We start from the raw sequence: 112,804 nt of genomic DNA on the forward strand, positions 1-112,804 counted from the left end.
GGCGGGAGTTGTTGGAAGAGTCACCCATCCAGTTTAGTGCGAACCCAACACCATCCAGCGATCGGTCCGCGCCCGCAATCCCAACGTCACTCCACGGGCCAGCATGTAGCCCAGCGCAAAGGCGGCCCACAGCCACAGCAGCCCCGCCTCGCCGTCGGGCCTTACTTGGTGGATGACGTACAGGAGCGGCAAGTAGACGGCCAGGTTTACGACGCCGGCAATCGCCAGATAGCGCGCGTCACCGGCACCGATAAGGACCCCGTCGAGAACGAACACATATCCGGCCAACGGCTGCCCGAGCGCCAGTACCCAGAGCGCAACAGTCAAAGCGGAGCGCACCCCGGCATCGGAGGTGAAAAGATAACCCGCCCAAGGGGCCGCCACAGCGAGCAAGACCCCCGTGATCACGCCGAATCCGAGCCCCCAGCGGACCATGGTGCGCGTCAACTCCCGGACCCGGCCAGCGTTCCCGGCGCCGAGTTCCTTGCCAATCAGGGCCTGCGCGGCAATTGCCAGGGCATCGAGGGCAAAAGCAAGGAAGGAAAAGATCGTCATGGCCAACTGGTGCGCGGCCAGGTTGACAGCCCCTTGGGCGGTGACGACAAGAACTGTCGCGAGGATGGCGAGCCGCAAGCTGAGCGTTCGCAACATGAGCCAGGAGCCGACCCTGGTCATGGCCCTGATTCCGTGCCAGTCGGGTCGCAGGGAAACGCCGTGTCGCCGCGCGTTCCGGCCGACCATCACCAGATAGACGGCGGCCATGGCCCACTGGGCGATGCTGGTGCCGATCGCCGAGCCCGCAACGGACAGGTTCAACCCATAGACCAGGAACCAGTTGAGGGCGATGTTCAGCGCAAACCCCGCCGTTGCTACCAGCAAAGGCGTGCGGGTGTCCTGGAGTCCGCGGAGAACGCCTGTCCCGGCAAAGATCAGGAGCATGGCGGCCAAGCCGGGCATGGACCACCGCAGGTAATCTACGGCGAATACGCGCACATCCCCGGTGGCACCCATGAAACCCACCAGGGGCTCGGCGGCAACAAAGCCGACCACCGCGAGCGCCAAACCGAGCAGCAGCGCCAGCCAGACTCCGTCGCGCCCTGCTGCCAAAGCCTTTCCCAGCTTGCCGTCGCCGATCGCCCGGGCGACTGCCGGCGTCGTCGAGTAGGCCAGGAAGACCATGAGACCCACTGCAGTGTGCAAAACAGTGGACGCGAGCCCGACGCCAGCCAGCTGGTCGACCCCCAAATGTCCCACGATCGCGGAGTCGGCCAGGAGGAACAGGGGCTCGGCGATCAGTGCGCCAAAGGCGGGAACAGCCAGGCGCAGGATCTCGCGGGCGTTGGAGCGAGGTGTGGTGGTTGTGGTCTCAGGCACTAAACCAGCCTAGTGGGCCGTGTGGCGGGTACATTTGAGGCCGTGTCCAACGAGCATCCCGTCACAGTTTCCGTGGCCCGCACTATCCTTCCCGGCTATACCCGACAGGCGAATGCGTGGGCGCACGCCGGCCAGGAATTGGCACGCGAATGGCCGGGCTACCTCGGATCCGGGTGGGTGCGGAACGGCGAGGACTCGAATGAGTGGCACATGCTGTACCGCTTCGCGGATGCCGGCGCGCTGCAGGCTTGGGAGGATTCCGAGGAGCGTCGCTGGTGGATAGACAGCGCCAGGGACATGATGGAGACAACCCGGGTGGAACGGCACACGGGAATCGAGGGCTGGTTTTCCCGGCCGGGCGATGTTTCGGTGGTGATCCCCGAGACCGTTGCGCCACCCCGCTGGAAGCAGGCCATCAGCATCTTCCTGCCGTTCTTTCCGCTCAGCCTGCTGGCGAATTTCCTGCTCCACCCGGTCACCCAACATTGGCCGTTGGTGCTCGCGGTACTGCTCAACATCGTCATCCTGACCCCGCTGATGACGTATATTTTCCTGCCAATAACTACTCGTTTGCTTCAACCGTGGCTTCAGAAGCCGCCACGGAAGCGCCGGGCACGGCTGAATTCCTAGTTCGCGGCGTTAGTCACAATCGGCCACGATTAGTTGACACTTCAACTTATCTTCGGAAGTGTTGAAGATATGAACAAGTCCAGCTTGACCACCACAGCCCTGACCATCCTGCGCGTTATTGCAGGATTCCTCTTCGCCGCGCACGGTTGGCAGAAGTTCAACGAATTCACCATCGCCGGCACCCAGGCATCCTTCGCCCAAATGGGCGTTCCGGGTGCTTCCGCAGTCGCCCCAATCGTCGCGACCCTCGAGCTCGTAGGCGGCATCGCGCTGCTCATCGGCTTCCTGACACGCGTCTTCGCCGCCCTCCTGGCCGTCGACATGCTCGGCGCACTGTTCCTGGTACACGCCCCGGCCGGCATCTTTGTCGGCAACGGTGGGTACGAGCTGGTGCTGCTCTTCGCGGGCGCCGCCTTGGCACTGGCACTGGCAGGCGCGGGCCGGATCTCAGCCGACGCCGCACTCTTCGGCCGAAAGGGATCGAAGCTCCGCGTCCTCGCGTAAGCCCCCCGACGCTCTCTCACGAAACACCCCATTCCCCCAGACGCTCTCTCACGAAACACCCCATTCCCCCAGACGCTCTCTCACGAAACAACCCCTTCCCCCGGACGCTCTCTCACTCCCGGGCGGGACGTGAGGGAGCGTCGGCGGTTAACGGGCGGGACGTGAGGGAGCGTCGGCGGTTAACGGGCGGGACGTGAGGGAGCGTCCTAGCCCGTGACCCCCGTGAGCTCGTTGGGGACGTGGTCGAGTTTCACGGACCTGGTCACCTTGCCGGCGTTCAGGTCCACGGCATGAACTGACTGCGAGGCAGGTTCGGTGACGAACGCCGTCGAGCCTTGAACGAAGAGCGTGGGTCGCGGGTCCTGCCACGTTGCCGACTCTTCCCACGCGGCCACGACCGGGATGTTGGCGGTGACGGCGCCGGAGAGCGGGTCGATGACCCGCAGCCCACCATCAGTGCCGAGCACCAGCGCCTCGCCTGCAGGACCGCGACCCAAGGAGCGGAACGAGTAGCTGGTGCCGATGTCCACGAGCTGCATGGTGGCAGTTTCGGTGTTGACCAGCGAGATCCGGGTGGGTCGTTCGGGCTTTGCGGCCTTGTCCACCTTGTAGTCGCCCAGGATCACCGGGGATTTTTCCGACCCGGCTTGGTTCCCCAACCTCCCGTAGGCATCAGGACTGGGCACCTTGGTGATGGCGCCGTCTTTGTAGATCAGCATGCCGTTTTCGCACCCCACCACAACTGCTTCACCTGCGGCGACGGCCTCGCCATGAACACCAGGGCAGTCCTCGTTACGCACGATTTCCTGCCGCTCCTGCCCGGCGCCGGCGGAGAGCACGGCGATTCCGGAGCGGCTTTCCTCGTTGCCAAGGGTCACCAGCAGCTTGCCGCCCTCCAGTTCGACCGCCACGCCGTGGTGCGGCTCCGGCGTGACGTAGCTATCCGTGGCGGGCAATTTTCCGCCTTCCGCCGCAGCGCCCAGCGCGGATGTCGTGAAGCTTTCCACCTTGCCCGAGCCGTCATTGAATAACACGGTCCTGTTCGCATGCACCACCACATGTCCCGCCTTGTCTGCGGCGAAGGCCAAGTCCGTCAGCTTGGGATCCGCCACGTAATGATGGCTGTGGTCGCCATGGCGTTCGGTCCAGGCGCCGGCGTCGAACAGGCGGAAGGAATCACCGGTAGAGACGAACACGTGCCTGCCGTCGCCGGCCGGGTTGAGGCGGTTGAAGCCTGTCATTTCCGCACTTCCCACCCGCTCAAGGGAGGCGGCATCGAGAACCTCAATGCCGGCGTCGTGGGTATAGACGAGACGCGGCGTCGGCGCGCCGGCCTCTTTCGGGGCGGCATCCGAAGCGGCTGAAGGGGATGCCTCGCCTGCACTGCCGCCGGGGGCGGCGCAAGCGGTGAGCAAAAGAGCGGAAAGTCCGACGGCGGCTAATGGCCGCACGTGCGTACGGCGCCGTCGGGAGGTGAGGACAGGGGTCATGAGGGTTGCGTGATGAGACATGGCTTAAATGATATTGATTCTCATTTAGACCGCAACTTGTGGGGTTGTATTCGTGCTGCCAGTGCCATCCAGCGCGGGCAATGACGCGTCTGCTGGCGGAGACACCAGGCGCCGACTTAGTCACGTAACAGAAACCTGCCGACAGTAAACTTCGGAACATGAGCGATGATGCCGCCAATTCAGTGACCCTCCGCTTCCTCGCGGCCCCCATGGACATCGGACACAGCGGGTCTGTCGACGCCGGAACGGTCCTCGAGTGGGTGGATAAGGCTGCCTATGCGGCCGCGGTGGGCTGGGCCAAGTCCTATTGCGTCACGGCCTACGTGGGCAACATCCATTTCACCGATCCCGTGAACAGCGGAGACATGGCGGAAGTAACCTCCACGATTGTTTACACCGGCCGGTCCTCCATGCACATCCACACTGTGGTCAGCTCCCGGGATCCCAAAGGCGGGCCCGAGACGATGCACAGCCAGTGCATGGTGATCTTCGTGGCTGTTGGTCCTGACGGCAAGCCGATCCCGGTCCCGCAGTTTGAGCCGTCCACGCCTGCGGAAATTGAGCAGCGCGATCACGCGCTGGCGCGCATCGAGGTCCGTGAGCAGATCGTTAACGCGATGAACGCGCAGGAATATACCGATGCCGGGACAGCCGAGCGCGTCGTGTTGCGGTTCATGGCATCCCCCACGGATGTGAACTGGGGCGGCAAGGTCCACGGCGGCATCGTGATGAAGTGGATTGACGAGGCAGCGTACGTTTGCGCCTCACGCTACTGCGGCAAGGATACTGTGGCAGTTTTCTCCGGCGGTGTGCGCTTTTACCGCCCACTGTTGATCGGCCACGTCGTCGAAGTCGAAGCACGCTTGGTCTACACGGGCGCAAAGGGAATGCACATCGCGGTGCACGTCCGGTCCGGTGATCCAAAGACCCGCGAGATGAACCTGACCACGTACTGCCTCACCGTGATGGTGGCACGCGATGAAACCGGGACGGCCGTGCCCATCCCCGCTTGGGAACCGGTGACGGAAGAGGACAAGAAGTTGCATGCGCATGCCCGGGAACTGCTGGAAATCCGTGGCCGCGCACCGGGAAACCGTCTGCCGGATCACCTGCTGAAGGCCGCCGGCGCCTAAGCCCGTCGCTCCCCCGCTCCTACGTCGTTGCCCAACAACGGCAAAGCGGGTTAGGAACGCGCTAGAGCTCAGCCGACCAAATTCTCCGCGGCACCATCCATGTGCGCGATGATCGTCTCGCGTGCTTTGGCCGCATTCCCGGTCTCAATGGCCGCAACAATGTCGTGATGCCGCCCGACACTCATGTTCCGGGTTGCGCGTTCCAGGCCGGCGAACATGATGGACATCCGGATGGAGCCTTCCAAGGATTCCCACGAGTGCAGCAGGGTTTCGTTTCCGGACAAGCGGCAGAGGGTGCGGTGGAATTCGAGGTCGGATTCGATCCGCTCCTCCAAGGACGATTTGGCGGCCTTTTCCATACTGTCGACGGCGGCACGCAACTCTGCCAGCGCGGCTTCCTTGTCGGGCATATCGCTCAAGGTCCGGGCAGCGAGGGATTCCAGGACGCCACGAACAGCGAAGATGTCCCGGATTTCCTTGACGTCCAGGTGCCGGACGGACATCCGGCCGCGCGCCCCGGCCGAAATCAGGCCTTCCTGCTCCAGTTGACGCAGGGCTTCGCGCAGGGTGCCGCGGCTGATCTGGAGCATCTCGGACAGTTCGGTTTCGACGAGGTGCCGCCCCGGTTCAAGTTCCCCGCTGGTGATCGCGGTCCGCAACGCAGCGAGTGCTTGCTCGCGCAGGCTCTTCTTCTCGAGTCCCAGCAGGGATGCGGTGGCCATGGTGTGTCCTCGGTTCTATGGGCGACTGCTGACAGTCCGGTGTTAACTGTTGATACTACGGGCAGCAGGGCGGGACCGGCATCACAAACCAGCCCCGCCACTTCACGAAAGTCAGCCGAGTTCCGCCAGCACCTTGGCCACAATCCGGTCCACGGACAGGCCGTACCGTTCGTGCAGCGTAGGCAGCGCGCCGGCGTCGAGGAACTGGTCCGGAAGGCCGATGGGCACCACACGCTTCCCGAGACCGGCGGTGACGACGGCGGATGCAACGGTTTCGAACAGACCGCCAACAACCGTGTGGTTCTCCAGCGTGACGGCAAGACGGTCCGTGTTCAGTTCTGCAAGCACGGTGGCGGCGTCGAAGGGTTTGATGGTGGGAGTGTGCACCACGGCCACATCCACGTTGTGCTTCGCCAACGCATCCGCCGCCTGCAAGGCACGCATGGTCATCAGGCCGGACGATACGAAGACGACGTCGTTGCCGCCGCGCAGGACCTTGGCTTTGCCGAGCTCGAACGTGTAGTCGTACTCGTCCAGCACTGTGGGCACGTTCCCTCGGAGCAGGCGCAGGTACGTCGGCCCTTCAGATGCAGCGAGTTGGGGAACTGCCTGCTCGATGTCCACGGAATCGCAGGGGTCCACGATGGTCAGGTTGGGCATGCCGCGGAAGATCGCCATGTCTTCCGTGGCCTGGTGGCTTGGACCGTAGCCCGTGGTGAGGCCAGGCAGTCCGCCTATGATGTTGACGTTCAGGTTCGGTTCGGCGATGTCCAGGCACAGGAAATCGTAGGCACGTCGGGCGGCGAACACAGAGTAGGTGGATGCGAACGGAATGAGGCCGGTTTCTGCCATGCCGGCTGCTGCTCCGAAGAGCAGTTGTTCGGCCATGCCCATTTGGAAGAACCTCTCCGGGAAGGCCTTCGCGAAGATGTGCATGTCGGTGTATTTGCCCAGGTCTGCGGTCAACCCGACTATCGCAGGGTTGGCCTCGGCCGCTGCAACCAGTGCGTGGCCGAACGGAGCGGACGTGGTCTTCTGCCCCGGGTCGGCAAAGGACGCGATCATGGCCGAGGTCTTGAGCTTCGGCTTCCCCACTGAAACCGCGCCCGCCGCCGTCGTAACTGTGCTCATGCTGAAGCCGTCCCTTCGTATCCTGCGGTCAACTGGTCGCGGCAGATCTGCCATTCGTTTTCTTCGATGCGCATGAAATGCGCCTTTTCGCGGGTTTCCAGGAGCGGGACGCCCCGCCCCACCTTGGTGTCGCAGAGGATCACGGAAGGTCGCCCGACCGCACCGGAAACCGAGGCGATGTTGTCGAACGCCGCCAGCAACGCCCCGACGTCGTTCCCGTCCACGCGCTGGGTGTACCAGCCGAACGATTCCCATTTCTCGGTGACCGGTTCGGTGCGCAGCACCGTGTTGGTTGCACCATCGGCCTGCAGGGCGTTGATGTCCACCATGGCGGTCAGGTTTCCAAGCTGGTGGTGGTGCGCCCCCATAGCGGCTTCCCACGTGGAGCCCTCGTCAAGTTCACCATCGGAAAGGAAGTTGATGACACGGGATGCGGACCCCTGAAGACGCAGCCCCAACGCCATGCCGACAGCGATTGTGAGGCCGTGTCCCAGCGAACCGCCGGAGATTTCCATGCCGGGCGTGTAGGTGGACATGCCGGACATGGGCAGGCGGGAATCGTCGGAACCGTACGTTTCGAGTTCGGCCACCGGAACGATACCGGCTTCGGCCAGCGCCGCGTAATGCCCGATCGCGTAGTGCCCGGTGGAGAGCAGGAACCGGTCGCGGTCAGCCCAATGCGGGTCCTCGGCGCGGTAGTTGAGCTGGTCGGCGTAGACGGCGGCGAGCATGTCTGCCGCTCCGAGCGCCTGGCCAACGTACCCCTGACCTTGGACCTCGCCCATGTTCAGGGCGTGGTGCCGGATTCGGTAGGCGGCGGCACGGAGGCGGTCAACGCGTTCGCGGGTGGGAGCGGACGCGGTGGCCGCTTCGACTGATGAGAGTGTCACGTGGAATTCCTTTCGGAGCCGGGCGTGTACCGCTGGGGTGACGCCCGACGTCGAGGGCTGCTTTAGGCGTTTATGGTCTGGGGAGTTTTGCTGGCGGCTTCTTCGGCGAGCTTCCGCTCACGCTTGCCCCAGGTTTCCCTCGTGGAAAGCGCTGCCCACAGGCCGATGGCTGCGTAGGCGCTGAAGAGCAAGGCCGGCCCCATCCACCCCATGCTGACGAAGAGCAAGGTGGTGATGAACGGGGTGAAGCCGGACACCATGGCGGAGATCTGGTAGGCCAGTGAAGCACCGGAGGACCGGGTCTTGGCCTGGAAGAGTTCCGGGAACCATGCGCCCTGTGCGCCGGCCAGGGAGTTCTGGCACACGGCGTAGGCCACCACGATGGTGGCGATGATCAGGAGGAACAATCCGGTGTTCACCAGCATGAACATGGGGATGCCAAAGACAACCGCGAACGCTGTGGACCAGATGTAGACGGGTCGGCGGCCTACTTTGTCGGTGAGCTTGCCCCAGTAGTAGGTTGCGAAGATGCCTATGCCTGCCGCGATGCAGAGGGCCACCAGCGTTTCGGTCTTGTCTGCCAGCTTGTTGGTGTGGAGATAGGAGATCATGTATGTCACAGACACTGCGTATCCGGCGGTTTCTGCGATGCGCAGGCCGATGCCCCGGACGATGTTGCGCCAATCGGTCCTGATGACCTCGATAATGGGGGACTTCACGATGTCACCCTTGGACTTGACGTCCTCGAACACCGGGGACTCCGGAACCTTGGAACGGATGATCAGGCCGACTGCCACCAGGACGATGCTGGCAAGGAACGGAACACGCCAGGCCCACTCGGAGCCGAGGCCCACACTGCTCAGGAACACCAGGTTGGCGAGCAGGAGGCCAACGGGGAAGCCGGCCTGCACGATGCCCGTGAACTGGCCCTTCTTGCGCCACGGTGCGTGCTCGTAGCTCATCAGGATGGCTCCACCCCACTCAGCGCCGAAAGCCAGACCTTGGATCACACGGACCAGTACCAACAGCGCTGGCGCCAACAGGCCCACCTGCTGGTAGGTGGGCAGCAGGCCGATGGCAAAGGTAGCCAGGCCCATGAGGACCAGGGACGCCACCAGCACAGGTTTGCGGCCCAGCTTGTCGCCGAGATGGCCACCGATAATACCGCCCAGGGGACGGGCAGCGAAGCCGACGCCGAGGGTCGCGAAGGAGGCCAGGGTGCCGGTCACCGGGTCGGCGCCCGGGAAGAATGCCGTACCGAAATACAGTGCAGCCGCGGTGCCGAAACCGATGAAGTCATAGGTTTCGATGACTGCGCCAACGCCGGATCCGACGGCGACGCGCTTTGCTTCCTTGGTTCCATGAACCGGACCACGCATGGTCAGAGCTTCGTTGCTCATAGTGTCTTTCCCTTTCAAGAGTGCGGCGCTTCTTCGGCTACCCCACTGTCGACAGTCAACATAATACGTCAACTGTGACCCACGACACCAGCAATGTCAACAGTCGACTCTAAAGGTTGACTGTTGACAGTCAACGGCCTTAACGTGGTTTACATCACTAAGGCGTCTCACCGATGAGGCCCCGACTTAGAGGATCAACGACGATGTTTCATCAACGACTGGGCTGTTCGTCCATCAGCTTCCGCCACCAGGAGCTGGCCACCGCCCTGCAAACCATGCGCAACGCAGGCTTCGAGGAGATCGACCTCGGCGCCCTCCCTGGCGTGTGCGACCATGTGTCCTACGTGCTGGACTCCGGGGCAGTCGAGGCAGTTACCGCCGTCGTTTTTCAATCAGGCATGAGCGTCCGTTCGGTGAACGGCGATGTCGGGGACCTGAACGCAACGCTCGACGCCGGGGCCCGGGAAGGCCGGGAACGTCACCTCGAGATGTTGCTGGCTTTGGCCTCGAAGACCGGGGCGAAGGCACTGGTCCTCCCTTGTGGGGCAATAGACCACGAGCCCAAGCGCGGCCTGAGTGAAGATATCGAGCTCGTAGCCGCCGAACTGATCCACGCCTCGCAGCGTGCGGCGGAGTTCGGCGTCGAACTCTGGACGGAGTCCCTCCACTACTTCCGGCTCTGCTGGAACACCGAACGCGCGCAACTGCTCGCGGACCGGTTGGCCGGTTCCGACGTCGGAATCGTCATGGACTTCAGCCACATCGTCGCCTCAGGCGGGGACCCTGTAGATTTTGTGTCCCGCTTCGGCGAGCGCATCAAACACGTCCACCTCCGTGACGCCGTGCCGGCAACAGACACCGAGCCCGGCAACATCCACCTCAGCATCGGCAACGGCAACGCCGACTTCGCCGCGGGGCTTTCCGCGCTTCGGGACATCGGCTACACCGGCCATTTCTCGCTGGAACTCGAAACCCGCGACGTCACCCACGACGAGCGGCCGGCTGCCGCAGCAAAAGCCGCCAGCTACATCACAGACCTCATCTAAACCCTTCTCATTCCATCCAAGGAGCACCATGACCACCATCCAGCGCACCGCCGTCCTCACCGGAGCCACCTCCGATCGCGGTATCGGCCTGACCACCGCCCGCCGCTACGCCACCCAGGGCTGGGGCGTAGTCATCCTGGACCTCGACGGCGAGAAGTCCGCCAAGGTTGCCGCCGAGATCGCCAACGAATTCAACGTTCCGGCGTTCGGCTACGAAATCGACGTCGCCAACGAGGCATCCGTCACCGCAGCCCAGGCGGCCGTCGCCGCAGAGGTTGCCGCCGGAAACCTCCCTCCCGTCGGGGCCCTGGCCAACATCGCAGGCATCACCTCACCGGTTCCCTTCCTGGAAACCACGCTTGAGCTGTGGCACAAGGTCATGGACGTCAACGCCACAGGCACCTACCTGGTCACCAAGGCCTTCCTGCCGGACATGATCGCCAACGGCTGGGGCCGCATCGTCAACATGTCCTCGGTCTCAGCGCAGCGTGGCGGGGGCGTGTTCGGCAAGGTTCCCTACTCTGCAGCAAAGGCCGCCATCCTCGGCTTCACCAAGGCACTCGCCCGCGAAATCGGTGAGACCGGCGTGACCGTCAACGCCATCACCCCCGGCGCCGTGGACACCAACATCCGGGTTGGCAGCACTGAAGAGCAGGAAGCCGCCATCAATGCAGGCATCCCCCTGGGACGGAATGCCACCACCGAGGAAGTCGCCGCGGTCATCACTTTCCTGTCCTCCGAGGACTCTGCGTACCTCACCGGCACCACCATCGACATCAACGGCGGCAGCCACATCCACTAAATCCCCGGCCGCCGGAAACCAGAACCAGGACCCACCATGACCAGAATCTTCAACGATCCCGCCGACTTCGCTGACGAAGCCCTCGCCGGTTTCTGTGACGCCCACTCGGACCTCGTCCGCCAGGTGGAGGGTGGCGCAGTCCGCCGCGGCCGCCCTTCCACGCCCAAAGTGGCTGTCGTCACCGGCGGCGGCTCAGGACACTACCCGGCATTCGCAGGCATCATCGGGCCGGGATTCGCTGACGGTGCCGTGGTGGGCAACATCTTCACCTCACCCTCCACCCAGCAGGCCTACTCCGTGGCCAAGGCGGCAAACTCCGGCGCCGGCTTGGTGTTCACCTACGGCAACTACGCCGGGGACGTCATGAACTTCGGCATGGCCAGCGAACGGCTCAACGCCGAGGGCATAGCGACGGAAAACGTGCTGGTCACCGACGATATTGCCAGCGCTTCCCCCGCCGAGGTCGAAAAACGACGCGGTATCGCCGGTGACTTCGTGGTCTTCAAAGTCATGGGCGCCGCTGCCGAAGCCGGCTTGGACCTTGCTTCCGTTGTCCAGGTGGGACGGAAGGCCAACGATGCCACGCGGACCATCGGCACGGCATTCAGCGGTTGCACCTTCCCGGGGTCCGAGCAGCCGTTGTTCCGCCTTCCCAAGGGGAAGATGGGCCTGGGCCTTGGGATCCACGGCGAGCCGGGACTGTTCGATACCGAGCTGCCGTCCGCCGTCGAACTTGGCCGGGAACTGGTGCGTCGTGTGCTGGCGGAGACTCCGGCATCCGGTTCGACGCGACTGGCCGTGATCCTCAACGGCCTTGGCTCCACCAAACACGAAGAACTCTTCGTCCTGTGGCGGACCGTTGCTCCCCTGCTGCGCGAGGCCGGTTACACCCTGGTAATGCCGGAGGTAGGCGAGTTGGTGACGTCCCTGGACATGGCCGGTGCCTCGCTGACGCTCACCTGGTTGGATGACGAGCTCGAGCGGTACTGGACGGCTCCGGCACTGACGCCGGCCTACCGCCGCGGTGCGGTTGGTTTCGAGGCCTCTTCCGCTGTATACACCGAAGCCGATCCCGACCACGTCGCGGAGGCTGACTACTCCTCCACGGCCGAATCCCGCGCCTACGCCGCCCAGTGCCTCCAGGCCCTGGACACGGCGGCGGCACTGCTTCGCGATTCGGAATCGATGCTAGGTGACATGGATGCGATTGCCGGCGACGGCGACCATGGTCGCGGCATGGTGCGCGGGTCGGCTGCAGCGTTGGACGCTGCACGCGGGGCCTTCGAACTCGGCGCCGGAGCCGGATCACTGCTCGCTGCCGCCGGCGACGCGTGGGCCGATAAGGCAGGCGGCACGTCAGGCGTCCTGTGGGGTGCCGGATTGCGGGCCTTGGGCCAGCGGCTCGGAGACGCAGAAACCCCGACGCCGGCGGCCCTCGCCGAATCTGTCCGCGCCTTTGCCGAGCGGCTCTCCAGCCTGGGCAAGGCTGAAATCGGCGACAAGACCATGATGGACGCCCTGCTGCCCTTCGCTGCCTCGCTTGAGGACCGCGTTGGATCAGGCACCGCAGTGGAAGAGGCCTGGTCCGCTGCTGCCGCCGATGCCACCGCAGCAGCCGAGGCAACCGCCGAACTGCGTCCTTTGAAGGGGCGCGCCCGGCCGCTTGCCGAGAAGAGCATCGGCACACCCGACCCCGGGGCGACCTCGCTCGCCATGGTGTTTGCCGCCGTCGGGCCCCATTTCACCGCAGTTCCCGTACCCGCTGCAGCAAATAACTAGGAGAATTCCATGCGCATCATTGTGGGCGCCGACGAAGCCGGCGTTGACTACAAAGACCGAATCCTGGCCGACCTCCAGACCGACTCCCGGATCACCGAAGTGATCGATATCGGTGTCAACAGGGCAGACGAGGACTTCACCAGGCCCTACCCGTATGTGGGCATTGCGGCAGGCGAGATGATCCGCGATGGCAAAGCAGAGCGGGCCATCCTCTTCTGCGGGACGGGTATCGGCGTGGCCATTGCCGCCAACAAGGTTCCTGGGATCCGCGCCACGGCGGCCCACGATTCGTTCTCGGTGGAACGCTCCATCCTCTCCAACGACTGCCAGGTGCTCACCATGGGCCAGCGAGTGGTGGGCGTGGAGCTGGCACGACGCTTGGCCAAGGAGTGGATCGGCTACGCATTCGATCCGTCATCCGGGTCTGCCGCCAAAGTGAAGGTCTTGAGCGACTTCGAAGGCTGCTAGGCACCCGATTCGAAGGCCAGGGCCCTGCGCTAAGCGTGAGGCCCTGGCCTTTGGCGGACTCCAGCCCAGGCAGTTGCCGGTCCTCGATTGAAGTACAACCGTCCTAGAACCCGCCGCCACCACCGGCGTCGCCCGCCATGTTGGCAAAGCGCGAGTAGTGGCCCTGGAATGCGACAACGATGTCCTTGGTAGGACCGTTACGGTGCTTGGCGATGAGGATGTCCGCTTCACCGGCCCTGGGTGATTCTTTGTCGTAGACGTCTTCACGGTGCAACAGGATGACCATGTCGGCGTCCTGCTCGATGGAGCCCGATTCACGGAGGTCGGACACCATGGGGCGCTTGTCCTGACGCTGCTCCGAACCACGGTTCAGCTGCGAGAGCGCAATAACGGGAACCTGCAGCTCCTTGGCCAGCAGCTTGAGCGCACGCGAGAACTCGGAGACTTCCTGCTGGCGGGACTCCACCTTCTTACCCGAGCTCATGAGCTGAAGGTAGTCAAGGATCACGAGCTTGAGGTCGTGCTGCTGCTTGAGGCGGCGGCATTTGGCCCGGATCTCCATGAGCGACATGTTGGGGCTGTCATCAATGAACAGCGGAGCATCGTTCATGCGGCCCATGGTGGTGGCGATCTTGGACCACTGCTCGTCCTTGATGGTTCCCTTGCGGAGATCCTGCAGGCCGATGGTGGCTTCTGCCGACAGCAGGCGCATGGCGATTTCGTTCCGGCCCATTTCGAGCGAGAACATTACTGTGGCCAGGTTGTTCTTGATGGCGGCCGAGCGGGCAAAGTCAAGGGCGAAGGTGGATTTACCAACGGCAGGGCGTGCCGCGATAACGATCATCTGGCCCGGGTGCAGGCCGTGGGTCAGTTCGTCCAGTTCGTAGAATCCCGTAGGAACACCGGTCATGCCTTCGCCGCGATGGCCGGAGGCCTCGATCTCGTCGACGGTGGACTCCATGACGTCCTTCAACGCCACGTAGTCCTCAGCGGTGCGCTTTTCGGCAACCGCGTAGACCTCGGCCTGGGCCTGGTTGACGAGGTCCTCCACTTCGCCGTCCTGGCCATAGCCCATCTGGACGATCTTGGTGCCGGCGTTGACCAAGCGGCGGAGCACTGCGCGTTCTGCCACGATCTCGGCGTAGTAGCCGGCATTGGCAGCCGTGGGGACTGTCTGGATGAGCTCGTGAAGGTAAGCGGGACCGCCGATCCTGTTGATCTCACCGCGCTTGGTCAGCTCATCGGAGACCGTGACGGCATCGGCAGGTTCGCCACGCCCGTAGAGGTCGATGATGGATTCGTAAATGGTCTCGTGCGCCGGACGGTAGAAGTCGTGCCCGCGGACGATTTCGACGACGTCGGCGATCGCGTCCTTGGACAGCATCATGCCGCCCAGCACGGACTGTTCAGCCGGGATGTCCTGCGGGGGTTTCCGGCTCGAGTCTGAAGCGCGTGTGCCCTCGATTGAGTCCAAGTGCGTAACTGACAAGGCCGTCCTCCATTTGTGTACCGCTGCAGGTGTGCAATCCCGGCGGTCCGTAAAGCGCTGTATGCGGGTAGGGATCCCGCCGGTTGCTCCTGACCCTGTCAGGCACGTCCGACAAAATAGCGTTCCGTATCCACAAGTTATCCACAGCTAGCTCCGCAGAGGCGCTTCAATCGTTCATGATTTCGGGGCCCGGGGATCCCGGCAGTGAATAACGTGCCCAAAATGGACACTTCAGACACGTTACAGCAGGTGCCGGAACACCCCTGTGGATAACCTGTGGAATAGCGCCGCCACGTTGTGCACAGACTGTGGGTTACTCTGTGGATAGAGAAATTCTTTCTGCGGAAACCAGCCTCTGACCTGCGGAAACATCGGAATCCGGCTGTGGACTAAAGAAAGATTTGGCACAAAATCATCCACAGCCAATCGGCCGCTTCGAGCCCATCAAGCACCAATGCGTCGCTAAACATGCCGAAAATGTGATGCATCTTACAGTCGCGCATCGAATTTGACAGAGCTCTCTCGGAAGCCTATGCCCGAAACGGAATGTGCTGTGGATAACCAACTTCTGGCATAAGCTCTAGGCATGGGGATGAACTTTGGTGACGTGCTGACGATTGTCCTTCCACTCCTGATCCTGGTGGGCCTGCTCTGGGCCTTGACTGCGGCCTTCAAACCCCGCGATACCGGGCTCTCGGACGCTGAGAGGTATCAGCGCGAACTGGCCGCCCGCTCGGCTGCGCACCAAGCTTCCCAGGTGCAGGCTGCACTGGCTCTGCGGGCCCGCATCGAGGCGACAACAAAGCCGAGTCAGAACGAGGCCCAGCAGAGCCAGCAAACGGAACAGAACCGGTCAGCTCTCCAGGCCCAAGCTGCCCGATCCCACGCGGCCGGCCAGACGGGACACCAGCCCGCGGTACTTCCCAATGGACAACTGAACCCGCAGCTTGCTTTCGAGCTGCAGAATTTGGTCCGCAGCGGGAAGAAGATCGAGGCCATCAAAGTCTTGCGCCAAGCTACCCACTCAGACCTGCTCACCGCCAAGAACTACGTAGATCGGCTCTGACAACGCCATGGATTCCATCCTCATCCCGCTTCTGATCCTCATAGCGGTCATTGCGGGCGTACTCCTGCTTATTCGCTCGTTCACCAAGCGCTCCGCCGAGTCCAGGGCGGACGCAGCAACGTCGAAGCCGCCCAGGGACCCGGTGGAATTGGCGAGGGAATCCGCCGCCAAGCTCAACCAGGAGCAGCACCGGCAGCTCTACTCGCTCATCGCGCGGGGACAAGGCATGGCAGCCATCAAGCTCTACCTCCAGGCGACCGGCGAGGGCCTGCGCGCGTCGCGTGACGCGGTGGGCGCCCTGGCCGCGCACCCCCAGCCGTTCACGCCGGAGGCTCCCGCCAAGGACCTGCTGGCGGACGACGATGACGAGCCGGAGCGTTTCCCCTACCGGTACCGCGCCATCGTCAGCAAAGGCGAGGTGACCCGGGAAGTGAGCAGCAACATGCTCAACGACGAGATTTACGGACGGATCCGGACGCTCGCAAAAAGCGGTGATGTTGAGGGCGCTGCCGTCGCTTTGACGCGCCACTCAGACATCACCATCAAACAGGCCCGCGAGTTCATCGAACTGTTGGACGACTAGCAAACCCTAGAAGTCGAACAGGTCCCCCAGGAAACCTTCTTTTTTCTTGCGCTTGCGCCCATAGCCATCGCGATCGTAGCCATCACGCCGGTTTCCATCACGGCGGTCATAGTCTCCACGGCCGTCACGCCTGTCCCGGTCGTCGTACCGTGGCTGCTGCGGACGGGACTCGAAAGGGTTGTAGAGGGGCGGCGGGGCAATCGGAGGTTGGGACGGAGCAGCTGCCGGTCGCGTGGCGGGTCCGGAGTCGGCCGCCACGCGATCGATGATCTTGTCCAGTTCCCCGCGGTCCAGCCACACTCCCCTGCATTGGGGGCAGTAGTCGATCTCGACGCCGCTTCGTTCGCTCATCACCAGGTCAATGGAATCCACAGGACATTTCATGTTTGCCCCAACGTTCGGCGGAACGGAATAGTTCGGATCCACCAAGGCCAGGTCGGCCCGCTTGTTCGGGTTACCTGCCCGCTGAGATCCCGGCCAGGAGCTGTTCAAAAGGCAGCGACTCCAAAACCGGAGCCTTACGCCCGGGCTGTGGACCGCTGAGCAACTGCACCAGCTCGCCCGCTGCCCTGTCCACCCGCGCCGAGAGGGGCGAGCCGCCGTCGTCGGTGTTTCCCCAGTCCTGCGGCCCCGCGAAGACGCCGGTGGCCGCAATCCTGGTACGCAGGTAGCTGAACAAGGGGCGCATGGCGTAATCGAGGACCATCTGGTGGCGGTCAGTGCCGCCGGTGGCGCCGAGCAGCACGGCCTTGCCGTCCAAGGACTTGGGGTCAAGAACGTCGATGAACGACTTGAACAGTCCGCTGTAGGAGGCGCTGAAGACGGGGGTGACGGCAATGATGGCGTCGGAATTCTCGACGCCGGCAATCACCTCAGCGAGGCGTGGCGCAGCATAGCCGGTGACAAAGTTATTGGCGATGTCCACGGCGAGGTCGCGCAGTTCAACCACGTCGATCTTCGCGTCGTACCCTGCCGCCCGCAGCTGACGCTCGGCGGAGGCGGCCAGTTGATCGGCCAGCAGACGGCTCGACGACGGGACACCGAGTCCGGCGGAAAGGACGGTGATGCGGCGGGTTTCCATGGCATTCTCCTGTTGCTTGTTCATCCAGTTTACATGCGTTTGCATCTACATCAATGAACGGGGGCACGTCCGGAAGTATTCCCGGGAAGCCTCAGCGCCCCTCACGTTGGGTCAAAAATGCCACCGTGGCCTGGGAAATCTGCTGCTGGGCAACATCGCGACCCATAGAAGGTTCGCCGTCACCAGGTTGGGGTCCGTAGTTCCCGAAGAACGCATGGTTACCGCCCTGGACCTCCACGAACGTGGCATCCACGGGCAACAGCTCCCGGGAAGCATCGATCTTTTCCGGCGTACTGAGGCCGTCTTCCGATCCGGAGACGGACAGGACCTCCAGTCCTACCCGGTCACGCATGGAATCCAGCGGGTAGGAGGCGTACAACAGCAGGCCGTTAACATCCTGGTTCGCCAACGCGAAAGAGCTCGCACTGACTCCTCCCAGCGAATGACCCCCTACCGTCCATGTGGAGATTTCCGGATGGTCCGACATGGCGCCCCTGGCCTGGTTGCCGTCAAGCAGGCTGAGATTCAGGGGCGTCTTCAGGATGACCACCAGGAATCCGGCATCCACTGCAGGCTTGAGGATATCCGCATAGGCCCGGGCCTCCACCTTCGCGCCCGGATAGAAGACCAGGCCCTCCGTAGCTTGCTCTCCGTCCGGCAACATGGTGATCGCCGTCGGGGAGTCAACCACGGAAATTTCCGCTGTGGGACCCGCGTTGGCCGCGCCCGCCTGATAGGCGAAGGGATTGAGCCAGGCCAGGATTGCCACCAGCACCAGGATGGCGGCCCTCCCCAACCATGCCCCGACAGCACGAAGAGTGGAGCGGCGCAGGCGCACATTGCGCCCTCGCCAGAGCAGGGCGGCCCAAAGAAGTCCGACGACGGCAGCAGTCACCAATACCGCTGGCAGCAGCGGGTGGCCACGCAGGACAGCCGGGTTCCCGATCAGCATTACTGCGGGCACCAATATCAGGGCTGCCGCGCAAAGCCAGGAGGCCCAGAAGAGGGCCGTGCGGCGAGTGGTGACTTCTGACTGAGCCGAACGTAGAACCATACCTCAAGGATAGTTCCATGATGGAGATAATTTTGAACATGGCGGCCAGCCGCCGAACCTACTGCTTCCTGGCGGCGTTCGTGGACAGGAAATCGAGCAGCTTGTCGCGGGCCTCCCGGGCCTCGGCAAAGTTCAGATGGAACTGGTACTCATGGGGAAGTTCTGGCTGATGGTCAGCAGGCCAGAACAGCTCCGTCACCGGAACGCCGGCATCTTTCAAACGATTGCTGTACGGAACCGACTGAAGCCACGTCAGGCCGTCTCCGTTTCCGCCACTGATGAACGTCGGTGGAAAGTCGCTCTGGACAAAGTCGATTGTGGACATGGTGGCACCTGCATAGGTTGCGGACCAGTCCTTGGTGCCGGTGTAGGCCCAGAGGGAGGTCTTGAAGCCCCAGGCAACAATGCCGTTCAAATCTGCCATCGCCCGGAGATCGTAGACACCACAGTGCAGGATGGTGGCAGCCAGGTCCGACTTCTGCAGGGCCGGCTCAATTCCCAAGAGGTTCGCGTACTCGGGATTCACAGTGAGCGTTGTCAGTTGGCTGGCCAACTGTGCGCCGGCAGAGTCCCCCGCCAGAACGATGCGAACCGGGTCCACGTTCAGCTCCGCTGCGTGCGCCTTGATGTAGGCGAGCGCATCGTTGATGTCACGAACGGCTGTGGGATACGTCGCCTCAGGCGCGATCGGGTAACTCAAGCCGATGGTGGTGTAGCCCTCTGCTGCCAGAATCCGAAGATAGGGCTCAACGTCCCTCTGCGCGCCGGAGATCCAGGCACCTCCGTGGATCCACACGATGGTCGGAAGCGCTGCGGCAGTCCCGGCAGGACTAAAGGCATCAAAGGTGGATCCGGGTTTGTAGGCGATACCTGTTTGGGCCTGCAGCGGAGTATCGGGAACGTACGGGGTCATCTCGTCGATGGTGGACTGCGCACCGCGTTCAAAGACGCTTCGAATCAACATCGCCGACGGCCAGGGCGTTGCCGATAGCACCAAAAGCACAACCAGCAGCACGAGGATCGCCAGGTCCAGTTTCCTCAGGCGCAACGAGCGCTTTCGGGGTGCGCGCGGACCGGCACCCGTTCCTGTTGCTACACGCTCCCCCGCGCTGGCCTGGATCGATTCCAACGGTCCCATCACACACTCCCCCGGTCGGTGCACCTGTGGACCATGCTAAGGGCAAAGACTGCCCCTCAGGGGACACCCGCCGCAGTCATGTTTCCGGTCTGGCCGGGATGAAACCTTGCGGTACGGGCCCAAGATCATAGTCTGGGAGGCATGACACAGGAAGCAATCGCCCCGCTGGACGGCGTCCGGGTCCTTGAGCTCGGAAATTACATAGCCGCCCCCACCGCCGGCAGGCTGCTGGCCGATTTCGGCGCGGAAGTCATCAAGGTGGAGCGCCCGGGGACCGGCGATGAGCTCCGCAACTGGCGCCTCCACAAGGGCACCACGTCCATGCTGTACCGCACGTTGAACCGCAACAAGAAGTCCGTGGTCCTGGACCTGCGCACTGAGGCGGGAAAGCGAGCCGTGCTGGAGCTCGTTGCCCACTCCGACATACTGCTGGAAAACTTTCGGCCCGGCACCTTGGAAAGGTGGGGTCTGGGGCCTGAGGTCCTCAACGAGGCCAACCCGGACCTCATCGTCACCCGCATCTCTGCCTTCGGACAGACGGGGCCACTGTCAGGACGGCCCGGTTTTGCCGCCGTCGCCGAAGCATACGGCGGGTTCCGCAACCTGGTGGGCGACCCGGACCGGGCACCAGTTAGGGTGGGCGTCTCCATTGGCGACTCGATCGCCGGCCTCTATGCCGCCTTCGGCTCCGTGATGAGCCTGTACCAGCGTGAAGCACGACGCCGGGACGCGGCTGGTGCGGTTCCGCTCGCCGAACGCATCATCGACGTCGCGCTCAATGAGGCAATGTTCTCCATGATGGAGTCACTGATCCCGGACTACCAGGCCTACGGCGTGGACCGGCAACGCGTCGGTGGCCGCATGGAAGGTATTGCCCCCTCGAATGCCTACGTGTGCGGGGACGGGGCGAGCATCGTGGTGGCGGGAAATGGCGACTCGATTTTCCAGCGGTACATGCACACCATCGGGCGGCCCGACCTTGCCGAGGATCCCGGGCTGCAGTCCAATGCCGGGCGCTGGGCCAAGCGTGAAGAGCTGGACCAGGCGATCGGCGAGTGGGCCTCCACTCTGGACGCTCCGGATGCCCTTGCCGCCCTTGAAGCGGCCGGGGTCCCTGCCGGACCAATTTATACAGCGGCCGATATCAGTGCGGACGGCCAGTACGCAGCACGCAACATGATCCAGAAATTCGACGTCTCCACAGGCGAGGAAATCCTCCCCGATGTAGGTTTTCCCGGCATTGTTCCCGTGATTGGTGAGCAGTCCTTGCCCATCCGGAACCTGGGCCCGGACCTCGGCGAGCATACCCAGGAGGTACTGGGTGGCCTCCTGAACATGGACGCGGCCCAGATCAAAGCGGCTTCAGGAAGCGACGAGGTAATGCAGCCATGAACTCCCTCTCCAGCCCGTTCGGCAACGCGATCCTGCGGGATGTGACGCTGCGCGACGGACTCCAACTCACCGGTAAAATCCTGCCGACGGAACGGAAGATCGAGACGGTCCGGGAGCTCCTGCGCCTGGGCGTACCAGCGATCGAGCTGGGTTCAATGGCGCGGGCCGACCTGGTGCCCACCATGGCCAACACCCTTGAAGTTGTCCAAGCACTGACCACTGACGAACTGGAAAAGTGCTGGATCTGGGTGGCGACGCCTGGCCATGTAGCAAAGGCATCGGCTGCGGGAGCACGCAATTTCCAGTACTGCCTGTCGGCCTCGGATTCCCACAACAAGGCAAACATTGGCCGGACCACCGACCAGAGCCTGGCTGCCTTGCCGGAAGCCGTCGACATCGCCACATCGGTCGGCGGAGCGATTCAACTGTGCATCGCAACGTCTTTCACGTGCCCGTTCGAAGGATATGTTCCGGAAGAGCGCGTCCTGTCGATCGCCAACGACCCCCGGGCGGCGGGCACCACGGACATCGTCATTTGCGACACCCTGGGCCAAGCAGTTCCGGCCCAGGTGGCCCAACTGGTCGCCCGGGTCCGGGACCAATCCCCTGCCCGCCGGATCGTCTACCACGGCCACGACACCTGGGGGCTGGGCGTGGCCAACACGCTCGCAGCGATCCAAGCCGGTGCCGCGATGGTGGACGGCGCACTCGGCGGTTTGGGAGGCTGCCCGTTTGCACCAGGCGCCAGCGGCAACACCTCCAGCGAGGACATCCTGTTTGCCACCCGGCCCGGCTGGTTGAACCCGGAGGTCTTCGGCGAACTGGTGCTCCTGTCCGGTAAGTTGCTGGAGGAGCTGGGAGAACCCAACCGCTCCAAGGCAGCACAAGGTGCCCGATCCAAAGCCGCAGCGTTCGAATGGGTAATGCCCGGACTTTAGCCTTTGCGTCCAGCTCCGCCCACGGCCATCAATCCCAGGCGCTTGAGTGTTTCACGGTTCCGAACGCCGATCACGGGATCCCGTAACGCCTTGGGCATGAACTTTCCGGGGCCACGGACGGCGTCTTCGGAGATGGAGACCCTGCATTGGCCGCTTCCGATGGGCTCCAAAGTAATGAGCACCTCCGCCTCGCCCATGGGCCACCCCCTTGCCAGGAGCTTGAGTTCTTTGGCGGGCTCCATGGCGGTGACGCTGGTGTTGTCGTCGATGAGGAACGGCCAGGAGCCGACCGAGTGGTGGAGCCGGGCACCTACCTGCGGCCATTGATCGTCCACGGCGCGGATCCGCGATGCGCCTACCACCCAGCCGGAGTAGAGCCACCCGTCGGCCATCACATCCCAAATGCGGTCAGCCGATGAGTCAAGTACTTCGGTCACTGTTGACATCTGTAGCCCCTCCACGCATTGCCCCGCATCATCGGTACGACAAGCTAAGCATGCTTAGTGTTCGCCTGCCAGCGATTGCCCATTTACGGTGAGGGCTTGCTGGCCTTTCCATCGAGCCAGAGCAGGTCCGAGTCGTCACGGTGCGGGCCATCCGAGCCCACGTGCTTGCTGTCGATTTTCGGGCCGTTCTTGATGACATGAACTATCGCCATCCCGTGTCCACGCCCCAGACCATAATCAGCCTTCAACCATTCAAGGATGGTTCCCGCCTTAACGGACGGGTCGTTGAAGCCCTTGCTTTCCGCGATCTCCACCAATTGCCTCGGCGTCAGCCCTGTCTTGTCCTCGACGGCGTCGAGGTATGCCTGGAAGGACATGAATAGTGCCTTTCGTCAGTCGCGGCTGCCCTCGTGGCGAGGTCCGCGGGGAAGAAAATTCCAAGTACGCGCGACTCTACTGGATGCCGCCGACAACGAGACAGAAGAGGGTGTCCGCGAGCATGCAACCGCCTACACTGGCAGCATGCGCGGAGAGCTGACCATGCGGGCTTCGGCTTTAGTCATGGTCTTCTTCAGCACCGTGGCCCTCCTGGCCGGATGCACCGGACCTGGCACCGGCGCACCTGCCGTTGAAACACCCTCCGCCACCCCGCAGAAAGCCATCACTGTTGAGGTCAACCAGTCCCGGGACCAGTACGGCAAACAGGCGATCCAAATCCAGCTGACCAACACCACGGATGCGTCGCTCACCGTGAGCAGCGCCCGGCTGAAATCACCCCTGTTCGAGCAGGATATCGTGTGGAGGCCGTCGGAGGGCGGACTGGTCCTGCCGCCCAAGCAACCCAAGAGTGTTCCCACGGCCCTGCCCGCGCCGGCCTGCGACACACCAAAAGACACCAGCACGGATCTCACCGCGAAAATCGACTATGCCGAAGCAGGCAAGGACCCCGTTCCGCAAACCTCCGACGCATCCGACCCCTTCGGCGTCCTCCCCCGGAACGCAGGCGAGCTGTGCCTCGCAGCCCAAGCAGCCGACGTCGCCAGCATGGTCCTGGACCCGGAACTGGAGGTTGCAGCTGACGGCGGCACCGCCGTCGTACGCCTTCTGATAACGCCAGCAGCCGACGGCGGCTCCCATCGGACGCTGACCATCCAGGGCATCGACGGCACACCCCTGCTGGCCGAAGCCGACAACCAGCCGTGGCCGCGGGACGTCAAAATCAGGCAAGGCACTGCGCTCATGGAACTCGCATTGGGAATCCGTCCGGCACGCTGCGATCCACACGCCGTGGCGGAGGACAAAGTAGGGACATTGCTGCCACTCAGGGTCAAAGTGGGTGACCGCGAAGGCCTGCTGAAAATCGCGGCGTCAGTTGACCTGCGGGGCCGCATCTACGACTTCGTTACTGCTGCGTGCGGTGACGGATAACGCGGATTCAGTCGTCGAAGTGGGCCACGACATCCGGCTGCCCGGAAATACGGTCCACCATCGACTGCGCAACGGAATGGAGTTTTTGGTTGCGATCGCTCGAAGCCCGCCGCAGTACCTCGAATGCCTCACCCTGGGTGCATCGGTTTTGGGCCATGATCATTCCGCAGGCGAGATCTATGACTGTCCTGGTGTCCATGGCGGCTTTTAGATCGTCCCCGCGCTGATCAGCGGCCGCAATCCTGATGGCCAGCCGCATTGCTTTACTCGACATCTCCACGAAAAGCACAGCATCGGCAATTCTCTCCTCCGTGAAGACCCCCGGGGTAGGAGAGAAGAAATTCAACACCGCGGCCGAATCCGGGCCCAAGGTCATGGGGACGCCCAGAGCACTTTTGATCCCTGCCGCGTCCAGCGCGCTCCGATACTCCGGCCAGCGCGGATCGGAATCAACATCTCCGAGAAGGACCGGCACACCACTGTCCAGGGCGTCGACGCACGGCCCCGAACCCAAGGACTGTTCAATCCGGTCCAACATCAGGGCACGTTCGCTGCTGCCTCCAATCGTGGCAGTCCGTTTACGGCGCCTCAGTGTCACCGCACACTCAATGTGCGTGGCGCACACCCTGGTCATCATGCCTGCGGCGAAGCCGGTCAGTCCGTCCAGGAACGCCTTGACGTCCTCGGTCCCGGCAATGAGGTCGACCAACCGCTCGAATTCTCCCGCCCAGTCTCCTTCACCCATGACCTCAATCTAGAGAACCCCGCCGCTTGCCACAACAGTCCGGCAGGAATGCTTGGCTAGCCGATGATCGGGAGCGCTAATGGCGCGCTTTCCACCCTGACAGTAACGTTCGCTTCCACCCTCTTGACTTCACCGTCCATTTGGTACGGCAACGGCTTGAGGGTGGTGAACTCGTAGCTGCTGACGCTCGGTTGATCCCCCAAACCCTGGGTGGTGGCACGCAGCGCTGTCAGCAGGACGCGCCACTTGGGCATGTGCGGAAAAACGATGACCTCGAATTTACCGTCCTTGGGCAGGTTGTCCGCTTCGCTCAGCGTGGCGTACTTGGCCATCTCCGGAATGTTGGCGAAAACCAGGCTATCGAATTTATGCCGCTTACCATCCTCCAGGCGGATGGCGAAAGGCTCGAATTTGGAGAAAGTCTGTATTACCGTGACCATTTCCTTGAGCGCGCCCTTGCTGCCTTTTTCCAGTTCGGTGGCCACAACCGGGGTCAGGCCAAATCCGATATAGGAGTGCGCATATTCCAGGGGTTCATGGTCTTTTTGGCCCGTGTGGATCCGGAGAAGGTCGATCGAGTGGACCCGACCCTCGGCAATGGCCTCTTCCAAGGGTTTTGAGGCGGTAATCCGGCTATGGTCGTTGGCATTGCCTGCAGCCCTCACGGCACAAACGGCCCGCGGGTTGCCGGCCTGCATGACACCGTTCACCACCTCGTTGTATCCGCCGTCCCCACTGACGGAAACCACAAGGACGTCCCCTCCCTTCGCCGCTGCTTCGCGCGCCAAATCAACTGCGTGGCCTGCATGCTCCGTGGGCTGGAGGATGATCTCGGGCTGGTATGTGAGGAGACTCTTTAACTTGTCGTGCAGCTGCTGCGCCAACTCAGGCGCGTCCCCCGTGCTGTTGGGATTGAAAATAATGACGATCGACTCAAAGGTCCGGGCAGAATCCACGATGTGCTCCTGATTCATTGCGAGGGCCTTACTGGCGGCTGTTTTCCTCGAAGCTCCCATAGTATTCGCAAACATGATGGGGTTCCGGATGGAGCGTGAACGTGAAAGCATGAAACGTGCCGTAGAAGCCGGGGTACACGACAATCAGCCTGACGCAGTCCGGTGCTGTGTCAGCGGTGGGGGGCTCGAATGCAAGACTCACGGGAAACAGCGAGATCGCTTGTCCTGGATCATGAAATCGCCCTTGAGGATTTATGGGCCTGGTACTGGGCCAATGGTGGAAATGCCAAACAGTGGGACTTTGACGCCTACCTGTTCGGAATCGAAGAGCGCGATCCGTTCGACTTGAAGATTCTTGCCTGGGCCATGGAAGACCTCGAGGCCCGACCAGTGCTGTGACCTGGCAACCGGGACCAAACACCCCCGGTAGGGTTACACCATGGGGACGGTTCTTGAGGTTGAAAGCCTGAGTGTGGGCTATGCCGGCGATCCTGTATGTGGCGAGGTATCGGCCTCTGTGGCGGCCGGAGAAGTACTGGGAATCGTAGGCGTCAACGGCGCAGGGAAGTCGACCGTGGCACGGACCATCGCCGGCCGGCAGTCTCCGCTTGCAGGGGACGTCAAGGTCAATGGCCTCCTGATTGATCCGGACGCCGTTCCGTTCCGCCGCCAGGTCGCGGCCGTCTTCGATGACGACCTCTTCTTTCCCTCCCTCACAGTCCGGGAGCACCTGCTCCTGATCGCCCGCGGGCATTCGCTGGAGAACCCCGAGACCAGGGTTGCCGAGGAATTGGAGTTCTTCGGCCTCCTGGGAAGGGCCCACGCGATACCCGACGCCTTGTCATCGGGCCAGCGACGGCGACTGCTCCTGGCTGCCGGTTTGATCCGCCCGTCGTCCCTCCTGATCCTGGACGAGCCCGAACAGCGGCTCGATCCCCAGATGCGCGTCGCCGTGGGTGCGCGCATCGCGGAACACGCCGATCAGGGTGGAGCTGTGGTCCTTGTCACCCATGATCCGCAACTGCTGCTCGCCATTGCTTCCACCTGCCTGGTTATTGGTGATGAGGTCCGGGAACTCGATCCTGAGCACGGCGCTTCGGTCATTTCCGGATCCTGACGCGATGAGTACTGACGTCTCCCGGCAGGGCCGAATACTCTCGGCCGAGATCGTGCGGTTCACCCGCCGGTCCGCCCGACGCTACCGGCGCAGTCGATCCTCGTGGGGTGACCGCTTCGTTGACGCCTACAGCTGGGGCCTGGGCATAGGTGTTTCCCTGACTATTGCGGCCTCCTTTGTCCTGGCGCTGCGCAACGAAATTGCCGGCAGGGCCTCGACCTCGGGCAGCATCGTCCGAGAACATTGGCTCATCCTGCCGGAACCAGTCCTGTGGACATGCCTGACCTTCGTTGTCCTCCTCGCTGTGGGCAACCTCGCCGGGAAGCTTGGCCCATTGGCAGTCAACGGACCAGAGAGCTCCTGGTGGCTACCCCTCCCCCTGGACCGCCGCCCCATGGTCCTGCCTCCATTCCTCCGCAAGACTGCCCTTGCCGCCGCCGGTTCCGTGATCGCCTACGTACCCTTCAGCATGGTGACAGCCGCGGACCGGAACCCCCTGGAGCACCTTTGCTCTGCGCTGACTTTCGGAGCAGCAGCCGTTATCGCCGTGGTCATGGCCGCCGTTAAGCAGCTCGGTTTGCTGGGTCGCTGGACCGGCTGGATAGTGGCAGCGGTGCTACTTGCGGCCTGCTCGGCCGCCACGTTGATATCGGCCTCACCATGGCCGGCAGCGTTAGCCGCCGTCGTCGCCGTCGGACTCGTCGTCGTGGTGGGGCCGCGCGCCGGCAGGGTGCCCGGTGAGGAGCTGGTGCGGGGCGGTGCCGTCGCCGGCCACGCCGGCGCATCGTTGTTCATGATGGATTCCAATGAGGTACTCCGTGCCCTCGGCGCCGGGCGGAAGAAGGTCGACGGCGGCCGTGCGGCCAGGTTCTATACCCGCCCGCCGCGTGGCCCGCTCGGGGCATTGATCCGAGCCGATGTTGTCGCCTTCCTCAGGCTGAACCCGCCACTGGTCCCGCCGGTCATGTGGTTTGCAGGCAGCGTTGCGTTGCTCCTGGCGGAAGGCGGGCTGCCCGGGTTCGTTCAACTGGCAGTGCTGGTCATCGCCGGCTGCGCCACGGCTTCGGGCATGGGGACGGTGGCGCGCAAGACGGCCATGCTTCCCGAAATCGACGCGCTGTTGCCTCTCCACCCGGCGCTGGTACGAATCAGTCGGATGCTCATGCCGTGCTTGGCCATGGCCGCCTGGATGGGCCTCCTGAGCGTCGTCCTGGTCTTCCTGGGCGCCTCCACTCCAGCATTGATTGCAGTGGGTGCCATGGCAGGAATCGGCATGGGCGCCGGCAGTATCCGGGCGGCGATCCGCACACAGCCGGACTGGTCCGCACCACCGGTGGAGACCCCCTTTGGTCCCGTCCCCCGCGCCCAGCTGGGATCCCTGCTCCGGGGACTGGACGTGACCATCCTGGCCATGATTCCGCTTATGGTGGCTTTGTACCTTGGATACGTACCGTCACTCGTGGCTGGTGCGCAGCTGGTGTTCAGTGCGGGCATAGTCCTGGTGGTTGCGCTATCCCGCCCTAAGCACTCGTAAACGACGCATTACAAGAGCACGGTCCCTTGGATGCAAGTAGCTGAGGCCCCGCCAACCCAAATTTCGCCGTCTTCAGCCTTGACGTGGACGCGTCCAGCGCGGCCCAACGCCGTGCCCTGAGCCGCTGTGTACTCGTCCGGTGCGCGCCCGCTGCCTATCAACCATTGGGCTGCGCCCGCATTAAAACTGCCCGTCACCGGGTCTTCGGTCATCGCGTCGTGGGCAATGAAAGTCCGGACTTCAAAATCGACGTCGGAACCCGCCTCGTGCGGGCCGATCACGCCCACCTTCAAATCACCCATTGCTGCGAGGTCGGGCTCGATGCCCAACACCTGCCCGGCCGATTCCAGGAGCACGCCGATCCACGCCGGACCGTTGACCAGCCACGACGTATCCAGCAGCGCTTCCTCAGGAAGCCGCAAACCGGCTGCGAGCTGCGCGCGTACCTCGTCCGAAACCGGCCCGGAGCGCGTCAGCGGCGGCGCAGCAAAAGCCAACCGTCCGGCGTCGTGCTTCACCCGGACCAACCCTGCCCCGCACTCCTGCACCACCACGCCATCCGTCTTGGGCACTCCCCCGGCTTGGAGCCATGTATGCGCGGATCCCAGGGTGGGGTGCCCGGCAAAGGGGAACTCCTCGCTGGCTGTGAAGATCCGAACCTTGTAGTCGGCAGCGGGGTCGCTGGGCGGCAGGAGGAACGTGGTCTCGGAAAGGTTGGTCCAGTTGGCGAAGTGCTGCATGGTCTCGCCGCTGAGCCCTTCCGCATCCACGACGACGGCGAGGGGGTTGCCGAGGTAAGGACGGTCGGAGAAAACATCTACCTGGTGGAATGGTCTGTTACGGGGGGCGCCGGAAGTCACTGATGCAGGCTACCACCGGGTGGTGGCCGGTCCACGCATGGTCTGGGAGACTACGGGCATGGCAGAGAACAAGACACAGCCCACGGACGTCTCCGTGGAAAACTTCCTGGCAGCGGTGGAACATCCCCAACGGCGGAAAGACGGCTTGGAATTGCTGGACATGATGCGCCAGGCCACCGGCCAGGAAGCGATGATGTGGGGGCCAACGATCGTAGGATTTGGCAGCTACCACTACAGATACAGCAGTGGCCGCGAGGGCGACGCCGCCGCCGTCGGCTTTTCTCCCCGCAAGGCGAACCTGGTGGTGTACGGACTCACCGGCAGCCCCGAGGCGGAGGATCTGTTGCCGAAACTTGGGAAATACAAAACAAGCACTGCCTGTGTCTACATCAACAAGCTGGACGACGTGGACCGGAGCGTCTTGTCAGAACTGGTCCACGCCGGCTACCAGCACGTCATGACCGAACTGCACGCCCCCTGACATCCCGCGCCCCTGCCCCGCCACCCCCGCCGAGATATAGGGGCACAGAAAAGCCCCCACCACCGGAAACCGGAAGTGGGGGCCTTCTTTGTAGTCAGGGACTACTTGCTGGCTACGACCTCGAGGTCGATGACAGCGGAAACGTCCTCGTGCAGGCGAACGTTGGCCTGGTACGAACCGACAGACTTGATGTGGTTCGGCAGTTCAACGTTGCGCTTGTCGATGGAGCCGAGGCCAGCGGCCTCAACAGCAGCAGCGACATCAGCAGGCTTGACGGTGCCGAAGAGACGACCGGACTCGCCGGCCTTCACCTCGAGCTTGACCTTCTTGGAGGACAGTGCCTGAGCCTGGGCCTGTGCAGCTTCAACGGAAGCGTGCGCACGAGCAGCGCGTGCAGCCTTGATGGACTCAACCTGCTTCTCGCCACCCTTGGACCAGGTCAGAGCGAAGCCGCGGGGCAGCAGGAAGTTACGTGCGTAACCGTCCTTGACCTCGACAACGTCGCCAGCAGCACCGAGACCGGTTACTTCGTGGGTCAGAATGAGCTTTGCCATGTTAGTTAATCCCTTCCCTTAGCCGCGGCCAGCGCCGGAGTAAGGCAGCAGAGCAACTTCGCGGGCGTTCTTGATTGCCTGGGCGATCTTGCGCTGTTCCTGAACGGTAACGCCAGTGACGCGACGAGCGCGGATCTTTCCGCGGTCGGAGATGAACTTGCGCAGCAGTGCTACGTCCTTGTAGTCGATGACAGTGATGTCAGCGGCCTTCAAGGGGTTGGACTTTGGTTTGGGCTTACGGAGTTCAGCCTTAGCCATCGTGGAGCTCCTTTTCTATGGAGCCCGTGGATATTGATCCACGGGATGGTGGTGTTCGACGGCGGTGATCGCCAAGGTGCCTTTCGGCAGTCCCGGTGAGCGACCGGCGTCGGACGTTTATGTGTTGTTTAGAAGGGAGGTTCGGAATCCGGGCCGTTGCCCCAACCGCCGCCTGCATTGCTGACCCCGGGCGTGGCCCAAGGATCATCCTGCTGTGCGGGCTGGTTGTTGCCGCCCCAGTTTCCACCGGAGTTGCCGCCGCCCTGGTTTCCACCAGGAGCGCCACCTCCAAAGCCACCGGAATTACCGGCGTTACCGCCACCGAAGCCGCCCTGGCCACCGCCGGAGCGCTGGGTACGGTTGACTTTGGCGTTGGCGTAACGCAGGCTGGGGCCGATTTCGTCGACCTCAAGCTCGATAACGGTGCGCTTCTCGCCTTCTTTGGTTTCGTAGGAACGGCTCTTCAAACGGCCGGAAACGATGACGCGCATACCCTTTGTCAGGGATTCGGCCACGTTCTCGGCTGCTTCGCGCCATACCGATGCTCGGAGGAACAGGGTTTCCCCGTCCTTCCATTCATTGGACTGGCGGTCAAAGGTCCGGGGAGTAGAAGCGATGGTGAAGTTCGCTACTGCTGAGCCAGACGGGGTGAACCGCAGCTCGGGGTCATTGGTGAGATTACCGATGACCGTAATAGTGGTTTCGCCTGCCATCTACTGCCTCCTTGTTCGTTCCTGCGGGGTAAAGATCTGAAAGGGGCTGATTACTCAGCAACAACCTTCTGGTCTTCAGGGCGGATGATCTTGGTGCGCATGATCGTCTCGTTGAGAGACAGCTGGCGATCAAGTTCCTTGGCGGTAGCCGGAGCAGCGGTGAAGTTCACCACGGCGTAGATACCTTCGGACTTCTTCTTGATGTCGTACGCCAGACGGCGACGGCCCCAGATGTCTACCTTTTCGATGGTTCCACCATCGGTGGTGATGACATTGAGGAACTTCTGAAGCGACGACTCTACGGTACGTTCTTCGACCTCGGGGTCGATGATTACCATCAATTCGTAAGGACGCATATGTGAACCCACCTCCTTTGGGCTAAGCGGTTACGGTATTTCCGTAACAGGAGGTTCATTTGCGATGCCGTGCCAGCTTCCCACCGAAAATTCCGCGGGAGGGCGTAACACAGACTTCAATATCTTAGTGCATCTCCTGCACTCAAAGCTATTCGGCCGGATCCTCGGCGGAAACCGGGAAGCTGTCCTATGTGGATAACACCGGTGGCCATGCAGTGAATACTGGATCCATGACCGTCCTGAAGCCGATTGTTCTGTTCGTTTTGGCCGCTGTCGCAGAGATCGGCGGAGCCTGGCTGATCTGGCAGGCCGTTCGTGAAGGACGCGCGTGGTGGTGGGCCGGGCTGGGGATCATCGCGCTGGGAATCTACGGATTCTTCGCAGCCTTCCAGCCGGACGCCCACTTCGGTCGGGTCCTTGCCGCGTACGGCGGCGTCTTCATCATCGGCTCGTTGGCATGGGGCATGCTGGTTGACGGCTTCCGCCCCGACCGCTGGGACGTCATCGGAGCCGCAGTCTGCCTTGTGGGGGTGGGCGTGATCATGTTCGCACCCCGCTCCGGCGCCTAGGCGCATCGAGGCGCGCGGCGCATAGAGGCGCGCGCCCACGCGCATGCCGCGGCATGGAACGACAAAACCCCCGGTCCGAAGACCGGGGGTTCATTGTGCGCGGAGGGGGACTTGAACCCCCACCCCCTTTCGAGGACTAGCACCTCAAGCTAGCGCGTCTGCCATTCCGCCACCCGCGCAAGGTGATCAGGAGGAAAACAGTGTTTCGTTTTTCTCCTCGACAGCGACAAAGACACTAACACGAGGAACGCCAATACGTGGATTCCTGCTCGTTTGATGGCATCCGGTCGGGCGTGGTTCGCGCGGGGGTCCGCAGCGGCTAACTATGGTGGGCAAATGAGCAACGTCAGAGTCAGACGCAGCAGGTTGCGCTTCCTCGTCATGATCATCGCTGGAGCGGCAGCTGTTATTGCCACGGGTATCGCTGGGAATTGGGTGGACGCCCCTGCAGTCGGATGGGCCACGGCCGCGTTCATCTACGTCGCATGGGTGTGGCTGGTGATCGGCCGCATGGATCCCGATGACACCCGCCGGCACGCCACCAGTGAAGACCCGTCCCGCGGCGTCACCGACCTGCTGATCCTGGTGGCGAACCTTGCCAGCATCGCGGCTGCTGCGGCCGTAATCGTCAATTCACACGCTGAGTCCGACAGCAGCAGACTGGGCTCCGGTGCACTTGCCTTGGCCTGCGTCGCCTTCTCCTGGATGCTCGTCCAGACTCTTTTCACCCTGCGCTATGCCGAGCTCTACTACAGCCCCAAACCTGATGCCGGAGGTGCGGTGGGTGGCATCGGCTTTAACCAGGACAGGCCACCCCAGTACACGGATTTTGCCTACCTCGCCACCAGCTTGGGCATGACCTACCAGGTGTCCGACACCAACCTGGGCAACCACCGGATCCGCGTCGAGGCGTTGAAACACAGCTTGTTGTCGTACCTGTTCGGCACTGTCATCCTGGCCGCAACCATCAACCTGGTTATCGGGCTGGCCCAGTAGACGGCCACCCAGGCCTACGTTAACCACAAAATGGGGCAGCCGCCGTCGGATGCTGACGGTGGCTGCCCCACTGCGGAAAGACTGTTACGACGCCGGCCCGGAACCGATGTCTGCGCGCTCGGCTTCGGTGGTGGTCGCCTCGAGGCCGGCGGCCCCACGCTTGCGGTACCGCCACACGCCGATGGCAACGACTACCGCGGCCAGCCCCAGCGAGAGGAACAGCGACTCACGCGTGGATTCGATGATGACCATGCCGATGACGAGGGCCACGATGGCACCAATGGCAATCCAGGTGAGGTAGGGGAAGAACCACATTTTGAGTTCCAGGTCCTTCGCGGCAGCGCCCATGCGGCGCCGAAGGATCAGCTGCGACACCGAAATGACCAGCCATACGAACAGGGCGATGGCACCGGAGGTGTTCACCAGGAAAAGGAACACGGTGTCAGGAGCGATGTAGTTCAGGCCCACGGTGATGAATCCGACCACGGTGGATGCCAGCACTGCTGCGGCCGGAACACCCCGCTTGGAGATCTTCATCCAGGACTTGGGGGCATCGCCCCGCTGTGAGAGTGAGAACAGCATGCGGCTTGCCGTGTAAAGGCCGGAGTTCAAGCAGGAGAGAACGGACGTGAGGACAACGATGTCCATGATGGTGCCGGCGCCCGGAATTCCGTACAGCTCTATGACTGCAACGTAGGGGCTCTTGGCAACGGAGGCGTCATTCCAGGGCAGGAGGGTGACCACTATGGCGATGGAACCGATGTAGAAGATCAGGATGCGCCATACGGTGGACTTCACGGCCTTTTTGACGGCGTCCACGGGGTTCTCGGATTCACCAGCGGCGATCGTGGCGATTTCCGCGCCGAAGAACGAGAAGACCACCACGAGGATGCCCGCCAATACGGCGCCGGGGCCGTTGGGCATGAATCCACCCTGGTCCAGGAGGTTGCTCACGCCCGGTGCGGACACGCCCGGCATCAGCCCAAGGATCGCGGCGATGCCCGCCAGCAGGAAGATGACAATGGCTGCGACCTTGATGGAAGCGAACCAGAATTCGAACTCACCGTAGGACTTCACCGAACCGAGGTTGGTCAGTGTCAGCAGGACCATGAGGACCAACGCCCAGACCCATTGATCGACGCCGGGAACCCAGCGGTGCATGATGGCGGCACCCGCCGTCGCTTCGATACCGAGAACAATGATCCAGAACCACGCATAGAGCCAGCCAATACTGAAGCCCGCCCAGCGGCCAAGGGCCTTGTCGGCGTATGTGGAAAACGAGCCTGTTTCCGGGTTCGCCGCAGCCATTTCACCGAGCATGCGCATGACGAGGATGACCACCAGGCCTGCGGCCAGGTACGCCACGAGGATGCCCGGGCCGGCCTGTTGGATGGCAGCGCCGGAGCCGACGAACAAACCGGCTCCGATGACGCCGGCGATGGCGATCATGGAGAGGTGTCGGGGCTTCAGGGACTTCGATAGTTGTTGGTCAGCGTGCATGGATCGGCGCCGTCCTTCAGGTCTTGGAGGTTGGCCACTGTGGTGTGCCACGGGCCACATGACTCAATCACGTTAACCTGCTACACCGACTACTTTCCTGTGCAACCGAACATTTTGTGCTTCCCGAAAACAGAGAGACGCACAAAATGTAAACCTTTAGGCAACCAAAGTTTCCTGCAGGAAACATCCGCAACACCCTTGAAATGAGTGCTTGAGGCTTTAGCTTAGAGGGTGGCCCCAAAGAACAATTGCGAAACTGCCGCGAGGCTCTTGGGATCTTCCACGCCGCAGAGCTCCCGCGCCGAGTGCATGGAGAGCAGCGGAATGCCCACGTCCACAGTCCTGATGCCGAGTCGGGTGGCGGTCAGCGGACCGATGGTGGAACCGCAGGGCAGATCGTTGTTTGACACGTATTCCTGGTACGGCACGTTGGATTCCTTGCACAGACGGGCCCACAGGGCGGCGCCGGTGGCATCCGTGGCGTAACGCTGGTTGGCGTTGATCTTCAACAAAGGACCGCCGTTGAGTACCGGCTTGTTGGCGGGATCGTGCTTTTCCGCGTAGTTCGGGTGGACGGCGTGGCCCGCATCCGCGGAAACGCAGAACGACGCCGCCAGCGCCTGTCGCCGCTGGCTCACCGAAGCGCCAAGAGCGTCGGAGATGCGCACCAGGATGTCCTCCAGCAACGGCCCGCAGGCACCTGAGCGGGAGTTGGACCCGATCTCTTCATGGTCAAAGGCTGCAAGGACGGCAATCGGGCCGTCACTCGGGGTGGCTGCAGCATGCCCCATCAAGGCCACTAGGCCAGCGTGTGTGGAGGAAAGGTTGTCCATCCGCCCTGACGCAAAGAACTCATTCCTGGCCCCAAAGACCGCAGGGGCTTGCGTGTCTGCCACCACGACGTCGTATCCGCCGATGTCCGCGGCATCAACAGTGGCGCCCTCGACGCGTTCGGCCAGCAGTGCCAGGAGATCCTCGCCCGCAGGGTCTCCTTGCCCAAAGACGGGATTCATGTGTTGCTGCTTGGACAGGTGCAGGCCGTTGTCGTTGACCCCACGGTCCAGGTGAATGGCCAATTGCGGGAAGCGCAGAAGGGGTCCCGTGGCGGTCAGGTGCTGCGTGCCATCGTGCAGGACCAAACGGCCCGCGAGCTGCAATTCCCGGTCCAGCCAGGAGTTCAGGAGCGGCCCGCCATAAACCTCGACGCCGGCCTGGAGCCATCCGTATTTTCCCGTAGTGGGCTTGGGCTTGAGCTTGAAGGAAGGCGAGTCGGTGTGTGCACCGAGGATGTTGAATCCGGTGGTGGGGCCTGCGTTTTCGGGGGTCACCCACGCGATGAGTGCACCATCCCGGATCACATAGAACCTGCCAGCGCCCCCCTCCCACGGTTGCAGTTCGTCCAGGGAAGTAAAGCCGGCATCGTCCAGCCGCCGCGCGGCCTCGTGCACGGCGTGGAAGCTCGAGGGAGACGCCGAAACGTAAGCGCCAAGGTCCTTGATGTGGTCAACTGCGGCTGAGGCATTCGAAGGCATGCCCCCGAGTCTAGCCCCGCTTGGGACGACGGCTTGGGCGGCTGTGCGGGGGATGCGACCCCTCCTTGAGCCCCGAATCGAAGTGTGTGCAATATAAGCAAATTCATATGCTTGTAATGAACGTTACCTTGTGCCACTATGGCTCTCAGAAGGCACACCCACGGAAGGCTCCTCCCATGAAGATCCAATTGAAACCGGTGCGAAAGCTCCGCATCCACTGGCCCATCCCGGTCGAAACCATGACCCAGCTGGCCAGAGGCAACCTCGCCGCCTTGGAAGCGGACAGCGGTATCTCATCCCTCCTGCAGGAGCTTACGGAGTGCCCCGAGCTGGGCGGGTTCGGAAACTACCACCACGTCTTCGAGTCCTCCGCGGGTTACGAGGGCTTCACCGTTGCGGAAGGGGCAAACCCCACGCTGGGCAGCGTGGGCCAACGGACCATCTCGCCGACCTTCGTCTTCACCTCCTACTTTGATGATTGCCTGGATGAAGACGCTGTCCACCGCCTGGTCCAACGGATTGTGGACATCCACCCCTGGGAGGTCCCGGTGATCGAAGTGTCCGGTCCCCTGAACGTCTCCAGCAGCGTCCTGACCCCCGTAGGCGAAAGCCAGGTGGCGTCATGACCACAGGACTCTGGCAGGAACTCGCGCCGCTGCTCCGCGACCGAACGTTCACGGACCTCACCCACGCGTTCCATCCCGGCCAGCCCCGGTTTGCTGCTTTCCCGGATGAATCCCGCGAGGCCCTCTTCGATATGGAGAAGGGCGACGGCTTCACGGCCCACCGCTACTCAATAGTGGGCCAATGGGGTACCCACGTGGATCCGCCATCGCATTTTGTGCGTGGTGGCCGGACGCTGGACCAGATACCCGTGGACCAGATGGTGCTTCCGCTGGTTGTCCTGGACATCAGCCACCGCGTGCGCAGGGACCCTGATGCGACGCCCACACTGGGCGACATTAAGGATTGGGAATCACGATACGGCACCATTCCCGCTGGTTCGTTCGTCGCCCTCCGCACAGGATGGAGCCAACGGTGGCCCGACCCTGAGGCCATGGCCAACAAGGACGAATCCGGAACGAGCCATACTCCCGGGTGGTCGCAAGAGGTCCTCCAGTGCCTGATCGAAGAGCGGGGAGTGGCTGCGGTTGGACACGAACAGACCGACACGGACCCTGGCATGGCCACGTCCCGGCAGGACTTCAGCCTGGAAACCTACGTCCTTGCACAGGACAAATGGCAGATCGAACTCCTGGCGCATCTTGACGGCCTGCCGGAATCCGGTGGCGTCCTGGTGGCTAGCTGGGCCAAACCTCTGGGCGGGAGCGGCTTCCCGGCAAGGGTCTTCGCCATTCACTAGGGCTGCGGGTCGCTAGAATCGTTCCATGTCAAAGACCTCCAGCATGGGCCGCGGGATGATGGCAATCCTCGCGGTGGGGGCGCGCCACGCGCAAGGGCACGACGGCGGTACGGTTGCCGACGTCGCGGCCCACCTGGAGAAGGACCGCAGCCAGGTTTCCCGAAGCCTCAAGGGGGCTTTGCAGGAGGGCTTCCTTGCCCGCACCGACAACAGGGAATACCGCTTGGACTGGTCAGTCCTGGCCGACGCCCAACTGGTCACCGAGCAACGGCTGAAGACCGACGGACTCACCGCGCTGGAAGGATTGGCCGCCGAAACCAACGAAGCCTGCTTCCTGGGCGTGCTGAGCGGAAACAGTACGGTCACCATCGGCGAGCAGGTACCTGCCAGCGCCAACCTGGTGGGTTCCTGGCTGGGCCGGCCCTATCCGGCCTACTGCAGTGACGCCGGCCAGGCGCTCCTTTGGGATGCGCCGGATGAGGAAGTCCGGACGCTTTTCAAGACCGTGGAATTCGTCAAGCACGGACCCAACACGCCCTCATCCGTGGACGACTTCCTGGACCGGCTCAACCAAGCCCGGGCACGCGGGTACTCGATCGTTGATGAAGAGGCCGAACCCGGACTCTATTCACTGGCCGCGCCAGTCCGCGATTTCAAGAATGAGATCGTTGCCGCGCTCCAGATCGTTGGCCCCAGGACGAGGGTTGAGCCGCAACGTGAAAGCCACGCCATGGCACTCCGCTCATGGTGCGAGTGGCTGGAAGCAATGGTGGGTGGCCGGGCCACGTCTCCACACCGGCCCTAGGTCAGTACCGTGCCGTGGGCACCAAGTCCTTGGGATGTTTCATGGAGCACCCCGGCGATCTCCGGCGCCGCCTTCTCGATACTGGAACGGTTGCCCAGGACGCTGAGGGCGGCGACGATGTTCCCGCCGTCGGCCCGGACCGGTACGGCCAATTCCCACACGTCATGTTCGAATTCCTCGCCGGCGACAACAAATCCGCGGGACTTGTCACGGTCCATAAGGTCACGGACTTCCGGCGCGGAATGTGCCGCCGCGGGACCGCCCACACCGATGAAATTCACGTCGCGGAGAAGGGATTCCAGCTCATTGGGCGCGTGATCCCACAGCAAGGCCCTGCCCGCTCCCGTGCACCAGACGGGCGTCACCATACCCGGCTTTGCGTAGCCGCCCGGGAATGAGTTGTTCGTGGATGCACGCAAGAGGAGGACCCTGACGCCGTCGCGGACGGAGAGCCGCGATCGCAAGCCAAAGGCGGACACCAGCTCCTCCAGCTTTGCCCGTGACTTCTGCACCCAGCCACTGTTGAGCGAAGCTGCCAGGCCCAGGAAGCCCGAACCTGTGCGGAAGGGGCCCCTGTCCACCCGTTCCAACAAGCCCAGATCACACAACTCCTGGGCCAAGCGGGAGACCCTGCTTTGCTCCATGTCCAATTCGGCGGCCAGTTGGGAGACACCCAAAAGCTGACGGCCCTGCTTTTCGCGGTCCGTGATCAGGCGCACGAGGCGAAGGCCTTGGGCCAAAGAGGACGCTTCGGGTGACGTATCCACAAATCCACTCCTTCCACCACGCGCTCACGCCATTCTCACATGGGCGTGTCTGCCACAAGGATTCGGGAGTCCTTCGCCCACACCGTGTACAGGTCCGCGAGTATCCCGCGATTTGCCGACTCCAGTTCCCCTGCGGAAATTTCCACGCCATCCTGGCTGCCGAACAGCACCACCTCGTCACCTGGCCGCGCCTCCGGCACTGCGGAGACGTCGATCACCATGGAATTCATGGAGATCGCATCAACAACCGGCACCCGCTGGCCCCGCACCACAACGGATCCGCCCACGCCAAGTGCACGCCGGTATCCGTCGCCGTACCCCGCCGTGACGGTGGCCAGCTTTGAATCCGTTTGCAGGGTATGAGTGTGGCCGTAGCCCACCCTGCTTCCCGCCGGATAATGGTTTACGGATCCGATCCGCGCCTTGAAGGCCAGGCAGCGCCGGAACCCCGGGTGGCTTGGGTCCGAATCGCCGTATAGAACGGCTCCTGTCCGCACCATGTCCAGCCAGGTTGCCGGCGCATTCAGCGTGGCAAACGAATTTGCTGCATGGAGCAGAACCTGGCTGCGGGGCACCTTTGCCAATCGCAAAACGGACATGGCCTCGGCCTTGAAGCGCGAAAGCCCTTGCTCAATGTGTTCAACATCGTCCAAGGGGAAATGCGTCATGATCCCAGCGAGCTCCAGCTGCGGATGGCCAACTACTGCCACGGCACTTGCCCGGCCCAGCGGCGACGATACGTCCAGGCTGTGCCTGCTCATGCCGGAGGAGTTGATGTCCAGGTGGATCCTGATCTTCCGTCCGGTCTCGGCGGCAATCCGGCTCATTTCCCAAGCACTCTGAGGATCCGCCACAAGTCTTCCACATCATGGGCCATGGCCGCGGCTATTTCCTGGGGCGCAGCAGCGCGGACCCGCAACAACCTCCCTGTGTAGCCATTGGCGCGAGCCGCCTCTGCTTCGGAATTCGAGCCCACACCGATGTACGGCACGTCAAGGCGCACCAGGAAAGGAATCAGGAGGCCGGCCCCGTGGCCGTACGCATCGGACTTGAGCACGGCGCAGAGCATGGCCCGGTCCTGCAGGATTCCCGGCACTGTCCGGACATTGGACTCGAAGGCGTTGCCGTTGATTTCGAGCCAGCTGGCAAGGTTTTCGATCCTTGGCTGGTGGTTCACGACCTGCATCGTCAATTCCCCCGAATCAGCACCTTGCGGCCGGGCCAAGGACCCGGCCGCAAGGCTCAGTGGATGTGGATTCACGACGCCGGACTGGACTTCGCCGGGCGGCGGTACCGGAAGTGGAAGTAGGCGTAGCAAGCCCCGACAAAAGGAACACCAAAGTACAAGGCGGCGACCTGCTGTGGGTCAAACGCAATACCCACCAGCGAAAACAAGCAGAGCGCGAAGGCCAGGATCGGGACCAATGGGAAGAGGGGCGCTTTGTAAGCAAGGTCCTTCACGCTTCCGCCGTTGCGCACAAAGGCCCGGCGGTGGAAGAAGTGGGACGCAGTGATGGACATCCACACACCGACGACCGCGAAACCGGCCACGGAGACCAAGGCGAGGTACACGGTTTCCGGTGCAACCACGCTGCTGATCAGCGATGCAAGGCCGCCAACCATGCTGACCGAGAGAGCTACAAGCGGTATGCCCCGGCGGGTGAGCCTTTTCAAAGCCTTCGGCGCATGTCCCTCGTCTGCCAAGGAGTAGAGCATCCGGGCACAGGAGAATAATCCGCTGTTCCCGGCCGACAGCAACGCCGTGATGATGACGAAGTTCATGATGTCAGCGGCGTAGGGAATTCCAACGGACGAGAACACTGTCACGAAGGGGCTCTCGTCCAGTCCCACCTGGTCAAACGGGACGGTTGCGGCAATGACCGCGATGGCACCAACAAAGAAGATCAGCAGCCGGATGACTGTGCTGCGCATGGCCTTGGGAATGTTCCGCGCGGGATCAGTTGTCTCCCCGGCCGCCACGCCAATGAGTTCAGATCCGGAGAAGGCGTAGAAGACCGCCAGGGCTGTCACCAGGACTCCGGTAAAGCCGTTGGGGAACAATCCCCCGGAGGTGTTGAAGTTCTCAAGCAGGAAGGGATGGTTGCCGGAATCGGAGAGGGGATGGAATCCAAAAAGGGCTGCGCCACCCAACACGATCAGGGCAATGATCGCGCCCACTTTGATGATGGCGAACCAGAACTCGGATTCCCCGAAGAACTTGGAAGATACGGCATTGAATCCGAACAGCATGGCTGCGAAGACGAGGCACCACACCCACACCTCGACGTCCGGAAACCAGCGCTGCATGAGGAGCCCTGATGCCGTGAATTCGGAGCCGATGGCCACTGCCCAGCAGAGCCAGTAGAGCCAAGCCGTGGCAAATCCGGTGGCTGGGCCGATGGATCGGGATGCGTAAATGTGGAAGGCACCTGAGACGGGGTAGGCGATGGCCAACTCGCCAAGGCATGCCATCACGAGGTAGACCACGAATGCACCCACCAAGTACGCGATGACAGCCCCGAGGGGACCGGCCTGGGAGATCGTGTAGCCGGAGCTCAGGAACAAACCGGATCCAATGACACCTCCCATCGCGATCATGATGAGGTGTCGTGGCCCCATCGATCGGCGCAGTCCGGTTTCGGCCGGAGCGTCGACCGCCTCAGGTTGATGGTCAAGTTGCACGGGTGCTGAAGATTCCATGTGGTGTCTCCGGGATATGAGTCGGATGCGAACGGTACGCCCTGAAGTCCGGGGTCGGGGTGCCGGGATGGCGTTTGTAGTGATGAAGGTAACACAGAATCCCGCTGAGTGGTCATTAAAAACATTTGTTAATGCGTATAGCGCACATAGATCCCGGCAGAGCCCGCAGTCAGATCGGCAGTCAAATGGTCAGATTGCCCATTCTTTAGGGCGATTCAGCATGGCTGGACGGACATCAGGGGCCCGCAGGATGGAAGCATCACCCCTCCACCTACCTGAGGAGCACCATGAAAACCTACGACCTCGCGCTGATCGGCTTTGGCGGCGTCAACCGGACCCTCGCCGAAATCATCGCCACCCGCGGAGATGCCCTCCGCTCGGAGCTGGGATTCGGCCTCAGGGTTGTGGCCATCACCGATCTCAGGCTCGGCTCCCTGGTCCAGGCCGAAGGCATCGACATTGAGATGGCACTCAACCTTGGCGCCAACGAAACGTTTGCAGACCACGGCGGCTCCCGGGACACCAACAACGAAGCCGTGATCCGTTCCTGCACGGCAGATATCGTCTGCGAAGCCACCTTCACAAATCCCGACGACGGCGAACCCGCCGTTTCGCACGTCCGCTGGGCCCTGGAATCAGGCAAAAGCGTCTGCACAACCAACAAGGGACCCGTCGCACTCCGAGGCCCTGAACTTACTGCGCTGGCCGCCAGCAATGGGGTCCACTTCGAATTCGAAGGCGCAGTCATGAGTGGCACCCCCGTCATCCGCCTCGCCAAGAAGATGTTTGCCGGCTTGAAGGTAGACGGCTTCGAAGGAATCCTGAACGGAACCAGCAACTACGTGCTCGGTCGCATGGAATCAGGCCTGGACCTGGACGCCGCTATTCGGGAAGCCCAGGACCTGGGGTACGCAGAAGCCAACCCTGCGGCAGACATCGAGGGCTACGACGTCCGGCTCAAAGTGCTCATCCTGGCCAACCAACTGCTCGGGGCAGACATCACCTTGCAGGACGTCTCCTGCGAGGGCATCTCCTCCCTTAGCCGCGATGACATTGAACATGCTGCCAGCCAAGGACTCCGCTGGAAGCTCATCGGCTCCGCGAAGAGGTCCGCGAACGGGGCAGTGACAGCCGGCGTGAAGGCCGTTGCTGTGCCCTTGGCCCATGAACTTGCCGGAATCTCCGGCGCCACCAACGCGGTTTCGTTCAACACCGATCTTTTGGGCCCTGTGATGGTTTCCGGGCCCGGGGCCGGACGCGTCGAAACTGCCTACGCCTTGCTCTCTGACATCATCGCCATGCACCACACCTCGGAGGTTCTCTCCCATGCCTAAGTCCGCACCCAGCACCGTTGAGGCATCAGCCCTGCCGATGTTCCAGAATGTCACCAGCCCCTACGACCAGCGCGTTGTTGGCGCCGTTCCGCTGACCGATGCCACCGCCGTCGACAGTGTCCTGGACGCTGCCCGTGCGGGTGCCAAAGTGGCAGCGGAACTGTCCCGGGACGCGCGCGGAAAAATACTCGACCGGGCCGCCAACCTGGTGGAAGACCGTCGGGAGCTCTTTGCCGAAACCATCGTCGCTGAGGCCGGCAAGACCATAAGGCAGGCCCGCAAGGAGGTTCTCCGTGCAATCAACACACTGCGGCTGTCGGCGGCAGAAACGCGCCGCAATGCCGGTGAAGTCGTTCCTTTCGACGCCTACGAAGGATCGGAGGACCGACTCGGCTGGTTCTCCCGCGAGCCGTTGGGCATCATCCTTGCAATCACGCCCTTCAACGACCCCCTCAACCTTGTAGCCCACAAGATCGGGCCCGCCATCGCAGGCGGAAATTCCGTTATTCTCAAGCCCTCGGCCCTTACGCCCCTTTCGGCACAGCTGCTCACCGAGGCACTCCTGGAGGCCGGACTCCCGCAGGAAGTCCTCACAGTTGTTCATGGGGACCGAGACATTGCCCAGAAAATCATCGCTGCACGGGACGTGCGCATGGTGTCATTTACCGGCGGCTTCTCCACCGGAGAGGCCATCGCCTCGACAGCCGGACTCAAGAAGCTCTCCATGGACCTGGGCGGCAACGCTCCGGTCATCATCATGGCGGACGCAGACCTCCAGGAAGCGGTGGCGTCCTGCGTTTCCGGTGCGTTCTGGGCCGCCGGACAGAACTGCGTCGGTGTTCAGAGGATCCTGGTGGACAAGCTTGTCTACGCCGAATTCCGGGAGCTCTTCATCGCCGCGACCAAGGAACTGGTGGTTGGCGACCCGTCCGACGAACTGACGGACGTGGGACCCATGATCACCCCACGGTCCCTGCAGGATGTCCAGGTGAAAGTCCACGAGGCACTGGAGCGCGGCGCAGTTGTCCTGGCAGGCAACGTGGCTACGGGGAACATCCTCCACCCCACGGTTCTTGAGGAGGTGCCGGAAGACAGCCGGTTGTGGTCTGAGGAAGTATTCGGCCCTCTGGTGATGCTCCGCCCTGTGGACAGCCTCGAGGAGGCGATCGGGATCGCCAACTCCATCGACTTCAGTCTCCATGCAGGAATCTTCACTGCATCCCTTGGGGACGCGATGAAGGCAGCCAAGGAGATCCAGGCCGGTGGTGTCATGATCAACGACTCGTCGGACTACCGCTTCGACGGCATGCCCTTTGGCGGGTTCAAGTACGGAAGCCTGGGCCGTGAAGGCGTTCACTTCGCCTACGAGGAAATGACCCAGCCCAAGGTCATCTGCATCAAGAACAGCACGGCCCGGCTATGACGAATCGCCTCGAATCAGATTCCCTTGGGTCCATGCGCATACCCGCCGACGCCCTGTGGGGAGTGCACACTGCCCGGGCCCTGGACAATTTCCCCATCAGCGGGACCCCTGTCTCACGGTATCCCGGGCTGGTAGTAGCCCTGGCGCAGGTAAAACGGGCAGCGGCACGCGCCAACTCCAGCCTCGGGGTGCTGGAACCCGCCGTGGCCGACGCGATCGGCCTTGCTTGCCAGGACATCGAAGAAGGGCAACACCACCAGCACTTCTGCGTGGACATGATTCAGGGCGGCGCGGGGACCAGCACCAACATGAACGCCAACGAAGTGATCGCAAACCTGGCGCTGGAAACCATGGGGCATCCCCGTGGCAGCTACCAGCATCTGCACCCCATCGACCACGTGAACAAATGCCAGTCAACCAACGATGTCTACCCCACGGCCATCAAGCTCGCACTGATCACCGCCGTCCAGGAGCTCGACCACGAACTCGGCCACTTGACGGAGTCCATGCGGGAGAAGGGAGCAGCATTCGCCCACGTGGCCAAAATAGGGCGCACCCAACTGCAGGACGCCGTCCCCATGACGTTGGGTCAAGAGTTTGGGGCCTTCGCCGCCACGATTGAAGAAGACAGATGCAGGTTGCGGGAGTCCGCGGCGCTCATGCTCGAATGCAGTCTGGGAGCCACCGCGATCGGCACAGGGATTACTGCCGAGCCCGGTTACCGGGAGCGGGCCATTGAAGCCCTCGCCGAAATTACCGGACTGCCCCTGGTACCGGCGGCCGACCTGCTCGAGGCGACATCCGACGTCGGGGTTTTCATGCATGTGTCCGGGATGCTGAAGCGCTCCGCCATCAAGATCTCCAAAATCAGCAGCGACCTGAGGTTGCTGTCCAGCGGACCGCAAAATGGCTTCGGGGAGATCCAACTGCCACCCCGCCAGGCTGGATCATCGATCATGCCCGGCAAGGTAAATCCGGTTATTCCTGAGACCCTGAACCAGATCGCCTTTGCTGTCGCGGGCGCGGACACTACGGTCACCATGGCCGCGGACAACGGCCAATTGCAACTAAATGCCTTTGAACCCGTCATGGCTCACGCGTTGCTGCAGGGCTTTTCCTGGCTCACCAACGGCGCGCGGATCCTCAGGACCCACTGCATTCAGGGCATCACGGCAAACGAGGACCTGCTTGGCGGGCGAGCCGCGGGATCGGCGGGTCTGGCCACCGCGCTGATACCCGCCCTGGGCTACGCCGCCGCGGCGGAGGTGGCCAACAGGGCGCTGACGGGACGCGTAACGGTGATCGACGCCGTCACGTCGATGGGACTCATGGAACGGGACGCCGCCGCACTGATTCTGGAGGGAGCTTCAACGCGTGCACGCTGAGTTACTGCGACACCCGCCGGATCACATTCGATAACGTCATGGCCGTGACGGTGTCCGTGACACCGGGGAGGGAAGAAATCTGTTCCCAAATTTCCTGCACCCTGCCGTGGGATCGGGCTTCGACGCGAACCATCAAATCAAAGTCACCGCTGAGGACATCACAGAGAACGACTTCGGGGATCGCCCTGAGCTCACTCAGGACATCGGCCCCCCGCATGCGGTCCTTGCGGTAAACCATCAGGAAGGCGGACACAAGATCCTGGGTCTCGGCTCCGGCGACGATGGTATAGCCCTGGATGTAACCCTGCCGCTCCATGCGCTCGATCCGCTGACGGACAGCGTTCCTGGAAAGCAGGACCTTCCCTGCCAGCTCCGCGTGCGGTACGCGGGCGTTCCTGGTGAGTTCTGAAAGGATCTTCTGATCGATGCCGTCGAGGCCCGCTCGCTCCATGAATCCCTTCCAAAAAATAACCCGCCAGGAGCCCCGAGGCTCCTGTCTTTTGACCGAAAGGCCACGAAGAAGATGATACGTCCCGAGCACCACAAACCACTCCCGGAACGCTACTCATGCGTCTTGTTCGACATGGATGGAACACTGGTGGACTCGGCCAGGGGCGTCACGGCAAGTGCGGCGGAAGCGCTGACGTCCGTAGGAGCAACCGTCCCGGGTCCGGACCAGTTGCGCCGGTTCGTTGGCCCACCAATGATCGACTCTTTCCGGACCGTTGTGGGGCTGGACGAGGACCGGGCGAACGCAGCGCTGCAACACTATCGGGTCGCCTACGCCAAGGCCGGAGCGCTCCAGGCCCGGCTCTATGAAGGCGTTGAGGGACTCCTTCAGCAGTTGCACTCACTGGGCATGCCGATGGCCGTGGCTACGTCAAAAGTGGAAGATCAAGCCATCCGGCTCACCCGGCATTTCGGTGTGGACCATTACTTTACGGATGTCTGCGGCGCCTCGGATGCCTTGGGGCGGTCTCGGAAGGACGCTGTGATCGCGGAGTCGCTGCGGAGGCTCCGCTCACGCGGCGTCGACACCTCGCGGCCCGTCATGGTGGGCGACCGCATATACGACGTCGAGGGAGCGGCCACACTCGGGATGCCAACCGTTTTTGCGCTCTGGGGCTACGGCGAGCCACACGAATCCGCGAACGCCATTGCTGCAGCGTCGTCTCCCAGCGGGCTCTTACCGTTGCTCCAAGGAACCATGCAGCATTCGACGACGGGTCAGTAGTCCGGGTTGCTCGGCACCACCAGGCCCGTTTCGTAGGCATAGACCACCACCTGCACCCGATCCCGCAGTTGCAGCTTGCTCAGGATCCGCCGGACGTGGGTTTTGACCGTGGCCTCGGAGAGGAAGAACTTGTGGGCGATCTCCGCGTTGGACAGGCCCTCGGCGATGGTAGTGAGGATCTCGGTTTCGCGCGGGGTGAGCTCGTCCAGGAGCGGGTCACGGTGCGGGCTGGCTGAATGGCCGGGCAGGGCTCCTCCACGGACGTACGTCTCCAGGAGTCTCTGGGTCACCCGCGGGGCCACCACGGCATCGCCGCTGGCTACGAGGCGCACAGCGTGAACCAACTCAGCCGGGGCCACGTCCTTGAGCAGGAATGCCGATGCCCCGGCCTGCAGGCCGCTGAAGGCGTATTCGTCGAGATCGAAAGTGGTGAGGATGATGACCCGTGCATCCGACCCCGAACTGGAGATGCGACGCGTCGCCTCAATCCCGTCCATGGCGGGCATGCGGACATCCATCAGCACAACGTCGGGCTGAAGCGCCTCAACCTGCCGGACGGCCTCCAGGCCATCCGAAGCCTCGCCCACTACCGTGAAGTCGGCTTCGCCTTCCAGGATGAGCCGGAAGCCCATCCGCAGCAGCGGCTGATCGTCCACCAGCAGCACTTTGATGATGTCACCTGTCATGATTCCCCCTTGTCGCCGTTCCAGCGGAGCTCGGCGTGGACCGCCCAGCCACCCCTTTTTCCTGGACCGGCAGTAACGATTCCAGCATAGATTCCGGCGCGTTCATTCATTCCGGCGATTCCTTGCCCAGTGCCCAGGCTGCCCGCGGATTCGCTGCCGCCGTCGCGGGTTCCGCGGCCGTCGTCGTTGACGTCGATGGTGACCAAATCGCCGTCGCGCGCCACCTGCACGTCGACCCGGCTGAGCGAGCGGCCGTATCGCAGGACGTTGGTGAGCGACTCCTGCACGATCCTGTAGACGGTGATCTGGAACGCCGGATCGGATGGCAATCCCGGACCCGTGTGCGCGTAATGCAGCGGGAGCCCGGCGGTCCGGAATCCCTCCAGGAGGTTGGCCAGGTTATGACCCGACTCCAGTGGCGAGAGGGGCGCCGGCCGTCCCGAATCGTCACGCAGTACACCCAACACGCGACGCATGTCAGCCAGGGCCGCCCGACCGGTCCGCGACAGTTCGTTCAGGACTTCGCCCGCCCGTTCCGGGTCTTTCTTGACCACTACGGCTGCGCCGTCGGACAGGCTGATCATCACCGTCAGGGAGTGGGCCACGACGTCGTGCATCTCGCGCGCTATCCGGTTTCGTTCAGTAACTTTGCCCAACTGGGTGGTCCTTGCAGCCCAGGCGGCAATCTCTCCCTCGTGTTCCCTGCGTTGGCGCACTGAAATGCCGATCCCGGTAGCCAGGAGGTTGGAGAGCATGATGGTTATTGCCGTGGCAATGTTGTTGATCAGGTGGAAGTTCTCGGGCACTTCCTGCAGCGTGTTCATCTGGCTCGGACTTGTCCACATGAACAGGTAGAGCAGGCTGAGCGGCAGGCTGGCAACGGCAAAAACCACCAGCGCAACCGCCCGGCGCTTGAGCGATGCCAGCGCATAAAGGGCAAACCATAGCCCCACCGAGACGTTCGAACCCCACGGATTCACGATGGCTGCCGCAACTTCCAGAAGTGCGACGGCGGCTACCACCGGCACGGGGTATCGGCGCCTGAAGACCAAGGCCACGGCGATCATCAGCAACAGCGCCACCACGAACCATTTGGAGTCGATGACCGAGGTGATGATGGTGGGGAGGGCAAGCAACACGTAGCAGAGCACCACCACGGCATCCATCGCCAGTGGGTGCTTGTAGAAGTACCGGCGGAGCCTGCCCCTGCGGCGCTGGGCGATTTCAGCGAAGGACGCGTCAGCCAGGGTGGCCGACGCGTCCTTCGCCTGCAGAGCTTCAGTCATGGATCGAGCCTAGACGTCCCGCTTCTTCAGCAGGATCATCGCCAAGGCCACCGGCACCACTACCCAAGCGCCCAGGACCAGTCCGGCCTGCCACGCCTCAAGCGTGTCCGGGACGTGCTCGACGGCGGTCAGCGGGCTGATGGTGTTGCCGGGAAGGTACTTGCTGGCCTCTTTGAAGAAATCGCCGGGGATCAGCTGGAAGGCGATGGGCGCCACGAAGAACAGTCCCACCAGGCTCATGATGCCGCCGGCGGAGTTCCGGACCAGGGTGCCAAGGGCCATGCCGATGGCTGCCACGGCCGCCACGTAGATGCTGTTGACCAGCAGGAGCTTGACCGATTGCGAGCTGCCGAGGTCAAGTTTGAGATCGTAGTTGTTCAGGATGGGCAGCGCCACAAGTCCGGCAACGTAGGTCGCCACTGCGGTGAGGACGAAAGCGCTCACCATCACCACAATGAGCTTTGCCAGGAACGGCGACATCCGCCGGGGTACGGCAGCGAACGTGGAGCGGGCCATGCCCGTGGTGAACTCGGAGCTCATGAGCAGCACACCCAGGGAACCGAGAATCAACTGGGCAAACACGATGCCGGATGTAGGTACCGTGACAGCCAGGTCCCCACCCTGCGCGGCGATCGCTGCAGCGGCCTGGGGATCCTCCGCCGCCTGCCGGGTGATTTGGCCGGTTCCCCACGCGCCGAGGGCGGAGAAGCCCACCATCACCACGGCGGTGGAAGCCAGCAGGATCAGCGTGGACATCAAGGTGCGGAACTTGATGAATTCGGAGTTCAGGACGCGGTGGAAGGCCGGTCCCGGACCCACGGAGTTGCGGATGGACTTACGGTCCAAAGTGGTGGTGCTCATGTCTATTTCCCTCCGGCCTGAGCGGGAACCGAGGCCCCGGTGGTGATGTGCGAGTGGTATTCGACCTCGTCCTTGGTCAGTTCCATGTAAGCCTCTTCCAGGCTCGCCTGGAGCGGGGTCAGCTCATAGACCATGACCTGGTTGTCCAGGGCCGCCCGGGCGATCCCACGGGGATCCAGACCGGAAACTTCCAGGAGCTCGCGTTCGTGGACTTCCACGGAGACTCCGGTTCCGGCGAGCAGCTGCATGAGCCGTTCCGGCTGGTCGGTGCGGACACGTGTCCGTACCTGGCCCTTGCCCGAGATAATGTCCGCGATGGGGGCGTCGGCAATGATTTTGCCGCGGCCGATGACGATCAGGTGGTCTGCCGTGAGCGCCATTTCACTCATGAGGTGGCTGGACAGGAAGACTGTGCGGCCTTCCGAGGCCAGGTACTTGACCAGATTGCGGACCCAGACCACACCTTCAGGATCGAGGCCATTCACCGGCTCATCCAGGATGATGGTCTGCGGATCGCCCAGCAGCGCGGCGGCGATCCCGAGGCGCTGACCCATTCCGAGCGAGAAGCCTTTGACCTTCTTCTTGGCAACGTCACCCAAACCGGTCATTTCGATGACTTCGCGCACCCGGCTTTTCGGAATGCTGTGCGTCGCGGCCATCGCAAGCAGGTGGTTGTAGGCGGTGCGGCTGGTGTGGACTGCCTTGGCGTCCAGGAGGGCACCGATCTCGCGCAATGGTGCCTTGTGCTGTACGAACGGCTCACCGTTCACCGTCACGGAACCCGACGTCGGAGCATCCAGTCCCATGATCATGCGCATGGTGGTGGACTTGCCGGCACCGTTCGGGCCCAGGAAGCCCGTCACACGTCCGGCCTGGACAGTGAAACTGACACCGCCGACGGCGGTCTTCTCGCCGTAGACCTTGGTCAGGCCTTTTGCTTCGATCATGGAAGCGTTCCCTCCTCGGAGCACAACACTTGTGTGCAGATGAGTTTTGAATGTACTCACCACGCTACTCACGAAGGGAGCGCAAATCGCCTGTCTCAGGGATGATTCAGGGTCCAGTCAGGGTAGTCCTCCCGGATGACTCCTGACAGCGCTACTCTGCAGGCAGCGGTGAGTACACCCGGAGTTCCCGCTGCTTGACGCTGAACGTGGCGCTGCGAACGCCAGGTTTGGGTTCGCCGTCGACCGCCAGGACCAGCGGCTGTCCAATTGCTTCCACGGTGACCTCGGTGGCTTCGGTGAGGTGGGTGACCTTTGAGGCGGAGACTGTGCCGGTCACGACCGCCCACAGCAGCCGCGCCCGGGCGAAGGGCTCGTCCGCTGTGATCATCCGCAGGTCGAATACCCCGTCATCCAGAACCGGCCTGCGAAGTGGTGCATGGTCCCTGGGGTAGAACCTTCCCCGGCCCATGTAGAGAATCCAGAGTTTGTGTTTCACGCCATCCACAGTGAGGGTGGTTGGCGAGTTCACGCCGAACGTGCGCAGTGACGCCACCACACCGGCCAAGGGCTTTCCCATGGCCGGTTCGAGCCGCTCCCTGCGGCGCACAAGGTTGGGATAGACGCCTACGCTGGCGGTGTTCAGCATGGCCACCTCGGAGGTCTCCGGCGTGTCGGGCAAGCCGCGCTGGACCACCACGTGCCCAAGGTCGACGGCTGCTGCCTGCCCTTTGGTCACGGCTTCAAGGGCGTCATCGATCGAGCTGGTTCCGAGGTCCCTGGCGAAATGGTTCAGGGTTCCGCCCGGGAGTACCAGGAGTGGGAGTGAATGCTCGACGGCGACAGCGGCCGCAGTGCCCACCGTTCCGTCTCCGCCCCACACACCCAGCGCTACGGTGCCGGGCCGGGCGGCCGCGGCTTCCATCTCGGCAGCTATGTCCTCACCTTCGGAAATTTCCTGTATATAAGCTTTGGGGAATATTTCCCTTAGGAGTTCTCCCGTTTCAGGGGTGTACGAACCGCCCATGACGTTGACCCCGATGCTGAGCCCTTCGCCGTCGCTGATTGCGGGGGCCTCAACCGGCGTGCGGTGGGGGGTCGGTTCGGCAGGCCGCGCCGGCCACCATTTGCGGGTTGCCCATGCGGCGCCTGCCCCCAAGGCGGAACCCAGGACCACATCGGAGGGCCAGTGGGCACCTGTGTGAACGCGGGAGTACGCCACCCCTGCTGCGATCGGGGCCAAGCCAAGTCCAATGGCAGGAGACACAATGCCGGCACCGACAGCGAAGGCTACCGCGGACGCGGAGTGGCCGGACGGCATCGATGAACTGGTCGGCTGCGGGTTCACAAAACGGAAGAGCGGCAGGTGCTCAGGAAGCGGGCGCCTCCGGGGGAGTAGCCGCTTGAAGATCACGTTGGTGACGCCGGAAGCAACGCCCAAGGCAAGCACGCCATGAAGGGCTGCCCTGCGTGGTTTACCGGGAAACGCGGCCATGACTCCCGCAATACCAAACCACAGCTTGCCCTTGGTCGCCGCCGCTGAGAGCCGCCGGAAGAAGACGTCGTGATCGCCTTGGGGTTGCCGGGACACAGCCCCCACCAGGAAGCGGTCCAACAGTGCCACCTTTTTGGGGCCTTTGCCCACGAAGCCTCGCATCCCAACACACTAACGCCCGATCCACCCGAAAGGGGAACGGCGCGATGACTACCATTAGGCATGATTCGTGTCCTTCACCCAAGCGAGCGGCCGGGCTGGCAACCGGCCCTCACTGGCGCCCTTCTCTTCAGCGCCTTCACCGTCCTTGGGATCATGCTCATGGTTGGGCACGCTGAGCCCATTTTTAAACCCGTGGACGTCTGGTGGCAGGCCTTCGTCTCGACGCTTCACTCGCCGTTTTGGGACGGACTCAACGCCTTCCTCAACAGCATCGGGTATGTAGGCATGTTGGTGCTCAACGCGCTGCTGGCCGCAGCACTCCTGGTATGGCGCCGGCCGCTGACGGCCACTTTCGCCCTGACCTCAGGAGTGGCTGCGCTGGCACTCACCCAACTGGCCAAGGTCCTGGTGGGCAGGCAGCGGCCGGAGGGCGCCAGAGTCCTGACAGATACGGGTTCATACCCTTCCGGGCATGTATCGGCAACCACCGCGTTCCTGGTGGTTGTGGTGATCCTGCTCGGACGCTGGTGGGTGACCCTGCTGGCAATGATTGGGGTGATCGCCATGATGATCAGCCGGACCTACCTCTCCGCCCACTGGCTCAGTGATGTGCTTGGTGCAGCCTGCTTGGCCTCTGGGGTGGTGCTCCTTTTGTGGTGGCGGTTCGGCCGTTCATGCATTGCCGAGAATGCAGGATCGGACGGGAAAGCTATTTGGTCCGCAGGGGCTTTGCGACGCCAGCCAGGAGCAGGGCAAGCAGAATAGGTGCTCCGATGGCCAGGAGGGCCAGATGGATTCCCGTATGGTCGCCGAGGTAACCAAGGAGCGGTGGTCCGGCGAGGAATGCGACGTACCCGATGGTGGACACCACGGAAACACGGGCGGCGGCATGCTTGGGGTCGTCAGCTGCCGCGGACATTCCCATGGGGAAGGCCAGTGCCGCACCGACACCCCACAACGCCGCCCCGACGCCTGCGAGGAACACGTTGTCCGCGAAAACAAACAACGCCAGGCCTGCTGCGGCTGCAGCCATGCTTGCACGAAGGACAGCAACCCGGCCGAATTTGTCGATCGCTTTCCCGCCCAGGAACCGCATCAGTGTCATTGCCGCCACGAAGAGGGCAAAGAGGAGTGCTCCGGTTGATTCGGTAGCTCCCAGACCGTCCACGGTTGCCTTGGCGATCCAGTCGTTGCCGGCGCCTTCGGTCAGCGTCGCACCCAGGACCACGATGCCTATGAGCAGCGTCCTGCCATCCCGCCAAGCCGAGGGTCCCTTCTCAAGGCGAGCGCCGTCGTCGTGCGTTTCCGCGACCTCGTGCGGCAGGAAGAACCTGGGGACCGTCAGCGCGAGGGCGACGGCGATGGCCGCGATAACCAGCAGGTGTTCCGGAAGCCCGACACCAAGCTTCGAGAGACCGGCGCCGATCAACGCCCCCACGAACGCGCCCCCGCTGAACGCCGCATGGAACTGGGGCATGATGGTGCGCTTGAGCCTGTGCTCGACATCTGCGCCTTCAATGTTCTGGGCGACGTCCCACAGGCCGATTCCGATGCCGAAGAAGAACAGCGCAATGGCGGTTGCCGGGACTGAGGCGGCCATCAGCGAGAAAGCAATGGCTGCTCCCGCGGCGCCAGCCACGATGCCGGCCACCCGGACCGTGTTCGCTGTCCCGATCCTGCCAACCACCCAGCCCGCGGAGGGCAGCGCAAGCAAAGATCCGACGGCGGTGCAGAGCAGCAAGGTGCCCATTTGACCCGATGTGAGGCTGAGGGCTTCGGTAACGGCCGGAATGCGGGCGGCCCAACTGGCAAAGACCAGGCCGTTCATGCCGAAGATGAGGAACGTCGCCACCGCGGCGGCGTTGACGCTTTTGGAGCTTTTGATGCTGGTGGTCATGCAATCACAACTTCCACGGAGAGTTTGTTGAGCCGGGCAAGATCTTCGGGGGATGGTGCAAGGTCTGTGACGATGACGTCCACGGTGTCCATGGCGGCAACCAGGGCCACGGCGCTGGCATTCCATTTGCTGCCGGCTGATGCCACGATCACACGCGCCGCCGACTCCAGGCCGGCACGCTTCACGGCCGCATCGTCAAGGTCGTGGGCCAGGAGCCCGTCCTTGAGGTTGAGGGCACACGGGGTTACGACGGCGGTGTCGAACCTCAGCGAGCGGATGTTGGCTTCCGTCATGGGTCCACGGAAGGATTGCTCACCCGGGACGAGGCTGCCGCCGGGGAGGATGAGCCCGGGTGAGCGCCCACCCTTGACGCTGGTCAGGGCATCAACGCCGTGAAGGGACATGGGCATGACAGTAAGCTCGCGCGTGCTGAGGCTGCGTGCGATCTCCGTGGCTGTCGAGCCGCTGTCCAGCCACACGTGCTCCCTGTCCTTCAGGAGTGCGTCCACTGCTGCAGCGATGCGGATTTTGGCGTCGTGGTCTTCCAGTTCGCGTTGCCCGTAACTGGGGTTGTCTCCGCGCGCCAGCAAGCTGCGGGCTCCGCCGTGGACGCGCTTTAGGACACCGTTGGCTGCGAGGATCTCCAGGTCGCGGCGGATCGTGGCGCCCGACGCCCCTGTGGCCTCCACGAGCTCATCGACTGTGGCTTCTTCGCGTGTGCGGAGCAGTTCGCCAATGAGGCGGTGGCGGTCGGCAGTTCCCATTCATCAACCGTAGCAAGGTGTGCGCATTTAATCACCCCGAGTGATCATTTGAGCAGAAACGCTCCATCACATCCCCTCCCTTAAAACAAAACGCTCTCTCACATCCCACCCGTTAGACCCGAACGCTCCTGCAGCTGCTGCAGGAGCGTTCGGGTGAAGGGGGCGGGATGTGAGAGAGCGTCCGGGGTCAGCGGGCCCGCTCTACTCGCTTCTCGTCCCACACGGGTTCCTCGGACTCGTAGACCTTGCCGTCCGAACCAAAAATGAGGAAGCGGTCAAAGGACTTGGCGAACCAGCGGTCGTGCGTCACGGCGAGGACCGTTCCCTCGAAAGCGTCGATGGCCCGCTCCAAGGCTTCCCCGGAATGCAGGTCCAGGTTGTCCGTAGGCTCGTCGAGCAGCAGGAGCGTGGCACCAGAGAGCTGCAGGAGCAGGATCTGGAAACGTGCTTGCTGGCCACCGGAGAGTGACTCGTACTTCTGCTCGGACTGGCCGGCCAAACCGTAGGAGTCCAAAGCTCCGGCAGCTGCTTCACGTGGAAGTCCGCTCCGGTGCTCATCGCCGCGGTGCAGGATCTCCAGCAAGGTCCGGCCCAGGAGGTCAGGGCGGACATGTGTCTGCGCGAAGAAACCCGGGCGGATTCGGGCGCCGAGTTTCACCACGCCCTCGTGCGGGACCTCAGCGATGACGACGTCGGACACCGGCAGGTGTTCCCGCTCCGGATCCGTGCCACCGGTGGCGAGCAGGCGGAGGAAGTGGCTTTTGCCCGAACCATTGGAGCCCAGGACACCCACACGGTCTCCGAACCAGATCTCCGTGGAGAACGGCTTCATCAGTCCGGTCAGCTCAAGCTTCTCGGCCACGACTGCGCGCTTGGCGGTACGCCCACCCTTGAGGCGCATCTTGACGTTCTGCTCGATCGGCAGGGCTTCGGGCGGGCCAGCCTCAAGGAACTTAGCCAGGCGGGTCTGCGCTGCCTGGTACCTGTTGGCCATGTCAGAGCGGAAAGCAGCCTTGTTCTTGTACATGTTGACGAGTTCCTTAAGCTTGATGTGCTCCTCGTCCCAACGCTTCCGCAGCTCCTCGAAACGCGCATTGCGGTCTGCCCGGGCCTCGACATAGGAGCCGAAACCTCCGCCGTGGATCCAGGCACCCGCACCGTTGATGCCCGGTTCGAGCGTGACGATGCGCCCGGCGGCGTTGTTGAGCAGCTCGCGGTCGTGGCTGATGAACAGCACGGTCTTCTTGGACTCGTTGAGCTTGGTTTCCAACCAGCGCTTGCCAGGCACGTCCAGGTAGTTGTCAGGCTCATCGAGGAGCAGCAATTCATCAGGCCCGGCAAACAGTGCTTCGAGGACAAGGCGCTTCTGCTCGCCGCCGGACAGGGTAGAGGCCCGCCGGAACTGGGCCTTGTCGAAGGAAATCCCCAAGGCGGCCATGCAGACTTCGTCCCAGACGGTCTCCACGTCGTATCCGCCCGCGTCGCCCCAGTCCACGATCGCTTGGGCGTACTTCATTTGTGTGGGCTCGTCATCGTGTTCCATCATGGCGAGCTCGGCTTCCTCCACGGCCTTGGCCGCGGCCGCGAGACCTGCTTGTGCGGTAGAGACCAGGAGGTCGCGGACAGTGGATTCATCGCGGACCTGGCCCACGAACTGGCGCATGATGCCCATGTTCCCGGACCGGCCCACGGCTCCCTCATCCGGTGTGAGATCGCCGGAAATGATCTTGAACAGCGTGGTCTTGCCCGTTCCGTTGGGTCCGATCAACGCAGTCTTGGTGCCGTCGGGCACCTTGAACGTCACCCCGTTAAGCAGTTGGGTGCCGTCGGAGAGGAAGTAGTCAATGCCTGAAACGTCAATATGGGCCACGTTTCAATCCTCCCACGGCACGGTATTAACGCTCGACGGCGGCCTGCCGCCGTCGAGCGTCTGCCGTGTCAGCCTGCTGCGGTGAGGAAGGACTTCAAGAGCGGCCCGCTGGTGGTAGCACCAAGCCCACCGTCCTCCACGAACACGGCGACGGCCAGGTCACCGTGCGTGGCCACGATCCACGCGTGCGTCTTGGGCGGATCCTCGTTGCCGAACTCCGCCGTGCCCGTCTTGGCCCCGACCGGGAGGCCGGGCACCTGTGCCAGGAAGCCGGCGTGCCCGGAGGTCACCACGGCACGCATCATGTCCGCCAACGAAGCGGCTTCTTCCTTGGTAATCGGCTTGGTGGATGCCGGAGACGCAGGGAGTGCACTGGCCGTGGTGGAATCCGGCGACGGCGATGCGCTGCCACTTTCGGTCGGGGAAGCACTGGCACTGGGGTTCTGGGCAGCATCAGCGTTGAGGACCAGTTGGGGCGACACGGGAGCGCCGTTGGCCACGGAAGCAGCCATGACAGCGGCTGAGAGCGGCGAGAAAAGTACCTTGCCTTGGCCGATCATGGAGGCGGCGTGCTCAGTGCCTTCAGCAGCACCGGGAACCGATCCCAGGAACGCATCGGCGCCAAGCTTGGGGGCTTCCACGGCGACTCCGAGGGCCTGGGCAGCCGACTCGAGTTGGTCCTGGCTGACGGTATCGCGGACATTGATGAAGGCTGTGTTGCACGAGTGCGCGAAGGCCTCCCGCAAGGCAACGGTGCCCAGCGAACCGGCCGGGTACCCTTCGGCGTTCTTGAATGTGCGCCCATCAACGGTGACCGTCGGAGTGCACTCCACCTTGGAATCGGGCGTGGCACCGTTCCGGAACATCGCCAGCGAATCAACGATCTTGAACGTTGAGCCCGGTGCGTACTGTCCCAACATGGCGGTGTTGTACCCGTTGCTGCCCGGTCCTGAGGCGGCGGCGAGAACGGCACCGGTTGAGGGTTTCAGCGCAACGATAGCCGAGGCCGGCCCAACTTTAGCCAGCGTGTCCTCGGCCAATTGCTGGAGTTTCAGGTCGAGCGTGGTCTTGAGGGTGGTGCCCGGTGCGGGGAGGGACGAGAAGAACACTTTGGTAGCGGGGGTTTCACCCTGGGACTTGGCGCTGGCGATGACCTCCACGCCGTCCTTGCCGCGCAGCAGGGAGTCGTACTTCTGCTGCAGGCCCCCGGTTCCGGTGGTGTCCCCGGCACGCAGCGCGCCGTTGGACTTCTCGATCTGCTCTGCGCTGGCTTGACCGACGCTGCCCAAAAGAGCACGGGCGAAGGTCCTTGTGGGAGCCAGGGCCATGGAGTCCAGGATGCTCACGCCACCCGGGATGGCGTTGATCTTGGCTTCGTTGATGTCGGCTGTGTAGGCGCGGAGGACGAGTCCCTCCACAAACGCCTGCGGGCCGGATGCAGCAACCTGCTTGGCGTACTCCTCAACGTCCAGCCCCAGCAGGGCCGCCATGGCCCGGGCCGAGGCGTCGGCTTGCTCTGCGGGAACCTTGGTCTTGTCGATGCCAACCCGGAACACGGGCCTGTCTTCAACGATCGGGGCGTCGCCGGCACCCAGGATCTGGCCGCGCTGGGCCGGAACTGTCTTAACGGAGAGGGTCTCGCCATCGGAGAGCTGTGGTGCCAGGAGGGCGGGGCTCCACTGAACCGCCCATTTTCCGGAGGACTTCTTCAGCGTGGCGTCCAAGGTGTACTCCCACTTGGCAGAGCCGACGTTCCAGCTGTAGTTCAGGGGGAACGTGGCGCTATCGCCGTCGAGCTTCACGTCGCCGGACTGCACCGAGGGTTTGGCGCCGAGGCCTTCGAAGACAGCCTTGAGTTCATCGTTGGCCGTGGCAGCGTCCTTGCCCTCGACGGCGAGCGACCCGACGTCGAGCGCTTCCAAGGAAGACGCCAGCTGCTTTGCGGCACCTTCCGCGCCGGATCGGCCATCATCACAAGCGGCCAGCGAGCCAGCCATTACTAAACTGACGAGTCCAACGACAAAACCCTGCTTCTTTTTCAGTTTCCCCATTTGCGACATTATGCCCCGTTCCACCGACAGTTTCTTGTTGTGCCCGGTCAGCGGACAGCCGCCGCCTGCCACCCCGGGGAGAGGCGGCAAACGGCGGCCGTCAGGACATCGGCGCTACGGAGCGCAGGTGAACTTGGCGTCACCCCACACCCCGTGGGCACCGTTGATGGATCCGGAGGGATCCACCACCAACTCCACGTAGGCCGCTCCGGTGAGGTCAACCGTCACGGATTCGGGAGCGAACCCCGGCGTGTACGTGCGCGACTGGTACTTGTTCACGCCGTCGGCGTTGACCTTGAAGATAATGTTGCCGCCGAAGCCGCTCTCAAGGCCCACCTGAGAGGTGAACTTTGAACACTTTCCACCCAGGTAGTAGGTGATTTTTGACGCTGCGTGCACGCCGAGGCCCTTACTGAACACGGGCTCCTTGCCTGTGGCGGGATCCGTGTAGTTGATGGCCAACGGCTTGTCCGGGGAGGACGCCGAATCTTTGTTGGCCACGTTCTTGCCGATCACACCGTAGCCGTTCAGCGCCTGGACCCACGGGGTTTCAGAGGCATACACGGAGCCGACAGGGACAGCCGGAAGAGGCTGCGAGGTCACCTTCCAGTCGAAGAACTTCACCCGTGTATCCGTAGGCAGCGTGACGGATGCCAGCTCCTTGGTGGGGTTGAGCCGCACCGTGTTGGAGAACGCCTGATACTTGTACTGCGTGTACTCAGGTGACGGGCCTGAGGCGTTGTTGCGGCCCTGTTCCGAAACCGCCAGCACGGCTCCGTTGAGGACCGAGGGCTGCAGCCAGTTGGGGAAGAAGATGGACTGCTGCTCCGAGGAACCGTCCGCGTAGGTCAAGGTCAGCGTCGGGCTGGTTCCATTACCCACAGCGGCAGATCCGAGGACCGCAAGATGCGTGCCCTTGCCCTTGACCGAGATGGTTTGTGCGGACAACGCCACGGAGTTGGGGACATCAGGTCCCACGGCCGGCCACGTGTAATCCACCTGCGTAGGTTTCCCGGCATCGACCGTCACCGTGCTGCCTGGCCGGACACCGCCCGCCGGAACCGCTGCGGCAGCCAGCTGTTCGGCAGCGAAGGTGGCCCCGCCGCCGTCGAAGTTTCCGAGCGCCTTGCCGGCCACGGTGGTGACCGAAACGGTGTTGTAGGCCGCAGCCAGCGAACCGTAGGCGACGTAGATCTGGTTGCCACCGGTCACCGACTGGTTGGAGCCGGAAGCAGCGTACGACGCCGACACCCGCACGGTCTGTTGGCCCGCCTTCGCGCTGGAGCCGGGTTTGATGACGAAGGTGGCAGTGGCGCTCGCTCCACCGTCCACCTTGGCTGCGGTTGCGCCGGAGGACGAAACAACGGTCCACCCCTCGGGCAGGACGGGAGCCAGGACCACGTTGGTCTTGGCCTTGGTTCCAGTGTTCACGAAAGCAGCGGTGACTGTTGTTTCCTGGTCCTGGAAGACCTGTTGGCCGGTGGTCACGCGGACTTCGGCGGCGGTGTCTTCCTGGCTTTTCCCGCCCAGCGGACCTGCCTGCTGGAGCTGAACCGTGGCTGACTGGTTGGAGGCGATGGATCCCGTCTTGACCCAGATGGTGCCGTTGTTGGCCTCATCGAAGAACCACCCCGTGGTTGCAGCGGCATAGGCGGCCTGGGTTGGCTGTTGGGTGAGCTTGGTGCCGCCGATCTTCACGTCCTTGGGGGCCGCGCCGGCGTGGACTTTCAGTTCGTAGGGTCGGGCAGCCGCCTTGCCTGTGTACTCGCCCTTCCGCTCACCGATGGACACCTTGACGCTGCTGTTGCCCTTGCCGGGCGCATCCACTGCGAAGATCTGGCTGGAGGACTTTCCATCCTTGAATTCACGGGTGACCTTGTCGTCCTCATAGAGCGTGAAGGTGTCCTGGCCTTGGGCGTAAACGTCCAGGGTGATCATGGAATCTTCGGGTACCAAGGAGGCGTTGCGGGCCACGATGCCTTGCGGGATCACCGCACCGGCACGAACGAATACCGGCAGTTTGTCCAGGGGTGCGTTGTAACCGTTGAGGATCTGGCCGCCCTGGTAGAGCTTGCCGGTCCAGTAATCCACCCACTGCTGGCCGGCGGGAAGGAATATGCCGTTTCGGACATTTGTCTGGGTGAAAACTGGTGCCACCAGGAAATCGGAGCCCAGCATGAATTGGTTATTGGCCTCGGCACCGTATGACCACTGCTGGTCAGGGAACTCCAGGGCCATGGATCGCATCATCGAAACACCGCTGGTGGAGGATTCCTGGGCAAGGGTGTAGATGAAGGGCATGAGTTGCTGCCTAAGCTGCAGGTACTGGCGGTTGATGGCCGTAGCTTGGTCGCCGTAGAGCCACGGGCGCTTGTCCGTCGCGGCCCAGCCGGACATGGAGTACAGCGCCGGGGCGAAGGCCTTCCACTGGAGGTCGCGGACGTACGATTCGGCCGAGCCGCCGAAGATCCCGTCAACATCGCCGGTGGTGAACGCCAAACCCGAGTTGCCCGCACCGGTGAGGGCCGAGACCTGCCAGCGAACGGCGTCGAGATTGCCTGAATGGTCACCGGTCCACTGCATGCCGCAACGCTGGGCGCCGGCCCACCCTTCCACCATCAGCGAGGTGCCCCGCGCGTTCGAGTACTGCTCGATGCCGCCGTGTGCGGCCTCGCAACCGGTGAGTGCCTGCCGGTAGCCCTGCCCAACCCACGCAACGTCGAGCTTGCGGAGCCGGACTCCGGCCTCGCCTACTTCGTATTCCTGGTTGGTCAGGGAGCGCTGGGTCCACAGGCCAACTTTGAGGTCGGTTTCTTTCTCGATGTTGCTCACGGTTTCCGGGAGTTGCTGGTATTCGCAGCCGTAGCCGTCGTTGACCAGCATCCAGCCGGCCGGCATGTCGTTTTCAACGAACTTCCGTGCGGTTTTGATGGCGTCCGGCGTGCGCTGCTTAGCGCCGTCAGGATCGCCATAGCCGGAGGAGGAATAGCCCGGATTGGAACGGTTGTAGCAGTCGGCGTCGCCGTATTCCAAGGCGTAGACCGGGGGCATGATCGGCTTTCCGGTCAGCGTGGTGTACGCGCCAAGGGACTGTTTGTAGTCGCCCACGAAGTAGTAGGCGTCGAACCGCTTTTCCTCATGCGTGGTGGTGGGTTGGTCCTTGAAGTCGTACGAGCCGCGGGCGAACGTGTCGCGGAGGACACCGTAGCCCTTGGATGACATGTAGTACGGCACGGCGTTGGGGTAGCCGTCGTCGTCCCAGTCGAAGTTCTTGGCGATGTTGATCAGCGCGCCGGTGTGCACGGAGCGGCCGTTTTGCATGCCGCCGCCGATGAACTGCTCGCCGTCCTGATGGGCAAGGTGCTGAGTGGCCGAGTTGGAGCCGAACGTCATGGGTGCCGACTCCTCCAGCACCAGTGATCCGTCGGCCCGGGTCACGCGGAGTTGGGTAGTGGACTTGTTGATCGCGACGCTGATCTTGTCCGTCTTCAACGTCAGCCAGTCGCCGTCGACGATGGTGGGTGTGGTGCCGGGAAATCTGTCTTTGCCCACCACGATGTTGGCGGTCCTGGCCGGGTCGCCTTGGTCGCTGTTGGCGGGATCCGTGAAGGTGCCGTTTGGATCGGCTTCGAGGCGGAAGGTGCCGCCATCCAGGAACGTAACCCGGACGGCACCTTTGGCGGTGGAAAGGCCGACGACGTTGCCGGACTGGGTGTATCCGGTCACCGCGCCGAGGGGTACTCCCGCGGCGTCGACAGGTACCTCGGGAGTGACGGCTTTGACGGGGGCGGGGTCGCCGGGCGCGGAATTCGCGGCCGATGCCGCCGATGCGAAGGTCAGTGCGGGGATGGTCCCTGCGAGGAGGAGCGAGGCAAGGCCGAGGGATGCGGCCTTCCTGGCTATCTTTGTGGCTCGTCCGGGGCTGTGGGGAGCAGCACTGGACAGGCCCAAGGAGGGTGCGGACATGGGGGCCAACTTTCGACGAGTGACTTTTTGTGATCTAACTCATGGCGAAACGTGCACTAATCGTCACTGCTGCGAGGCCAAAGGTCAACCGTTTAACCAAAATTAACAAGCAAAATGAGCCTCACCCGTCGGCCCAGAGGGGTCCAGCGCGAGGTTTGCTGAGGGCCTGATCCGCGAGGTTCAGCGCCCGCGGATGATTCGTCGCTGGGTCGCCGCAGCAATCGCCGCCGTCCGGTTGTCGACCCCCAGCTTCGAGTAGATGTGCACCAGATGCGTCTTTACCGTGGCCTCCGAAATGAAGAGCTGCTTCGCCATGGCGCGGTTGCTCATGCCAGTAGCCAGCAACTCCAGCAGCTCCACCTCCCTGGCGCTCAACGCGGGCGACGGGTTTCGGATCCGCCCCATGAGCCGCGCCGCGACCTCCGGTGCCAGCGCGGTCTGCCCTGCAGCCGCGGACAGGACAGCTTGCCGGATTTGCTCGGGCGGGGCGTCTTTAAGCATGTAACCGCTGGCGCCGGCTTCAACGGCAGCGAGGATGTCGGCGTCGGTGTCGTAGGTGGTGAGGATCAGAACCGGGGGCGGGGGGCTCCCGGCCTCGCCCGCCTTGATCTTTCCCGTAGCCGTCACCCCATCCATGCCGGCCCCCATCTGCAGGTCCATGAGGACCAGGTCCACCGGCTCGCCGAGCGTGTGCAGCCTGCGCAGCTCAACCAACGCGGCATCACCATCCGCCGCCTCGGCCACCACGGTGACGCCCGGGAAGTCCGCCAACATGGCACGCAGGCCTGCCCTGACTACCGGGTGGTCATCCACCAACAGAATGCGGATATCGCTCATGCCTCATCATCTCCCACAGGCAAGGGCACCCGGATGGCAACCACCGTTCCCTCGCCCGGAGCCGACTCGATCTCCAGGCTGCCCTCCAGCGCGGCCAGCCGTTCGCGCAAACTCAACAGCCCGACGCCGGTGCCGTCACCGCGCACGGTGGCCACCGCCGTCGACGGCTCAAAACCAATACCGTCGTCAAAAACGTCCAACGTCACCTCGGACCCGAGAAAGGACAGGGTCACGACGGCGGCCCGCGCCTTTGCGTGCGCCCACACGTTCGCGAGGGAGGCCTGGGCGGCCCGAAGCAGGGTGGTCTGGTAGGTATTGGGCAGCTCAACGGGGGAACCCACCAACTCGAAACGGCAGCGCAGCGCGGTCCCACGGGCGGCGGCTTCAGTCTCGGTTTTCTCACAGAGGCGGCGCAACGTATCCACCAAGCCGGCTTGTTCCAGGTCAGGGGAACGGAGGCCGCGAACAAAGCTGCGGGCTTCGGCCAGGTTCGCCGAGGCAGTTTCCTGGACGATCCGCAGTCGCTCCCTTGCAGCCCCTGAATCCCCGTCATCCAAGGCTTTCTCGGCTGACCGCCCCATCAGGACGATGCTGGAGAAGCCCTGTGCCAGGGTGTCGTGGATTTCCCGGGCGAGCCGTTCACGCTCGGCCGTGATCCCAGCGTCGTGCTGTGTTTTGGCCAGTTCCGCCCGCGTCCGACGCAGGTCCTCGGCCACCACCCGCTGGTTTTCGGCCTCAAGGAACAAGGCCTGGTAGGCCAGCCCGGTGACCACGGCGAAACCGGCCCCAAACACCGGGCCCAGGACCATCGCGAGCTGCAGGCCGCCGTCGGACGTGCCGCGGCTATGGAACCACAGCGCACCGATCAGCAGGACCGTGCTCAGCGCAATCATGGGCAACGCCAGGCGCCGGGGGAGCAGATGAAGCTGCAGGAAGAAGAGGGGGAAGGCCACCCAGGCGAAATCTCCGCTGACCAGAAGGAGCAGCAGCCACAGGAACATCACTGCACCCAGCCACCACGCTGCGTAGCGGGAGGGGTTGAAACGGGAAGGGTCGCTTGCGTGCCGTTTTTCCAGGATTGTTCCCGCCAGGTACACCGCCGCCAGAAGGGCCGAAAGGCCTAAGCCGGCAGCCAACGCCGTGGATGACGGTGATCCGGAAGTGTCGACTCCGGTCAGCAGGCGAATGACGGCGACCAGCAGCAGCACGGCGAAACCGACGTGCAAACTCACGCGCAGGACGCGGAGGATCGTGACGGCTCCGGTGGGGGATTGCATGCTTTCCAGCGTATCTCCGGCCCTCCCTCGTTCCGCCGTTTTCCGCGCCGCACACCCGGAATCAACCATTTGGATGACTCGCCGCTCAACCCCACGGAGTCCGCCAATCCATCCACCTCCCGATGTCCGGGAGGGCCTTCGCCGGAAGAGTTGGTAATACCGGGAACAACCCCGCAACTACCGAAGGAATCCGATGTTTCTCGCCATCCGCGACATCCGCTTCGCCAAGGGCCGTTTTGCGCTCATGGGCAGCGTGGTCGCCTTGATCACTTTGCTGCTCGTGATGTTGTCCGGGCTGACGGCCGGACTGGGAAACCAGTCGACGTCGGCCATTGCCTCATTGCCGGCGCAGCAGGTCGTCTTCGGGGCTCCCGCGGGAAGTGACGCCAAAGCGTCCTACACCGAGTCTGAGGTTTCCTCAGCCCAGCTCCAGACGTGGCGCGAGCAGCCGGGGGTCAGTTCTGCGCAGGCAGTGGGAATCAGCCAGTCGCGTTTCCAGTCACTGGGTGCTGGTGGCACTCCAAGTGGTACAGCGACCGTCGCCGTCTTTGGCGGATCCATCGCTCCCCAGGCCGTGGAGGACGGGGCGGTGGTTGTCGGCGAAACGTTGGCGAAGGACCTGTCCCTGACCCCCGGTAGCCGGGTGCGCGTAGGCGGCACCGACCTCACTGTCTCGTCCATTGTGGGGGACCAGTGGTACTCCCACACTGGCGTCGTCTGGACCACCCTGGACACCTGGCGGTCCATCGCGCACGCGGCCCCCGGCACGGCAACCGTCCTCGCCGTACAGTACGACGCCGGAACCTCCCTGGACGTCGACGCCGCCAACGCATCGGCCGGCACAGTCAGCACGGATCCCGTGGGTTCCTTCCAGGCCTTGGCCTCGTACAAGAGCGAAAACGGCTCCCTCATGCTCATGCAGGCGTTCCTCTACGGCATCTCCGCATTGGTGATCGTCGCGTTCCTGACCGTGTGGACGGTGCAGCGGACCCGGGATATCGCGGTGCTCAAGGCACTTGGAGCTTCCTCCGGTTATGTCCTGCGCGATGCCCTGGCCCAAGCGACCTTGGTATTGGTGTCCGGAGCGGCTCTTGGTGGTTTGTTGGGCCTTGCCGGGGGAGCCTTCGCAGCCCAGGCTGCACCCTTTTTGATCACTCCCCTGACCACGCTGCTCCCAGTGGTTGGAATTGTCCTGCTCGGGCTCGCCGGCGCGGTGCTTGCCGTCCGCAAAGTCACCAAAGTGGACCCCTTGCTGGCCCTCGGCGGCAACTGATTCCGTACATTCTTCGAAAGGCATACACCGTGACTACTGCACTCAACCTCGTCAACGTCTCGCTCGAATATCCCGATGGTGGCTCCACCCTGAAGGCCCTGGACTCCGTGAACCTCGCGGTCAGCAAAGGGGAATTCCTCTCCTTGGTAGGCCCGTCGGGCTCAGGGAAGTCGTCACTGCTCGCCGTGGCGGCCACCCTCATCCGGCCAACATCCGGCGTAGTGGTCATCAACGGGCAGGATGTCGCCGCACTTCCGGAAGCCGAACGAACTGCGCTGCGCCGGGACAGCGTGGGCATCATCTTCCAGCAACCCAACCTGCTGCCGGCGCTGACCGCCGTCGAGCAGTTGGTGATTCGTGAGCACCTGCGTGGCAACCCGCTGAAGGAAGCCCGCCGGAAAGCCGTCGAGCTGCTGGACGTAGTTGGCCTGTCAGGCGCCGAACACAAGCGGCCGCACCAGCTCTCCGGCGGCCAGCGCCAGCGGGTGAACATAGCGCGGGCATTGATGGGCAGCCCTTCGGTACTGCTGGTGGACGAGCCCACTGCGGCGCTTGACCATGAACGCAGCGAATCCGTTGTCCGGCTGCTCCGTCGGGTGACGGACGAGTTCAACACAGCCACCGTCATGGTCACGCACGATACCGAGTTCCTGCCCCTGACGGATGCCGTCGCGACCATGCGGGACGGACGGATCAGCCGCGCCCTCGTCCCATCACAGTAAACCTAGGTGGCTGTGCCGAGGACCGCGGAGTCCTGCGCGTCGTCGTAGGCTTCGCGGGCTTCCAGGATGATGGGCACGTGGCTTTCGGCCCATTCGCGGAGCAGGGACAACGGCTGCAACAGGGATTCGCCCATCGCCGTCAGTTCATAGTCCACACGTGGGGGGACCTGGGCATGGACAGTCCGGGTGATCAGGCCGTCCCGCTCCAGCGCCCTCAGCGTCTGGGTCAGGACTTTGGGCGTCACGACGTTGACCATCTTCCGCAACTCGGAGAACCGTACCGGACCGGCGCCCAACACCTGGATGACCAGCGAGGCCCATTTGTCGCCGATTCGTTGGAAGATCACGCGGGAGGGACAGTTGGGGTCCAGGATGTTCGCGGGGAGGTTGTTGGTTTCCATCAGGTAACTAGGTTCCTTTGAAGCTATCAGTATCCAATGGATACCTTTGTTGTATTGCAAGGATAACAACCCTAAGGAGAGCAATGAAAATCGCAGTCTACGGCGCAACGGGCATGGTCGGCAGCCAGATCGTCAACGAATCCATCACCCGCGGCCACCAGGTCACGGCCATCTCCCGCAAGGGCGCTGAAGTTCCCGGCGCAGCCACTCAGGCTGCAGACCAGGCTGACGCGCAAACCTTTGCGTCCGTTGCCAAGGACCACGACGTCGTTGTGCTGGCGACGGGCCCCAGCCGCACCGGCGGCGACCACTCCGAGTGGCTCGAAGCCATGTCCACCGCTTACAGCAACGCAGAAGGAACCCGGCTGATGATTGTCGGCGGCGCCGGGACACTGGAAATCGACGGTGTCCGCCTGCTCGACTCCCCGGACTTCCCTGAGGCTTATAAGGCCGAGGCCACCACCGCCGCCAAGGCCCTGGAAGCCGTCAAGCAGGCCCCCGAGTCCCTCGACTGGACCGTCCTGGCCCCCGCGCCGGTTATCCAGCCCGGTGAGCGCACTGGCGAGTACTCCGTGGCAAAGGATTCGCCGGCGGGCAACACCATCTCCACGCAGGACTACGCCGTAGCCATGCTGGACGAGATCGAAAGCCCGGCCCACCGCCGCGCACGCTTTACCGCCGCCAACTAGGACGGCGGACTAAACGCCCAGCCCGGGTACCCGCAATTTGAATATGTCCTTAAGGGCATATTTTGCCGCGTGGTACCCGGGCATTCCAGTCACTCCGGGACCTGGCGGCGTTGAGGACGAACAGAGGTAGACACCCGGCATCGGCGTCCGCCAAGGCGCATTGGACACCACGGGCCGCTGCACCAGCCCACGGAGATCGAGGATGCCTGCGCTGAAGTCGCCACCCACATAGTTTTCGTTGTACGCAGCCAGTTCTGCCGCCGTCGTGGTCTTTGACGCCACCACGACGTCCCTGAAACCGGGCGCATATCGCTCGATGCGGGCCGTTACCGCCTCCGCCATATCCACGGTGGAGTTGGCAGGGACGTGGCAGTAGGACCACAGGATGTGGCGGCCTTCAGGTGCGCGGGTCGGGTCCAGCAGGGACGGCTGGGAAACCAGGACGTAGGGCTGCGGTGGATACTTGCCCATCGCTACCAGATTCTCGGATTCGGCCATGGCAAGCCGTGAACCGCCCACGTGGACCGTGCCTGCCTTGGCCAGGCCTGGATCCAACCAAGGCACAGGCCCGGAGAGAATAAAGTCCACTTTGCATGCTGCATTCCCGAACCGGAATGCTTCCAGTGCCCGGCGGTAGCGATCGGGTACTTCCGCGCCGCCGATCCGGGCCAGGGTCGGGGGAGCAACATCCAACAGGATGGCGTCCGCGGGCCGAACCTGGTCCAGGGAGTCCACTCGTTCACCTACGTGGATGGTTCCTCCGTGGGCGGTCACGTCATCCGCCATCGCCTGGGCAATGGACATTGACCCCCCTACGGGAATCGGCCAACCGCCGGCGTGGGCAAGAACCCCGAGCAGGAGCCCGGCGCCGGTTGAGCTCAGGGACGGTTGCGAACCCAGCGCGTGCGACATCACCCCGGTCAGGAGCGCGGGCGCTGCCTCCTCCCGGAAGCGGCGGCCCCACATGGGCGTGCCCTGATCCAGCGTGGCAAGACCAAAGCCCACGGCGGCCAACGGGTCTTTCGGTATGCGCAGCAGCTGGTTGGACGTAAATTCCACCACCCCGGAGACCCGCTCCAGCAGGGGTTCCATGAGTCGGCGGTATGCCGGTCCATCCACGCCCAAGCCCTGGACGGTCCGGTCCAGCGACTGGTAAGCCAACGCGGCACCGCCCACGTCCAGGGGTGTTCCGTGCTGAACTTCCGGGACCCGCAGTTCAATTCGTTTGGACAGCTCGAAGGCACGGAAGAAGGGCGACGCCAATGCCATGGGGTGTACCGCGGAGCAGATGTCGTAGAAATGCCCGGGTTCCATCAGCTCGCTGGTGCGCGAACCTCCGCCAATGGCGTTCGCGGCCTCGTAAACGTGTACCTTCAGGCCCGCACGGGCCATGACCACTGCTGCCGCCAGACCGTTGGGGCCCGCGCCGACGACGGCGACATCACCCATTGCTGCCTCCCTCCACCGTGGGGGCTGCTTGAGCTTCGGCTACCCGATGCCCTCCGGGCAAGACCGACCCGGCCCGGTGGAAGAAGTCGATCCTGAGCCAGTCCGTGGCGCCGTCGAAGGGACCGCCATGTGGGTCATCGTCGCCGTGGATGCGCACGGGGTCCTGGACCGGATCCCAGATATCCATAACAACCCTCGCCATCAGGTAGGCCGTGGCGGCCATGTGCAGGACCACCGCCATCACGTAATAGGACATGTCGATGTTGTGCTGGACAGGTCCGCCACTGGTCGCCTGGCCAAGGTACATCCAAATTGCCGCCCAGTGCAGCCCTTCGGCAGCCTGCCACAGTAGGAAGTCGCGCCAGCGGGGCCGCGCAAGGGCAAGGAGCGGGATCAGCCAGAGAACGAATTGGGGCGAGTAGACCTTGTTGGTCAGGATGAACGCGGCGACAATCAGGAAGACGAGCTGGGCGATCCGTGGCCGCCGCGGCGCACACAGGGCCACCACGGCAATGAGGATGCACGCCAGGACAAACAGGGCCAACGCAACCACGTTGATGCTGGCCGCATCCATCTGCATCCAGTGCAGCCGGTCCGCTACCAGGTTGTAGGAAAACCACGGCGAGCTGTAGCCGGCGGGCCGGTCCTGGGTGAACTCGAAGAAGTACTGCCAGCCGGTAGGGTTCAGGGCCGCGAACGGAAGGTTGACTACCAGCCAGGACACCAGGGCAGCCCCTGCGGTGACAATGAACGGCCGGAACTTTCCGGTCCGAAGGGCCAGCAGTAGCACGGCACCGAGGAACAGGACCGGGTAGAGCTTGGTGGCAGTGCCCAGCCCGATGCAGACACCGGCGAAGATCAGTTTGTCCCTGGAGAAGAAGTACATTCCCAAGGCGAGCAGAGCCACCGCCCACATGTCCCAGTTGATCAGGCTGGCCAGGATAATCCCGGGTGCCAAGGCCACCATGGCGGCATCCCAAGGGCGGCGCTTGTTGATTCTGGCGGTGAGGAGGACGGTAACAATCCACATGGCCACAATCAACGTGGCGTTCACATCGAAGTAGCCCAACACCCGATCATTGTTGACCCCCTGGCCGGGCACCAGCAGGGCAGTGATCCCAGCGATGATCCCCATCAGCACGGGGTATTCAAACTGGCTGCCTTGGGTGAACAGGGGGATGACCCCGTCTCCGAGTCCGCGGTTCTTAAAGAGTTCGGGGAAGTCGGAGTAGCAGGTGGAGTAGAACTGGCCGGGAGTTTCCCAACCGTTGACCCGGCAGTAGTCCTTGGCGAGCACGGCCAGCAGCGCCGCCAGCACGGTGAGGAGGATCAGGGCCCGTTCCACAGTGAACGGGCCGGAAGAAGCTTCGCCTGGCGATGAGTGCCTGCCCAGCGGACCGCCTATGAGCTCTGTGAAGTTCCGGAGCAGGCTGTCACTGCGGCTGGGAACCACCACGCGGGCACGTTTCTGAGGCCGGTGAGGCTTCGTCTCCTGCATGGCTCGAGCTTACAGTCACCACTTGGAACAGGGCATCAGGTTCCGCCCCGACTCCCTGGATAAACCAATGCGCTTAAAAGGCGGAAGCCCACGCGTAGCCGCGCGGGCTCCCGGAGGTTCAACAAAGTCGTGTGGCATCCGTGTCTCCTTCGGACAGGCTGAAGGACATCAGCGGATCAGTCCCATCTGGTGCAGGGCAACGTAAACGTCTTCACGGCGTTGGTCCAGCAGCTGGCCGTTGAACAGGGTGCGGTCCTTGGGCGCTGTGACGCTCTTGAAGAAACGCATGTCTTCTGGGCGCTTTCGCATGGTTCACCTCCTTTCAGGGGGATTATGCCGGGAATTTAGGCGCAACAATTAGGGCCATTTGAAGATAAAGAATTCAGAGGGCCAAAAGGGTGCGAAAAACCGAGGCTGGTTTAAGGGTAATTAGCGGACCGAATCAGGAATTCCTGAAACGTCATTGCATCATTGCGCGGGCTTCCGGCAGTCGACCCAACAAGAAGCTGGTTCCGAACTTTGGGAAAACTGCGCACCCGCGGCATGCTGCGTGGGTCCGCGCCTACAACTGACTACTCAGCCATCCAAGGAAATGAAGGCTGTCATGAACACCGCCGGCAACAGGCCGGTCCGGTGGATCAGGAGTGGGTCAGAGAGCAAAAATGGCGTCGATCATCAGCAGAGGCCGGGGCAGCATTGACGGTCAACTTCCGTCCGCTAGTCAAAGTAATCATTTTTCCCAACCTCCTTCCGGCCTTTACAGCCTGCTGTGGCATTCACCCGGGTGACTAATCGGAAGAATGCGCGCCTTTTTCCCGGCGGATCGCTCTGGGAACAAGATATAAGCTACCCCATGAACAGGGAGTTTGGCCAGCACAATTCGCTGTTTCGCCAAAACTTTTTCTTAATGAATGTTTCTAGAGGCCCCAGCGCACAATTGCGGGCGTGCGCTTATCCCATCCGAGCGTGCAGACTTTAGCTGTTCCGAGGACGAAATGCCGGCCTTCACGGGCGTCCATTTCCAGCCAACGTGCGGTGAGGATTCGGGAGAAATGCCCGTGTGCCACCACCAGGACGTTGTCCATTCCGGATTCCAGGACGCGCCCAATGATCTTGTCTGCACGGGCAGCCACCTCGTCCAGGGTCTCCCCGTTGGGAACACCATCCGTCCAGATGAGGTAATCCGGGTTGTCCTTACGGATCAGGTCCGAGCTGATGCCTTCGTAGTCGCCATAGTTCCATTCGACGGCCAGCGGCTCGTGCACCGCTTCAGGGTAGCCGGCCAGTTCGGCTGTACGGCGGGCACGTCGCAGCGGTGAGGTCAACACCAGGTCGAAGTCGATGCCCTCCAGGACCTTTCGTGCTTCAACAGCCTGCTGCTCACCCTCAACAGTGAGGGGCAGATCGGTCAGGCCCGTGTACTGGCCGCTCTTGGACCACTCCGTCTCGCCGTGGCGAAGGATCCAGAGTTGCGGGCGCGGGGAAGTCGCAGCATTCATGAGGGCTCCTCAGTTTCAGTCAAAGGCTCGACGGCGGCGGACTCGGGTTGCGTGGCCCACCACGCCAACAGCTTCTGCTCGGCTTCCTCCGGGGACAGCGGTCCGTGTTCCATGCGCTCTTCCAGGAGGAACTTGTAGGCCTTGCCCACCACCGGTCCCGGCTTGAGTCCCAGAAGGGCCATGATCTGCGCTCCATCGAGGTCAGGCCGGACGGCTGCCAGCGATTCCTGCTCCAAGAGCACCGCGATGCGATGCTCAAGGTCATCGTAGGCGAAGGACAAGCGGTCGGCCTTGCGCTGGTTACGCGTGGTGACATCGGAGCGGGTGAGCCGATGCAGGCGTTCCAGCAGGGGACCGGCGTCCGTAACGTACCGGCGGACAGCCGAGTCGCTCCAGCCAGCATCGCCGTAACCGTAGAAGCGCATGTGGAGTTCCACCAAGCGGGCAACGGCCTTGATCGAGTCGTTGTCGAAGCGCAGGGCTTTCATGCGCTTGGCCACCAGCTTGGCACCCACCACGTCATGGTGGCGGAAGCTTACTGCGCCGCCCGGTTCAAAACGGCGCGTAGCCGGCTTGCCGACGTCGTGCATCAACGCAGCGAACCGCAGCACGAAGTCCGGCCCGGGCACGGGGCCATCGGGACCCGTTTCGAGTGCGGCGGCCTGCTCCAGGACCTGGAGGGAATGCTGGTACACGTCCTTGTGACGGTGGTGTTCGTCGGCTTCCAGGCGCAACGCGGAGACCTCGGGGAGCACGAACTCAGCCAGTCCTGTATCCACCAGGAGGTCGATGCCCACTCGCGGGTGGGCTCCGTTGATGAGTTTGACCAGCTCTTCGCGGACGCGCTCGGCGGAAATGATCTTGATGCGGTCGGCCATTTGGGTCATGGCGAGCCGAACGTCGTCGTGAACCGACACGCCGAGCTGCGACGCGAACCGGGCCGCACGCATCATTCGCAGGGGGTCATCCGAGAATGACGCCTCGGGGGCGCCGGGTGTTGCCAGCTCGGAGGCGTGGAGGTCGCGGACGCCGCCGAAGGGGTCCACGAGTTCAAGGCTGGGCAGCCGGAGGGCCATGGCGTTGATGGTGAAGTCGCGGCGGAGCAGGTCATCCGTCAGGGAGTTCCCAAAGGCCACCACGGGCTTTCGCGAATCGGGGTCGTACGCCTCGGCGCGGTACGTGGTGATTTCGATCTGGAAGCCACTCTTACGCATCCCGATGGTACCGAAGGCCCTGCCGATTTCCCAGAAGTTGTCAGCCCACTTCTTGATGACCGCGATGGTCTGGTCCGGCGTGGCGTCCGTGGTGAAGTCGAGGTCCGGGGAGGTCCTCCCGAGGAAGAGGTCGCGGACAGGCCCACCCACCAAGGACAGCTCGTAGCCGGCGTCGACAAAGCGCTGCCCGAGGTCGAGCACCACCGGATCGATGGTGAAGTTAACTGAAGAGCTGTCCAATACGTGCGCCATAGTCCCTTAAGCTTGGCAGATTTTTACCCGGGAGTGGGCCACTGTTCCATGCAATATCAGGCATGCGTCCGCGGACCGTCTCCTGCAGTCCATCTTGTAGCCATGTCCCGGTCATCACTCGAGGGCAAGAGTCGTTAGAGTGGACCTCATGGCCAACCCGATCCCGAGCGCTCCTGGCAGGAGGACAAACGCACCGTTGCCGTCGGCAATCGGTGCCCACGTCGCGCCTGCTCCGCAGCACCCGGTACAGGCCTCACTTCCCACGGTTGAGGAAGTGTCAGCCGGCGGCGTTGTTGTGGACACGTCCGACGGCGAACTCCGGGTTGCGATTATCGCCCGCCTTAATAGGGGTGGCCGGCTCGAATGGTGCCTGCCCAAGGGCCATCCCGAGGGCCGCGAAAACAACGAGGAAGCAGCTGTCCGCGAGATCGCCGAGGAAACCGGCATCGAAGGCAGCATCCTTGCACCCCTGGGCAGCATTGACTACTGGTTCACTGTGAGCGGCCACCGCGTCCATAAAACCGTCCACCATTTCCTGCTCCAGGCAACGGGCGGTGAGCTGACCATCGAGAACGATCCTGACCAGGAGGCCGTGGATGCCGCGTGGGTTCCCATCCAGGAGCTGGCCCGCAAACTGTCCTTCCCGAATGAACGCCGCATCGCCGATCTGGCACGGGAAGTGCTGCCCGAACACCTCTGACCCGGGTACATGGGACGATAAAGGCGATGTCTGAAGCCAAAACAACCCAGTCCGTTCAATCCGGAGAAGCACGTTCCAGCGCCATCATGGCCGCAGGGACGCTCGTTTCCCGGTTCCTTGGCTTCGCCAAAACGTGGATGCTCGGTACAGCCCTCGGGCTTGGTTCAACCATTAATGACACCTTCATTAATGCCAACAACCTGCCGAACCTGATCTTCCTGCTGGTGGCCGGTGGCGTATTCAACGCCGTCCTGGTGCCGCAGATCATCAAGGCGAGTAAAGCCCCGGACCGAGGAGCTGACTACCTCAGTCGGCTGCTGACCCTTGCGGTGTTGGTGCTCTTTGCCCTGACCGCGTTGGTAACCCTTGCAGCACCACTGGTCATCGACCTCACCACGCAGGGGTATTCCGAGCAACAAAAGGCCCTGGCGGTCACCTTTGCCTTCTGGTGCCTCCCACAGATCTTCTTCTACGGGCTCTACGCCCTTCTGACACAGGTGTTGAACGCCCACGGAGCGTTTGGGCCCGCCATGTGGGCCCCTATCCTGAACAACTTGGTGGCCATCGTCGGCCTGGGGATGTTCATTTGGATCCTCGGAGAGAATCTCAGCAACCCCCACACCCTGGACAACTGGGGTCCCACCCAGACGTTGCTGATCGCAGGGTTCTCAACCTTTGGCGTCATTGCGCAGACAGCCATTCTGTTGGTTCCCGTCTTCCGGCTGCGCCTTGGCCTCCGTCCCCGTTTCGGGTGGCGCGGGGTCGGACTGGGCCAGGCTGCCAAGCTGAGCGTCTGGACCCTGGCGACTGCCGCCGTCGGGCAGTTGGCCTTCCTCTACATCATGAGGATCGCGACGATTCCCGGCGCCGAGCGGCTCCGGCTGAACAATGCGGGGGACACGGCCGCTGCTGCTGTCCTGCCCGGTAACGCCGTCCTGGAAGTCGCCAGCCAGCTGTACCTGCTGCCGCACTCGATCATCGCGTTGTCCTTGGCAACCGTCCTCTTTAACCGCATGACCCGCGCGTCGCAGGACGGCAACAAAGCCGAGCTTCGCGATGCCCTCTCCCATGGTCTCCGGACCATGGCTGTTGCCACGGTCTTCGGTGCCTTGGCGCTGTTTGCCTTGGCCGGCCCGCTGGGCATGTTCTTCTCGGGTGGCAACTCGCAGGACGGCGTCATGCTCGCACAGACGCTCACCATCCTGGCTTTGAGCACCCCGTTCCTGAGCGCCAACTTCATGATGTCCCGTGTGTTCTACGCCAACGAGGACGCCCGCACGCCCCTGTATGTGCAGCTGTGGCTGGCGGTGATCTACGTAGTGGGCGCGTTCTTCATCCAGTTCCTCCCCGTCGGCCAGATCATTTATGCCATCGCGATCCTCTACACGCTGGGCAATATCCTTTCCGTGGTCATCAGCGTGGTGTTCCTGCGTCGCTTGCTGGGCCACCTCGACGGACCACGGATCGCGAACTCGTACATCCGCATGGGCTACGCCGGTCTCGGCTCCGCGCTGGCCGGCGCCGCGGCCCTTTGGCTGCTGGGGAGCTACCGCGCCGACGGCTTCGCATGGAGCAGCCGCCCGGCCGCCCTGGTGACGGTGGTCGTCGTCGGGCCTGTCATGTTGCTCGCCTACCTGGTCCTGCTGCGCGTCTTCCACGTCACCGAGCTTCGCGACCTCCTGCGCCCGCTCATGGGCCGCTTGGGCCGCGGCGCGCCGGAACCGGCCGTCGAAGGAACCGCAGAAACCTCGACGCCGGAACGCGCCACAGTCTCGGACGACACTGGTCTGATCCCTCGCATCTCGGGCGAGTTCGACGCCGCCTCATTCAGGGCCGGGCCGGCTGTCGGGGCCCCGCGCACCGCTCCAGCGCCCGCCACGGACGCTCCGAAGTCCTACCTGCCCGACGAAGAAGTGCCCAGCACAGCCCTGGGTGGCAGGTTCCGCCCGCAGGTCCCGTTGCCGGGCCGGCGAACATATCAAGGCGACGCGGGTCGCAATCCATACTTCCCGAGCAGGCAAAACAAGAAGTAAGCCGGTGCCGCCAACACGGGCGGCTGGAACCAATCGGCTAGGCTAGAAACGAATATAGGTAGTTGCAAAAGCGGTTTGTCCGGCTCGCCGGGCCAGCCATGTGCAGGACCCGCAACTCCCGGACAGCCTAGGAGGAACACGTGTCCCACCCGATCGACGTCGGATCAGTACTTGGCGGCCGCTACAAGGTCACGGCCAATGTGTTGACCTCGCATGACCAAGATCAGGTGCTCGACGGCGTGGACCAGGTCCTCAACCGTCCCGTGAGCATCCTCGTCGCTGGACCCGGAAATGCCGAGCAGGTTGCGCAGAGCGCCCGCGAAGTGGCCACCGGGGAGCGCCCCGGCCACGTCCAGATTCTGGACCTCGGCATCAGCGACAACACCACGTACCTCATCACCAACCACAGCTCCGCACCGGACCTGCTGGACCTCGTTGTTGCCACAAACCCGCCGTACATCGAGCCTTTTTTCACGGAGACGCTCGGCAGCGAGATCTTTGGGCAGCCGCGCACGTACGAGCCCGAAACCTACGACGGCCTCTACGAGGATGACGAGCACGACGCCGAGTACATTCAGTATGACGAAAACGGCTACCCCATCCCGTCCGAGGCTGATACCGAGCAGACAACCGCTGGTTCCGAAGCGGGGAACGTACCTCCGAGGCCTGCCTCGAACCCCTCATCCGCCAAGAGTGGCATCGCCGGCAAACTGGCTGCAGCTGCTGCCGGAGCCGGTGCTGCGGGTCTGGCTGCCGCTGCAGCGTTGAAGAACCAGGGTTCAAGGAATCACGACGCCGACGCTGCCGCCCCTGCTGCTTCCGGGGGAGCGTCGCCTGCGGCATCCGCCCAGCCGCCCACCCAGGCTGTTACTTCCCAACCGACTCCGCCGCCGGCCCGGCCCGCCGCTCCGACGCAACCGCCTACCCAGGCCGTGAGCTCCCAGTCAGCACCCGTCAGCGAACCGGCCAAGCCCGCTGAGGCCGCTGAACCCAAGGTCTCGCTCTGGTCCGAAGAAGATTACGGCTTTGCAGGAGCCGGCGCCGCTGCCGGGGGAGCTGCCGCTGCGGGCAGTGCCTCAGACACTGGTTACGACCGTGCCCCCACCAGCTTCCCGGCGTCGGCCGCTGTCCAGGAAACCTACGAGGACGACGAGGTATACGAAGACGAGGCTCCCGAGAAGGAACCCCGCTCGCTTCGCTGGCTGGTTGGTGGCCTGCTGGCTGTCGTCCTGGTGGTCGGCCTGGTCCTGGCTGTTACCAACCTTGGCAGCCTCTTCCCGAGCAGCGCGCCCGCGGCAAGCCAGAGCACGCCGGCACCGCCGTCCACCGAAACCAAAACTGAAGAACCGGCCCCCACGCAGGCTCCGCCGCCCGCCACGCCACCGGCGATCGACAGCATCACCCGACTGGGAGATTTCCCCTTCGCGGCCACCTACGACAAGGACCTTGCACGAGCCTTCGATGGCAACGCTGCAAGTTACTGGTCAGACATGGAATTTGCGACCGCAGACTGGGGTGGCCTGGTCACGAACATGCCGCTGGTCATCAAGCTCAAGGAAAAGACCGAGGTCAAGTCCATTGTGCTGAACCAGCTGGGTGGATCGGGTGGCAGCATCAGCGTCTACACCAATGACCGTCCTGCCATGGACGGAGCGAAGCTCGTTGGTACCAACAGCTTTACCTCGCCTGAATTGACCCTGCCCCTGGCAGCGCCGACGCAGACGCAGTACATCATTGTGGATATCAAGACGCTCCCCAAGTTGGCCGCCCCGAAGACGCGGTTCGGTTTCGGTCTGCGCTTGGCTGAGGTTGGGGTCCAGTAGTCCGCACCAGCCATGACAGTAGGGGCCGTTCTGACTTGTCAGGGCGGCCCCTACTGTTATGTGCGCGGGCGTCACCACTTCGATGTGGCCCGCGTCCAGAAGGTACCCTGAATGTTGGTGGCTTTTAGGGCCGACAAACTCCAACGGAATATTTGGGGCTTAACTGGGGTTGAGTCAGGTGGCTGCCCCGAGAGCCGCAGCATCGACTAAGGAAGAGGTTCACGCCACGTGAGCATTGCAGAAAACGGCGCATCGCAGGTGCGCGACGTCATCATCGTAGGTTCAGGCCCCGCTGGCTACACAGCCGCTGTTTATACCGCCCGTGCCAACATGAATCCTCTGCTCATTGCCGGTTCTGTCACCGCTGGTGGCGAATTGATGAACACCACGGACGTGGAGAACTACCCCGGATTCCCGGAAGGCATCATGGGTCCGGATCTGATGGAGAACTTCGAAAAGCAGGCCGCCCGATTCGGCACCGAGATCCAGTTCGAGGACGTCACCGAGCTGGACCTCGACGGCGACATCAAGACGGTCACCATTGGTACGGGGGAGACCTTCCAGGCGAAGGCCATCATTCTGTCCACGGGATCGGCTTACCGGGAACTCGGTTTGGCTAACGAAAAGAGGCTCTCAGGCCACGGCGTTAGCTGGTGTGCAACCTGCGACGGTTTCTTCTTCAAGGACCAGGACATCGCAGTTATCGGCGGCGGTGACTCGGCAATGGAAGAAGCACTGTTCCTCACCAAGTTCGCCAAGTCCGTCACGGTCGTCCACCGCCGCGACACCCTCAAGGCATCGAAGATCATGGGCGACCGCGCCCAGGCACACGAAAAGATCAAGTTTGTCTGGAACACGGCCGTTGAAGACGTCCTCGGCGAGGACAAGGTCACGGGCCTGAAGCTGAAGAACCTGGTGGACGGCACTGAGTCCGAGCTCGCTGTCACCGGTGTGTTCGTGGCCATCGGCAACGATCCCCGCACGGACCTGGTCAAGGGCAAGGTGGAACTTACACCTGAAGGAACCATCGCCGTCGAGGGCCGCAGCTCCAAGACGAACATCAAGGGTGTCTTCGCCGCAGGCGACGTTATCGACCCCACCTACCGCCAAGCCATCACGGCTTCGGGCTCCGGCTGTGTGGCTGCTCTTGACGTAGAGCACTACCTCGCGGACCTGAACTCCTAAGCTGCATCCAAGCAACCACACGAAGGGAAAAGTTATGAGCAACGCAAAAGACGTTACTGACGCAAGCTTCAGCACGGATGTCCTGGCTTCCGAGAAGCCGGTCATCGTGGACTTCTGGGCAGAGTGGTGTGGCCCCTGCCGCAAACTCGGCCCCATCCTCGACGAGATCTCGGTCGAGTACAGCGACAAGGTTGAGGTCGTGAAACTCAACGTTGACGACAACCCTGCCATCGCAGCTGAGTACGGCATCACTTCCATCCCTGCCGTCTACCTGTTCAGCGGGGGAGAAGTGAAGAACACCGTCATCGGTGCCAAGCCGAAGCAGTTCTTCGAAAAGGAATTCTCGGACGTACTGTCCTAACCTTCCGCCCAAGGTCTAGGCCGGCGGTTCCTGCTCCTCACGGAGCGGGAGCCGCCGGCTTTTTTGTTGATTTCCTTGAAATGAACCTTGAAGGGATGCATTGGCGGCTTATGTGCGTGTAGCGACGTCCGGTGTGCTCCAGAACGGTAATGCGGCTTCCCGCTCACTGGGGTAGGGGCAATGCGACCCTCACTCACATCCCGGCCCCTTCCCGCCAACCCTCACCCACATCCCAGCCCCTTCAGCCCGACGCTCGCTCACATCCCGGCCCCTTCCCGCCAACCCTCACCCACACCCCGGCCCCTTCCCGCCAACCCTCACTCACGTCCCGGCCCCTAGGATGCGATACCGCCACTGGAAGGGCGATGACTGCTGTGGACCCAGAGGCAACTTCTTCTGCTTCCGTTTCGCTGCGGTTTGACGCAACAGATGTGGGCACAACCAATGGTTTACATAGGTCGTGTGGGGATTGGTGAGAGTGCTGATGGCAGAACGGTACAAGTCTTGCAATCTCGCCGTCGTAGGCCCGTTGTCATCGGCGTCGAAGGATGTTTCACGTGAAACCGATCCATCCATCCGTGACTCGGGGCGGAACCCGCCGGAGCCAGATCTCGCCGGCGGTGCTCCCGAGACCCTGTTTCAGGGATTCGACTCGAGTCGACTGGATACCGCCGACGTGACCCAAGAACCAGCGAAGAGGGTGACCAGCGCGCTGGCAAGCACACTAAGCTGCGTCTTGTGGTTGGCAGCTAGGAAGTAGTGCCCGGTTCCTGCACTTGGGAACCCTGCATCCGCGCTCGTTGCTTCAAAACAACAACACCCTGACAGTGGAGTCGCTCTGCTATCACCAAGTGCCTCAGCGAGGCTTCGGTCAACTCTCGGCGTCTGTGTTCCTTCAGCAATGCTTAGGCGTTGAGACACGCAGAACGAGTCAGACACCGGAAGGGGAATCCGACGACCTACACGCCTCCGGTACAACGTGACTCTATTAGGCTGTTCGCTCTGCAACCGCAAGGCTCCAGGGACCGCCCACCCACGAGACACCACACCTACCGCAGACGTGGGCAGGGTGTGCCCTGACCTCAAGGCCGCCCACTAAACAGTGATGGCCCGTGAACCTACCCCTGGATGGTTGCTGACCCCTCGCAGCACTTACCTGCTGCCTAGCCCTCCCCACCCTTCACAGATCATCGCAGAGCATCAGCAGTTCCGTTCCAGACGGGCGTCCAAGAACAAAACACCGTCAGACATCCATGTTTCACGTGAAACAGACCCTTGGTGAAGCTTCAGGGGGCCTTCCGCAGAGCAGCTACGGTGATCTCCCCGTACTCCTGCGTGTATCGAAAGCTCATTTGCGCAACAGGAAAGCTCCCAAACGTACGCATCGTGCATGTCACCTACAAGGAGCTCTGGGGGAAGGGAGCTGTTGTGCCGTTCCGTACGCAGGTGAGCCCCTTTCCGAAACATCGGCAGCATCGGGCCTTGCCGGCAGCCACAGTTCTCCGTCGTTCCATTGATAGTCGGCTCCCGCGGCCGAGCCCGACTCCACTACAGCCGGCTCTCGCAGTTTCTGATGCGATGTCGAGCCTTGCGCCACAGTTCCAGCTTCTGGACCACCGGCGTGGCATACACGGCCCCAGTGCACTTGGCTCGCAAGCCTCCGTCGGAATTGGGCACTGTCGGAACGCCGACACAGGAGGCAGACCCCTGCGTCGTGTGCCCTCTTGCCCTTGACCCTTTGCTTCGGGCTCCGTGCCCATGACTGGAGAGCTGCGCTAGGTAGTCAGCGGCGGAAGGTCCACAACAATAGATATAGGGGAGACAGTTAGATCAGCGGATCTGCTCCGGTCGGCACGGTCCGGAAGGATTGCAGCGGACGCATCGATCCTCCACCAACTCTTTGGCATCACCGCCAATTCGAAGCCACTAAGCACCTTCGAACATGCGCTCGGAGAGCAACATTGTGTCGTTCCACGATTCGTCTTTCTTACCAAAAGCAGTCATGCCAGCTCTCAGCAGGTATGCACAGCAGCCATGGGGGGCCGGTCAGGTACCACACGGGACACCCTTCCAGCCTAGACGGCAGGTCGGTCCCTTTTGCATGCCATCCAGGAACAAAAGTCACGATGGGTCGTTCTTGGTGATCCGTCCGCCAGGCAGTCCGGTTACAGTCGAGCAACGTAGGTCTTCGTGTCAGAACATGCCCGTTGTTTCGCTCAAGGGGGCTTCCCGTCAGGGGATGAGCGCGACGATAACGTGACTGTTTCACGTGAAACGGAACAGCCCAAGTGCGCATGGCCCGTGCAGCCTAGGAAGAGCCGGCAGCTGCTCCGCTACCGAGCTAGGCCCCGAGCAAGGTTCCTTTCGTCGGGCCGCGTAAGACCTTCCGCCGAGCACCACCACTCTAGAGCATCTGTCTTCACACCGTGGCCGCTTAGGAGGTCCCTCTCCATATAGGGGCTTGCCGCAAAGTCATGCCATGAGCCCTGCAGGACCTGCGCTGCGCCCTAACGCATACCGACGGGCAACGCCCTATCAGGTCCACGCAAACCGGCTAGCGGTTCACTTGCCTGGCTACTGACTGATTTCAGTGCTACCGGCCAGAAGCCAAATACGCTGCCCGCCACCGGGGCCTGGAGCAGGAACTCAAGGCAAATTCTGTGCCCCTCAAGACATCCGATCAATAGGCTCCGATCTTGGCCCAAAGGATCCGTCCTCGAAGGTGGAGAATTGATGCACCTGGAACGTTTGCACCAATTGCGAGAACTAACATCCGGTCTCATGTGAGCGCCTTGCCGCGCGCAGTGTCTCTCAGGCAGCCAGGCGCCGGGGCCTTCGAAACGGAACGTCCGTTCGCCTTATGCTCTCTCAAAGGCTATGGAGCTGCGCCGGGGGCCCCGCAGGTTTGCGCCGAGGGTGAAGTTGTTCACAAGGTTATCCACAGGCTTTTCCACCGCCCATGAGATTGCCCACAGAATGCCGGGAGACGCATGCTGGACGTTGGCGGAAAGCGCCTCGTACCAGGAGAAGCAGACGACCCTCCGCTACCGCCTTCGCGGGGCTGAGCCTCAGTCAAAATTCCGCAGATTCAATAGGAATTGGGACATTTTGAACCCCTGTAGGGAAACATCTGGTCCAGCAAAAGGGCACTTCGCGGTTCTGGCGAGTGTACGGGTCTAATCGCACTGCGAGTTTAGCGTCAACGCCCGGAGCCCAGGCTCCTGGGCTGCTAGTGCTGCACTTGAATGAGTAAGTTATCCCCATGGTTATCCACAGCGATATCCACCGGCTTTTCCACAAGCTGTATTCCCCGGTTTGACTTTCTTTCGCCGTAGACTTCGACCACTCATAGCCACCGTTTCACGTGAAACATGACGGTCGACCAGCATGGTCCGGGCACTTGATTGCGGCACTGAGCTTCTAGGGCACGCCATCTCCTCTGGCCGTGGGTTCAGGGTCCCCTGACGGTGGCAGTGCGGTTTCGAAGAATGCTGACTGGAACGGAACCCAACATCGGATCAATCGGTCGGTGGGCTAGGGCAGGGGAGCGTCAGCTAGTTGCTTGAAATCTACGAGCAATGGCCTCGCCAGACAGATCTGTCCGGCCCGAGGTACGGTGAATTTTGGTCTCATCCCTGGGTAACCAGGCACGTTCAGGGTCCCACTACGGGAGGCATTGCCACTCGACGCCCCGCAGGACCAAGAAGCTGCACTTCGCAGGCCATCGTCCCCAGCATCAGATCAAACGCACACGCGGCCAACCGCGATGTATCACATTCATAGGCAGGCAGTCATGAGGTCTGCTGGAGAGGCGAACAAGATCTGTCAGGTACGGGCACCACGATAGGCTCCACGGCGCCTCAGTCCCTTTAGATCCCCACCCTCGACTCTGATCCGAAGGCCGAAGAGTCGGTTGCTCAATCGTTGAGTCGCCCGGACCACGAACGGCGCCGCGGCGCCGCGTGCCCCTCATGCGGGCACATACGCAGTCCACAGTCGTTGCACTGACTAGCGCCCGAACTTAGGGCCTTTTACGTCGGCGCCAGTCCTACCGAGCCGCTTTCAGCTTCGAACTTCACCGATACGTGGGGATTCAATAGCTAACTATCTTTTTCACCTGCCGAGACCGGAAATGCCTTTGATTGATGCCTTAGTGCCGCGTCGCGGAGTCGCCTACGTTGCTTCCATCTAGCAGCCCCCGGGCGACTCTGGTGCCCCTTGGACGACTCTTGGACATCATGCCCGGCCTTCCCGGCCGTGCACTTCTGCCCATCTATGGTCCCTTCGGAGCGCCCCTCACATTTGGTCTCAGTGCTGTCCGCCCCCACGGATCTTATAAGCGGGAAGCCCCTACATACAGTGGTGTTGGTGACCCTTACAAGAGAAGCTGGTGCGAACAGACGCAGCGGCTTGCCCCACTAAGGCTTGCGTGCCAGATCGACCCCTCCTAGGGGACATTGCCGAAGACTGCTCACCTGGCGTTGGAGCACCGTATTTGCTGCAGCCTTAACGGGCTTGGAGACTGGCCCATTCTCCTTGAAGACCTATCAGCAGCGGGGCCGACTCGGACAAACACGACCTAAACGAACACGAAATAGTCGACTAGTGCCAGCGTTTCACGTGAAACATGTCGAGCGGCCCCGGCAGAACGTATGGCCACCAAAAGGAATGCAGCAAGGTCCTAGGGAACCGATACTGGGATGGTGGGTCCATATAAGGGCTTCTGCATATCGAACGGGCCCTTTACGCAGAATCGAATTGGTAGAGGGCCGTTTCACGTGAAACATCATCGATGAGTTCCACAGGCTCAGCTCCAAGCGGAACGGTCATCTCCGTCTGTACCGCGGATGGGGGGGCGAAGCCGCCACTGCGATGGCCATCTTGCCTCGGCACCTACCTACCCTTTGGGGACCGACCACATATGGAGACCTGCAGGCTTGATTTGAGGGCGTCATTGGTTCAATGGTTGGGCTCGTTGAAGCCCCGCTTCAACGGGCGTGTATCTTCCTGTTTCACGTGAAACAACTCGGATATTTGGCATTCCCACTCACTATCCAGCGCCGGGGACATACTGGCCACGCAGGGTGCGAGTAGTTTGAGATCAAGAGTACGAACGATCAGCGAGTAAAACGGAGACCAAAGAGAGATGAAAATACCGAAATGTGGCCCACCGGCCTCCCGCGTCGATTAGCCGGGCCACGGCGGGAGGACAGAGAATGCTGTAATACCTACCAGACTCATCCAATCAGACTCGGTAGTGGGCCACATTGAGTTCCCGAACGCACGTCCGAGGGAATGGCTAAGTCGGAGGCCCAGACGCAGCGAGAGTAGCGCTCCCCAGGCCACTGTTTCACGTGAAACGCAGATCCTCCAAGGCCCAGGCGCACCCCACACAACAGACGCAACAGCTCCATATTCCAAGCAACAAAAATGGGGCCTGCTCTAGGAGCAGACCCCATCACTTGGGTGACCCAGTGCTAATCCTCAGACCCAGGTCCCAGAACATCCATAATTCGGTTCAAATCTTCAACACTCGCAAATTCAATACTGACCCGACCCTTGCGAGCACCCAAAGTAATCTTCACGTTGGTGTCCAAACGATCCGAGAGCGACGAAGCCAGGTAATCCAAGCGTTCGTGGCGAGCATTTGGCTTGGGAATGGAATTCTTCGCTGGCGCGGCGGGGTCTTGATACAGTGCCACGGCTTCTTCCGTAGCACGGACCGACATCCCTTCAGCGACAATCTTCTGCGCCAGGCGCTCCATTGCTGCTGCATCAGGAAGGGACAGCAGGGCGCGTGCGTGGCCGGCAGAAAGAACACTGGCAGCGACACGTCGCTGGACCAACGGGGGCAGCTTCAGCAGACGAAGAGTGTTGGAGACCTGGGGACGGGACCGGCCAATGCGATCTGCCAACTGTTCATGGGTGGTACCGAAGTCTTCAAGGAGTTGCTGGTAGGCCGCCGCTTCTTCCAACGGGTTCAGTTGGCTGCGGTGCAGGTTTTCGAGGAGCGCATCGCGGAGAAGGTCGTCATCCGTGGTGTCACGAACGATTGCAGGAATAGTCTCCAGTCCAGCGGCCTGCACAGCCCGCCAACGACGCTCGCCCATAACCAGTTCATACGGTTCTCCACCCTTTTCGGTTGAAGTCCGTACGACAATTGGCTGGAGGACGCCTATTTCCTTGACGGAGTGCACCAGCTCAGCCATGTCGTCCTCATCGAAGACGGATCTAGGCTGCTTGCGGTTTGGATGAATGTCTCCAACAGGAATTTCAGCGAAACGCGCACCGGGAACCTCTACCAGCTCAACGCTTGACGAGGCAGCAACTGAAGGCGCGTCCGCCGTCGAGCCTTCTTCAACCTCTACGGCATCGGAGGCAGCTGCGCGTTTCGTAGCCGGCTTGCTGGGCGAAGTCTTGGCTGACGACGAAGTCGCCTTAGCGGCGGGCTTTGTCCGTGCTGTGGCGGAAGACCTGGCGCCGGACGCTTTTGGCTCATCAACGGGTACGTCGGCGTGTGAGGTGGCAGCCTCAGGTTCTGCAGCCTTCCGTGCCTCCGGAAAGAACAAGTCCACTGGACGGGAAGCGGCGGCACCATTTCCCTGGGCAGCACCAGGCGCGCTGGGAATGAGAGCCCCAAGACCCCTGCCGAGGCCCCTTCGCTTTTCGCTCATTGATTCATCCCTCCGATGGATAGCCAAGCACGGTCCGGCTCAGGCTGTTGCAGTGTTTCAAAAATTCTAGCGTTCAGCGATTTCGGCGGCGGCTTCCATGTAAGACAACGCGCCGCTCGACGAAGGATCGTAGGTCATAACTGTCTGCTGATAACTCGGAGCCTCGGAGATACGGACCGACCGGGGTACCACGGCGCTCAGTACTTGATCGGGGAAGTGCTGTCTCACCTCAGAAGCTACCTGGGCGGCGAGGTTGGTGCGTCCGTCGTACATGGTCAACAGGATGGTGGATACAACGAGGTCGGCGTTCAGGTGCTTCTGGATCATTTCGATGTTCTTGAGCAACTGGCTCAAGCCCTCAAGTGCGTAGTACTCGCACTGGATCGGGATAAGTACTTCACTGGCAGCACAGAATGCATTGACTGTCAGCAGGCCGAGGCTTGGAGGGCAGTCGATAAAGATGAAGTCGAGGCGACCTTCACCGTTCTTTTCCCGTTCCTTGGCGTAGACATCGATGGCACGGCGGAGACGCTGTTCGCGAGCTACCAAAGAAACCAGCTCAATCTCGGCCCCGGCCAGGTGAATCGTGGCGGGGGCGCAGATGAGGTTGGGGATGTCCGGGCACGGGGCCACGACATCCTTGAGGGGCAGGTCGTTGATCAGGACGTCATAGATGCTGTCGACGTCGGCATGGTGTTCAATGCCGAGCGCCGTAGAGGCGTTGCCCTGGGGGTCGATATCGATGACCAGGACATTGAGTCCTGCCGAGGCCAAGGCCGCTGCGATGTTGACTGTGGTTGTGGTCTTGCCAACGCCACCCTTTTGATTGGATACCGTGAAGATACGGGTTCCTTCGGGCTTAGGCAGTTCGCGTCCAATAAGACGCTCGCGCCGGCGCGTTTCATTGGCCAACTGGCGGGCAATGGGGCTGGAATCATCAATGGAATCCATGACGTTTCGCCCTCCATCTGTGACAGTTTCACGTGAAACGGCGTTCTCAACCGAATGAGGGCGCACTATTGCGGATTGAAGGGACGCAGAGGGTGTGGCCATTGCCCGCGCGGAACCCAAAGACATAAACGGCGGGATCCGCTGCGTGGAGGTTTCACTACTGCCCACTGGTCACACTCTCACTCTCATTTGGCGCTTGCTGCCGTTCTCTAGCCTAACCGCTCGGCCGCCGACACGCGGGAAACAGGGCGGTAGCTACGCGCTCTTTCCCGGCTTGTTGACGATGATCCGCACCACGGTGGTGGGTTCCTCCAAAAGTTCCTGTCCACAAACCACAACGGACGTTTCCACGCCCCCGAGCTTGCGGATAACTTTCTTGGCCTTCTCTATCTCTTCGCCTGCGCTTCGGCCCTTAATGGCCACCACTTCACCACGGCCATTCAAGAGCGGAATGGTCAGCCCGGCAAGGTTGGTCAGTGCCGAGACTGCCCGTGCCGTTACAACGTCGGCGTCAACCAGGCCCACTGCCAGTTCAGCCCGGGTCCGCATGATGGTGACGTTGTCCAGCCCAAGGTCATCCACGACCTCCTGAAGCCAAATGACGCGGCGTTCCAAGGGCTCAATCAAGGTAAGTTCAAGATCCGGCCGCGCGATTGCCAGGCACAAGCCCGGAAGGCCCGCACCGGACCCTACGTCGGCAACGTGGCTGTCCATGGCGATGGCCGATTCGATGACCGCGCAGTTCAAGACGTGACGGCTCCACAAGCGAGGGATCTCGCGGGGACCGATCAACCCCCGTTCAGTACCGGATGTAGCCAGGTGTTCAACATAGCGCTTGGCAAGATCCAAGCGCTCCCCAAAGATCTTCTCTGCCGCTTCCTGTTCAGCTGCGGTGATATCAACCATGAGCTTCTAGTCAGCCGAGACGACGATGTGGCGGCCGGCGCCTTCGCCCTCGGATTCTGAAACCAGCCCGAGATCAGCGACGACGTCGTGGACAATCTTGCGTTCGTAGGCGCTCATGGGTTCCAGGGCGACCGTCCCGCCATCCGCCTTGACCTTGGCCACGGCATCCTCGGCAATCTGCTGGAGTACGCCTGCGCGCTCCTTGCGGTATCCGTTGATGTCCAGCACCAGGCGGGACCGGTTCTCGGTAGCGGACAGCACCGAAAGGCGTGCCAGCTCCTGCAATGCTTCGAGCACCTCGCCGTCGCGGCCTACGAGGCTGTCCAGGGCTGCGGACTCCTCGTCTGCACCGATGGAGATATAGGTGCGCCCGTTGCGTACCTCAATGTCGATGTCGCCGTCGATGTCGGCGATGTCCAGGAGCTCCTCGAGGTAGTCGGCAGCGATGTCGCCTTCCTCTTCCAAGCGGCTGGCCGTCTTGGACTGGGTTTCTTCCTGGGAGTCGTCCTGGTCTTCAGTTACGGCGCTGGTAACTTCTTCGGTGCTCTCGGCAGACATTACTTCTTCTTCCTGTTCTTACGTTGTGGCTGGACGCGCTGGGCACGGGCTTCGGCGGCTGCAACCGCCGCAGCTTCGGCCTCGGCAGCGGCGTCAGCGGCTGAAGTCTTCTTTCCACCCAACAGCGGCGGGAGGCCCTTCGCAGCACGGCGCTCCTCCAGCGCCTTTGCAGCGGGTGAACCCGGCGTAGGCATGCGGCGGATGACGAAGAACTGCTGGCCCATGGTCCAGAGGTTCGTGGTGGTCCAGTAAATAAGGACACCAATCGGGAAGTTAATGCCACCGATGCCGAACACGAGGGGCAGGATGTACAGCATCATCTTCTGCTGACGCATGAACGGGCTGGCCATGGCCTCTTCGGACATGTTCTTGGCCATGATCTGCTTCTGGGTGATGAACTGCGAGGCCGTCATGGCAACGATCATGATGATGCTCAGGACCACGACGGAGACGTTTCCCGCGCCACCGTGAAGCAGCGCGGAAGACAACGGGGCACCGAAGATGCTCGACTCATCGAACTCCACGACTTGCTGGGCACTCATGGCCCCAATACCGTTGCCGGCATTCTTCGCGTTGGAGATACCGGAAAGCACCTGGAACAGGGCGAAGAAGAACGGCATCTGGATCAGCATCGGCAAACATGCCGAGAACGGGTTGGTCCCGTGCTTCTTGTACATCGCCATCTGCTCCTGCGCCATGGCCTGGCGGGAGAGCTGGTCGGTTTTGCCCTTGTACTTCGCCTGCAGCTTCTTCAGATCCGGCTGCAGGAGCTGCATGCCGCGCTGGGCCTTGATCTGCTTGACGAACACAGGAATCAGGGCTGCACGGATCACCAGCACGAGGCCAATGATGGACAGAGTCCAGGTCCAGCCATTTGCGGCGGGCAGGCCAATGAAGCTCAGTCCCTCGTGGAAGCCGACCATGATGATCGACACCAGCCACTTGAACGGGAACATGATTGTCCCAAAGAAGTCATCCATTAGTTATCCCTATTCGTTAGGCCGCCGTGCGGCCTTCTTCATCAGCCCGAGCAGCCAGGAACTGGTCCGGGTTGTTCAGTACAACAATTGTGGGCGTCCGGCCTTCAGGCCAATGACGATGTCCAGCGGGGACATGGTCCACTCCGCCAGCGTTCCACGGGTGGCATTTGGCGAGCCTCTTGGCTGCGAGCCAGCTACCCTTCACAGCGCCGTGCACCGTGACTGCTTCCAAGGCATAAGCCGAGCAGGAGGGGAAGAACCGGCAAACCTGGCCGTACAGGGGCGAGACGACCTTGCGGTACGCCTTCAGCAAAAGGATGAGGATATTCCGCGGCAGCTCCCACAAGAAGATACCCACCGCTGCGCGCAGGGTCCTGTTGGAGGGCACACTTGAGGAAGGAACGACGGCGGTGCTTATGTCATGCACGCGGTGTCCCTTCCGTAGTGGTGCCGTTGCCGTCCGGCGAAGCGTTGCGTGGATTGGAGCCACCCAGTCGCTTCGTCGTCACTGCCAATGCGGCGTTGTAGTCGGAGAGCAACTGCTCCCAGCTGGCAGATGCAGCTGCGGGCAGAGCCCGGACCACCACCGCCAGGCCAGTTCCATGCGTGTGCAAGGAAAGTGCGCCTGCTTCTCTCAGTCTCCTCTTAACGAGGTTCCTGGTCACGGCGTTCCCGACGGCTTTGGAGACAATGAAGCCGATTCGACTCGGCTCCCCGGCCCCGATAGAGGCCGTATATAACACTAAGTTCCGGCGTCCATTGCGGACGCCGGAACGTACAGTTGTTGAAAAGTCGGTAGACGTCCGCAGACGGTTAGGGGTGGCTAGCACCGTCGAATCCGCAAAAAGACCCTGACCGACAAGTCAGTTATTTACGCCGACAGTTCGACGCGGCCCTTGCCGCGACGGGCAGCCAGGATGGCGCGGCCGGCACGGGTGCGCATACGAAGGCGGAAGCCGTGCTTCTTGGCCCGACGGCGGTTATTCGGCTGAAAAGTCCGCTTGCTCACGTTAGTTACTCCAGTGGATCAAAGGTGCGCCCACCCGATCAAAAAAGGGGAAGAACTGGCCGACGCTAAGTTTTGTATGTGCCGCCGCCGTTGCCTCCCGCACGATGAACGTACGGAGTTACAACTGATCTCAAAAGCGGACACAAAGGACTTCACAACGTTAGGGCAAAAAGGGACCCACAGTCAAACCGGCAGCCTGCCGCACACGTATCCACAGCTGTGTCCAGACCCTGCTTGCAGCCTGTGGATGAAGTGGCTCACAAGCCGTATTCCGGAACCACAACGGTGTAATTATCCACAGGCAACTTCCCAGCTATCTTCTGGCGATTGCATCCCCTAGAGTGGCTCAGTAGCCCATTGTCCACCCGCTGTGCATAACTCTGTGGATTATCACCCGGAACAAGCAACGCCGGAGACACTTCGGCTGCCAGCAACGCCGGCAAGCAAGTATTTAGGAACTGATTGATGACAGTAGACGAAGCCAACCACGCCAACACTGTCGGAAGTTCCTGGCGCAGGGTGCTGACCCTCCTGGAACAGGACGATCGGGTCACTCCCCGTCAGCGTGGTTTCGTCATCCTGGCCCAGGCACAAGGCCTCATAGGTTCGACCCTCCTGGTGGCAGTTCCCAACGAGCTCACCCGCGAAGTCCTGCAAACGCAGGTCAAGGATGCCCTCGACGATGCCCTGCGGAGCGTCTTTTCGGATGACATCCGCTGTGCAATCGACGTAGACACCGATCTGGTGCCGGTCCATGCAGAGCCGGAACCCGCCGTCGAGCTTTCCGCAGTACCGGACTTTGCAGAGCCGAAGCCCCAGCCGACTCCGCCGAGCACATCGCACGAGTTCGGCCGCCTGAACCCGAAATACATCTTCGACACGTTCGTGATCGGCTCCTCCAACCGCTTCGCCCATGCGGCCGCGGTTGCCGTCGCGGAAGCGCCGGCCAAGGCATACAACCCGCTCTTCATCTACGGTGACTCCGGACTGGGCAAGACCCACCTGTTGCACGCCATCGGGCACTATGCACGCCGTCTCTACAGTGGTATTCGCGTCCGCTACGTGAACTCCGAAGAGTTCACCAATGACTTCATCAACTCCATCCGCGACGACGAGGGCACGAGTTTCAAGACCACGTACCGCAACGTGGATGTGCTGCTGATCGACGACATCCAGTTCCTGGCAGGCAAGGACCGTACCCAGGAAGAGTTCTTCCACACGTTCAACGCCCTGCACAACGCCAACAAGCAGGTGGTTATCACCTCCGACCAGCCACCCAAGATGCTTGCGGGATTCGAAGACCGTATGACGTCGCGCTTCGAATGGGGCCTGCTGACGGACATCCAGCCGCCGGAGCTTGAGACCCGTATCGCCATCCTCCGCAAGAAGGGCCTCAGCGAGGGCCTGTCAGCGCCGGATGACGCCCTGGAGTACATCGCTTCGAAGATTTCCAGCAACATCCGCGAACTTGAGGGCGCCTTGATCCGTGTCACTGCGTTTGCGAGCCTCAACCGCCAGCCGGTTGACGTTGCCCTCGCCGAGATGGTCCTCAAAGACCTCATTACGGATGACGGCGCCCAGGAAATCACGGCGAAGCAAATCCTCGACCAGACGGCGGACTACTTCAAGCTCAGCATGGAAGAGCTTTGCAGCAAGTCCCGCACGCGGACGCTTGTGACAGCCCGGCAGATCGCCATGTACCTGTGCCGGGAGCTGACGGATATGTCCCTGCCTAAGATCGGCCAGGAGCTGGGCGGCCGCGACCACACCACAGTGATCCACGCGGACCGCAAGATCCGTGAGCTGATGGCTGAGCGTCGTGTGATTTACAACCAGGTCACCGAACTGACCAACCGCATCAAGCAGCAGCAGCGCGACTCCTGAATCCACATCGCGACCGCCACTACATACCTTATTAACAGGTGCATGTGGATAAGCCTGTGGATACTTAAGGGGACAAGCGTGCTTAATGGGCTTAAAACCCTTAAGCCGCCTGTGGATCGTTAAAAACGGTCCTGGGAGTTGTCCCCATCCACACCCTGTTTAAAACCCAGTTAACGCACACTCCGTGAACAGGGCTTAACAGCGGAACTGCGCGGCGAGATGGGGTTATCCACAGTTTCCACAGCAGTTATTAACACTACGAATCCCAAAAAATTGAAATCCCTCAAATAACAATCTCGTTCTGCCACACTCCGAGCCCGGCCAACGGCCAGGCCGAGGCCAGCCTGCGGCTGTCCACATACGAGGGGTCCGGCCGATCGGGGATGGGTTAATCGCGGATCTTCCGGCTAAGCTGTCAGCAGCGCTCCCATCCTCGGGTCTGTTTGTAGTTCGCTCAGTGCGGACCATGCAGGTTCCGGTGCGGGAGTGCGGAGATTTAGCGGCTTCCAAGCAGGAATCCGCAGCTACTACATGGCAGCAGCAATGAAAGGCGGCACCCCTCCGTGAAGTTCAGAGTCGACCGCGACGTCCTGGCAGAAGCCGTTACGTGGACCGCGCGATCGTTGTCTCCGCGGCCGCCTGTTCCGGTGCTTTCCGGTCTCCTCCTCAAAGCCGAGGCGGGAACGGTAAGTCTGTCGAGCTTCGATTACGAGACGTCGGCGCGCCTGGAAATCCCGGCAGACATCGCTGTTGAGGGCACCATCCTGGTATCCGGGCGCTTGTTGGCTGACATTTGCCGAAGCCTCCCCTCCGCACCGGTCGAGGTGGAAACCGATGGCAGCAAAGTCACGCTGACCTGCCGCCGAAGCAGCTTCCACCTGGCCACCATGCCCGAATCCGAATACCCGGCCTTGCCGGCTTTGCCTGCAATCAGCGGCACCTTGCCTGGTGACGCTTTTGCGCAAGCCGTTTCGCAGGTCATCATCGCTGCGAGCAAGGACGACACCTTGCCGATCCTCACCGGCGTACGTATGGAGATCGAAGACGATCTGATCACGCTCCTAGCCACAGACCGTTACCGCCTCGCGATGCGCGAAGTTCCCTGGAAGCCTGTTACACCGGGAATTTCCACCAGCGCACTGGTTAAGTCCAAAACCCTGAACGAGGTTGCCAAGACCCTCGGTGGCAGCGGCGACATCAACCTCGCCCTCGCGGACGATGACAGCCGCCTGATCGGCTTCGAAAGTGGAGGACGTACCACCACGTCACTCCTGGTGGACGGCGACTACCCCAAGATCCGTTCCCTGTTCCCGGACTCCACCCCTATCCACGCGACAGTCCAGACCCAGGAACTCGTCGAGGCCGTACGCCGTGTATCGCTCGTTGCTGAACGGAACACTCCGGTCCGCCTCGCCTTCACCCAAGGTCTGCTGAACCTCGACGCCGGTACGGGCGAGGATGCGCAGGCTTCGGAAGAGCTCGAAGCCCAGCTTTCCGGCGAGGACATCACCGTTGCGTTCAACCCGCACTACCTGGTTGAGGGCCTCAGCGTTATCGAAACCAAGTACGTTCGCTTCTCGTTCACCACAGCTCCCAAGCCGGCCATGATTACTGCCCAGGCGGAAGCCGATGGTGAAGACCAGGACGACTACCGGTACCTCGTGATGCCGGTCCGCCTGCCCAACTAGCAGACGCCACGGACACATCAACCCTCATTCCCAGAAAAGAGTTCACACTGTGCACATCGGACTGATCGGCCTCGGAAAAATGGGTTTCAACATGCGGGAACGCATGCGGAACGGCGGTATCGAAGTCACTGGTTTCGACCGGAATCCGGACATCACGGATGTCTCTTCCGTCGATGAACTCATTGCGGCCCTGCCCACCCCGAGGCTGGTCTGGGTGATGGTCCCATCTGGTGCCATCACTGACGCTGTGATCACAGAGCTTGGTGAAAAGCTCAGCCCCGGCGACATGGTCATCGACGGCGGCAACTCACGTTTCACCGAGGACCAGAAGCACGCCGCGGCACTCGCCGAAAAGAGCATTCGCTTTGCGGACTGCGGCGTTTCCGGTGGCGTGTGGGGCCTGCAGAACGGCTACGGCCTGATGGCCGGCGGAGCGGACGAGGACATTGAACTGGCAATGCCTGTGTTCGACGCACTCCGCCCTGAGGGTGAGCGCGCCGACAGTTTCGTCCACGTCGGCGGTGTCGGCGCAGGTCACTACGCCAAAATGGTCCACAACGGCATCGAGTACGGCCTCATGCAGGCATACGCCGAGGGCTACGAATTGCTCGCCGCCAAGGACATTGTGAAGGACCTCCCAGGTACCTTCCGTGCTTGGCAAAAGGGCACCGTGGTCCGCTCCTGGCTGCTGGACCTCATGGTCAAGGCATTGGACGAGGATCCGGGCCTTGCATCCATTGACGATTACGTTGAGGATTCGGGAGAGGGACGCTGGACCGTGGAAGAGGCAATCGCCAACGCCGTACCGGCCCCGGCAATTACCGCAGCGTTGTTTGCCCGGTTCGCTTCCCGCGAGGACAACTCTCCGGCCATGAAAATGGTCTCCGCCCTGCGTCATCAGTTCGGTGGACACGCCACCCGTCCGGCCAGCTAGGCCGCAGGAGTCCTGCGAACGGCGTGTACCTCGAACATCTTTCACTGACGGATTTCCGCAGTTATGCACAGGTTGACCTGAAGCTTGGCCCAGGTGTGACCGTGCTGGTGGGTTCCAACGGGATCGGCAAGACCAACCTGATGGAGGCCATCGGGTACCTTGCCACGCTGAGCTCGCACCGTGTGAGCACCGACGGCCCGCTGCTCCGCTTTGGCACCGAGCGCGCCATGGTCCGGGCGCGGCTTGTCAGTGGCGAGCAGTCGACTGTCATTGAGCTGGAAATCAATGCCGGCCGCGCGAACCGAGGCCGTATCAACCGCAGTAACCCAGTGCGGGCGCGGGACATCCTGGGCATCTGCCAAACAGTGCTTTTCGCTCCGGAAGACCTGGCTCTGGTGAAGGGTGACCCTTCGAACCGTCGCCGATTCCTTGATGAGCTGTTGGTAAGCCTGGTTCCGCGGCATGCCGCCACACGAAGCGATTACGATCGTGTCCTTAAGCAGCGCAACGCGCTCCTGAAGTCTGCACGCACAGGTAAGTTCACTGCGGGCCATGAAGCAACCCTCGACGTTTGGGACCAGCACATGGCGCGGGCAGGTGCTGAACTCCTGCACGCCCGCCTTGAGCTCGTGGAGCGGCTGCGTCCGCACCTCAACAATGCCTACGCACAGCTGACCGATGGTTCCAAGGAAGCCGGCGCCATCTACCGTTCCACTATCCAGGACATCCTGGATGACGACGGCGGTCCGGCGGATCGCGCAACGGAACCGTCGTCGTCGGCGGAGGACCTCCGGGTACTGTCCGTGGACGATCTCACCGAACGGTACATCCAGGCCTTCGCTGCGTCGCGGAAGAAGGAACTGGAACGGGGGATCTCCTTGGTGGGGCCGCACCGGGACGAGCTGGAACTCGTTTTGGGTCAAGCGCCCGCAAAGGGCTACGCCTCCCATGGCGAGACCTGGTCCATGTGCCTTTCACTGCGGCTTGCTTCCTACTACGTCATGCTGGACGACTCCCGTACGGGAGGGACCGCGCCGATCCTTATCCTGGACGACGTCTTTGCCGAACTTGATGTTCAACGCCGGCGTAAACTGGCAGCAATAGTTGCCGGCGCCGAGCAGGTGCTGGTGACGGCCGCCGTCGACGCCGATATCCCTGAGGAGCTGGCCGGACGGCGCGTTACCGTTGTTCCGGGAGGCATCGATGGCGAAGGATAGCGACGACGGACTCCAACCCGGCCGGGATCCCGATGAAATTGACGCGGCCCAGGCTGCCCTGAACCGCATGCGCGAGGCTGCAGCCGCGCGGGGCGAAGTCAGGCAGCGGGCGCCCCGCCCCGGATCGGCCCCCCAACGCAAGGGCCTGCGCAATACCAGGGGTTTCACGCAGTTCCATGGCAGTGGCCGGGATCCTTTGGGCTTGGGCAAAGTTGTTGGGCGCTTGGTGGCTGAGCGGGGATGGACGTCACCGGTTGCCGTAGGGTCCGTGATGGCTGAATGGGAAACCTTGGTTGGTCCGGACATCTCGTCCCACTGCACTCCGGAGAGCTTCACGGACACGACGCTCCACGTCCGCTGCGACTCCACTGCATGGGCCACCCAACTGCGGTTGCTCAGTTCCAGCCTGCTCGAGATGTTCCGGAATGAACTCGGCGAAGGCGTAGTAACGAGCATTCAGGTTTTGGGACCGTCGGCTCCAAGTTGGCGAAAAGGCGGGCGAAGTGTCAACGGGCGGGGCCCCAGGGACACTTACGGCTGAAAGGCGTGCAGGGCGATTCAACGCCCCTGGGCCGTATGGACCCCCATCGGGACCACCGCAGGGCCATTGAAGATAGGGCCAGCGGCCTCCCACGGGCATATTCAGCTCTCGGCTGCCCCCGTATTTGCAAGGATTCGAGCGTATCCACGATAGAATTGGCGTAGATCACTGAGCGCCGGTGAAACGTCGTCCAGGTCCTGAATCCACTCTTGTGGTCTCAGGGACCCCTTCGTCGGAGTAGTCGGCGCAATCAGTCACGTGCCCGTTGACGGCCTCGGTTCGCCGTGGACAACACCGGGAACGGCCGACATCGAGTACAGAGGAGTCGAAAGCGCCTGTGGCTAACGACAATGCAGAGACCTTGGCAGTAGAGCCCGAAGAGGAGACTGTTCCCACGCCTGACACGCCCGCCGAGGCGCCCAGGGAGTACGGTGCCAGCGATATCACCGTGCTGGAGGGCCTCGAAGCCGTGCGCAAACGCCCGGGTATGTATATCGGTTCCACCGGTCCCCGTGGTTTGCACCACCTTGTTTACGAAGTGGTGGACAACTCCGTCGATGAAGCCCTGGCCGGCTACTGCAGCCACATCGAAGTTACTCTTCGCGCGGATGGTGGCGTCCGGGTAGTGGACGACGGCCGCGGTATCCCCGTGGACATCCACCCCACCGAAGGCAAGCCGACAGTCGAAGTCGTCATGACCATCCTGCACGCCGGTGGCAAGTTCGGTGGCGGCGGATACGCGGTCTCCGGCGGCCTTCACGGTGTGGGCATCTCCGTGGTCAACGCTTTGTCGCGTCGTGTGGACACGGAAGTCCGCCGCCAGGGCCACGTTTGGCGGATGACCTTCGCAGACGGCGGTAAGCCACAGGGCGAACTCGTCCAAGGCGAGGCTACGGAAGAGACCGGTACTTCCCAGACGTTCTACCCCGATGGCACCATCTTCGAGTCCACTGAGTTCGACTTCGAGACGCTGCGCGCCCGGTTCCAGCAGATGGCCTTCCTTAACAAGGGCCTGAAAATCACGCTGACCGACGAACGCCCCGTCACGCGGGACGGTGACGACGACCTTGACCTTGACGCCGTGGCGACCGAGGGTGAAGTCAGCGCCGAGCACCGCACGGTGGTGTACCAGTACCCTGACGGCCTGCTGGACTACGTGAAGCACCTGAACTCGAACAAAAAGGTTGAAATCGTCCACGAGGACGTCATCGCCTTCGAAACAGAAGACACTGAGCGGCACATCGCCGTTGAAGTTGCCATGCAGTGGACAACCGCCTACTCGGAAAGTGTCCACACCTACGCCAACACCATCAATACCCACGAGGGCGGAACCCACGAAGAGGGTTTCCGCGCTGCGATGACCTCGCTGATCAACCGCTATGCGCGGGAGAAGAGCATCATCAAGGAAAAGGATGACAACCTCACCGGTGACGACATCCGCGAAGGCCTGACGGCCGTTATTTCCGTCAAGCTTTCCGAGCCACAGTTCGAAGGCCAGACGAAGACCAAACTGGGTAATTCCGAGGTCAAGGGATTCGTCCAGCGCGTGGTCACCGACCAGTTGGGTGACTGGTTGGAGCGGAACCCCGGCCCCGCCCGCGACGTGATCCGCAAAGCCATCTCGGCTGCCCAAGCACGTATGGCAGCACGCAAGGCCCGCGATAACGCCCGCCGGAAGAGCCCGCTGGAATCGTTTGGCATGCCGGGTAAGTTGTCAGACTGCTCCTCCAAGGATCCTTCGCGTTGTGAGGTCTACCTCGTGGAGGGTGACTCGGCCGGTGGTTCGGCCAAGCGTGGCCGCAACCCGGAAACCCAAGCCATCCTGCCCCTGCGCGGCAAGATCCTGAATGTGGAGCGCGCCCGGCTGGACAAGGCCTTGGGGAACGCCGAAGTCCAGTCCATGATCACGGCTTTCGGTACGGGCATTGGCGAGGACTTCGACATCGCCAAGCTCCGCTATCACAAGATCGTCCTGATGGCCGATGCCGACGTTGACGGCCAGCACATCACCACCCTCTTGATGACGCTGCTGTTCCGCTACATGCGTCCCCTTATCGAGAACGGTTACGTCTACCTGGCCCAGCCGCCGTTGTACAGGATCAAGTGGTCCAACGCTGCTCACGACTACGTTTACAGCGATCGTGAACGTGATGAGACCATCCGCAAGGGCGCTGCCATGAACAAGCGGCTTCCCAAGGACAACGGCATCCAGCGCTACAAGGGTTTGGGCGAGATGGACTACACGGAGCTGTGGGACACCACCATGGATCCCGAGCGCCGCACGCTTTTGCAGGTCACCATGGACGACGCGCTGGCCGCTGACCAGACCTTCTCCGTCCTGATGGGCGAGGACGTGGAGTCGCGGCGAAACTTCATCCAGCAGAACGCCAAGGACGTCAGGTTCCTCGATATCTAGCGGCCCACCGGCCACTTAGATATTCCAGAACCGACATATACCTGAAACGGAAACTTAGATTATGAGTGACGAAACTCCCGAAGTCCCGGCCTCGAACGACGCCGAGGATGTAGTTCTTGAGGGTGATGTGCTGACTGACCGCGTCGAACAGGTGGACCTGCAGACGGAAATGCAGCGGTCCTACCTGGACTACGCAATGGCCGTGATTGTCGGCCGTGCCCTTCCGGACGTCCGGGACGGGCTCAAGCCGGTTCACCGCCGTGTCCTGTACGCAATGTTCGACGGCGGCTACCGCCCGGACCGCTCTTTCAACAAGTGCGCCCGCGTGGTCGGCGATGTCATGGGTACCTATCACCCGCACGGTGACATGGCGATCTACGACGCCTTGGTCCGCCTCATCCAGGACTGGACCATGCGCTACCCGCTGGCGCTTGGCCAGGGCAACTTCGGTTCCCCCGGTAACGACGGCGCCGCTGCGCCGCGTTACACCGAAACCAAAATGGCCCAGCTGGCCATGGAAATGGTCCGGGATATCGACGAGGAAACCGTCGACTTCCAGGACAACTACGACGGCAAGAACCAGGAACCCACCATCCTTCCGGCCCGGTTCCCCAACCTGCTGGTCAACGGTTCCTCAGGCATCGCCGTCGGCATGGCCACCAACATTCCGCCGCATAACCTCCGCGAAGTCGCCGACGGCGTGCAATGGGCGCTCGAAAACCCCACGGCTACCCGGGAAGAGCTTCTTGAAGCACTGTTGCTCCGCATCAAGGGACCCGACTTCCCGACCGGTGCCACGATCCTCGGCCACAAGGGCATCGAGGATGCCTACCGCACGGGCCGCGGCTCCATCACCATGCGCGCGGTGGTCAACGTCGAGGAACTCCAGGGCCGCACCTGCCTGGTAGTCACTGAGCTTCCCTACCAGGCAAACCCGGACAACCTGGCCATCAAGATTGCCGAACTGGTCAAGGACGGCAAGATCCAGGGCATCGCGGACCTCCGCGATGAAACCTCTGGACGCACGGGCCAGCGCCTGGTGATCGTGCTGAAGCGCGATGCCGTCGCCAAGGTGGTCCTCAACAACCTGTACAAGCACACGCAGCTGCAGGACAACTTCTCGGCGAACATGCTTGCCATTGTCGACGGCGTTCCGCGCACCTTGAGCCTGGATGCATTCATCCGGCACTGGGTTGCGCACCAGATGGACGTCATCGCCCGTCGCACCAGGTACCGCCTGCGTAAGGCCGAGGAAGAAGCACACATTCTGCGTGCACTCCTGAAGGCACTGGACATGTTGGACGAGGTCATCGCCCTCATTCGCGCGTCCAACACCACGGAGGCCGCCCGCGAGGGTCTCATGGAGCTTCTGGAGATCGACGAGCTCCAGGCCCGGGCCATCCTGGACATGCAGTTGCGCCGTTTGGCTGCCCTGGAACGCCAGAAGATCCAGGACCGCCATTCCGAGCTCGAAGCGATGATCCAGGAATACAACGCGATCCTGGCTTCCGAGGAACGGCAGCGTCAGATCATCAGCGAAGAACTCGCCGAGATCGTGGCCAAGCACGGCGACGACCGCCGCACCCACATCCTGATGGGCTTCGACGGTGACATGTCCATGGAGGACCTGATCCCCGAAGAGGAAATGGTCGTCACGATTACCCGCGGCGGATACGTCAAGCGGACCCGCAGCGACAACTACCGTTCGCAGCAACGCGGCGGCAAGGGAATTAAGGGCGCGCAGCTGCGCGGGGACGACGTCGTGGAGCATTTCTTTGTGACCACCACGCACCACTGGCTGTTGTTCTTCACCAACCTGGGACGGGTCTACCGTGCCAAGGCTTACGAACTGGCGGAAGCCGGCCGGGATGCCAAGGGCCAGCACGTTGCCAACCTCCTTGCCTTCCAGCCGGACGAGCACATCGCGCAGGTCCTGGATCTGCGCGACTACCAGCAAGCGCCGTACCTTGTCCTCGCAACCAAGAACGGCCTGGTCAAGAAGACAAGGCTGGAGGACTACGACACCAACCGCACGGCCGGCGTCATCGCCATCAACCTGCGTGACGAAGACGAACTCGTTTCCGCCCAGCTGGTGAGCGAAACCGACGACCTCCTCCTCGTGTCACGCAAGGGCCAGTCGATCCGCTTCACGGCAACAGATGACGCTCTGCGCCCCATGGGCCGTGCAACGTCGGGTGTGACCGGTATGAAGTTCCGTGAAGACGACGAGCTCTTGGCTGCTGACGTGGTCCAGGATGGTTCATTCGTATTTGTGGTGACGGAGGGCGGCTACGCCAAGAGGACCGCCGTCGACGAATACAGGCTTCAGGGCCGCGGCGGCCTGGGCATCAAGGTGGCCAAGCTTGCAGAAGACCGTGGCGACCTCGTAGGTGCCTTGATCGTGCAGGAAGAAGACGAAGTTCTGGTGGTCATGGAGGGCGGCAAGGTAGTCCGCTCTGCCGTCACCGGAGTCCCTGCAAAGGGTCGCGACACCATGGGCGTCATTTTTGCCAAACCTGACAAGAATGACCGCATCATCGAAGTGGCACGCAACAGCGAACGTGGTTTGGAAGTCGAAGAATCTGAGGACGGACTCGACCATGACGTAACGTTGGCTGAAGACGACGGCGCCGTTGAGGCAACCGTCACGCCCGAAACGGAAAACGACGCAGACCCGGAAACCGATACGGGCGCGGAGCTGAACGAAGACAATACCGGAGGTAACGAGTGAGTAATTCCGACTCATATCCCAAGCCGAGCACAGGTGTCCCCGGCGGACTCCGGCAGCCCTCGGGCAGCGCGCAGGCAGGAACCCCTGCACGGCCACAGCAGCGTCCAGGCGCCGCAGCCGGCGAAACGGGGGCACGCCCTGCAGGCGGCGCCAACTCAGCCCAGCGGCCCGCTGGAGCTCCCGGCCAGCGCCCTGCACAGCCGGGCCAGCGTCCCGCAGGAGCAGGCGGGCAGCGACCCGCAGGTGCTCCCGGACAGCGGCCCGCACAGGCTGGACAGCGTCCGGCAGCAGCAGGCGGCCAGCGCCCCGCCCAGGGCGGACCCGGTTTGGTGAAGCCCGCGCCCAAGGCCAAGGTTCGCCGCGCACGGTTGCTTGTCAGCAAGGTCGACCCCTGGTCGGTCCTGAAGATGGCATTCCTTTTGTCGGTCGCACTGGGCATTGTCACAGTGGTGGCCGCGATCGTGCTTTGGACCGTCCTGGACCTGACTGGCATCTTCAACCAGGTGGATAGCCTCCTGGGTACCCTGGCCGGTTCTGAAGGCAGCGGATTCGAATTGAAGAAGATCGCTTCCCTGGGACAGGTGGCTTCCTTCGCCACCATCATTGCTGTGGTGAACGTGGTCCTGCTGACCGCCCTCTCCATGCTCTCCGCCGTGCTGTATAACATTTCGGCAACGTTGGTTGGTGGCGTCGGCGTCACCTTGACCGACGACTAGCAAAAAACCGCGGAAATACGCTGAAAAAGGCTGAAATCCGTGGTGGGAAAGCCTCGATTTGAGATCGGGCCGGGATGTGCTGTACAGTCATATCTCGGCCCGATGAGGCATCGGGGCGTATAGCTCAGGCGGTTAGAGCGCTTCGCTGATAACGAAGAGGTCCCAGGTTCAAGTCCTGGTACGCCCACGGAACCAAAAGTGGTTCAGGTAAAACTGAACTGGAATGAGGTACTTGTGAAGAAGTTGCTTGTTGTACTGGCAGCAGCGGTCGCAGGTGTTCTGGCCTATAAAAAGGCGCAGGAATCCGAAGCCCGGAAGAATGTCTGGAGCCAGTCGACCGATAAGGTCGATTAGCCGAAGAGCCCGGTTTGGACTGGTAATTGACAGTCAAAAATTAGGGTATGATAGACGGGTTGCTTCTTATGGGGGCATGGCGCAATTGGTAGCGCACCTGCTTTGCAAGCAGGGGGTTCGGGGTTCGAGTCCCCGTGCCTCCACCATAAGAAAAGTCCCGGTCAGAAATGACCGGGACTTTTGCATTTAACCTCGTTGCTTTCCCGACCGGGAACATAGCGGGGGCAGTATTCGCTCCACAACGGACAGGGCGTCCCTCGGGTGAGTCGCCGTCACACTAAGGTTGATCCGTGACCCTTCTCATCGCCGCCCTCGGGGTACTGGGAGTCGCCTCCTCCGGCCCGCTGATGGCCGGCACCTTGGGGGCCACCTCCGTGACCGCCCTGGCCATCGCCTTTTGGCGCAACGCAATCGGGGCTTTGGTCATGGCCACTCCTGTGGTTGTCCGCGAGCCCAAGGCTTTCGGGAAGATCACACGCAGGGAGCTTGGCTGGTCCGTGACGGCCGCTGTCGCTCTGGCCTTCCACTTCGCCTGCTTCATCACGGCCCTGCAACTGACGTCCGTTGCGGCGGCTACGGCCTTGGTATGCCTGCAATCGGCGTGGATCGCCGTTTTCCAGTTGTTCCGCGGCACCAGGCACCGTTGGCCGGTGCTGCTGGGCCTGGGGATTGCGTTTGGCGGGGTGGTGGCCATTACCGGGTTCGATATGGGTTCCTCGCCCGAGGCGCTGCTGGGCGACCTCCTGGCGCTTGCTGGCGGTGCGCTGGCGGGGCTCTACACGCTGGCGGGCGGGAAAGCCCGCCAGTCGATGGGTATTGGCACTTACACCACCCTCTGCTATGGCATCTGCGCGGCGATCGTTGCGGTGCTGGCTACCTTCAGCGGCCAGGCCCTTGTAGGGTTCGACGCCGGAGGCTGGCTGGGGATTATTGCCATCACCGTCTGCGCGCAGCTGGTGGGACATACAGCCTTCAACCACCTGCTGGCCACGATGAGTCCGTTGCTGGTGTCGATGATTATCCTGTTGGAGATTCCGGGTGCGGCGATCCTCGCAGCAGTCTTCCTGAATGAAACGCTGCCGGCCGGCACATACGCGGGATTGGCCCTGATTCTTGTTGGACTGGCAGTGGTGGTGGCCGGTCAGCGCCGTGGACGGCCCGAAGCAGACCGGCGCGAAGCTGAGCTGGGAACCGACTAGCCTCCCGGCGTCGTGCGTTAAATCCCGCCGCGCCGAACGCCCTGGGCGGAGTTGGCAGTGTGGATGGCGCGTAACAGCTTTGCCGGGAAGTACACGGAAAAGAACACCACCATGGGTGCTTTCAGGGCCATCTTTTTCACATTGTGGGCTTTGTACGTGCGATCAAACCGCTGGACGTAGTAGCGATAGTCGCGCGGCGAGTCCTCAAGCCGGCGTGCGGACATGCCGGAGACCATCTGCGGCAGGTACTGCACTTTGAGGTCGTGATCGAAAAGATGCAGCGACAGATCGATGTCCTCGTGCATCTCGTCCTTGGGATCCAGGCAAGCCTCATCGCGGATGGTTTCCCATGCGGAGCGGCGAAGGGCCATGTTTGAACCGAAGAGGAAATGGTACTGGTGCTTGGCCAGCCGCAACATGAGTTGGCGCATCTTGTCGTCGGCTTTGAGTCCGAAGCGCCGCATGGGCATGTCGTAGTAGACCACGGGGCCGGTCGCGGCGGCGACGGTCGGATCCGTGAATGCCTTCTGGACCTGCTCAACCCAGTCGGGTTCGAGGACGGAGTCGGCATCGATCCGTCCCACTACTTCTCCGGTGGCGTGATTAAGGCCAAAGTTCCGGGTGGGAATGAGTCCCTGCGAGGCAGACTGCTGGAGAAGGATGATGGGGCTTTCCGGGTACTCCTGCTGCATCTGCCGCACGATCCTGGCCGTTCGATCCGTGGACAGATTGTCAACGACGATGATTTCGGCTGCCGGGACTGATTGATAAATGGCCGCAATGAGGCACTGGCGAATAACGCTTTCCTCGTTATACGCCGGGATGACAATGGATACGTCCGGCGGCTCCGGAGCATCCTTGAGGGAACCCGCAACGGGTCTATCGGCTGACATCCCTCCAAATCTAACACCCACGGCAGGTGCACCGAAGGAGGCTTTGGTGACATGCGGGGAAACACTAAGGGGACCCCGGCATTGGCCGGGATCCCCTTAGAGAGGGTAAGAACAGCTTGAGTTAGCTGTGGGTGCCCTTGCTTTCGGAGTCCGAAGCATCAGTGTCCTTGTGCAGGCTCGCAGCGATGTTCTTGACCGCAGTCTTGGCGTCGGTTGCGACCTTGGCGCCGGCGTCCCCAACATTCTCGAGGGCGTCCTTGGTGGCCTGCTCAGCCTCGGCAGTGGCGTCCTCGGAGTTGGTTTCCGGGGCCTTGGCCTCGCTCGCGGTGGATGCGGTGGCCGAAGCTGCAGCGTCAGCGGGAACAGGAGAAGGAGTCACCGGTGACGGCGTCTTCCACGGATCCTCGACAGGCTTGGAAGCCTTCCAGGCAGCCACGCCTGCAGCCACAGCGGCTGCGATGACGGTGACGATCAACCAGCCACGCTTCTTGGGCTTTGGTTCCTTGCCAAGCTTGGTGCTGACAGCCTTGCCGGCTTCGTCCGCGACAGCCTTGATCTGCTTGCCAGTGGCTTGGGCCTGCTCCTGCACGCTGTGGACAACTCCGGAGTCCACCAGCTTCTGGGCTACGGCATCAACCTGCGCAGGGGCGTTCTCCAGGGCGTGGTGGACGGCAACAGACGCTTGACCGAGCTGCTCGGACAACTTGGGGAGGTATTCATCCACCACTTTGTCCCGGGCCTGGCCCAAAACGGGGGTTGCCTTGTTGAGGGCTTCCTGAATCCTGGGAGTGGCATCTTCCACTGCGTCATGGATCTTCGGCGCCAACTGCGCAAGGCCGTCCTGGAGCCGGGGCGTCACAACAGCAACCCCGTCTGCGGCCTTGTGTGCAGCAGTCTTCAGCCCCTCCTGGATCTTGGGGGAAGCGGTATCAATGCCGTGCTGGATGCGAGGAACAGCCCAATTCACGGCAGCCTCCACGCGGGGTGCGGCCCAGTCGCGGGCGTTTTCCACACCGTCCGCTACGGATTGTTCGATGTCGCGGGCAATACGGTCTGATTTCTTCACAACTACCTCCCGATACACATGCTGGTTTGTTGCTAGCCTACGTCGCTCGGCGAACACCGGCTATTCATCTGCCGGATTAGGCTCGGATTTCACCGAGCGCGGAACCGGCTTTACAACTCCAAAGGCGTTGACCCTGCATGGAAGAATGGGGCCATGACCATCGCAACCGCAAAAGCAACGATCCACACGACCCTCGGCGATATCAAGGTTGACCTCTTCGGCAACCACGCGCCCAAGACGGTCGCCAACTTCATTGGCTTGGCCACGGGCGAAAAGTCCTGGAACCACCCGGAAACGGGCGAGGACAAGACCGGCACGCCGCTGTACAACGGCACGATTTTCCACCGCATCATCAAGGACTTCATGATCCAGGGTGGCGATCCCCTGGGCCGCGGCGTCGGCGGACCGGGCTACCAGTTCGACGATGAAATCCACCCGGAACTGACCTTCAACGCCCCGTACAAGCTGGCCATGGCCAACGCCGGTATCCAGATGGGCAAGGGCACCAACGGGTCACAGTTCTTCATCACCACCGTTAACACCGACTGGCTGTTCGGCAAGCACAGCATCTTCGGCGAGGTGACGGACGAAGAATCCCGCAAGGTTGTGGACTCCATCGAAGCCGTCCGTACGGGCATGGGCGACCGCCCCGTTGAGGACGTCGTCATCAACAGCATCGATATCGAACAGCTCTAGCCTGCATTCATGAGTTACGGAATCCCGTCGGCTGAGCCGTCTGCTGATGTTCCGGTGTGCCCCAGGCACCCGGACAGGCCCTCCTACGTGCGGTGCCAGCGCTGCGGGCGCCCCGCGTGCCCGGAGTGCCAGCGGGCGGCCGCCGTCGGGTTCCAATGCGTTGACTGCGTCAACGAACAAAAACGTTCGACGCCGGAGTACAAGTCGCCCTATGGCGGCACCTTGGCCGTTGGCCGCCCACTGGTGACGTACCTGATCATCGGTGTGTGCGTGCTGGTCTACATCCTCCAGTGGGTGCTGCCGGGCGAGGTCATCTTCCAAAATTTCGCGTTCGCCAACATCTTCGCGGACACCGAACCCTGGCGGATGCTGACATCGGCATTCCTGCACTCGCAGGGATTCCTCCTGCACATTGTCCTGAACATGTACACGCTCTGGATCTTTGGGCAAGCCCTTGAGCCTTTGCTCGGGCGCATCCGATTCCTTGCGGTGTATCTCATCTCAGCAGTTGGTGGCTCCGTGGGCTATCTGCTGCTCACGCCAAGCTTCCCTGTAGTGGGCGTGGTCGGAGCATCCGGGGCCATCTTCGGACTCTTCGGAGCCATGCTGGTGGTGCAACGCCACAGAGGTGGCGAAACCAAGCAACTGTGGGTTCTGATCGCCATCAACGGCGCCATTGGGTTCTTTGTTCCAACCATCGCCTGGCAAGCACACCTGGGCGGCTTGATCGCCGGAGGTCTGGCCGCCGGTGTCATTGCCTACGCCCCGCGGGGTAAGAACCAGGCCCTGCTTCAAACAGGTGGACTTGTCCTCGTGGTGGCACTGTTGGCCATTGCCACGTTGGTCCGGGTCACTGCCGGCTGACACCACCGTCCTTATCGGCGGCGACTGGTTGCCGCAGAATCGTCCGGAGCTTCCCTGGAGCAGTGCGCCGTGGATCGCTCAGATAGATCTCGTGATGCCGCCCCGTCATGGTCAGGGATTTCTTGGGGATAAAGCTGTTATGCATTTCCTCGAGCACCGGTCCTTCATGGTCATAAGGCCCTATATGCAGCGTCTGCACGCTGAGGCCTTCATGACGGATTCCAGGCGGACTTCCTTCACCACTGCCCTGCCTCTCTTCCTGGTGAGCGTTTCCTGAGCCCTTTCCATGTGCTCCGCGCCGAGCCAGTCCGGAACCATGGTCATCAGGGTCCAGTCCCACCACGAGTTATCCCGAGCGTCGGTGAAGGAAAACATGAAGTGGGTTTTCACCGTGGGCATCTCCAGTCGTCTGTCATGGACGGCCGATGCGGGCTTGGTGTCAGTTTTCCACAGCACTTATCCACACTGTGAGTAACTTACAGGCTTGTAGTTCCATGCCAATGGCACTCTGCGGGCGGTAAAAGAGCTAGATATCCCCCGAATGGCATGAATCTGTCCACACCTGTGGATAACTTTGTCCCCGACTGCCCCCTGAATGTGGACAAGTAAAGGTATTTCGGACCGCATGTGGACAACCCTGTTAATTGCGGCGTTGTGCTGTATCTATCAACAGGCTTATCAACACTGTTAATAACTTACATCGCTGTAGTTCAGGCCTTAAGGGGCAGCGAAAACCCCGGATTGCCGGGGCTAACCCGGGTGAAACCCACACGTTGTCCCCAACTGTGGATAACGTGTGGGTACTGGCCTGTTGTTAAGTGGGTAAGTGTTCCAGTGATGGGACCGGGCTCGCCCTCCAAGGCAGCGGCAACGAATCGGCGTCCACGACGGACTCATTCACTTGCGTGCAATCGAACCTGGTTTTGGCAACGCCGGCAATGCGGAGTGGTTGAACTTTCGGTGAAGCTTGGAGCACTATCCACAGCTCGATGCACAGTGGGTATAACTGTCCCCCGGAGTGCGGCCGACCGCCGATCGGCAGCATCGCAAGGATAAACAGCGTAAGTCCGTGGATGTCCACAGAAGTTATCCACGCCTGTGGATAAAGTTACGCACTTCTGTGGAAAGCAGAATGGGGTTGGTGCTGTGGTGGCCCCGGCATGCCTGCCTCCTGGGACCACACTCCGGAAGTGCCCCGCCGGTGACTGTCCATCAGGTGAGTGTCGATAATTCCTATCGCCTCCATGAGTGCATACATGGTGGTTGGGCCGACGAAGGCGAAGCCCTTTTTCCTCAATGCCTTGGATAAGGCAATCGACTCCGGAGACGTCGTGGGGATATCGGCGAAGGTACGCGGCGCTGGGGTACTTGCCGGTTGGAAGGACCAAACGAAGTCCACCAGGCCGCCTTCTTCGCGTAATGCGATAGTGGCTTTTGCGTTGGTGATGGCAGCCTTGATCTTCAGCCTGTTACGGACAATCCCTGCGTCCAGCATGAGCCGTTCAACGTCCGCTTCCGTAAAGGCCGCCACGCTCTCCGGGTGGAAATCCAGGAAGGCCCTCCTGAACGCATCCCGCTTCCGGAGGATAGTGGCCCACGAGAGACCAGCCTGGAAAGCTTCGAGGCTGATCCGCTCATACAAACCTTGTTCATCGCGGACCGGCATACCCCATTCATGGTCGTAGTAAGCCTGCATGAGGGGATCCGAGGCGGCCCACAGGGGACGGGCCAGGCCGTCCTCACCGATGATGGTGCCGGTGTCCGGGGTCATGAACGCTCCTCTGCGGCCGCGCCGGCCACACGGCCGGCAGGTAATCTAGCTTCCAGGGATATTCTGCCCCTACGCACTGACATTGAAGCGTTGCCCCTGCTCCGGGCTTACGACAATCCTGTAACCCGCATGGTGATGTTGATCCGGCCATGAGTGAGGCCGCAATCCGCGGGGGCAGTGCCAGGCAGGACCTTGGGTATGCCGTGATAGGCGAACCTGGACGGACCGCCAAAGACGAAGAGGTCCCCGGATCGAAGTTCGACGTCGGTGTAGGGCTTTGTGCGTGTTTTCGTGTTGCCGAAACGGAAGATACACGAGTCCCCAATGCTGAGGGACACCACCGGAGCGTCCGAACGCTCGTCCTTGTCCTGGTGCATGCCCATGGCAGCACCGTCATCGTAGAAATTCACCAAGGCCGCATCGGGAGCGTAAGCCTCTGCAGGAGCCGACCCGTTCTCCACGCCATCGGTGGAATAGGCAGCAGTGACCGCCTTCCGGCCCAGGCGCACCATCCAGTCCGGAAACTCGAGGACAGGTCGACCGTTAACGTCAGTAGCTTCCCGCGTGTACTTGTAGGGTTGCCAATGCCAACCCAGGCAAACGGTACGCACGGACATTTGGTGACCACCGGGCAGGGTGGCCGCGCGCAGGGGCACCGGTCCCTGGGTCCATTCAGCGAAGCGCGCGACTATCCACCGTTGCTGTTCCTCCGTAAGCCAGCCAGGGACGTGGACTGCACCGGGCGCGACCAGGCGGGGACCGGCGTCGTGCGTTTCCGGCTGTACCAGCTCCAACGGGAACAGGGCGTCGTCGTCGTTCACGCGGCCTCCAAGGAGAGCAGTGCGCGTTTGGCCTCCGAACCCCCGAGGTAGCCGCCAAAGCTGCCGTCGGATTTCACGACGCGGTGACACGGAACAATCACCGGCAACGGGTTGGTAGCGCACGCGCTTCCGACGGCGCGCACGGCGTTGGGGCTGCCTGCGGCCCGGGCCACTTCGGCGTAGCTCTCAGTCTCCCCGTACGCGATCCTGGGCAGGTGCTGGAGCACGTTGAGGCGGAACCCCCGGGACAGCCGGAAATCCAGCACAAGGTCAAACTCCTTGCGGATTCCGCTGAAGTACTCGTCGAGTTGCCGTGCAGCGTTGTCCAGGCGCGCCGGCGCCTCGAGGATGCGGGGACTGATGGTGTTCGCGAGGACCTGCAGGATGTCAGTATGGTTTTCCCGTTCGAAGGCCACCCGTACGATTCCACGGTCTGTTGCTGCCAGCAAGAGCTTTCCCACCGGCGAATCAACCACCCGGTAGGCAACGTCCAAGGTGTGGAGCAGCTGGGCATCGCGGGCCAACCTCGCGTGAAGACTGGCGAGGGCAGGCTCCACGTCTCCGAACGTGGGTGTCAGGAGCTGGTTGACCTCGGTAAGGTCCGGGCTTGGATCCAGGGTCATTTGCTGTCTCCCTTCGGGGATGAATGTGCCAGCACTGGTTTGGGGGCAAGCGCCGCGCGGAGGGCTTTCACGCCGTCCGCTCCGGCCCGGCGCGCGGCTTCAGGGGTTACGCCAAGGAGTTCCGCGATGTCCTTGTACGGCATCCCCGCTATGTAGTGGTAGGCCACTGCTTGCCGTTGTTTCGGGGGCAAGTGGGCGACGGCGTCGAGGAGTTCCGGGTGGCCTCCACCCGGAATGCCCAGGCGGGACGACTGCTCAGGAGGGTTGTCGGTTGGCAAAGCACGACGCTTACTGGCCCGCAGGTGGTCGACGCATTTGCGATGTGCGATGGTTACCAGCCAGGCCTGCACATTGGCTCCCGCCGGGAGTGCCGGATAGGACTGAAGGGCTGCCAGGAAAGTGTCGGACCAGGCGTCGTCAGCGTCATGAACACCCAGGACTGCGCGGCACACCCGGAGTACGGTGGCGCCCTGTTCCTGGACGACTGCTTCGAACGGCTTCTTGGTGGCCAACTGCCGGGGCTGCATCAGAAAAGCTTGCCTTCCCTGACCACTGACGGCTCCTCGAGGTCCAAAAGGTAACGCTTGTTGCGAAGACCGCCGGCGTATCCGGTCAGTTGTCCATTCCGGCCCACCACCCGGTGGCACGGAATGATGATGCTTATGGGGTTGCGGCCGACAGCTGATCCAACAGCTTGGGCAAGGTGGGGGTCGCCAAGCTCAGCCGCGAGCTCGCCGTAGGTCACTCTTTCCCCGAAAGGTATATGTTTCAACCGGTCCCAGACCCTCTGCTGGAAGGCGTTTCCGCCGGCGTCATAAGGGATGTCAAAATCCGTCCGGCTGCCGCCAAGGTATTCTTCGAGCTCTACCCGGGCCTGGGCGAATACTGGATCTTCGACGCCAGTGGGAACGCCAAAGTACTCCTGTGGGG

General features: G+C 62.4%; 109 protein-coding genes and 3 tRNA genes (2 of these 112 cut by a window edge). 48 read left to right on the top strand and 64 right to left on the bottom strand.

Annotation, left to right across the window (positions count from 1 at the left end):
- A protein-coding gene (locus NEK97_RS10540; protein ID WP_257369881.1) for a DUF308 domain-containing protein crosses the window boundary here: on the bottom strand, positions 1-24 show its beginning. Its footprint begins 561 nt before the window's first position; 24 of the gene's 585 nt are visible here — the first part of the coding sequence; it begins with the start codon at positions 22-24; its stop codon lies beyond the left edge, outside the window.
- Positions 25-33: 9 nt separating this feature from the next.
- Positions 34-1,374: an MATE family efflux transporter gene (locus tag NEK97_RS10545; protein WP_257369882.1), complete on the bottom strand. Its 1,341-nt coding sequence runs from the start codon at positions 1,372-1,374 to the stop codon at positions 34-36.
- A 42-nt stretch (positions 1,375-1,416) separates the two neighbouring features.
- Here NEK97_RS10545 and NEK97_RS10550 point away from each other — a divergent pair, with 42 nt between their 5' ends.
- Together NEK97_RS10550 and NEK97_RS10555 are read left to right on the top strand one after the other, a co-directional pair.
- Positions 1,417-2,004 carry an antibiotic biosynthesis monooxygenase gene (locus tag NEK97_RS10550; RefSeq protein ID WP_257369883.1) on the top strand — a complete coding sequence of 196 codons (588 nt, stop codon included), beginning with the start codon at positions 1,417-1,419 and terminating at the stop codon, positions 2,002-2,004.
- Between the two features lie 69 nt (positions 2,005-2,073).
- On the top strand, positions 2,074-2,508 hold the full coding sequence (locus tag NEK97_RS10555; RefSeq protein WP_257369884.1) for a DoxX family protein: 435 nt from the start codon (positions 2,074-2,076) through the stop codon (positions 2,506-2,508).
- A 206-nt stretch (positions 2,509-2,714) separates the two neighbouring features.
- On the opposite strand, the gene aztD is transcribed toward NEK97_RS10555, so the two are convergent.
- Complete coding sequence (aztD, locus tag NEK97_RS10560; RefSeq protein ID WP_257369885.1) at positions 2,715-4,019, bottom strand: zinc metallochaperone AztD; 1,305 nt, start codon at positions 4,017-4,019, stop codon at positions 2,715-2,717.
- 158 nt (positions 4,020-4,177) lie between these two features.
- Here aztD and NEK97_RS10565 point away from each other — a divergent pair, with 158 nt between their 5' ends.
- Positions 4,178-5,152 (top strand): acyl-CoA thioesterase, encoded by a 975-nt coding sequence (locus tag NEK97_RS10565; RefSeq protein ID WP_257369886.1) that lies wholly within the window; start codon positions 4,178-4,180, stop codon positions 5,150-5,152.
- 68 nt (positions 5,153-5,220) lie between these two features.
- Here NEK97_RS10565 and NEK97_RS10570 read toward each other — a convergent pair whose 3' ends face one another.
- From NEK97_RS10570 to NEK97_RS10585, 4 genes are all read right to left on the bottom strand, one after another.
- The gene (locus NEK97_RS10570) at positions 5,221-5,874 is read right to left on the bottom strand and encodes a GntR family transcriptional regulator (protein ID WP_257369888.1); all 654 of its coding nucleotides are present in this window, start codon (positions 5,872-5,874) and stop codon (positions 5,221-5,223) included.
- Between the two features lie 111 nt (positions 5,875-5,985).
- Positions 5,986-7,005 carry a transketolase family protein gene (locus NEK97_RS10575; protein WP_257369889.1) on the bottom strand — a complete coding sequence of 340 codons (1,020 nt, stop codon included), beginning with the start codon at positions 7,003-7,005 and terminating at the stop codon, positions 5,986-5,988.
- Positions 7,002-7,895 carry a transketolase gene (locus tag NEK97_RS10580; protein ID WP_257369890.1) on the bottom strand — a complete coding sequence of 298 codons (894 nt, stop codon included), beginning with the start codon at positions 7,893-7,895 and terminating at the stop codon, positions 7,002-7,004. Before NEK97_RS10580 ends, NEK97_RS10575 begins: the two co-directional genes overlap by 4 nt.
- A 62-nt stretch (positions 7,896-7,957) precedes the next feature.
- A complete protein-coding gene (locus NEK97_RS10585) occupies positions 7,958-9,295 on the bottom strand; it encodes an MFS transporter (RefSeq protein WP_257369892.1) in 1,338 nt (445 codons plus the stop codon).
- Positions 9,296-9,498: 203 nt separating this feature from the next.
- On the opposite strand from NEK97_RS10585, the gene NEK97_RS10590 reads away from it, so the two are divergent.
- Genes NEK97_RS10590 through NEK97_RS10605 form a run of 4 tightly spaced genes read left to right on the top strand, consistent with a single transcriptional unit; the run spans position 9,499 to position 13,390 of the window.
- Positions 9,499-10,341 carry a sugar phosphate isomerase/epimerase gene (locus NEK97_RS10590; protein ID WP_257369893.1) on the top strand — a complete coding sequence of 281 codons (843 nt, stop codon included), beginning with the start codon at positions 9,499-9,501 and terminating at the stop codon, positions 10,339-10,341.
- Between the two features lie 28 nt (positions 10,342-10,369).
- Positions 10,370-11,143, top strand: coding sequence for an SDR family NAD(P)-dependent oxidoreductase (locus NEK97_RS10595; protein WP_257369894.1), 774 nt, complete (start codon positions 10,370-10,372; stop codon positions 11,141-11,143).
- Between the two features lie 36 nt (positions 11,144-11,179).
- On the top strand, positions 11,180-12,922 hold the full coding sequence (locus NEK97_RS10600; RefSeq protein ID WP_257369896.1) for a dihydroxyacetone kinase family protein: 1,743 nt from the start codon (positions 11,180-11,182) through the stop codon (positions 12,920-12,922).
- Between the two features lie 9 nt (positions 12,923-12,931).
- A complete protein-coding gene (locus NEK97_RS10605) occupies positions 12,932-13,390 on the top strand; it encodes a ribose-5-phosphate isomerase (protein WP_235518209.1) in 459 nt (152 codons plus the stop codon).
- 103 nt (positions 13,391-13,493) lie between these two features.
- Here NEK97_RS10605 and dnaB read toward each other — a convergent pair whose 3' ends face one another.
- On the bottom strand, positions 13,494-14,879 hold the full coding sequence (gene dnaB / locus NEK97_RS10610) for a replicative DNA helicase (RefSeq protein ID WP_235518206.1): 1,386 nt from the start codon (positions 14,877-14,879) through the stop codon (positions 13,494-13,496).
- Positions 14,880-15,471: 592 nt separating this feature from the next.
- Between dnaB and NEK97_RS10615 the strand changes: the two genes are divergently transcribed.
- Both NEK97_RS10615 and NEK97_RS10620 read left to right on the top strand, forming a co-directional pair.
- Positions 15,472-15,945, top strand: coding sequence for a hypothetical protein (locus NEK97_RS10615; protein ID WP_257370073.1), 474 nt, complete (start codon positions 15,472-15,474; stop codon positions 15,943-15,945).
- A 7-nt stretch (positions 15,946-15,952) separates the two neighbouring features.
- Positions 15,953-16,528, top strand: a complete 576-nt coding sequence (locus NEK97_RS10620) for a hypothetical protein (RefSeq protein WP_257369897.1) — start codon at positions 15,953-15,955, stop codon at positions 16,526-16,528.
- Positions 16,529-16,534: 6 nt separating this feature from the next.
- Here NEK97_RS10620 and NEK97_RS10625 read toward each other — a convergent pair whose 3' ends face one another.
- The 4 genes from NEK97_RS10625 to NEK97_RS10640 form a co-directional block, all read right to left on the bottom strand.
- Complete coding sequence (locus NEK97_RS10625) at positions 16,535-16,900, bottom strand: zf-TFIIB domain-containing protein (RefSeq protein WP_257369898.1); 366 nt, start codon at positions 16,898-16,900, stop codon at positions 16,535-16,537.
- Between the two features lie 82 nt (positions 16,901-16,982).
- Complete coding sequence (locus tag NEK97_RS10630; RefSeq protein ID WP_257370074.1) at positions 16,983-17,609, bottom strand: FMN reductase; 627 nt, start codon at positions 17,607-17,609, stop codon at positions 16,983-16,985.
- A 91-nt stretch (positions 17,610-17,700) separates the two neighbouring features.
- Positions 17,701-18,663 (bottom strand): alpha/beta hydrolase, encoded by a 963-nt coding sequence (locus NEK97_RS10635; RefSeq protein ID WP_257369900.1) that lies wholly within the window; start codon positions 18,661-18,663, stop codon positions 17,701-17,703.
- Between the two features lie 58 nt (positions 18,664-18,721).
- A complete protein-coding gene (locus NEK97_RS10640; RefSeq protein WP_257369901.1) occupies positions 18,722-19,801 on the bottom strand; it encodes an alpha/beta hydrolase in 1,080 nt (359 codons plus the stop codon).
- A 141-nt stretch (positions 19,802-19,942) separates the two neighbouring features.
- On the opposite strand from NEK97_RS10640, the gene NEK97_RS10645 reads away from it, so the two are divergent.
- A complete protein-coding gene (locus tag NEK97_RS10645) occupies positions 19,943-21,193 on the top strand; it encodes a CaiB/BaiF CoA-transferase family protein (protein ID WP_257369902.1) in 1,251 nt (416 codons plus the stop codon).
- The gene (locus NEK97_RS10650) at positions 21,190-22,131 is read left to right on the top strand and encodes a hydroxymethylglutaryl-CoA lyase (RefSeq protein ID WP_257369903.1); all 942 of its coding nucleotides are present in this window, start codon (positions 21,190-21,192) and stop codon (positions 22,129-22,131) included. Before NEK97_RS10645 ends, NEK97_RS10650 begins: the two co-directional genes overlap by 4 nt.
- Here the strand turns inward: NEK97_RS10650 and NEK97_RS10655 are convergent.
- Together NEK97_RS10655 and NEK97_RS10660 are read right to left on the bottom strand one after the other, a co-directional pair.
- Positions 22,128-22,577: an SRPBCC family protein gene (locus tag NEK97_RS10655; RefSeq protein WP_257369904.1), complete on the bottom strand. Its 450-nt coding sequence runs from the start codon at positions 22,575-22,577 to the stop codon at positions 22,128-22,130. The genes NEK97_RS10650 and NEK97_RS10655 overlap by 4 nt on opposite strands.
- Positions 22,578-22,660: 83 nt before the next feature.
- A complete protein-coding gene (locus NEK97_RS10660; protein ID WP_257369905.1) occupies positions 22,661-22,954 on the bottom strand; it encodes a DUF4287 domain-containing protein in 294 nt (97 codons plus the stop codon).
- 145 nt (positions 22,955-23,099) lie between these two features.
- Here NEK97_RS10660 and NEK97_RS10665 point away from each other — a divergent pair, with 145 nt between their 5' ends.
- Entirely contained in the window at positions 23,100-24,005 is a 906-nt protein-coding gene (locus NEK97_RS10665; RefSeq protein ID WP_257369907.1) for a hypothetical protein, read from the top strand.
- A 7-nt stretch (positions 24,006-24,012) separates the two neighbouring features.
- On the opposite strand, the gene NEK97_RS10670 is transcribed toward NEK97_RS10665, so the two are convergent.
- Entirely contained in the window at positions 24,013-24,750 is a 738-nt protein-coding gene (locus NEK97_RS10670) for a GAF and ANTAR domain-containing protein (RefSeq protein WP_235518193.1), read from the bottom strand.
- Positions 24,751-24,806: 56 nt separating this feature from the next.
- Positions 24,807-25,724, bottom strand: coding sequence for a diacylglycerol kinase family protein (locus tag NEK97_RS10675; protein WP_257369908.1), 918 nt, complete (start codon positions 25,722-25,724; stop codon positions 24,807-24,809).
- 171 nt (positions 25,725-25,895) lie between these two features.
- Here NEK97_RS10675 and NEK97_RS10680 point away from each other — a divergent pair, with 171 nt between their 5' ends.
- Genes NEK97_RS10680 through NEK97_RS10690 form a run of 3 tightly spaced genes read left to right on the top strand, consistent with a single transcriptional unit; the run spans position 25,896 to position 28,357 of the window.
- On the top strand, positions 25,896-26,105 hold the full coding sequence (locus NEK97_RS10680) for a hypothetical protein (protein ID WP_235518190.1): 210 nt from the start codon (positions 25,896-25,898) through the stop codon (positions 26,103-26,105).
- 40 nt (positions 26,106-26,145) lie between these two features.
- Positions 26,146-26,823 carry an ABC transporter ATP-binding protein gene (locus NEK97_RS10685; RefSeq protein ID WP_257369909.1) on the top strand — a complete coding sequence of 226 codons (678 nt, stop codon included), beginning with the start codon at positions 26,146-26,148 and terminating at the stop codon, positions 26,821-26,823.
- Between the two features lie 4 nt (positions 26,824-26,827).
- Complete coding sequence (locus NEK97_RS10690; RefSeq protein ID WP_257369911.1) at positions 26,828-28,357, top strand: DUF6297 family protein; 1,530 nt, start codon at positions 26,828-26,830, stop codon at positions 28,355-28,357.
- 8 nt (positions 28,358-28,365) lie between these two features.
- Here the strand turns inward: NEK97_RS10690 and NEK97_RS10695 are convergent, their stop codons facing one another.
- A complete protein-coding gene (locus NEK97_RS10695; RefSeq protein ID WP_257369912.1) occupies positions 28,366-29,217 on the bottom strand; it encodes a PhzF family phenazine biosynthesis protein in 852 nt (283 codons plus the stop codon).
- A gap of 58 nt (positions 29,218-29,275) precedes the next feature.
- Between NEK97_RS10695 and NEK97_RS10700 the strand changes: the two genes are divergently transcribed.
- Entirely contained in the window at positions 29,276-29,698 is a 423-nt protein-coding gene (locus NEK97_RS10700; protein ID WP_257369914.1) for a DUF1801 domain-containing protein, read from the top strand.
- 101 nt (positions 29,699-29,799) lie between these two features.
- Here the strand turns inward: NEK97_RS10700 and rplI are convergent, their stop codons facing one another.
- The 4 genes from rplI to rpsF form a co-directional block, all read right to left on the bottom strand.
- Positions 29,800-30,252 (bottom strand): 50S ribosomal protein L9, encoded by a 453-nt coding sequence (rplI, locus tag NEK97_RS10705; protein WP_211710215.1) that lies wholly within the window; start codon positions 30,250-30,252, stop codon positions 29,800-29,802.
- An 18-nt stretch (positions 30,253-30,270) separates the two neighbouring features.
- Positions 30,271-30,510: a 30S ribosomal protein S18 gene (gene rpsR, locus NEK97_RS10710; RefSeq protein ID WP_003800144.1), complete on the bottom strand. Its 240-nt coding sequence runs from the start codon at positions 30,508-30,510 to the stop codon at positions 30,271-30,273.
- A 128-nt stretch (positions 30,511-30,638) separates the two neighbouring features.
- A complete protein-coding gene (locus NEK97_RS10715; RefSeq protein WP_211710216.1) occupies positions 30,639-31,223 on the bottom strand; it encodes a single-stranded DNA-binding protein in 585 nt (194 codons plus the stop codon).
- Between the two features lie 50 nt (positions 31,224-31,273).
- The gene (rpsF, locus tag NEK97_RS10720; RefSeq protein WP_011776755.1) at positions 31,274-31,579 is read right to left on the bottom strand and encodes a 30S ribosomal protein S6; all 306 of its coding nucleotides are present in this window, start codon (positions 31,577-31,579) and stop codon (positions 31,274-31,276) included.
- 230 nt (positions 31,580-31,809) lie between these two features.
- Between rpsF and NEK97_RS10725 the strand changes: the two genes are divergently transcribed.
- A complete protein-coding gene (locus tag NEK97_RS10725; RefSeq protein ID WP_235518182.1) occupies positions 31,810-32,148 on the top strand; it encodes a YnfA family protein in 339 nt (112 codons plus the stop codon).
- Positions 32,149-32,244: 96 nt separating this feature from the next.
- Here NEK97_RS10725 and NEK97_RS10730 read toward each other — a convergent pair.
- A tRNA-Leu gene (locus NEK97_RS10730) sits at positions 32,245-32,327 on the bottom strand.
- A gap of 157 nt (positions 32,328-32,484) precedes the next feature.
- Here NEK97_RS10730 and NEK97_RS10735 point away from each other — a divergent pair.
- Positions 32,485-33,144: a DUF1345 domain-containing protein gene (locus NEK97_RS10735; protein WP_257369927.1), complete on the top strand. Its 660-nt coding sequence runs from the start codon at positions 32,485-32,487 to the stop codon at positions 33,142-33,144.
- Positions 33,145-33,228: 84 nt separating this feature from the next.
- Here the strand turns inward: NEK97_RS10735 and NEK97_RS10740 are convergent, their stop codons facing one another.
- Positions 33,229-34,644, bottom strand: a complete 1,416-nt coding sequence (locus NEK97_RS10740; protein WP_257369929.1) for an amino acid permease — start codon at positions 34,642-34,644, stop codon at positions 33,229-33,231.
- A gap of 224 nt (positions 34,645-34,868) precedes the next feature.
- Complete coding sequence (locus tag NEK97_RS10745) at positions 34,869-36,176, bottom strand: M18 family aminopeptidase (protein ID WP_257369930.1); 1,308 nt, start codon at positions 36,174-36,176, stop codon at positions 34,869-34,871.
- A gap of 176 nt (positions 36,177-36,352) precedes the next feature.
- Between NEK97_RS10745 and NEK97_RS10750 the strand changes: the two genes are divergently transcribed.
- Genes NEK97_RS10750 through NEK97_RS10760 form a run of 3 tightly spaced genes read left to right on the top strand, consistent with a single transcriptional unit; the run spans position 36,353 to position 38,344 of the window.
- Entirely contained in the window at positions 36,353-36,802 is a 450-nt protein-coding gene (locus tag NEK97_RS10750; RefSeq protein WP_257369932.1) for a hypothetical protein, read from the top strand.
- Positions 36,799-37,539, top strand: a complete 741-nt coding sequence (locus NEK97_RS10755) for a cyclase family protein (RefSeq protein ID WP_257369934.1) — start codon at positions 36,799-36,801, stop codon at positions 37,537-37,539. The genes NEK97_RS10750 and NEK97_RS10755 overlap by 4 nt, the downstream gene beginning before the upstream one ends.
- Positions 37,540-37,564: 25 nt before the next feature.
- Entirely contained in the window at positions 37,565-38,344 is a 780-nt protein-coding gene (locus NEK97_RS10760) for an IclR family transcriptional regulator (protein WP_257369935.1), read from the top strand.
- Here the strand turns inward: NEK97_RS10760 and NEK97_RS10765 are convergent.
- The 4 genes from NEK97_RS10765 to NEK97_RS10780 form a co-directional block, all read right to left on the bottom strand.
- Positions 38,341-39,111: an IclR family transcriptional regulator C-terminal domain-containing protein gene (locus NEK97_RS10765; protein ID WP_257369937.1), complete on the bottom strand. Its 771-nt coding sequence runs from the start codon at positions 39,109-39,111 to the stop codon at positions 38,341-38,343. The two genes, NEK97_RS10760 and NEK97_RS10765, sit on opposite strands and share 4 nt — an antisense overlap.
- Before the next feature lie 35 nt (positions 39,112-39,146).
- Positions 39,147-39,938, bottom strand: a complete 792-nt coding sequence (locus tag NEK97_RS10770; RefSeq protein WP_257369938.1) for an alanine racemase C-terminal domain-containing protein — start codon at positions 39,936-39,938, stop codon at positions 39,147-39,149.
- Positions 39,935-40,288, bottom strand: coding sequence for an alanine racemase (locus NEK97_RS10775; RefSeq protein ID WP_257369939.1), 354 nt, complete (start codon positions 40,286-40,288; stop codon positions 39,935-39,937). Before NEK97_RS10775 ends, NEK97_RS10770 begins: the two co-directional genes overlap by 4 nt.
- An 80-nt stretch (positions 40,289-40,368) precedes the next feature.
- On the bottom strand, positions 40,369-41,811 hold the full coding sequence (locus NEK97_RS10780; protein WP_257369940.1) for an amino acid permease: 1,443 nt from the start codon (positions 41,809-41,811) through the stop codon (positions 40,369-40,371).
- Between the two features lie 287 nt (positions 41,812-42,098).
- Here NEK97_RS10780 and NEK97_RS10785 point away from each other — a divergent pair, with 287 nt between their 5' ends.
- Genes NEK97_RS10785 through NEK97_RS10795 form a run of 3 tightly spaced genes read left to right on the top strand, consistent with a single transcriptional unit; the run spans position 42,099 to position 45,953 of the window.
- Positions 42,099-43,145, top strand: coding sequence for a homoserine dehydrogenase (locus NEK97_RS10785; RefSeq protein ID WP_257369941.1), 1,047 nt, complete (start codon positions 42,099-42,101; stop codon positions 43,143-43,145).
- Entirely contained in the window at positions 43,138-44,568 is a 1,431-nt protein-coding gene (locus NEK97_RS10790) for an aldehyde dehydrogenase family protein (RefSeq protein WP_257369942.1), read from the top strand. Before NEK97_RS10785 ends, NEK97_RS10790 begins: the two co-directional genes overlap by 8 nt.
- The gene (locus tag NEK97_RS10795; protein WP_257369943.1) at positions 44,565-45,953 is read left to right on the top strand and encodes an aspartate ammonia-lyase; all 1,389 of its coding nucleotides are present in this window, start codon (positions 44,565-44,567) and stop codon (positions 45,951-45,953) included. Before NEK97_RS10790 ends, NEK97_RS10795 begins: the two co-directional genes overlap by 4 nt.
- A 1-nt stretch (position 45,954) precedes the next feature.
- Here the strand turns inward: NEK97_RS10795 and NEK97_RS10800 are convergent, their stop codons facing one another.
- Complete coding sequence (locus tag NEK97_RS10800; RefSeq protein ID WP_257369944.1) at positions 45,955-46,404, bottom strand: Lrp/AsnC family transcriptional regulator; 450 nt, start codon at positions 46,402-46,404, stop codon at positions 45,955-45,957.
- Positions 46,405-46,527: 123 nt separating this feature from the next.
- Here NEK97_RS10800 and NEK97_RS10805 point away from each other — a divergent pair, with 123 nt between their 5' ends.
- Positions 46,528-47,187, top strand: a complete 660-nt coding sequence (locus NEK97_RS10805; RefSeq protein WP_306672974.1) for an HAD hydrolase-like protein — start codon at positions 46,528-46,530, stop codon at positions 47,185-47,187.
- On the opposite strand, the gene NEK97_RS10810 is transcribed toward NEK97_RS10805, so the two are convergent.
- The 5 genes from NEK97_RS10810 to NEK97_RS10830 all read right to left on the bottom strand — a co-directional run bounded on the left by NEK97_RS10810 (position 47,181) and on the right by NEK97_RS10830 (position 52,621).
- Positions 47,181-47,873 carry a response regulator transcription factor gene (locus tag NEK97_RS10810; RefSeq protein WP_235518157.1) on the bottom strand — a complete coding sequence of 231 codons (693 nt, stop codon included), beginning with the start codon at positions 47,871-47,873 and terminating at the stop codon, positions 47,181-47,183. The two genes, NEK97_RS10805 and NEK97_RS10810, sit on opposite strands and share 7 nt — an antisense overlap.
- A complete protein-coding gene (locus NEK97_RS10815; RefSeq protein WP_257369946.1) occupies positions 47,870-49,159 on the bottom strand; it encodes a sensor histidine kinase in 1,290 nt (429 codons plus the stop codon). The genes NEK97_RS10810 and NEK97_RS10815 overlap by 4 nt, the downstream gene beginning before the upstream one ends.
- Positions 49,160-49,168: 9 nt before the next feature.
- Positions 49,169-50,020 (bottom strand): ABC transporter permease, encoded by an 852-nt coding sequence (locus tag NEK97_RS10820; protein ID WP_257369947.1) that lies wholly within the window; start codon positions 50,018-50,020, stop codon positions 49,169-49,171.
- 2 nt (positions 50,021-50,022) lie between these two features.
- Complete coding sequence (locus tag NEK97_RS10825; RefSeq protein WP_235518154.1) at positions 50,023-50,967, bottom strand: ABC transporter ATP-binding protein; 945 nt, start codon at positions 50,965-50,967, stop codon at positions 50,023-50,025.
- Positions 50,968-51,118: 151 nt separating this feature from the next.
- The gene (locus tag NEK97_RS10830) at positions 51,119-52,621 is read right to left on the bottom strand and encodes a bifunctional phosphatase PAP2/diacylglycerol kinase family protein (RefSeq protein ID WP_257369948.1); all 1,503 of its coding nucleotides are present in this window, start codon (positions 52,619-52,621) and stop codon (positions 51,119-51,121) included.
- 60 nt (positions 52,622-52,681) lie between these two features.
- On the opposite strand from NEK97_RS10830, the gene NEK97_RS10835 reads away from it, so the two are divergent.
- The gene (locus NEK97_RS10835; RefSeq protein ID WP_257369949.1) at positions 52,682-53,386 is read left to right on the top strand and encodes a phosphatase PAP2 family protein; all 705 of its coding nucleotides are present in this window, start codon (positions 52,682-52,684) and stop codon (positions 53,384-53,386) included.
- On the opposite strand, the gene NEK97_RS10840 is transcribed toward NEK97_RS10835, so the two are convergent.
- The 7 genes from NEK97_RS10840 to NEK97_RS10870 form a co-directional block, all read right to left on the bottom strand.
- Entirely contained in the window at positions 53,331-54,518 is a 1,188-nt protein-coding gene (locus tag NEK97_RS10840; protein WP_257369950.1) for an MFS transporter, read from the bottom strand. The genes NEK97_RS10835 and NEK97_RS10840 overlap by 56 nt on opposite strands.
- Positions 54,515-55,282 carry a DeoR/GlpR family DNA-binding transcription regulator gene (locus NEK97_RS10845; protein ID WP_257369951.1) on the bottom strand — a complete coding sequence of 256 codons (768 nt, stop codon included), beginning with the start codon at positions 55,280-55,282 and terminating at the stop codon, positions 54,515-54,517. The genes NEK97_RS10840 and NEK97_RS10845 overlap by 4 nt, the downstream gene beginning before the upstream one ends.
- Before the next feature lie 187 nt (positions 55,283-55,469).
- Positions 55,470-57,152, bottom strand: coding sequence for an ABC-F family ATP-binding cassette domain-containing protein (locus NEK97_RS10850; RefSeq protein WP_257369952.1), 1,683 nt, complete (start codon positions 57,150-57,152; stop codon positions 55,470-55,472).
- Between the two features lie 68 nt (positions 57,153-57,220).
- Complete coding sequence (locus NEK97_RS10855) at positions 57,221-59,203, bottom strand: penicillin-binding transpeptidase domain-containing protein (RefSeq protein WP_374111527.1); 1,983 nt, start codon at positions 59,201-59,203, stop codon at positions 57,221-57,223.
- A gap of 114 nt (positions 59,204-59,317) precedes the next feature.
- Positions 59,318-63,169 (bottom strand): NPCBM/NEW2 domain-containing protein, encoded by a 3,852-nt coding sequence (locus tag NEK97_RS10860; RefSeq protein ID WP_257369954.1) that lies wholly within the window; start codon positions 63,167-63,169, stop codon positions 59,318-59,320.
- Positions 63,170-63,349: 180 nt separating this feature from the next.
- Entirely contained in the window at positions 63,350-64,006 is a 657-nt protein-coding gene (locus tag NEK97_RS10865) for a response regulator transcription factor (protein WP_257369955.1), read from the bottom strand.
- Positions 64,003-65,283: a sensor histidine kinase gene (locus NEK97_RS10870; protein ID WP_257369956.1), complete on the bottom strand. Its 1,281-nt coding sequence runs from the start codon at positions 65,281-65,283 to the stop codon at positions 64,003-64,005. Before NEK97_RS10870 ends, NEK97_RS10865 begins: the two co-directional genes overlap by 4 nt.
- 193 nt (positions 65,284-65,476) lie before the next feature.
- On the opposite strand from NEK97_RS10870, the gene NEK97_RS10875 reads away from it, so the two are divergent.
- Both NEK97_RS10875 and NEK97_RS10880 read left to right on the top strand, forming a co-directional pair.
- Positions 65,477-66,556 (top strand): ABC transporter permease, encoded by a 1,080-nt coding sequence (locus tag NEK97_RS10875; protein ID WP_257369957.1) that lies wholly within the window; start codon positions 65,477-65,479, stop codon positions 66,554-66,556.
- A gap of 29 nt (positions 66,557-66,585) precedes the next feature.
- Entirely contained in the window at positions 66,586-67,278 is a 693-nt protein-coding gene (locus NEK97_RS10880; protein ID WP_257369958.1) for an ABC transporter ATP-binding protein, read from the top strand.
- A 2-nt stretch (positions 67,279-67,280) separates the two neighbouring features.
- Here the strand turns inward: NEK97_RS10880 and NEK97_RS10885 are convergent, their stop codons facing one another.
- Positions 67,281-67,679, bottom strand: a complete 399-nt coding sequence (locus NEK97_RS10885; protein ID WP_257369959.1) for a helix-turn-helix domain-containing protein — start codon at positions 67,677-67,679, stop codon at positions 67,281-67,283.
- 83 nt (positions 67,680-67,762) lie between these two features.
- On the opposite strand from NEK97_RS10885, the gene NEK97_RS10890 reads away from it, so the two are divergent.
- A complete protein-coding gene (locus tag NEK97_RS10890) occupies positions 67,763-68,368 on the top strand; it encodes an NAD(P)-dependent oxidoreductase (RefSeq protein WP_257369960.1) in 606 nt (201 codons plus the stop codon).
- 9 nt (positions 68,369-68,377) lie between these two features.
- On the opposite strand, the gene NEK97_RS10895 is transcribed toward NEK97_RS10890, so the two are convergent.
- The 5 genes from NEK97_RS10895 to NEK97_RS10915 all read right to left on the bottom strand — a co-directional run bounded on the left by NEK97_RS10895 (position 68,378) and on the right by NEK97_RS10915 (position 74,280).
- Positions 68,378-69,817, bottom strand: a complete 1,440-nt coding sequence (locus NEK97_RS10895; RefSeq protein ID WP_257369961.1) for an NAD(P)/FAD-dependent oxidoreductase — start codon at positions 69,815-69,817, stop codon at positions 68,378-68,380.
- Positions 69,810-71,315 carry a glycosyltransferase family 87 protein gene (locus tag NEK97_RS10900; protein WP_257369962.1) on the bottom strand — a complete coding sequence of 502 codons (1,506 nt, stop codon included), beginning with the start codon at positions 71,313-71,315 and terminating at the stop codon, positions 69,810-69,812. The genes NEK97_RS10895 and NEK97_RS10900 overlap by 8 nt, the downstream gene beginning before the upstream one ends.
- 168 nt (positions 71,316-71,483) lie before the next feature.
- Complete coding sequence (locus NEK97_RS10905) at positions 71,484-71,624, bottom strand: hypothetical protein (protein ID WP_235518131.1); 141 nt, start codon at positions 71,622-71,624, stop codon at positions 71,484-71,486.
- A gap of 608 nt (positions 71,625-72,232) precedes the next feature.
- Positions 72,233-72,814: a histidine phosphatase family protein gene (locus NEK97_RS10910; protein WP_257369963.1), complete on the bottom strand. Its 582-nt coding sequence runs from the start codon at positions 72,812-72,814 to the stop codon at positions 72,233-72,235.
- On the bottom strand, positions 72,811-74,280 hold the full coding sequence (locus NEK97_RS10915; RefSeq protein ID WP_257369964.1) for a CCA tRNA nucleotidyltransferase: 1,470 nt from the start codon (positions 74,278-74,280) through the stop codon (positions 72,811-72,813). The genes NEK97_RS10910 and NEK97_RS10915 overlap by 4 nt, the downstream gene beginning before the upstream one ends.
- 196 nt (positions 74,281-74,476) lie before the next feature.
- Between NEK97_RS10915 and NEK97_RS10920 the strand changes: the two genes are divergently transcribed.
- From NEK97_RS10920 to trxA, 5 genes are all read left to right on the top strand, one after another.
- On the top strand, positions 74,477-74,980 hold the full coding sequence (locus NEK97_RS10920; protein WP_090822121.1) for an NUDIX hydrolase: 504 nt from the start codon (positions 74,477-74,479) through the stop codon (positions 74,978-74,980).
- 26 nt (positions 74,981-75,006) lie between these two features.
- Positions 75,007-77,013, top strand: coding sequence for a murein biosynthesis integral membrane protein MurJ (murJ, locus tag NEK97_RS10925; protein ID WP_257369965.1), 2,007 nt, complete (start codon positions 75,007-75,009; stop codon positions 77,011-77,013).
- A 140-nt stretch (positions 77,014-77,153) separates the two neighbouring features.
- A complete protein-coding gene (locus NEK97_RS10930) occupies positions 77,154-78,836 on the top strand; it encodes an ABC transporter substrate-binding protein (protein ID WP_257369966.1) in 1,683 nt (560 codons plus the stop codon).
- Between the two features lie 228 nt (positions 78,837-79,064).
- A complete protein-coding gene (trxB, locus tag NEK97_RS10935) occupies positions 79,065-80,021 on the top strand; it encodes a thioredoxin-disulfide reductase (protein ID WP_257369967.1) in 957 nt (318 codons plus the stop codon).
- 34 nt (positions 80,022-80,055) lie between these two features.
- Entirely contained in the window at positions 80,056-80,382 is a 327-nt protein-coding gene (gene trxA / locus NEK97_RS10940) for a thioredoxin (RefSeq protein WP_235518120.1), read from the top strand.
- A gap of 5,477 nt (positions 80,383-85,859) precedes the next feature.
- Here the strand turns inward: trxA and NEK97_RS10945 are convergent.
- The 8 genes from NEK97_RS10945 to rpmH form a co-directional block, all read right to left on the bottom strand.
- A complete protein-coding gene (locus NEK97_RS10945; RefSeq protein WP_257369968.1) occupies positions 85,860-87,056 on the bottom strand; it encodes a ParB/RepB/Spo0J family partition protein in 1,197 nt (398 codons plus the stop codon).
- 66 nt (positions 87,057-87,122) lie between these two features.
- Positions 87,123-88,175 (bottom strand): ParA family protein, encoded by a 1,053-nt coding sequence (locus tag NEK97_RS10950; RefSeq protein ID WP_257369969.1) that lies wholly within the window; start codon positions 88,173-88,175, stop codon positions 87,123-87,125.
- An 87-nt stretch (positions 88,176-88,262) separates the two neighbouring features.
- Positions 88,263-88,913, bottom strand: a complete 651-nt coding sequence (gene rsmG, locus NEK97_RS10955; RefSeq protein WP_257369970.1) for a 16S rRNA (guanine(527)-N(7))-methyltransferase RsmG — start codon at positions 88,911-88,913, stop codon at positions 88,263-88,265.
- Positions 88,914-88,919: 6 nt separating this feature from the next.
- Entirely contained in the window at positions 88,920-89,471 is a 552-nt protein-coding gene (locus NEK97_RS10960; RefSeq protein ID WP_211710332.1) for a R3H domain-containing nucleic acid-binding protein, read from the bottom strand.
- Positions 89,471-90,451 (bottom strand): membrane protein insertase YidC, encoded by a 981-nt coding sequence (yidC, locus tag NEK97_RS10965; RefSeq protein WP_257369971.1) that lies wholly within the window; start codon positions 90,449-90,451, stop codon positions 89,471-89,473. Before yidC ends, NEK97_RS10960 begins: the two co-directional genes overlap by 1 nt.
- 16 nt (positions 90,452-90,467) lie before the next feature.
- Complete coding sequence (yidD, locus tag NEK97_RS10970) at positions 90,468-90,869, bottom strand: membrane protein insertion efficiency factor YidD (RefSeq protein ID WP_257370075.1); 402 nt, start codon at positions 90,867-90,869, stop codon at positions 90,468-90,470.
- A gap of 1 nt (position 90,870) precedes the next feature.
- On the bottom strand, positions 90,871-91,281 hold the full coding sequence (gene rnpA, locus NEK97_RS10975) for a ribonuclease P protein component (protein WP_257369972.1): 411 nt from the start codon (positions 91,279-91,281) through the stop codon (positions 90,871-90,873).
- Positions 91,282-91,322: 41 nt separating this feature from the next.
- Positions 91,323-91,460: a 50S ribosomal protein L34 gene (rpmH, locus tag NEK97_RS10980; protein ID WP_011776797.1), complete on the bottom strand. Its 138-nt coding sequence runs from the start codon at positions 91,458-91,460 to the stop codon at positions 91,323-91,325.
- 465 nt (positions 91,461-91,925) lie between these two features.
- Between rpmH and dnaA the strand changes: the two genes are divergently transcribed.
- From dnaA to NEK97_RS11040, 12 genes are all read left to right on the top strand, one after another.
- Entirely contained in the window at positions 91,926-93,344 is a 1,419-nt protein-coding gene (dnaA, locus tag NEK97_RS10985) for a chromosomal replication initiator protein DnaA (protein ID WP_211710336.1), read from the top strand.
- A gap of 563 nt (positions 93,345-93,907) precedes the next feature.
- Positions 93,908-95,032, top strand: coding sequence for a DNA polymerase III subunit beta (gene dnaN, locus NEK97_RS10990; RefSeq protein WP_011772783.1), 1,125 nt, complete (start codon positions 93,908-93,910; stop codon positions 95,030-95,032).
- 16 nt (positions 95,033-95,048) lie between these two features.
- Positions 95,049-95,966, top strand: coding sequence for a phosphogluconate dehydrogenase (NAD(+)-dependent, decarboxylating) (gene gnd, locus NEK97_RS10995; protein WP_257370076.1), 918 nt, complete (start codon positions 95,049-95,051; stop codon positions 95,964-95,966).
- Between the two features lie 23 nt (positions 95,967-95,989).
- Positions 95,990-97,183, top strand: a complete 1,194-nt coding sequence (gene recF / locus NEK97_RS11000; RefSeq protein WP_257369973.1) for a DNA replication/repair protein RecF — start codon at positions 95,990-95,992, stop codon at positions 97,181-97,183.
- On the top strand, positions 97,170-97,724 hold the full coding sequence (locus NEK97_RS11005) for a DUF721 domain-containing protein (protein WP_257369974.1): 555 nt from the start codon (positions 97,170-97,172) through the stop codon (positions 97,722-97,724). The genes recF and NEK97_RS11005 overlap by 14 nt, the downstream gene beginning before the upstream one ends.
- Before the next feature lie 337 nt (positions 97,725-98,061).
- Positions 98,062-100,140, top strand: coding sequence for a DNA topoisomerase (ATP-hydrolyzing) subunit B (gyrB, locus tag NEK97_RS11010; RefSeq protein ID WP_257369975.1), 2,079 nt, complete (start codon positions 98,062-98,064; stop codon positions 100,138-100,140).
- 61 nt (positions 100,141-100,201) lie between these two features.
- Positions 100,202-102,871, top strand: coding sequence for a DNA gyrase subunit A (gene gyrA / locus NEK97_RS11015; protein ID WP_257369976.1), 2,670 nt, complete (start codon positions 100,202-100,204; stop codon positions 102,869-102,871).
- Positions 102,868-103,587, top strand: coding sequence for a DUF3566 domain-containing protein (locus NEK97_RS11020; RefSeq protein ID WP_257369977.1), 720 nt, complete (start codon positions 102,868-102,870; stop codon positions 103,585-103,587). Before gyrA ends, NEK97_RS11020 begins: the two co-directional genes overlap by 4 nt.
- A gap of 113 nt (positions 103,588-103,700) precedes the next feature.
- Positions 103,701-103,774 (top strand) — tRNA-Ile (locus tag NEK97_RS11025).
- Positions 103,775-103,785: 11 nt separating this feature from the next.
- Positions 103,786-103,941 (top strand): DLW-39 family protein, encoded by a 156-nt coding sequence (locus NEK97_RS11030; protein ID WP_235518101.1) that lies wholly within the window; start codon positions 103,786-103,788, stop codon positions 103,939-103,941.
- 70 nt (positions 103,942-104,011) lie between these two features.
- Positions 104,012-104,087 (top strand) — tRNA-Ala (locus tag NEK97_RS11035).
- Between the two features lie 144 nt (positions 104,088-104,231).
- Positions 104,232-105,140 carry a DMT family transporter gene (locus tag NEK97_RS11040; RefSeq protein ID WP_257369978.1) on the top strand — a complete coding sequence of 303 codons (909 nt, stop codon included), beginning with the start codon at positions 104,232-104,234 and terminating at the stop codon, positions 105,138-105,140.
- A gap of 17 nt (positions 105,141-105,157) precedes the next feature.
- On the opposite strand, the gene NEK97_RS11045 is transcribed toward NEK97_RS11040, so the two are convergent.
- Both NEK97_RS11045 and NEK97_RS11050 read right to left on the bottom strand, forming a co-directional pair.
- On the bottom strand, positions 105,158-106,033 hold the full coding sequence (locus NEK97_RS11045; protein WP_235518098.1) for a glycosyltransferase family 2 protein: 876 nt from the start codon (positions 106,031-106,033) through the stop codon (positions 105,158-105,160).
- A gap of 121 nt (positions 106,034-106,154) precedes the next feature.
- Positions 106,155-107,099, bottom strand: coding sequence for a hypothetical protein (locus tag NEK97_RS11050; protein WP_257369979.1), 945 nt, complete (start codon positions 107,097-107,099; stop codon positions 106,155-106,157).
- A 153-nt stretch (positions 107,100-107,252) separates the two neighbouring features.
- Here NEK97_RS11050 and NEK97_RS11055 point away from each other — a divergent pair, with 153 nt between their 5' ends.
- Together NEK97_RS11055 and NEK97_RS11060 are read left to right on the top strand one after the other, a co-directional pair.
- On the top strand, positions 107,253-107,795 hold the full coding sequence (locus NEK97_RS11055; protein ID WP_257369980.1) for a peptidylprolyl isomerase: 543 nt from the start codon (positions 107,253-107,255) through the stop codon (positions 107,793-107,795).
- Between the two features lie 9 nt (positions 107,796-107,804).
- Positions 107,805-108,659, top strand: a complete 855-nt coding sequence (locus NEK97_RS11060; protein ID WP_257369981.1) for a rhomboid family intramembrane serine protease — start codon at positions 107,805-107,807, stop codon at positions 108,657-108,659.
- Here the strand turns inward: NEK97_RS11060 and NEK97_RS19855 are convergent.
- The 7 genes from NEK97_RS19855 to NEK97_RS11090 all read right to left on the bottom strand — a co-directional run.
- Positions 108,646-108,858: a GyrI-like domain-containing protein gene (locus NEK97_RS19855; RefSeq protein WP_308292476.1), complete on the bottom strand. Its 213-nt coding sequence runs from the start codon at positions 108,856-108,858 to the stop codon at positions 108,646-108,648. The two genes, NEK97_RS11060 and NEK97_RS19855, sit on opposite strands and share 14 nt — an antisense overlap.
- The gene (locus NEK97_RS19860; protein WP_306672975.1) at positions 108,840-109,115 is read right to left on the bottom strand and encodes a hypothetical protein; all 276 of its coding nucleotides are present in this window, start codon (positions 109,113-109,115) and stop codon (positions 108,840-108,842) included. Before NEK97_RS19860 ends, NEK97_RS19855 begins: the two co-directional genes overlap by 19 nt.
- A 652-nt stretch (positions 109,116-109,767) precedes the next feature.
- Positions 109,768-110,430 carry a DNA-3-methyladenine glycosylase I gene (locus NEK97_RS11070; RefSeq protein WP_257369982.1) on the bottom strand — a complete coding sequence of 221 codons (663 nt, stop codon included), beginning with the start codon at positions 110,428-110,430 and terminating at the stop codon, positions 109,768-109,770.
- A 107-nt stretch (positions 110,431-110,537) separates the two neighbouring features.
- A complete protein-coding gene (locus NEK97_RS11075) occupies positions 110,538-111,224 on the bottom strand; it encodes an alpha-ketoglutarate-dependent dioxygenase AlkB (protein WP_257370077.1) in 687 nt (228 codons plus the stop codon).
- Positions 111,225-111,247: 23 nt separating this feature from the next.
- A complete protein-coding gene (locus NEK97_RS11080) occupies positions 111,248-111,874 on the bottom strand; it encodes a methylated-DNA--[protein]-cysteine S-methyltransferase (protein WP_257369983.1) in 627 nt (208 codons plus the stop codon).
- Entirely contained in the window at positions 111,871-112,401 is a 531-nt protein-coding gene (locus NEK97_RS11085; RefSeq protein WP_257369984.1) for an RNA polymerase sigma factor, read from the bottom strand. The genes NEK97_RS11080 and NEK97_RS11085 overlap by 4 nt, the downstream gene beginning before the upstream one ends.
- On the bottom strand, positions 112,401-112,804 hold the 3' portion of the coding sequence (locus NEK97_RS11090; RefSeq protein ID WP_257369985.1) for a methylated-DNA--[protein]-cysteine S-methyltransferase. It continues 106 nt past the right edge of the window; only the last 404 of its 510 coding nucleotides appear in the window; the start codon falls outside the window, past its right edge — the gene reads right to left on this strand; its stop codon occupies positions 112,401-112,403. Before NEK97_RS11090 ends, NEK97_RS11085 begins: the two co-directional genes overlap by 1 nt.

The organism is Paenarthrobacter sp. UW852, assembly GCF_024608385.1.
In the GTDB taxonomy this organism is placed as follows: Bacteria; Actinomycetota; Actinomycetes; order Actinomycetales; family Micrococcaceae; genus Arthrobacter.

What these genes read in the sequence shown, in the direction of transcription:
- NEK97_RS10555 (WP_257369884.1), top strand. Translation starts at nt 2,074, where the DNA reads ATGAACAAGTCCAGCTTGACCACCACAGCCCTGACCATCCTGCGCGTT.
- aztD (WP_257369885.1), bottom strand. Translation starts at nt 4,019, where the DNA reads ATGTCTCATCACGCAACCCTCATGACCCCTGTCCTCACCTCCCGACGG.
- NEK97_RS10565 (WP_257369886.1), top strand. Translation starts at nt 4,178, where the DNA reads ATGAGCGATGATGCCGCCAATTCAGTGACCCTCCGCTTCCTCGCGGCC.
- NEK97_RS10570 (WP_257369888.1), bottom strand. Translation starts at nt 5,874, where the DNA reads ATGGCCACCGCATCCCTGCTGGGACTCGAGAAGAAGAGCCTGCGCGAG.
- NEK97_RS10575 (WP_257369889.1), bottom strand. Translation starts at nt 7,005, where the DNA reads ATGAGCACAGTTACGACGGCGGCGGGCGCGGTTTCAGTGGGGAAGCCG.
- NEK97_RS10585 (WP_257369892.1), bottom strand. Translation starts at nt 9,295, where the DNA reads ATGAGCAACGAAGCTCTGACCATGCGTGGTCCGGTTCATGGAACCAAG.
- NEK97_RS10590 (WP_257369893.1), top strand. Translation starts at nt 9,499, where the DNA reads ATGTTTCATCAACGACTGGGCTGTTCGTCCATCAGCTTCCGCCACCAG.
- NEK97_RS10595 (WP_257369894.1), top strand. Translation starts at nt 10,370, where the DNA reads ATGACCACCATCCAGCGCACCGCCGTCCTCACCGGAGCCACCTCCGAT.
- NEK97_RS10600 (WP_257369896.1), top strand. Translation starts at nt 11,180, where the DNA reads ATGACCAGAATCTTCAACGATCCCGCCGACTTCGCTGACGAAGCCCTC.
- NEK97_RS10605 (WP_235518209.1), top strand. Translation starts at nt 12,932, where the DNA reads ATGCGCATCATTGTGGGCGCCGACGAAGCCGGCGTTGACTACAAAGAC.
- NEK97_RS10615 (WP_257370073.1), top strand. Translation starts at nt 15,472, where the DNA reads ATGAACTTTGGTGACGTGCTGACGATTGTCCTTCCACTCCTGATCCTG.
- NEK97_RS10620 (WP_257369897.1), top strand. Translation starts at nt 15,953, where the DNA reads ATGGATTCCATCCTCATCCCGCTTCTGATCCTCATAGCGGTCATTGCG.
- NEK97_RS10630 (WP_257370074.1), bottom strand. Translation starts at nt 17,609, where the DNA reads ATGGAAACCCGCCGCATCACCGTCCTTTCCGCCGGACTCGGTGTCCCG.
- NEK97_RS10635 (WP_257369900.1), bottom strand. Translation starts at nt 18,663, where the DNA reads ATGGTTCTACGTTCGGCTCAGTCAGAAGTCACCACTCGCCGCACGGCC.
- NEK97_RS10640 (WP_257369901.1), bottom strand. Translation starts at nt 19,801, where the DNA reads ATGGGACCGTTGGAATCGATCCAGGCCAGCGCGGGGGAGCGTGTAGCA.
- NEK97_RS10645 (WP_257369902.1), top strand. Translation starts at nt 19,943, where the DNA reads ATGACACAGGAAGCAATCGCCCCGCTGGACGGCGTCCGGGTCCTTGAG.
- NEK97_RS10650 (WP_257369903.1), top strand. Translation starts at nt 21,190, where the DNA reads ATGAACTCCCTCTCCAGCCCGTTCGGCAACGCGATCCTGCGGGATGTG.
- NEK97_RS10655 (WP_257369904.1), bottom strand. Translation starts at nt 22,577, where the DNA reads ATGTCAACAGTGACCGAAGTACTTGACTCATCGGCTGACCGCATTTGG.
- NEK97_RS10660 (WP_257369905.1), bottom strand. Translation starts at nt 22,954, where the DNA reads ATGTCCTTCCAGGCATACCTCGACGCCGTCGAGGACAAGACAGGGCTG.
- NEK97_RS10665 (WP_257369907.1), top strand. Translation starts at nt 23,100, where the DNA reads ATGCGCGGAGAGCTGACCATGCGGGCTTCGGCTTTAGTCATGGTCTTC.
- NEK97_RS10670 (WP_235518193.1), bottom strand. Translation starts at nt 24,750, where the DNA reads ATGGGTGAAGGAGACTGGGCGGGAGAATTCGAGCGGTTGGTCGACCTC.
- NEK97_RS10675 (WP_257369908.1), bottom strand. Translation starts at nt 25,724, where the DNA reads ATGAATCAGGAGCACATCGTGGATTCTGCCCGGACCTTTGAGTCGATC.
- NEK97_RS10680 (WP_235518190.1), top strand. Translation starts at nt 25,896, where the DNA reads ATGCAAGACTCACGGGAAACAGCGAGATCGCTTGTCCTGGATCATGAA.
- NEK97_RS10685 (WP_257369909.1), top strand. Translation starts at nt 26,146, where the DNA reads ATGGGGACGGTTCTTGAGGTTGAAAGCCTGAGTGTGGGCTATGCCGGC.
- NEK97_RS10690 (WP_257369911.1), top strand. Translation starts at nt 26,828, where the DNA reads ATGAGTACTGACGTCTCCCGGCAGGGCCGAATACTCTCGGCCGAGATC.
- NEK97_RS10700 (WP_257369914.1), top strand. Translation starts at nt 29,276, where the DNA reads ATGGCAGAGAACAAGACACAGCCCACGGACGTCTCCGTGGAAAACTTC.
- rplI (WP_211710215.1), bottom strand. Translation starts at nt 30,252, where the DNA reads ATGGCAAAGCTCATTCTGACCCACGAAGTAACCGGTCTCGGTGCTGCT.
- rpsR (WP_003800144.1), bottom strand. Translation starts at nt 30,510, where the DNA reads ATGGCTAAGGCTGAACTCCGTAAGCCCAAACCAAAGTCCAACCCCTTG.
- NEK97_RS10715 (WP_211710216.1), bottom strand. Translation starts at nt 31,223, where the DNA reads ATGGCAGGCGAAACCACTATTACGGTCATCGGTAATCTCACCAATGAC.
- rpsF (WP_011776755.1), bottom strand. Translation starts at nt 31,579, where the DNA reads ATGCGTCCTTACGAATTGATGGTAATCATCGACCCCGAGGTCGAAGAA.
- NEK97_RS10725 (WP_235518182.1), top strand. Translation starts at nt 31,810, where the DNA reads ATGACCGTCCTGAAGCCGATTGTTCTGTTCGTTTTGGCCGCTGTCGCA.
- NEK97_RS10735 (WP_257369927.1), top strand. Translation starts at nt 32,485, where the DNA reads ATGAGCAACGTCAGAGTCAGACGCAGCAGGTTGCGCTTCCTCGTCATG.
- NEK97_RS10740 (WP_257369929.1), bottom strand. Translation starts at nt 34,644, where the DNA reads ATGCACGCTGACCAACAACTATCGAAGTCCCTGAAGCCCCGACACCTC.
- NEK97_RS10745 (WP_257369930.1), bottom strand. Translation starts at nt 36,176, where the DNA reads ATGCCTTCGAATGCCTCAGCCGCAGTTGACCACATCAAGGACCTTGGC.
- NEK97_RS10750 (WP_257369932.1), top strand. Translation starts at nt 36,353, where the DNA reads ATGAAGATCCAATTGAAACCGGTGCGAAAGCTCCGCATCCACTGGCCC.
- NEK97_RS10755 (WP_257369934.1), top strand. Translation starts at nt 36,799, where the DNA reads ATGACCACAGGACTCTGGCAGGAACTCGCGCCGCTGCTCCGCGACCGA.
- NEK97_RS10760 (WP_257369935.1), top strand. Translation starts at nt 37,565, where the DNA reads ATGTCAAAGACCTCCAGCATGGGCCGCGGGATGATGGCAATCCTCGCG.
- NEK97_RS10770 (WP_257369938.1), bottom strand. Translation starts at nt 39,938, where the DNA reads ATGAGCCGGATTGCCGCCGAGACCGGACGGAAGATCAGGATCCACCTG.
- NEK97_RS10780 (WP_257369940.1), bottom strand. Translation starts at nt 41,811, where the DNA reads ATGGAATCTTCAGCACCCGTGCAACTTGACCATCAACCTGAGGCGGTC.
- NEK97_RS10785 (WP_257369941.1), top strand. Translation starts at nt 42,099, where the DNA reads ATGAAAACCTACGACCTCGCGCTGATCGGCTTTGGCGGCGTCAACCGG.
- NEK97_RS10790 (WP_257369942.1), top strand. Translation starts at nt 43,138, where the DNA reads ATGCCTAAGTCCGCACCCAGCACCGTTGAGGCATCAGCCCTGCCGATG.
- NEK97_RS10795 (WP_257369943.1), top strand. Translation starts at nt 44,565, where the DNA reads ATGACGAATCGCCTCGAATCAGATTCCCTTGGGTCCATGCGCATACCC.
- NEK97_RS10800 (WP_257369944.1), bottom strand. Translation starts at nt 46,404, where the DNA reads ATGGAGCGAGCGGGCCTCGACGGCATCGATCAGAAGATCCTTTCAGAA.
- NEK97_RS10810 (WP_235518157.1), bottom strand. Translation starts at nt 47,873, where the DNA reads ATGACAGGTGACATCATCAAAGTGCTGCTGGTGGACGATCAGCCGCTG.
- NEK97_RS10815 (WP_257369946.1), bottom strand. Translation starts at nt 49,159, where the DNA reads ATGACTGAAGCTCTGCAGGCGAAGGACGCGTCGGCCACCCTGGCTGAC.
- NEK97_RS10820 (WP_257369947.1), bottom strand. Translation starts at nt 50,020, where the DNA reads ATGAGCACCACCACTTTGGACCGTAAGTCCATCCGCAACTCCGTGGGT.
- NEK97_RS10825 (WP_235518154.1), bottom strand. Translation starts at nt 50,967, where the DNA reads ATGATCGAAGCAAAAGGCCTGACCAAGGTCTACGGCGAGAAGACCGCC.
- NEK97_RS10830 (WP_257369948.1), bottom strand. Translation starts at nt 52,621, where the DNA reads ATGCGAGGCTTCGTGGGCAAAGGCCCCAAAAAGGTGGCACTGTTGGAC.
- NEK97_RS10835 (WP_257369949.1), top strand. Translation starts at nt 52,682, where the DNA reads ATGATTCGTGTCCTTCACCCAAGCGAGCGGCCGGGCTGGCAACCGGCC.
- NEK97_RS10840 (WP_257369950.1), bottom strand. Translation starts at nt 54,518, where the DNA reads ATGACCACCAGCATCAAAAGCTCCAAAAGCGTCAACGCCGCCGCGGTG.
- NEK97_RS10845 (WP_257369951.1), bottom strand. Translation starts at nt 55,282, where the DNA reads ATGGGAACTGCCGACCGCCACCGCCTCATTGGCGAACTGCTCCGCACA.
- NEK97_RS10855 (WP_374111527.1), bottom strand. Translation starts at nt 59,203, where the DNA reads ATGGGGAAACTGAAAAAGAAGCAGGGTTTTGTCGTTGGACTCGTCAGT.
- NEK97_RS10860 (WP_257369954.1), bottom strand. Translation starts at nt 63,169, where the DNA reads ATGTCCGCACCCTCCTTGGGCCTGTCCAGTGCTGCTCCCCACAGCCCC.
- NEK97_RS10865 (WP_257369955.1), bottom strand. Translation starts at nt 64,006, where the DNA reads ATGAGCGATATCCGCATTCTGTTGGTGGATGACCACCCGGTAGTCAGG.
- NEK97_RS10870 (WP_257369956.1), bottom strand. Translation starts at nt 65,283, where the DNA reads ATGCAATCCCCCACCGGAGCCGTCACGATCCTCCGCGTCCTGCGCGTG.
- NEK97_RS10875 (WP_257369957.1), top strand. Translation starts at nt 65,477, where the DNA reads ATGTTTCTCGCCATCCGCGACATCCGCTTCGCCAAGGGCCGTTTTGCG.
- NEK97_RS10885 (WP_257369959.1), bottom strand. Translation starts at nt 67,679, where the DNA reads ATGGAAACCAACAACCTCCCCGCGAACATCCTGGACCCCAACTGTCCC.
- NEK97_RS10890 (WP_257369960.1), top strand. Translation starts at nt 67,763, where the DNA reads ATGAAAATCGCAGTCTACGGCGCAACGGGCATGGTCGGCAGCCAGATC.
- NEK97_RS10895 (WP_257369961.1), bottom strand. Translation starts at nt 69,817, where the DNA reads ATGGGTGATGTCGCCGTCGTCGGCGCGGGCCCCAACGGTCTGGCGGCA.
- NEK97_RS10900 (WP_257369962.1), bottom strand. Translation starts at nt 71,315, where the DNA reads ATGCAGGAGACGAAGCCTCACCGGCCTCAGAAACGTGCCCGCGTGGTG.
- NEK97_RS10905 (WP_235518131.1), bottom strand. Translation starts at nt 71,624, where the DNA reads ATGCGAAAGCGCCCAGAAGACATGCGTTTCTTCAAGAGCGTCACAGCG.
- NEK97_RS10910 (WP_257369963.1), bottom strand. Translation starts at nt 72,814, where the DNA reads ATGAATGCTGCGACTTCCCCGCGCCCGCAACTCTGGATCCTTCGCCAC.
- NEK97_RS10915 (WP_257369964.1), bottom strand. Translation starts at nt 74,280, where the DNA reads ATGGCGCACGTATTGGACAGCTCTTCAGTTAACTTCACCATCGATCCG.
- murJ (WP_257369965.1), top strand. Translation starts at nt 75,007, where the DNA reads ATGTCTGAAGCCAAAACAACCCAGTCCGTTCAATCCGGAGAAGCACGT.
- trxA (WP_235518120.1), top strand. Translation starts at nt 80,056, where the DNA reads ATGAGCAACGCAAAAGACGTTACTGACGCAAGCTTCAGCACGGATGTC.
- NEK97_RS10945 (WP_257369968.1), bottom strand. Translation starts at nt 87,056, where the DNA reads ATGAGCGAAAAGCGAAGGGGCCTCGGCAGGGGTCTTGGGGCTCTCATT.
- rsmG (WP_257369970.1), bottom strand. Translation starts at nt 88,913, where the DNA reads ATGGTTGATATCACCGCAGCTGAACAGGAAGCGGCAGAGAAGATCTTT.
- NEK97_RS10960 (WP_211710332.1), bottom strand. Translation starts at nt 89,471, where the DNA reads ATGTCTGCCGAGAGCACCGAAGAAGTTACCAGCGCCGTAACTGAAGAC.
- yidC (WP_257369971.1), bottom strand. Translation starts at nt 90,451, where the DNA reads ATGGATGACTTCTTTGGGACAATCATGTTCCCGTTCAAGTGGCTGGTG.
- dnaA (WP_211710336.1), top strand. Translation starts at nt 91,926, where the DNA reads ATGACAGTAGACGAAGCCAACCACGCCAACACTGTCGGAAGTTCCTGG.
- NEK97_RS11005 (WP_257369974.1), top strand. Translation starts at nt 97,170, where the DNA reads ATGGCGAAGGATAGCGACGACGGACTCCAACCCGGCCGGGATCCCGAT.
- gyrA (WP_257369976.1), top strand. Translation starts at nt 100,202, where the DNA reads ATGAGTGACGAAACTCCCGAAGTCCCGGCCTCGAACGACGCCGAGGAT.
- NEK97_RS11045 (WP_235518098.1), bottom strand. Translation starts at nt 106,033, where the DNA reads ATGTCAGCCGATAGACCCGTTGCGGGTTCCCTCAAGGATGCTCCGGAG.
- NEK97_RS11055 (WP_257369980.1), top strand. Translation starts at nt 107,253, where the DNA reads ATGACCATCGCAACCGCAAAAGCAACGATCCACACGACCCTCGGCGAT.
- NEK97_RS11060 (WP_257369981.1), top strand. Translation starts at nt 107,805, where the DNA reads ATGAGTTACGGAATCCCGTCGGCTGAGCCGTCTGCTGATGTTCCGGTG.
- NEK97_RS11070 (WP_257369982.1), bottom strand. Translation starts at nt 110,430, where the DNA reads ATGACCCCGGACACCGGCACCATCATCGGTGAGGACGGCCTGGCCCGT.
- NEK97_RS11080 (WP_257369983.1), bottom strand. Translation starts at nt 111,874, where the DNA reads ATGACCCTGGATCCAAGCCCGGACCTTACCGAGGTCAACCAGCTCCTG.
- NEK97_RS11085 (WP_257369984.1), bottom strand. Translation starts at nt 112,401, where the DNA reads ATGCAGCCCCGGCAGTTGGCCACCAAGAAGCCGTTCGAAGCAGTCGTC.